This window comes from Neisseria animaloris (assembly GCF_900637855.1).
GTDB classification, from domain to species: domain Bacteria; phylum Pseudomonadota; class Gammaproteobacteria; order Burkholderiales; family Neisseriaceae; genus Neisseria; species Neisseria animaloris.
In genome coordinates this window covers 1893727-2009069 of sequence record NZ_LR134440.1, presented here as the reverse complement: position 1 = coordinate 2009069, position 115343 = coordinate 1893727, and the positions used below count along the sequence as shown (strand labels likewise).

General features: G+C 46.4%; 97 protein-coding genes, 7 tRNA genes and 5 pseudogenes (2 of these 109 only partly in view). 63 read left to right on the top strand and 46 right to left on the bottom strand.

The window, feature by feature from the left end:
- On the top strand, nt 1-517 hold the 3' portion of the coding sequence (locus EL216_RS09440; RefSeq protein WP_085391065.1) for a M48 family metallopeptidase. 158 nt of this gene lie to the left of the window's left edge; only the last 517 of its 675 coding nucleotides appear in the window; its start codon lies beyond the left edge, outside the window; the stop codon is at nt 515-517.
- Between the two features lie 151 nt (nt 518-668).
- On the opposite strand, the gene dapD is transcribed toward EL216_RS09440, so the two are convergent.
- The 3 genes and pseudogenes from dapD to fur form a co-directional block, all read right to left on the bottom strand.
- The gene (gene dapD / locus EL216_RS09435; RefSeq protein WP_085391066.1) at nt 669-1487 is read right to left on the bottom strand and encodes a 2,3,4,5-tetrahydropyridine-2,6-dicarboxylate N-succinyltransferase; all 819 of its coding nucleotides are present in this window, start codon (nt 1485-1487) and stop codon (nt 669-671) included.
- 227 nt (nt 1488-1714) lie between these two features.
- Nucleotides 1715-2446 carry a leucyl/phenylalanyl-tRNA--protein transferase gene (gene aat, locus EL216_RS09430; protein ID WP_085391067.1) on the bottom strand — a complete coding sequence of 244 codons (732 nt, stop codon included), beginning with the start codon at nt 2444-2446 and terminating at the stop codon, nt 1715-1717.
- 134 nt (nt 2447-2580) lie between these two features.
- Nucleotides 2581-3083 (bottom strand): annotated as a pseudogene (fur, locus tag EL216_RS09425) (ferric iron uptake transcriptional regulator).
- Nucleotides 3084-3165: 82 nt separating this feature from the next.
- On the opposite strand from fur, the gene EL216_RS09420 reads away from it, so the two are divergent.
- Together EL216_RS09420 and dapB are read left to right on the top strand one after the other, a co-directional pair.
- A complete protein-coding gene (locus EL216_RS09420; protein WP_085391069.1) occupies nt 3166-3555 on the top strand; it encodes an outer membrane protein assembly factor BamE in 390 nt (129 codons plus the stop codon).
- A 12-nt stretch (nt 3556-3567) separates the two neighbouring features.
- Complete coding sequence (gene dapB / locus EL216_RS09415) at nt 3568-4380, top strand: 4-hydroxy-tetrahydrodipicolinate reductase (RefSeq protein ID WP_085391070.1); 813 nt, start codon at nt 3568-3570, stop codon at nt 4378-4380.
- A gap of 87 nt (nt 4381-4467) precedes the next feature.
- Here dapB and ppk2 read toward each other — a convergent pair whose 3' ends face one another.
- The gene (gene ppk2, locus EL216_RS09410; protein ID WP_085391071.1) at nt 4468-5397 is read right to left on the bottom strand and encodes a polyphosphate kinase 2; all 930 of its coding nucleotides are present in this window, start codon (nt 5395-5397) and stop codon (nt 4468-4470) included.
- Between the two features lie 201 nt (nt 5398-5598).
- Here ppk2 and EL216_RS09405 point away from each other — a divergent pair, with 201 nt between their 5' ends.
- A complete protein-coding gene (locus EL216_RS09405; protein WP_085391072.1) occupies nt 5599-7395 on the top strand; it encodes a bifunctional chorismate-binding protein/class IV aminotransferase in 1797 nt (598 codons plus the stop codon).
- A gap of 161 nt (nt 7396-7556) precedes the next feature.
- Here the strand turns inward: EL216_RS09405 and EL216_RS09400 are convergent, their stop codons facing one another.
- The gene (locus tag EL216_RS09400) at nt 7557-8879 is read right to left on the bottom strand and encodes a transferrin-binding protein-like solute binding protein (RefSeq protein WP_085391073.1); all 1323 of its coding nucleotides are present in this window, start codon (nt 8877-8879) and stop codon (nt 7557-7559) included.
- Nucleotides 8880-9324: 445 nt separating this feature from the next.
- Here EL216_RS09400 and rmuC point away from each other — a divergent pair, with 445 nt between their 5' ends.
- A complete protein-coding gene (gene rmuC / locus EL216_RS09395) occupies nt 9325-10941 on the top strand; it encodes a DNA recombination protein RmuC (RefSeq protein ID WP_085391074.1) in 1617 nt (538 codons plus the stop codon).
- A 302-nt stretch (nt 10942-11243) separates the two neighbouring features.
- Nucleotides 11244-12428 (top strand): 5-demethoxyubiquinol-8 5-hydroxylase UbiM, encoded by a 1185-nt coding sequence (gene ubiM / locus EL216_RS09390; protein WP_085391075.1) that lies wholly within the window; start codon nt 11244-11246, stop codon nt 12426-12428.
- Between the two features lie 69 nt (nt 12429-12497).
- Here the strand turns inward: ubiM and EL216_RS09385 are convergent.
- The 5 genes and pseudogenes from EL216_RS09385 to EL216_RS09365 form a co-directional block, all read right to left on the bottom strand.
- A pseudogene (locus EL216_RS09385) lies at nt 12498-12779 on the bottom strand (phosphatidate cytidylyltransferase); the annotation flags it as partial.
- A 55-nt stretch (nt 12780-12834) separates the two neighbouring features.
- Entirely contained in the window at nt 12835-14577 is a 1743-nt protein-coding gene (locus tag EL216_RS09380; RefSeq protein WP_085391076.1) for a bifunctional alpha/beta hydrolase/class I SAM-dependent methyltransferase, read from the bottom strand.
- A 205-nt stretch (nt 14578-14782) separates the two neighbouring features.
- Complete coding sequence (locus EL216_RS11485) at nt 14783-14926, bottom strand: DUF2238 domain-containing protein (RefSeq protein ID WP_282956168.1); 144 nt, start codon at nt 14924-14926, stop codon at nt 14783-14785.
- A gap of 29 nt (nt 14927-14955) precedes the next feature.
- Nucleotides 14956-15077 (bottom strand): annotated as a pseudogene (locus tag EL216_RS11480) (CDP-alcohol phosphatidyltransferase family protein); the annotation flags it as partial.
- A gap of 277 nt (nt 15078-15354) precedes the next feature.
- The gene (locus tag EL216_RS09365) at nt 15355-16647 is read right to left on the bottom strand and encodes a YadA C-terminal domain-containing protein (protein WP_085391077.1); all 1293 of its coding nucleotides are present in this window, start codon (nt 16645-16647) and stop codon (nt 15355-15357) included.
- 533 nt (nt 16648-17180) lie between these two features.
- On the opposite strand from EL216_RS09365, the gene queC reads away from it, so the two are divergent.
- The 4 genes from queC to EL216_RS09345 all read left to right on the top strand — a co-directional run bounded on the left by queC (nt 17181) and on the right by EL216_RS09345 (nt 19411).
- On the top strand, nt 17181-17831 hold the full coding sequence (gene queC, locus EL216_RS09360) for a 7-cyano-7-deazaguanine synthase QueC (protein ID WP_085391094.1): 651 nt from the start codon (nt 17181-17183) through the stop codon (nt 17829-17831).
- A 91-nt stretch (nt 17832-17922) separates the two neighbouring features.
- Nucleotides 17923-18345: a 6-carboxytetrahydropterin synthase QueD gene (queD, locus tag EL216_RS09355; RefSeq protein WP_085391078.1), complete on the top strand. Its 423-nt coding sequence runs from the start codon at nt 17923-17925 to the stop codon at nt 18343-18345.
- Between the two features lie 4 nt (nt 18346-18349).
- Nucleotides 18350-18982 carry a 7-carboxy-7-deazaguanine synthase QueE gene (locus EL216_RS09350; protein ID WP_085391079.1) on the top strand — a complete coding sequence of 211 codons (633 nt, stop codon included), beginning with the start codon at nt 18350-18352 and terminating at the stop codon, nt 18980-18982.
- Between the two features lie 150 nt (nt 18983-19132).
- The gene (locus EL216_RS09345; protein ID WP_085391080.1) at nt 19133-19411 is read left to right on the top strand and encodes a hypothetical protein; all 279 of its coding nucleotides are present in this window, start codon (nt 19133-19135) and stop codon (nt 19409-19411) included.
- Between the two features lie 79 nt (nt 19412-19490).
- Here the strand turns inward: EL216_RS09345 and EL216_RS09340 are convergent, their stop codons facing one another.
- Nucleotides 19491-21704: a RelA/SpoT family protein gene (locus EL216_RS09340; protein ID WP_085391081.1), complete on the bottom strand. Its 2214-nt coding sequence runs from the start codon at nt 21702-21704 to the stop codon at nt 19491-19493.
- Between the two features lie 369 nt (nt 21705-22073).
- Between EL216_RS09340 and EL216_RS09335 the strand changes: the two genes are divergently transcribed.
- The 4 genes from EL216_RS09335 (at nt 22074) to EL216_RS09320 (ending at nt 25552) form a co-directional block, all read left to right on the top strand.
- The gene (locus tag EL216_RS09335) at nt 22074-22559 is read left to right on the top strand and encodes an Lrp/AsnC family transcriptional regulator (protein ID WP_085391082.1); all 486 of its coding nucleotides are present in this window, start codon (nt 22074-22076) and stop codon (nt 22557-22559) included.
- A 132-nt stretch (nt 22560-22691) separates the two neighbouring features.
- A complete protein-coding gene (locus tag EL216_RS09330; RefSeq protein WP_085391083.1) occupies nt 22692-23258 on the top strand; it encodes a DUF1415 domain-containing protein in 567 nt (188 codons plus the stop codon).
- A 12-nt stretch (nt 23259-23270) separates the two neighbouring features.
- Nucleotides 23271-23633 carry a YbaN family protein gene (locus tag EL216_RS09325; RefSeq protein WP_085391084.1) on the top strand — a complete coding sequence of 121 codons (363 nt, stop codon included), beginning with the start codon at nt 23271-23273 and terminating at the stop codon, nt 23631-23633.
- Between the two features lie 500 nt (nt 23634-24133).
- Nucleotides 24134-25552 carry a sodium:proton antiporter gene (locus tag EL216_RS09320; RefSeq protein WP_085391085.1) on the top strand — a complete coding sequence of 473 codons (1419 nt, stop codon included), beginning with the start codon at nt 24134-24136 and terminating at the stop codon, nt 25550-25552.
- 79 nt (nt 25553-25631) lie between these two features.
- Here EL216_RS09320 and truA read toward each other — a convergent pair whose 3' ends face one another.
- From truA to guaB, 5 genes are all read right to left on the bottom strand, one after another.
- On the bottom strand, nt 25632-26450 hold the full coding sequence (truA, locus tag EL216_RS09315) for a tRNA pseudouridine(38-40) synthase TruA (RefSeq protein ID WP_085391095.1): 819 nt from the start codon (nt 26448-26450) through the stop codon (nt 25632-25634).
- Nucleotides 26451-26889: 439 nt separating this feature from the next.
- Nucleotides 26890-29343, bottom strand: coding sequence for a FimV/HubP family polar landmark protein (locus EL216_RS09310; protein ID WP_085391086.1), 2454 nt, complete (start codon nt 29341-29343; stop codon nt 26890-26892).
- Nucleotides 29344-30010: 667 nt separating this feature from the next.
- A complete protein-coding gene (gene ftsB, locus EL216_RS09305) occupies nt 30011-30286 on the bottom strand; it encodes a cell division protein FtsB (protein ID WP_085391087.1) in 276 nt (91 codons plus the stop codon).
- 17 nt (nt 30287-30303) lie between these two features.
- Entirely contained in the window at nt 30304-31590 is a 1287-nt protein-coding gene (eno, locus tag EL216_RS09300; RefSeq protein WP_085391088.1) for a phosphopyruvate hydratase, read from the bottom strand.
- Between the two features lie 423 nt (nt 31591-32013).
- Nucleotides 32014-33477, bottom strand: a complete 1464-nt coding sequence (guaB, locus tag EL216_RS09295; protein WP_085391089.1) for an IMP dehydrogenase — start codon at nt 33475-33477, stop codon at nt 32014-32016.
- A 250-nt stretch (nt 33478-33727) separates the two neighbouring features.
- Between guaB and EL216_RS09290 the strand changes: the two genes are divergently transcribed.
- The 19 genes from EL216_RS09290 (at nt 33728) to EL216_RS09185 (ending at nt 51914) form a co-directional block, all read left to right on the top strand.
- Entirely contained in the window at nt 33728-34171 is a 444-nt protein-coding gene (locus EL216_RS09290) for a DUF4124 domain-containing protein (protein WP_085391090.1), read from the top strand.
- Nucleotides 34172-34342: 171 nt separating this feature from the next.
- Nucleotides 34343-36178 (top strand): excinuclease ABC subunit UvrC, encoded by a 1836-nt coding sequence (gene uvrC / locus EL216_RS09285; RefSeq protein ID WP_085391091.1) that lies wholly within the window; start codon nt 34343-34345, stop codon nt 36176-36178.
- Nucleotides 36179-36481: 303 nt separating this feature from the next.
- Nucleotides 36482-37048: a CDP-diacylglycerol--glycerol-3-phosphate 3-phosphatidyltransferase gene (gene pgsA / locus EL216_RS09280; RefSeq protein ID WP_085391092.1), complete on the top strand. Its 567-nt coding sequence runs from the start codon at nt 36482-36484 to the stop codon at nt 37046-37048.
- An 87-nt stretch (nt 37049-37135) separates the two neighbouring features.
- Nucleotides 37136-37211, top strand: a tRNA-Gly gene (locus tag EL216_RS09275).
- A 25-nt stretch (nt 37212-37236) separates the two neighbouring features.
- Nucleotides 37237-37312: transfer RNA gene (locus EL216_RS09270), tRNA-Gly, on the top strand.
- 21 nt (nt 37313-37333) lie between these two features.
- Nucleotides 37334-37409, top strand: a tRNA-Gly gene (locus EL216_RS09265).
- Between the two features lie 46 nt (nt 37410-37455).
- Nucleotides 37456-37529 (top strand) — tRNA-Cys (locus tag EL216_RS09260).
- 132 nt (nt 37530-37661) lie between these two features.
- Nucleotides 37662-37751, top strand: a tRNA-Leu gene (locus EL216_RS09255).
- Nucleotides 37752-39518: 1767 nt separating this feature from the next.
- A complete protein-coding gene (locus EL216_RS11360; RefSeq protein WP_232005240.1) occupies nt 39519-39716 on the top strand; it encodes a hypothetical protein in 198 nt (65 codons plus the stop codon).
- Between the two features lie 1251 nt (nt 39717-40967).
- Nucleotides 40968-41702 carry a lysine N(6)-hydroxylase/L-ornithine N(5)-oxygenase family protein gene (locus tag EL216_RS11185; protein WP_197720429.1) on the top strand — a complete coding sequence of 245 codons (735 nt, stop codon included), beginning with the start codon at nt 40968-40970 and terminating at the stop codon, nt 41700-41702.
- A 4-nt stretch (nt 41703-41706) separates the two neighbouring features.
- A complete protein-coding gene (locus tag EL216_RS11180; RefSeq protein WP_197720428.1) occupies nt 41707-42252 on the top strand; it encodes a SidA/IucD/PvdA family monooxygenase in 546 nt (181 codons plus the stop codon).
- A 458-nt stretch (nt 42253-42710) separates the two neighbouring features.
- A complete protein-coding gene (locus EL216_RS09220) occupies nt 42711-43277 on the top strand; it encodes a GNAT family N-acetyltransferase (RefSeq protein ID WP_158087740.1) in 567 nt (188 codons plus the stop codon).
- Nucleotides 43278-43304: 27 nt separating this feature from the next.
- A complete protein-coding gene (locus EL216_RS09215) occupies nt 43305-45113 on the top strand; it encodes an IucA/IucC family protein (RefSeq protein ID WP_085391147.1) in 1809 nt (602 codons plus the stop codon).
- A 4-nt stretch (nt 45114-45117) separates the two neighbouring features.
- Nucleotides 45118-47325, top strand: coding sequence for a TonB-dependent siderophore receptor (locus EL216_RS09210; protein ID WP_085391148.1), 2208 nt, complete (start codon nt 45118-45120; stop codon nt 47323-47325).
- On the top strand, nt 47322-48356 hold the full coding sequence (locus EL216_RS09205) for an ABC transporter substrate-binding protein (protein ID WP_085391149.1): 1035 nt from the start codon (nt 47322-47324) through the stop codon (nt 48354-48356). The genes EL216_RS09210 and EL216_RS09205 overlap by 4 nt, the downstream gene beginning before the upstream one ends.
- Before the next feature lie 10 nt (nt 48357-48366).
- A complete protein-coding gene (locus tag EL216_RS09200) occupies nt 48367-49371 on the top strand; it encodes a FecCD family ABC transporter permease (RefSeq protein WP_158087741.1) in 1005 nt (334 codons plus the stop codon).
- Entirely contained in the window at nt 49368-50372 is a 1005-nt protein-coding gene (locus tag EL216_RS09195; protein ID WP_085391151.1) for a FecCD family ABC transporter permease, read from the top strand. The genes EL216_RS09200 and EL216_RS09195 overlap by 4 nt, the downstream gene beginning before the upstream one ends.
- Entirely contained in the window at nt 50369-51151 is a 783-nt protein-coding gene (locus EL216_RS09190) for a siderophore ferric iron reductase (RefSeq protein ID WP_158087742.1), read from the top strand. Before EL216_RS09195 ends, EL216_RS09190 begins: the two co-directional genes overlap by 4 nt.
- Nucleotides 51138-51914, top strand: a complete 777-nt coding sequence (locus tag EL216_RS09185) for an ABC transporter ATP-binding protein (protein ID WP_085391153.1) — start codon at nt 51138-51140, stop codon at nt 51912-51914. The genes EL216_RS09190 and EL216_RS09185 overlap by 14 nt, the downstream gene beginning before the upstream one ends.
- A 927-nt stretch (nt 51915-52841) precedes the next feature.
- Here the strand turns inward: EL216_RS09185 and EL216_RS09180 are convergent.
- Nucleotides 52842-53048 carry a hypothetical protein gene (locus EL216_RS09180; RefSeq protein ID WP_197720427.1) on the bottom strand — a complete coding sequence of 69 codons (207 nt, stop codon included), beginning with the start codon at nt 53046-53048 and terminating at the stop codon, nt 52842-52844.
- 574 nt (nt 53049-53622) lie between these two features.
- Nucleotides 53623-54342 carry a 5'-methylthioadenosine/adenosylhomocysteine nucleosidase gene (locus EL216_RS09175; RefSeq protein ID WP_085391154.1) on the bottom strand — a complete coding sequence of 240 codons (720 nt, stop codon included), beginning with the start codon at nt 54340-54342 and terminating at the stop codon, nt 53623-53625.
- Between the two features lie 174 nt (nt 54343-54516).
- On the opposite strand from EL216_RS09175, the gene EL216_RS09170 reads away from it, so the two are divergent.
- Nucleotides 54517-55647, top strand: coding sequence for a PilT/PilU family type 4a pilus ATPase (locus EL216_RS09170; RefSeq protein ID WP_085391155.1), 1131 nt, complete (start codon nt 54517-54519; stop codon nt 55645-55647).
- A 76-nt stretch (nt 55648-55723) separates the two neighbouring features.
- On the opposite strand, the gene ubiB is transcribed toward EL216_RS09170, so the two are convergent.
- The 5 genes and pseudogenes from ubiB to ccoN form a co-directional block, all read right to left on the bottom strand.
- Nucleotides 55724-57235, bottom strand: a complete 1512-nt coding sequence (gene ubiB / locus EL216_RS09165) for a ubiquinone biosynthesis regulatory protein kinase UbiB (RefSeq protein WP_085391156.1) — start codon at nt 57233-57235, stop codon at nt 55724-55726.
- A 636-nt stretch (nt 57236-57871) separates the two neighbouring features.
- Nucleotides 57872-58822: pseudogene (gene ccoP / locus EL216_RS09160) on the bottom strand (cytochrome-c oxidase, cbb3-type subunit III); the annotation flags it as partial.
- A gap of 30 nt (nt 58823-58852) precedes the next feature.
- Nucleotides 58853-59017 (bottom strand): cbb3-type cytochrome oxidase subunit 3, encoded by a 165-nt coding sequence (locus EL216_RS09155; RefSeq protein ID WP_085391158.1) that lies wholly within the window; start codon nt 59015-59017, stop codon nt 58853-58855.
- 4 nt (nt 59018-59021) lie between these two features.
- Nucleotides 59022-59633: a cytochrome-c oxidase, cbb3-type subunit II gene (gene ccoO, locus EL216_RS09150; RefSeq protein ID WP_085391159.1), complete on the bottom strand. Its 612-nt coding sequence runs from the start codon at nt 59631-59633 to the stop codon at nt 59022-59024.
- Between the two features lie 26 nt (nt 59634-59659).
- Complete coding sequence (ccoN, locus tag EL216_RS09145; RefSeq protein ID WP_172594905.1) at nt 59660-61096, bottom strand: cytochrome-c oxidase, cbb3-type subunit I; 1437 nt, start codon at nt 61094-61096, stop codon at nt 59660-59662.
- A gap of 325 nt (nt 61097-61421) precedes the next feature.
- Between ccoN and EL216_RS09140 the strand changes: the two genes are divergently transcribed.
- Nucleotides 61422-63179, top strand: coding sequence for a M61 family metallopeptidase (locus EL216_RS09140; protein ID WP_085391161.1), 1758 nt, complete (start codon nt 61422-61424; stop codon nt 63177-63179).
- A 67-nt stretch (nt 63180-63246) separates the two neighbouring features.
- Complete coding sequence (locus EL216_RS09135) at nt 63247-63690, top strand: TIGR01244 family sulfur transferase (RefSeq protein WP_085391162.1); 444 nt, start codon at nt 63247-63249, stop codon at nt 63688-63690.
- A gap of 54 nt (nt 63691-63744) precedes the next feature.
- On the opposite strand, the gene yacG is transcribed toward EL216_RS09135, so the two are convergent.
- The 7 genes from yacG to EL216_RS09100 form a co-directional block, all read right to left on the bottom strand.
- Nucleotides 63745-63933 carry a DNA gyrase inhibitor YacG gene (gene yacG / locus EL216_RS09130; RefSeq protein WP_085391163.1) on the bottom strand — a complete coding sequence of 63 codons (189 nt, stop codon included), beginning with the start codon at nt 63931-63933 and terminating at the stop codon, nt 63745-63747.
- 3 nt (nt 63934-63936) lie between these two features.
- Complete coding sequence (gene zapD, locus EL216_RS09125) at nt 63937-64704, bottom strand: cell division protein ZapD (protein ID WP_085391164.1); 768 nt, start codon at nt 64702-64704, stop codon at nt 63937-63939.
- Nucleotides 64701-65321 carry a dephospho-CoA kinase gene (coaE, locus tag EL216_RS09120; protein WP_085391165.1) on the bottom strand — a complete coding sequence of 207 codons (621 nt, stop codon included), beginning with the start codon at nt 65319-65321 and terminating at the stop codon, nt 64701-64703. Before coaE ends, zapD begins: the two co-directional genes overlap by 4 nt.
- 3 nt (nt 65322-65324) lie before the next feature.
- Nucleotides 65325-66188 (bottom strand): prepilin peptidase, encoded by an 864-nt coding sequence (locus EL216_RS09115; protein WP_085391166.1) that lies wholly within the window; start codon nt 66186-66188, stop codon nt 65325-65327.
- A 4-nt stretch (nt 66189-66192) separates the two neighbouring features.
- Nucleotides 66193-67431, bottom strand: coding sequence for a type II secretion system F family protein (locus EL216_RS09110; RefSeq protein WP_085391167.1), 1239 nt, complete (start codon nt 67429-67431; stop codon nt 66193-66195).
- Nucleotides 67432-67469: 38 nt separating this feature from the next.
- Nucleotides 67470-69149, bottom strand: a complete 1680-nt coding sequence (gene pilB, locus EL216_RS09105; RefSeq protein WP_085391168.1) for a type IV-A pilus assembly ATPase PilB — start codon at nt 69147-69149, stop codon at nt 67470-67472.
- A gap of 323 nt (nt 69150-69472) precedes the next feature.
- Nucleotides 69473-69548 (bottom strand) — tRNA-Phe (locus EL216_RS09100).
- A 301-nt stretch (nt 69549-69849) separates the two neighbouring features.
- On the opposite strand from EL216_RS09100, the gene EL216_RS09095 reads away from it, so the two are divergent.
- Nucleotides 69850-70470 carry an isochorismatase family protein gene (locus tag EL216_RS09095; RefSeq protein ID WP_085391169.1) on the top strand — a complete coding sequence of 207 codons (621 nt, stop codon included), beginning with the start codon at nt 69850-69852 and terminating at the stop codon, nt 70468-70470.
- A gap of 109 nt (nt 70471-70579) precedes the next feature.
- Here the strand turns inward: EL216_RS09095 and EL216_RS09090 are convergent, their stop codons facing one another.
- A complete protein-coding gene (locus EL216_RS09090; protein WP_085391185.1) occupies nt 70580-71908 on the bottom strand; it encodes a M23 family metallopeptidase in 1329 nt (442 codons plus the stop codon).
- Nucleotides 71909-72460: 552 nt separating this feature from the next.
- Between EL216_RS09090 and EL216_RS09085 the strand changes: the two genes are divergently transcribed.
- The 9 genes from EL216_RS09085 (at nt 72461) to EL216_RS09045 (ending at nt 82106) form a co-directional block, all read left to right on the top strand.
- Nucleotides 72461-73444, top strand: a complete 984-nt coding sequence (locus EL216_RS09085) for a hypothetical protein (RefSeq protein WP_085391170.1) — start codon at nt 72461-72463, stop codon at nt 73442-73444.
- 125 nt (nt 73445-73569) lie between these two features.
- Nucleotides 73570-75285: a single-stranded-DNA-specific exonuclease RecJ gene (recJ, locus tag EL216_RS09080; RefSeq protein ID WP_085391171.1), complete on the top strand. Its 1716-nt coding sequence runs from the start codon at nt 73570-73572 to the stop codon at nt 75283-75285.
- Nucleotides 75286-75375: 90 nt separating this feature from the next.
- On the top strand, nt 75376-75642 hold the full coding sequence (grxC, locus tag EL216_RS09075) for a glutaredoxin 3 (RefSeq protein ID WP_085391172.1): 267 nt from the start codon (nt 75376-75378) through the stop codon (nt 75640-75642).
- Nucleotides 75643-75707: 65 nt separating this feature from the next.
- On the top strand, nt 75708-76142 hold the full coding sequence (gene secB / locus EL216_RS09070) for a protein-export chaperone SecB (protein ID WP_085391186.1): 435 nt from the start codon (nt 75708-75710) through the stop codon (nt 76140-76142).
- A 157-nt stretch (nt 76143-76299) separates the two neighbouring features.
- Nucleotides 76300-78402, top strand: a complete 2103-nt coding sequence (locus tag EL216_RS09065; RefSeq protein ID WP_085391173.1) for a TonB-dependent receptor — start codon at nt 76300-76302, stop codon at nt 78400-78402.
- A gap of 188 nt (nt 78403-78590) precedes the next feature.
- Nucleotides 78591-80630, top strand: coding sequence for an ATP-dependent DNA helicase RecG (gene recG / locus EL216_RS09060; protein WP_085391174.1), 2040 nt, complete (start codon nt 78591-78593; stop codon nt 80628-80630).
- 117 nt (nt 80631-80747) lie between these two features.
- Complete coding sequence (locus EL216_RS09055) at nt 80748-81410, top strand: HNH endonuclease signature motif containing protein (RefSeq protein WP_126300866.1); 663 nt, start codon at nt 80748-80750, stop codon at nt 81408-81410.
- Nucleotides 81407-81841 (top strand): hypothetical protein, encoded by a 435-nt coding sequence (locus tag EL216_RS09050; protein ID WP_126300865.1) that lies wholly within the window; start codon nt 81407-81409, stop codon nt 81839-81841. The genes EL216_RS09055 and EL216_RS09050 overlap by 4 nt, the downstream gene beginning before the upstream one ends.
- Nucleotides 81804-82106: a nucleotidyltransferase domain-containing protein gene (locus tag EL216_RS09045; RefSeq protein WP_126300864.1), complete on the top strand. Its 303-nt coding sequence runs from the start codon at nt 81804-81806 to the stop codon at nt 82104-82106. The genes EL216_RS09050 and EL216_RS09045 overlap by 38 nt, the downstream gene beginning before the upstream one ends.
- A 322-nt stretch (nt 82107-82428) precedes the next feature.
- Here the strand turns inward: EL216_RS09045 and EL216_RS09040 are convergent, their stop codons facing one another.
- Nucleotides 82429-82938 carry an MliC family protein gene (locus tag EL216_RS09040; RefSeq protein ID WP_085391177.1) on the bottom strand — a complete coding sequence of 170 codons (510 nt, stop codon included), beginning with the start codon at nt 82936-82938 and terminating at the stop codon, nt 82429-82431.
- Between the two features lie 182 nt (nt 82939-83120).
- Here EL216_RS09040 and dxs point away from each other — a divergent pair, with 182 nt between their 5' ends.
- The gene (dxs, locus tag EL216_RS09035; protein ID WP_085391178.1) at nt 83121-85019 is read left to right on the top strand and encodes a 1-deoxy-D-xylulose-5-phosphate synthase; all 1899 of its coding nucleotides are present in this window, start codon (nt 83121-83123) and stop codon (nt 85017-85019) included.
- Between the two features lie 329 nt (nt 85020-85348).
- Here dxs and EL216_RS09030 read toward each other — a convergent pair whose 3' ends face one another.
- Nucleotides 85349-86227, bottom strand: coding sequence for a lysophospholipid acyltransferase family protein (locus tag EL216_RS09030; protein WP_085391187.1), 879 nt, complete (start codon nt 86225-86227; stop codon nt 85349-85351).
- Nucleotides 86228-86494: 267 nt separating this feature from the next.
- On the opposite strand from EL216_RS09030, the gene metK reads away from it, so the two are divergent.
- The 6 genes from metK (at nt 86495) to rplS (ending at nt 92247) form a co-directional block, all read left to right on the top strand.
- The gene (gene metK, locus EL216_RS09025; protein WP_085391179.1) at nt 86495-87667 is read left to right on the top strand and encodes a methionine adenosyltransferase; all 1173 of its coding nucleotides are present in this window, start codon (nt 86495-86497) and stop codon (nt 87665-87667) included.
- Between the two features lie 360 nt (nt 87668-88027).
- Entirely contained in the window at nt 88028-90286 is a 2259-nt protein-coding gene (locus tag EL216_RS09020) for a bifunctional acetate--CoA ligase family protein/GNAT family N-acetyltransferase (RefSeq protein WP_085391180.1), read from the top strand.
- A gap of 55 nt (nt 90287-90341) precedes the next feature.
- On the top strand, nt 90342-90590 hold the full coding sequence (gene rpsP, locus EL216_RS09015) for a 30S ribosomal protein S16 (RefSeq protein ID WP_085391181.1): 249 nt from the start codon (nt 90342-90344) through the stop codon (nt 90588-90590).
- A gap of 15 nt (nt 90591-90605) precedes the next feature.
- Nucleotides 90606-91115: a ribosome maturation factor RimM gene (gene rimM, locus EL216_RS09010; RefSeq protein ID WP_085391182.1), complete on the top strand. Its 510-nt coding sequence runs from the start codon at nt 90606-90608 to the stop codon at nt 91113-91115.
- Entirely contained in the window at nt 91115-91870 is a 756-nt protein-coding gene (gene trmD, locus EL216_RS09005) for a tRNA (guanosine(37)-N1)-methyltransferase TrmD (protein WP_085391183.1), read from the top strand. Before rimM ends, trmD begins: the two co-directional genes overlap by 1 nt.
- Before the next feature lie 11 nt (nt 91871-91881).
- Nucleotides 91882-92247, top strand: coding sequence for a 50S ribosomal protein L19 (gene rplS / locus EL216_RS09000; protein ID WP_085391184.1), 366 nt, complete (start codon nt 91882-91884; stop codon nt 92245-92247).
- A 775-nt stretch (nt 92248-93022) separates the two neighbouring features.
- Here the strand turns inward: rplS and EL216_RS08995 are convergent.
- The 7 genes and pseudogenes from EL216_RS08995 to rlmD all read right to left on the bottom strand — a co-directional run bounded on the left by EL216_RS08995 (nt 93023) and on the right by rlmD (nt 98966).
- Nucleotides 93023-93098, bottom strand: a tRNA-Asn gene (locus tag EL216_RS08995).
- Between the two features lie 165 nt (nt 93099-93263).
- Nucleotides 93264-93626 carry a roadblock/LC7 domain-containing protein gene (locus EL216_RS08990; protein ID WP_085391145.1) on the bottom strand — a complete coding sequence of 121 codons (363 nt, stop codon included), beginning with the start codon at nt 93624-93626 and terminating at the stop codon, nt 93264-93266.
- A 73-nt stretch (nt 93627-93699) separates the two neighbouring features.
- Nucleotides 93700-94341 carry a peptidase M23 gene (locus EL216_RS08985; protein ID WP_085391144.1) on the bottom strand — a complete coding sequence of 214 codons (642 nt, stop codon included), beginning with the start codon at nt 94339-94341 and terminating at the stop codon, nt 93700-93702.
- 1 nt (nt 94342) lies between these two features.
- Complete coding sequence (locus tag EL216_RS08980) at nt 94343-94879, bottom strand: GTP-binding protein (protein WP_085391143.1); 537 nt, start codon at nt 94877-94879, stop codon at nt 94343-94345.
- 17 nt (nt 94880-94896) lie between these two features.
- Nucleotides 94897-95997, bottom strand: coding sequence for a response regulator (locus EL216_RS08975; RefSeq protein WP_085391142.1), 1101 nt, complete (start codon nt 95995-95997; stop codon nt 94897-94899).
- Nucleotides 95972-97487, bottom strand: a pseudogene (locus EL216_RS08970) (tetratricopeptide repeat protein). The gene EL216_RS08975 and the pseudogene EL216_RS08970 overlap by 26 nt, the downstream one beginning before the upstream one ends.
- A 156-nt stretch (nt 97488-97643) precedes the next feature.
- On the bottom strand, nt 97644-98966 hold the full coding sequence (gene rlmD, locus EL216_RS08965) for a 23S rRNA (uracil(1939)-C(5))-methyltransferase RlmD (RefSeq protein ID WP_085391141.1): 1323 nt from the start codon (nt 98964-98966) through the stop codon (nt 97644-97646).
- 161 nt (nt 98967-99127) lie between these two features.
- Between rlmD and EL216_RS08960 the strand changes: the two genes are divergently transcribed.
- The 3 genes from EL216_RS08960 to EL216_RS08950 all read left to right on the top strand — a co-directional run bounded on the left by EL216_RS08960 (nt 99128) and on the right by EL216_RS08950 (nt 103871).
- Nucleotides 99128-100126, top strand: a complete 999-nt coding sequence (locus EL216_RS08960) for a L,D-transpeptidase (protein ID WP_085391140.1) — start codon at nt 99128-99130, stop codon at nt 100124-100126.
- 263 nt (nt 100127-100389) lie between these two features.
- Nucleotides 100390-101847 (top strand): TrkH family potassium uptake protein, encoded by a 1458-nt coding sequence (locus EL216_RS08955; protein WP_085391139.1) that lies wholly within the window; start codon nt 100390-100392, stop codon nt 101845-101847.
- 191 nt (nt 101848-102038) lie between these two features.
- Nucleotides 102039-103871, top strand: a complete 1833-nt coding sequence (locus tag EL216_RS08950; protein ID WP_085391138.1) for a lytic transglycosylase domain-containing protein — start codon at nt 102039-102041, stop codon at nt 103869-103871.
- Between the two features lie 202 nt (nt 103872-104073).
- Here EL216_RS08950 and dnaK read toward each other — a convergent pair whose 3' ends face one another.
- The gene (gene dnaK / locus EL216_RS08945) at nt 104074-106005 is read right to left on the bottom strand and encodes a molecular chaperone DnaK (RefSeq protein ID WP_085391136.1); all 1932 of its coding nucleotides are present in this window, start codon (nt 106003-106005) and stop codon (nt 104074-104076) included.
- Between the two features lie 218 nt (nt 106006-106223).
- Nucleotides 106224-106739 (bottom strand): nucleotide exchange factor GrpE, encoded by a 516-nt coding sequence (gene grpE / locus EL216_RS08940; RefSeq protein ID WP_085391135.1) that lies wholly within the window; start codon nt 106737-106739, stop codon nt 106224-106226.
- 227 nt (nt 106740-106966) lie between these two features.
- On the opposite strand from grpE, the gene aceK reads away from it, so the two are divergent.
- The 4 genes from aceK to nrdR all read left to right on the top strand — a co-directional run bounded on the left by aceK (nt 106967) and on the right by nrdR (nt 111184).
- The gene (aceK, locus tag EL216_RS08935; RefSeq protein WP_085391134.1) at nt 106967-108742 is read left to right on the top strand and encodes a bifunctional isocitrate dehydrogenase kinase/phosphatase; all 1776 of its coding nucleotides are present in this window, start codon (nt 106967-106969) and stop codon (nt 108740-108742) included.
- A gap of 113 nt (nt 108743-108855) precedes the next feature.
- Nucleotides 108856-109647 carry a serine O-acetyltransferase gene (cysE, locus tag EL216_RS08930; RefSeq protein ID WP_085391133.1) on the top strand — a complete coding sequence of 264 codons (792 nt, stop codon included), beginning with the start codon at nt 108856-108858 and terminating at the stop codon, nt 109645-109647.
- A gap of 94 nt (nt 109648-109741) precedes the next feature.
- The gene (locus tag EL216_RS08925) at nt 109742-110584 is read left to right on the top strand and encodes a class II glutamine amidotransferase (protein WP_085391132.1); all 843 of its coding nucleotides are present in this window, start codon (nt 109742-109744) and stop codon (nt 110582-110584) included.
- Nucleotides 110585-110725: 141 nt separating this feature from the next.
- Nucleotides 110726-111184, top strand: a complete 459-nt coding sequence (nrdR, locus tag EL216_RS08920; RefSeq protein ID WP_085391131.1) for a transcriptional regulator NrdR — start codon at nt 110726-110728, stop codon at nt 111182-111184.
- Nucleotides 111185-111326: 142 nt separating this feature from the next.
- Here the strand turns inward: nrdR and EL216_RS08915 are convergent, their stop codons facing one another.
- The 4 genes from EL216_RS08915 to EL216_RS08905 form a co-directional block, all read right to left on the bottom strand.
- Nucleotides 111327-111653, bottom strand: coding sequence for a hypothetical protein (locus EL216_RS08915; RefSeq protein ID WP_126300863.1), 327 nt, complete (start codon nt 111651-111653; stop codon nt 111327-111329).
- A 65-nt stretch (nt 111654-111718) separates the two neighbouring features.
- Nucleotides 111719-111934, bottom strand: a complete 216-nt coding sequence (locus tag EL216_RS08910; protein WP_085391129.1) for a hypothetical protein — start codon at nt 111932-111934, stop codon at nt 111719-111721.
- Between the two features lie 299 nt (nt 111935-112233).
- Complete coding sequence (locus tag EL216_RS11105; RefSeq protein ID WP_158087739.1) at nt 112234-112389, bottom strand: hypothetical protein; 156 nt, start codon at nt 112387-112389, stop codon at nt 112234-112236.
- 99 nt (nt 112390-112488) lie between these two features.
- Complete coding sequence (locus EL216_RS08905) at nt 112489-112746, bottom strand: hypothetical protein (RefSeq protein ID WP_085391127.1); 258 nt, start codon at nt 112744-112746, stop codon at nt 112489-112491.
- Nucleotides 112747-113074: 328 nt separating this feature from the next.
- Here EL216_RS08905 and EL216_RS08900 point away from each other — a divergent pair, with 328 nt between their 5' ends.
- The 3 genes from EL216_RS08900 to EL216_RS08890 form a co-directional block, all read left to right on the top strand.
- Complete coding sequence (locus EL216_RS08900) at nt 113075-113662, top strand: cytochrome C (RefSeq protein WP_085391126.1); 588 nt, start codon at nt 113075-113077, stop codon at nt 113660-113662.
- 22 nt (nt 113663-113684) lie between these two features.
- Nucleotides 113685-114782 carry a bifunctional diaminohydroxyphosphoribosylaminopyrimidine deaminase/5-amino-6-(5-phosphoribosylamino)uracil reductase RibD gene (gene ribD / locus EL216_RS08895; protein ID WP_085391125.1) on the top strand — a complete coding sequence of 366 codons (1098 nt, stop codon included), beginning with the start codon at nt 113685-113687 and terminating at the stop codon, nt 114780-114782.
- Nucleotides 114783-115183: 401 nt separating this feature from the next.
- Nucleotides 115184-115343: the 5' portion of a nucleotide sugar dehydrogenase gene (locus EL216_RS08890; RefSeq protein ID WP_085391123.1), read on the top strand. Its footprint extends 1145 nt past the window's final position; the window shows 160 of its 1305 coding nt (coding positions 1-160); it begins with the start codon at nt 115184-115186; its stop codon lies off the right edge, out of view.

Here is a 115343-nt window from a genome sequence, read left to right as displayed (position 1 = left end):
GCTGCAACACAACGAAGCACTCGTTCTGCGCACCCTGCGGCACACACCGCCCGCGCCCGAACACATTTGGTATCGCGGCCAACCCCACCAACTCCGCACCCATACGCACCACCACATCAGCCACCAACCGCCGCACTTTCTGCTGCCGGAACAACCGTGGGCGCAGCAAAAAACGCATTTGCGCCGCTTCCTCACCGAACGCGCCGCCGAAACCCTGCTGCCGCGTTTGCAGCAACACGCCCACGCCCTGCAACTCTTCCCCGCCGCCACCGCCCTCAGCAACGCCAAAACCTTTTGGGGCGTATGCCGACAACGCACCGGCATCCGTCTGAATTGGCGTTTGATCGGCGCACCCGATTTCGTGATTGACTATGTGTGCGTCCACGAACTTTGCCACCTTCCCCATCCCGACCACAGTCCGCGGTTTTGGACGCTGGTCAACCGCCACACGCCCCATACCGCCGATGCCAAGCAATGGCTGAAACAACACGGCACCGAGCTGTTTCTGCTGGATTGATGCAGGCAATACCGCCATCCGTCCCCACCGTAACGGCGGAACCTCGGAATCATAAAATGCAACTTCTGCAACCACCCCGGAACGACAGAGGCCGTCTGAAAACATGTTCAGACGGCCTCTGTCGTTATCCGACGATACGGTTTACACCCGATCAAACGCCGCGCAGCAATTCATTCACGCTGGTTTTGGCGCGGGTTTGCGCATCCACTTTCTTCACGATCACCGCGCAATACAGGCTGTGGCTGCCGTCTTTGCTCGGCAGGCTGCCCGACACCACCACCGAACCGGCAGGCACGCGACCGTAGTGGATTTCACCGGTTTCGCGGTCGTAAATTTTGGTCGATTGGCCGATGTACACGCCCATCGAAATCACGCTGCCCTCTTCTACAATCACGCCTTCGACGATTTCCGAACGCGCGCCGATGAAGCAGTTGTCTTCAATGATGGTCGGGCTGGCCTGCAACGGCTCCAATACGCCGCCGATGCCTACACCGCCGCTCAAATGCACGTTTTTACCGATTTGTGCACACGAACCGACAGTAGCCCAAGTGTCCACCATCGTACCTTCGTCCACATACGCGCCGATGTTCACATAAGAAGGCATCAGCACTACGTTTTTCGCCACGAAGCTGCCCCTTCGTGCCACCGCGCCAGGCACGACGCGGAAACCGGCGGTTTTAAATTCTTCTTCGCTCCAATCGACAAATTTGGTCGGCACTTTATCGAAATACTGGTTCACGCCGTCGTTTTGCACCTCATTGTCTTGAATGCGGAACGACAACAACACGGCTTTCTTCGCCCACTCGTTCACCACCCACTTGCCGTCTTTTTTCTCGGCAACACGCAAAGTGCCGGCATCAAGCTGTTTCAACGTTTCTTCAACTGCCGCTTTCACTTCCTCGGTAACGGTAGCGGGCGTGATACCGGCCCGGTTTTCAAATGCTGTTTCGATGATGTTTTGTAATGACATGATTCTGTCCTGAGTTGGTTAAATGGAAACGGAGGCCGTCTGAAAAACAGGCAAAAGCCCTTCAGACGGCATTATATGCCTAAACTTTTGCAACGCCACCCGTGCGGAGCAAGCCGATGCCCGGGCAACATGCAACGCAAACACGCGATGCAGACGACAACTTTAGCAAAAGTTTTATGCCGGGAAAACCGCAGCACCGGCACATAACAATTCCGTAAAACAATCTGCTATACATCAATACCGTTATAAGCAACCAAATGCCTGTTTATTTTTTTACGCAGCGGCATTTCAGTCAACTTCTTCAAGGCCGTCTGAAAATCCTCAAAAGGCACCTGTTCCGACCCAAACCGCGCCAAATGGTGCGTGTTTTGCTGGCAATCAATCAACCCGATGCCGCATTGCGCCAAATACGGAACGGCATGGGCAAAGGCGATTTTAGAAGCATCGTCCCGTAAAGCAAACATCGATTCGCCGAAAAACATCCGTCCAATCTGCACACCGTACAAACCGCCGGCAAGTTCCAGACGGCCGTTTCCATCAGGATACCAACACTCAAACGAATGGGCATGCCCCATTTCATGCAGCCGGGTATAGGCCTGCTGCATCGACCAAGTAATCCATGTGCCGTGCTGTTCCGCCCTCGGAGCAGCGGCACAGGCGGCAATCACGGTGGGAAAGTTTTCGTTTACGGTAACCACATAAGGTTTGTTACGTAAAGTTTTTTTCAGCGAACGGCCGATATGGATTTTTTCGGGATACAGCACGGTACGCGGCGACAATGCCCACCAGCACACGGGTTGGCCGTCTGAAAACCACGGAAAGATGCCCTGCGGATACGCCGTCAGCAACCTTTCGGGGCTCAAATCGCCGCCCACGGCCACCAACCCTTCCCGCTGCTCGATGGCCTCACGCACATCGGGAAAAGCTTTGCTGTTACGGTTGAGTAAAGGAATATCCATGTGTCAGGCGGTTTGAAAAAACGGCACGATAGATTGGAAAATCTGATTACGGCGGAACGGATTTACCGTGGCCTTATACGTTTCAGACGGCCTCAATATCATTAAGGCCGTCTGAAAAAAACGGTATTTTATGTTCAGCGCGGGGTTTTCTTTTGGCAATTTCCGCAGATACCGTACATATACAAAGCATGGTCGACAACACGGTAGCCGTTTTCTTCGGCGATTTTCTCTTGCAGTTCCTCGATTTCTTTATTGTGGAACTCGGTTACCACGCCGCATTTCACGCACACGATATGGTCGTGATGATCGCCTTGGTTCAACTCGTACACCGCTTTACCGGTTTCAAAATGATGGCGGAGCAAAATACCGGCCTGCTCGAACTGGGTCAGCACACGGTAAATAGTGGCCACACCGATTTCAATGCCTTCGTCCAACAAAATGCGGTAAACGTCTTCGGCACTCAAATGTGCATCGGCATGCGTTTCGAAAAGGTCTAAAATTTTCAGGCGCGGACCGGTTACTTTCAATCCGTTGTCTTTTAACTGCGCGATATTGTTGAAATTATTTTCCATAATTGTATCCTTTCCCGTGTGGTGCTATTCTCGTTATAATACGCACTTTTGGCTCCTTTGCCCACTATAAGATGATAGAGGCTTTCAATTGCCCGAACCTTTTCGGGCATACTGACACCTAACGGATTTTCAACGAAAGGCAAAACCGTGAACAAAACCTTATGTCTTGCCCTAGCCGCCCTACTGGGCTTAGCAGCCTGTTCAGCCGAACGGGTATCCCTGTTTCCTTCCTATAAACTCAAAGTCATACAAGGCAACCATCTTGATGCCCGTGCCGTCGCATCACTGCAACCCGGCATGAGCCGCGACCAAGTGCAGCTTATGCTCGGCACGCCGCTGCTGCGCGACCCGTTCCATGCAGACCGCTGGGATTACACTTACAACGTCGCCCGCAACGGCGTAGTGGAAGATATACGCACCCTGACCCTGCATTTCAGCAATAACCAACTGGTTAAAGCAGAAGGCAACGCCATCGAATACGCCATTCAGCAACTTCAAGCTGAAGAAGCGGCCGCCCAAAAAGCGCAACAACAGTAACAGGACTGCAACATGACCGCATTGAAAGTAGCCGTTGCCGGTGCAGACGGCCGCATGGGGCGCGTATTGATGGAAGCGATTGACCGCCATCCCGGCACCGTATTGAGCGGTGCGCTCGAGCACAGCGGTTCCGCCGCAATCGGTTTGGATGCCGGATACGCCGTCGGCCTCAACACCGGTATCGCCATCAGCAGCGATATTGATGCCGTGCTGAAGGCAAGCGACGTATTAATCGACTTCACCCGCCCTGAACCGAGCTTAGTTTACATTGAAAAGTGTGCGGCGGCAGGCGTAAAAATGATTATCGGCACCACCGGTTTCGACGAAGCGGGCAAAGCCGCTATTCAGACGGCCTCTGAAAAAACCGCCATTGTATTCGCTGCCAATTACAGCGTGGGCGTAAACCTCACCTTTCACATTCTCGATACGGTTTCTCGCGTGCTGAACGAAGGCTACGACATCGAAATCATCGAAGCCCACCACCGCCACAAAGTCGACGCTCCCAGCGGCACGGCCTTGCGTATGGGCGAAGTGATTGCCAACGCTCTCGGCCGCAACCTGAAAGAATGCGCCGTTTACGGTCGCGAAGGGCATACCGGCGCACGCGACCCGAATACCATCGGCTTTGCCACCGTGCGAGGCGGCGATATTGTCGGCGACCACACCGCCCTTTTCGCTACCGACGGCGAGCGTGTGGAAATCACCCACAAAGCCAGCAGCCGCATGACGTTTGCCGCCGGAGCGGTACGCGCCGCCGTATGGTTGCGCAACCATCCGCACGGTCTGTTCGACATGCAGGATGTACTGGGGCTGAAAAACCGATAATTGTTTGAATAAATCAATATGAAGGCCGTCTGAAATCTTTTCAGACGGCCTTCTCCAATTAAACAGACAATTCGTGCCACCAGAATATTAATCCGCAATCACATCAAAATTGTTGTCGGCAAACTTGGTATCCGGCACTTTCACAATCAACGGATCCACTTCCCCGATGGCTTTTTCATCTTTGCCCGGATAATCCAACGCATGCAGGAAATAACGGATGCAGTTCAAACGTGCACGTTTTTTATCGTCCGATTTAACGATTGTCCACGGCGCGTCGCCTGTGTGGGTGTGGAAGAACATCGCGTTTTTCGCATCGGTGTAATCGTCCCAACGATCAAGCGACTGAACATCGACGGGAGAAAGTTTCCAGTGTTTCAGCGGATCGTCGCGGCGGGAAATAAAGCGGCGCAACTGCTCTTCCCTGCTTACCGAAAACCAGAATTTAAACAGATGGATACCGCTGGAAACCAACATACGCTCGAATTCGGGCGTTTGGCGCATAAACAGTAGATATTCGTGCGGCTGGCAGAAGCCCATCACGCGCTCCACTCCCGCTCGGTTATACCACGAGCGGTCGAAAAACACCATTTCGCCCGCTGTCGGCAAGTTTTGGATATAACGCTGGAAATACCATTGGCCTCGTTCGGTTTCGGTCGGTTTCTCCAAAGCCACCACGCGCGCACCGCGCGGGTTCAAATGCTCCATATAACGCTTGATCGTACCGCCCTTGCCCGCCGCATCACGGCCTTCAAACAGGCTTACGATACGCTGACCGGACTCTTTTACCCAGCTTTGAACTTTCAACAACTCGATTTGCAGCTTTTTCTTTTCCCTCTCATAAACACTGCGGCTCATGCGCGTGCGGTAAGGATAACTTTCCGGCAAAGGAGCGGAGCTGGAATCTTCATTGGTAATGCGGCCTTTGTGTTCCAAAACTGCTTTTTCAAAAACCTTTAATTCTTCTTTTTTCTCCCCCAGATGAACTTGCTCGAACGGCTTTAACTGGTGATCGGTCATGCAGCGCTCCTTGTATGTCAATTGATTTGGAAATGTTTAATTCTTTAGAACTATTCTACTCCTATTTACATAAACAAACAAAAAACGCTACGGAAAATTACAGCACTTTTTGCCCTGCCGCCACATAGTCCGCGCACCGAAAAAGCCGTCGGCAGCCGCCCATTGCCGTTATAATAACGCCTTTTATCCACGCTACCCGCCATGCCCCATTTTGCGCTTTTAGACGACGCAGCCGCCAACCGCGCCCAACTTTACCAAATCCACACCGGCAGCCGTTTTTTCACCGCCGACGATATCGACGGACTGGATGCCGCCCTGCGCGAAGGCTGGCAGCAAGGTTGGCACGCCGTTTTGTTTGCCGACTACGAATTCGGCCTGCCGCTGCTCAACCTGCCCGCACAACCGCCCTCCCATCTCGCCCTGCATTGGTTTGAACGCTGCACCGAAACCGACCCCGAAGCATGGCTGGCGCAGCACGGCGGAGAAACGCAACCGGCGGGCATCGGCACACCCGCAAGCGACACCGCTGAGGCCGATTATCTGCAAGCCGTGCGCGATATTCAGGCGGCCATCGCCCGCGGCGACACCTACCAAATCAACTACACCACCCGCCTGCACCTTACCGCCTACGGCAACCCCATAAAACTTTACCGCCGCCTGCGCCAGCCCGTGCCTTACGCTGCCCTGAGCTGCCTGCCCGACCATCAGGGGCAAAGCCGCTGGACATTATGCTTTTCGCCCGAACTCTTCCTGAATATCGGTTCAGACGGCCTCATCACCACCGAACCCATGAAAGGCACTGCCCCCATCCTCAACGACGGGCAAGACGAGCAACGCGCGCGCGATTTGCAGGCCGACCCCAAAAACCGCGCCGAAAACATCATGATTGTCGATTTGCTACGCAACGACCTTGGCAAAATCGCCCAAACCGGCCGGGTGCGCGTGCCCGAACCTTTTAAAGTATCCCGCTTCGGCAGCGTGTGGCAGATGACCACCGCCATCGAAGCGCAAGCCAAACCGAACACCCGCGCCGCCGACATCATCCGCGCCGCCTTCCCCTGCGGCTCGATTACCGGCGCACCCAAACGCATGAGCATGCAGATTATCCGCGACATCGAAACCGCCCCGCGCGGCCTTTACACCGGCAGTATCGGCTTTCTCAACCCCTGCGACAGCGGTTTGGGATTCAGCGGCACCCTCAACGTCGTGATACGCACCTTGCAGCTTACTCCGCTTTCAGACGGCCTCTACCGCGGCGTGTACGGAGTAGGCTCCGGCATCGTCGCCGACAGCGTGCCTGCCGACGAATACACCGAATGCCGCTGGAAAGCCCGTTTCCTTACCGATCTCGCCCCCGAATTCGGCATCTTCGAAACCATGCGCGTGCAGCAAAAACAATGCCCGCTGCTGCTCCTGCACATAGGCCGTCTGAAACAATCCGCCGCCGCCCTGAACCTGCCGTTCCCCGATAGTATCGAACAGCAGATACACAGCTATCTCGCCCAACTGCCCGACCACGGCCTTTACCGCGTCAAAGCCGCCCTAAACCCTTCAGACGGCCTCAGTCTCAGCCATGCGCCGCTCAACGAATTGCCGCCCGAGCAAACGGTATGCCTGTCCGCAACTTCTTTGCCGCCGCAAAACTACCTGCGCCGCTTCAAAACCACCTGCCGCAGCATCTACGACCACGGCTGGCAGCAAGCCGAACGGCAAGGCGCGTTTGACAGCCTGTTTTTCAATTCAGACGGCCTCCTGCTCGAAGGCGGTCGCAGCAACGTCTTTATCCGCCTCGGCAACGAATGGCACACCCCCGCATTGGATTTGGACATCCTCAACGGCGTGATGCGCCAAGCCGTACTCGCCGACCCGAAAACCCATCTCGGTACCGACACCGTGCACCAAAGCCGCATCAACCGCGAAATGTTGATGCAGGCCGACGAAATCCGCCTAAGCAATGCCTTGCGCGGCGTGTTTCCGGTGAAAATTGAAAACGCATAGTCCTGTGTATTTTCAAATATCACACAAACATCAGGGCAAAAAAGCTGTGCCCACCCAATAAAACTAAGGCCGTCTGAAAAGTTTTTTCAGACGGCCTTTATTTCAGAATAAAAAATCGGAACCTTTTATTTTGAGGTTCCGATTTTGCAAATTAATAGTAATTATTTGACAATCTGACGGTTTGATGCGCCATAGGCTCCATTGTAGCCTTTATGCTCGCCTTCTTTAACATTGTAAACGCCACCTAAATCAGCACCGCCACCGCCGAAGAAACCACCCTTAGTTTCAATACCGTTTTTAGTACCGCTAAAGATATTGCCGTTGATGGTTCCACCAAACTGCAACGGAGAAGGGGCAGCTTTACCGGCAACACTCGGCGGGGTGATGGTTATATCAACTGTTTTTTTAGCAAAATCTACAATTGCATCAGTTTTGGCCCTGCTGTATTCGCCGTCTTTACCGTAAACCGCATTACCACTGTAGGAATATTTTGCCGAAGGCAGCCATGCACTCGGATTACCTTGTACAAACAGATGTGATTTGCCGTCAACGGTATAAACGCCGTAACGGACATCTTGGAAGTTTCCGGCACGTTCATCTCCGGTACTGCCGACCAAACCTTTACCTTCCGCTTTATAGCCACCATTAGGGAAATCACGTTCAGCCAAGGGGCGCATACCGATTTGATTCAATTTGTCCCTTGCTCCAGCCAATAAAAGGATTTTAGTTCCGTTGAGCACGAGTTCGTTGAATGCTTCGGTCTTTGGAGGAAGCTGGCCGGTTACTGTACCGCTGGCATTGTCGATGCTCAATAAGATACCGTTCACAGATTTACTGTCCATAAAACCCGCTTTTTTAGAATTATTGGCAGCAAAGCCTTTTGCCAAAGCCTCTGCAAACAAACCGCCTTTTTCCGGTTGAGGTTTCGGATTATTGTTGGCTTGATTTTTAGCATCTTCTTCAGCCTTTTTACGATCGGCTTCCTGTTTAGCTAACTCTTCGGCTTTTTTACGTTCAGCTTCCTGTTTGGCCAACTCTTCGGCTTTTTTGCGTTCGGCTTCCTGTTTGGCCAACTCTTCGGCTTTTTTACGTTCAGCTTCCTGTTTGGCCAACTCTTCGGCTTTTTTGCGTTCGGCTTCCTGTTTGGCCAACTCTTCGGCTTTTTTGCGTTCGGCTTCCTGTTTGGCCAACTCTTCGGCTTTTTTACGCTCGGCTTCCTGTTTGGCCAACTCTTCGGCTTTTTTACGTTCGGCTTCTTGTTTGGCTAACTCTTCGGCTTTTTTGCGCTCAGCCTCTGCTTTAGCCTGTTCTTCGGTTTTTTTACGTTCGGCTTCCTCTTTCTCCTCTTTTTGATTTTGTGCCTGATTTTGATTATTTTGGGGTGTAGATAAAGAAGCCGGTGCAGAACCGCCCCCTGAAGAACATGCATTTAAAACAATAGCGCATGTAACCGCTAAAACTGCTTGCAATGATAATTTTTTCACTGAGCTACTCTTTCTAGTTAAGAAACTTAAAAAAAATGTGTGTAAAAAAAGATAAATTAACCGAAACCATTAAAAACAAATTTACGATCTGCTTTATCCATTTAAAATACAATAATTAATAACATTATTAGTATTTCTTTAATTTTATCAAAAAATAATAATAATTATCAATCCTTATTATAAATTTTCAAATATCATCACAAATACTTTAAATTTAAATCCGCATATATCTTTTTTCCTCTGCCATACGACGCTTACCAATCAGAAGGCCCCCAAACACTAAGCCATAAATTCAAGTTGCTTGGTCTCCGACGAAGTAACGAAGCCTGCATCTTAAACCTCCCCTTCCAAAGCCTCTGAAAAATAACCGTTTTACTTGGCTCTAGGCCGTCTGAAACATGATATAGTGCACGCGCTTTATCATTTTCAGACGGCCTGTTTCATTATGGACACACCTACGCTTTACCTCATCCTCACCGCCCTTGCCGCCGCCTTTTTCGGCATCCTTATCACTTGGCTGGTTTTGCGCAACAAACATCAGGCCGAGCAAAACCGCTTGAACGGCCAGCTTGCCGAGCGCACCCAGCAATACCAATTCGCAGCCCGCGAGCAGGCCGAGGCGGAAAACGCGCTTGATGCCCTGCAACAGCAGTTTCAGACGGCCCAAACCGCTCTTGCCGCCGCCGAAACGCGCAGCAGCCAGATCGAGCCGCTGCAAAACGAGCTGGCGCAAAGCCGCCGCCACGCGCAGGATTTGCAGGCCGAAATGCAGGAAATCCACAGCCGCTTTGCCGCCGCCAAACAGCACATCGAAGGCTTGCAGGCGCGCGAGGGCGAATTAGGCCGTCTGAAAGAAGAATATGCCGGTTTGCAGCAAACCGTGGCCGATTTGAACGTGCGCAACGAACGCCTGCACACCCAAATCGAGCAGGAACGCCTTGCCTCGGAAGAAAAACTCGCCCTGCTGGCCGAAGCGCGCCAAAGCTTAACCGACCAATTCCAAAATCTCGCCAACAACATTCTCGAAGAAAAAACCAAACGTTTTACCGAACACAACACCGAAAACATCAACCGTCTGCTCACTCCGCTTAACGAGCGCATGGGCAAATTCAGCGAGCTGGTGCAAAGCACTTACGAAAAAGAAGCCAAAGAACGGCTCACGCTTGAAAACGAACTCAAACGCCTGCAAACCCTCAACACCCAGCTTCACACCGATGCCAAAGCCCTCACCGACGCACTCACCGGCGTGCAAAACAAAACGCAGGGCAACTGGGGCGAAATGATTCTGGAAACCGTGCTGGAAAATTCCGGCTTGGTGAAAGGGCGCGAATATATTGTTCAGGCGGCCTCCGTGCGCCACGAAGAAGACGGCAGCACCCGCCGCCTGCAACCCGACGTGCTGGTCAACCTGCCCGACAACAAGCAAATCATCATCGACAGCAAAGTATCGCTCACCGCCTATGTGCGCTACACGCAGGCGCAAACGCCCGAAGAAGCCGAACGCGCACTCGCCGCCCATGCCGCCAGCGTCCGCAACCACATCAAGAGCCTGTCGCTCAAGCAATACAGCCATATCGAAGGCGTGAACACGCTTGATTTCGTGTTTATGTTCATCCCCGTCGAACCCGCCTACCTGTTGGCCTTGCAGCACGACGACAACCTGTTTCAAGAGTGCTTCGACAAACGCATCATGCCCGTCGGCCCCAGCACCTTGCTGGCGACGCTGCGCACGGTGGCGAATATTTGGCGCAACGAGCAGCAAAACCAAAACGCCATCGCCATCGCCGAAGAAGGCGGCAAGCTCTACGACAAATTCGTCGGCTTCGTCACCACGCTGGAGAGCGTCGGCAAAAACATCGAGCAGGCGCAAAGCCAATACCAAGCCGCGTTCAAACAGCTTTCCGAAGGCCGAGGCAATCTGGTGAACCGCGCCGAAAAACTGCGCAAACTGGGCGTAAAAGCCTCGAAACAGCTTGAAAAAAGTTTGGCGGAACGTGCACAGGAACCGGAACGGCAGCTGGTTGCCCCTGATGAAAACGGCAGCGAAGTAGAAACGGATTGATCCTCCCCGTACTGATCCCGCAACAAAGAGGCCGTCTGAAAACGAGCTTTGCGAGTTTCGCTAAAACGAGCTTTGCGCGTTCCGCTAAAAGATTTTCAAACGGCCGCTGCACATCTTCCTCATTTTGCGGGACAGCCGAATGAAACCCGGCATAAACTCAAAATAACGTATCATTCGGCCATAATCCGCCGCTTTTCGATTTGACTTATATTAAACAGGCACTAAACAGACAAAAAACCTCCACATTATCTGCATCTTTTGGTTTATCCTAAACAAAATTTCATACTCAAAGGAATCGGTCCATGAATTTTCATAGCGACATCATCATTGTTGGTGCAGGCCCTGCCGGATTAAGCTTTGCCGCGGCACTGGCAAACAGCGGGCTAAACGTAACAATAATTGAGAAAAGCTCTTCGGAATCACTGCAAAACCCTGCCTACGACGGCCGCGAAATCGCCCTTACCCATCCGTCGAAAGCCATCATGCAACAGCTCGGCATGTGGCAGCTTATTCCCGAAAACGAAATCTACCCGCTGCGTGATGCCAAAGTATTGAACGGGCAGTCTTCCTACCAACTGCACTTCCCGCAACCCACCGAGGCCCGCGGCAAGCCCGCCGACTGCTTGGGCTATCTGGTTTCCAACCACAACATCCGCAAGGCTGCTTATGATGTGGTTTGCAACTTGGATAATGTTTCGATTGAGTGCGGCAGCGGTGTGAAAGAAGTCCGAACCGGCCCCGAAAAAGCCGAAGTAGTGTTGGAAAACGGCGAAACCCTAACCGCCCGCCTGCTGGTTGCCGCCGACAGCCGCTTTTCGCAAACACGCCGTCAGCTCGGTATCGCTTCCGATATGCACGATTACAGCCGAACCATGTTCGTCTGCCGCATGAAGCACACCCTTTCCAATCAGCATACCGCTTACGAATGCTTCCACTACGGCCGCACCATCGCCCTGCTGCCGCTGGAAGAGCACTTAACCAACACCGTGCTCACGGTAGACAGCGACCAAGCGGCAAGCATTCAAAACCTCAGTCCGGAAGAACTCGCCGCCAGCGTTAAAAAACAACTGGGCGGCCGCTTGGGGGATATGGAGCTGGCCAGCACCATCCACTCCTACCCGTTGGTCGGCATGCACGCCCAACGTTTTTACGGTACGCGCAGCGCGTTAATCGGCGATGCCGCCGTAGGCATGCATCCCGTTACCGCCCACGGCTTCAACCTCGGCCTTTCCAGTGCCGATATTTTGTCCAAGCTGGTGCTCAATGCCGCCAAACAAGGCAAAGACATCGGAGCCGCGTCGCTGCTTTCGCAATACGATAGCAAACATATGCTCCAGTCGCGCCCGCTCTATCACGGCACCAATATGCTGCTGAAGCTGTTTACCAACGAAACCCCGCCCGCCAAACTGCTGCGCGGCTTGGTTCTGCGCGTGAGTAACAACCTGCCGCCGCTTAAAAAACTGATTACCCACCAGCTAACCGGCTGATAACAGGGGAAAGGTTTCAAAAAGGCCGTCTGAAAAGAAGTTTTCAGACGGCCTTTTTACTTATCCTGCCTACCCGTGCCAAAAATAACGCACGATATGGAAAAACACCGGCGCGGCGAAACAGACCGAACCCGCCCGATCCAACATACCGCCGTGGCCCTGAATCATATTGCTCCAATCTTTCACACCGTAATCGCGTTTGATGGCCGACATTACCAAACCGCCGAAAAAGCCCATCAAACAAATCACCAGCCCGATCAAAGCCGCCTGAACTGGCGAAAACGGCGTAATCGGCGACATCAACACCGCCACCAGCACGGCAGAGGCAATGGCGCCCACCGTGCCGGCTACTAAGAGTTTGATGAAAGTGGTTTTAAACGCGGGCTTCATGGTTTTCAGACGGCCTCTACTCCTTCACGGCCAAACTCACGGTAAAGATACCGTCTTCATCAATCCATTGGTGGATTTTCTTAAAGCCCGCCAGCTCCACCAGCTGATCCATTTCCTGCTGGCTGCGGCGGCGCATTACCCAATTGGGGCTGCCTTCTTTGTGGCTGGTCAGCACACGGGCAATCATTTCAAGTTGCGGATGCCACGGCTGGCAGGTGTAGATAAGGCAGCCGCCGTATTCAAGTGCATCGCGGAAGCCTTTGAGCGAACGCATAATCAAGTCGTTATCGGGGAAAAGCTCGTGCAGGCCGGAAACGATACCGAGCGTGGGGCGCGGGTTGAGGTTTTGGTAGTTGGCGCGGTTATAGGCATTAACCTCTTCAAAAATAACAATGTTTTGCAGCTTACGTTCGGCAATCAGCTTGCGCCCCGCTTCTACGTTTACAGAGCTGTAATCGCGCAGGCGCACGCTGTCGGGCAAGCTTTCGGCAGTAAGCGCATCAAGCACATAGCGGCCGCGACCTGAAGCGATGTCCAACACATGCAAGGGTTTGCCGTGTTCACGCAATCGGGCAAAGGCCGTCTGAATGGCTTTACCGATGTTTTCTTTACGTTGGCGGATACCGCGCCAGCCGATGGCATTCAGATAATATTTATCGACTGCTTCGCCGAATTTATTGGTACCTTGCGGTTGGTTGCGGTACACATAATCAAGGGTGCTGCCGGAATCAAAGCCGGTTTCTTTGCCGATTCTCAAGCCTTCGCTCCAGTTGGCACCGAGTCCGACCAACCAGCGCAGAGCCGCCCAATATGCGCCGTGCAAGGTAAACGGCGACAACGGCGTGGCCAGTTCGTCGGCCTCGCGGCGGCTGTCGCTGTGAATATGGGCGCAGGTAACGTCTACGGTTTCCAGTGCTTCGGCGAAGCGTTCGCGGATAAAACGACGCACTTCCACAAACGCCAATTCGCGGTTCTCTTCGCCAAGAGTATCGTGATAAAAGCCGCTGAAAATATGGCGTTCTTTAATGTGGCTGCCGAGGTGGTTGTAGAAATCGTGCTGCGGTTTGTGATGCACCACCCAATCGCTGCCGGACACCAACAGCTGTATCGGCGTAGTAATGGCTTGGGCATCGGCCACCACGCGCTCGGCGGCATCATACAGGCCCAAAAGAGTACGCACGGAAATGGCACGTGCAATCAGCGGGTCATTGTCGTAGCTCCGCTGCCGCTCTCGATCATGGGTCAGGTAGTGCGACTTAACATAGCTGTTCACAAAAAAGTTGCCGCGCCATTTCTTCATCAGTTTCAGGCCGATACGGGCAAACGGCACATAAAGTTTAACCTTGAATGCGGGCGAGGCCAGCACGGCGCAGCGGATTTTGGGCGCATAATCATGCAACCATGCCGACACCAGCACCGCGCCTACGCTTTGGGCGATCACGCCGATGTTTTCAGGTTTGATGCCGTATTCGCACCTGATGTGCCGGATAAAACTTTGGATGTCGGCAACCGATGTGCCGAAGCCGGGGCTGTCTCCGCACTCGCCGGGGCTGTGGCCGTGGCCGCGTGCATCCCACGCGAAATAGGCGAAGTCGTCTAAACCCAGCTCGTCGGCCACAAACATCATGCGGCCCGAGTGCTCGTGCCCGCAGTGGAATAAAACGATGGCCTTATCGCCGCTGCCGTTCTCAGCCGGGCGGTAACGGTAAAACAGCTCCGTGCCGTCGGAAGCTGTAAACGTTTTTTGCAGTTCTTGCATGATATTTCCTTAATCGGAAGGGATAAAACAAACGGCTTGCATCCTTACACATACACATTAAGGAAAAGAGGCCGTCTGAACCATTACGGGACGGTTTTCATACGCTTGTCGGGTCGGGCAAGCAGACAGACCGCCGGTGCCGTCAGCGCGCCCAGCGTATCTGCCGACATATCTTTCCGGATATCTCAAATGTCGCCTTGCGAACCTAAAAACCCGATACCTGCCCCCCGCCTTCCAGCACGGCATACTGCTCCTCGATGATTTCATAAGCCGCCGCCACGCCCATAATGAAAAACAGCGAAAAGAAAAACGCCAGCTTCATGCTGCACATGCGGCGGCGTATCGGCATACACGCATAACGCTGCCCCCGGCAGGCAGCACCGAAACCGCACGGCTAAACAGCGTTACCTGATTGGCGGCAACACCGCGCACATACAGGCTCCGCACCAACGGGCGCAGCAGGTTTTGAAAAACTTGGGCTTGAGGGCATAATTGCCCATAAGCGGATACCCGTATCGCTAAAGAGGCCGTCTGAAAAAACTTAACCGTATCTTATCAGTTTCAAAACAAAGGCATCCCAATTCCACCCCAGCGGTATATTTATATGACTGCGGGGCAATTCCCTTTTCTCTCGGTAGAAAACAACGCGGTTCTTTCCGCCCGAACCGTTCGCCGCTCCGTGATGCGGCAGGACAGCGGGCTTACGCTCTAAAAAACAAAAAAGTGCCGGATATTGCTATCCGGCACTTTTGTTATCGGCATTTAAACCAATTCAGATTACCATTCAAAGTTCACGCCTACGTTGTAAGATGCGCTACCGCCTTTTTTGGTATTGAACGCCGCACCCGCTTTAGTAGCGAAGTGTTCGTTGAAGCGGAAACCGGTACCCACGGCAACGGCAGTTTCAGAACGGTAGCCGCCAACGGCTGCGGAAACGTTCAGTTTGCCTACGTTGTAAGGTTGGAACAATCCGCCCAATGCAGCTTGGGAAGCCAAACCGCGGCGCACTTCTTTATCTAAATCGTTAACCTTCTTATCCAGCTGTTGGATTTTGGCGGCATTTTGTGCGGTTCTCGCTTCAACGCTTTCCAAACGTTTCGGATCTAAACTGCTGCTTTGAGTAAGACGGTTAATGGCGGCAAGGTTGGCGGCAATAGCGGCTTTGTTGGCTTCGGTAGCCTGTTTGTTTGCAGCGATACCAGTCTTGTTGGTTTCGATATTTTCGGCGTTGAGCTTGGCAGCATTGGTATTGCTATCGATAACCTTCTTGTTGGTTTCGATAGCCTGTTTGTTGGCTGCGATGTCGGCCTTGTTGGTTTCGGTAGCCTGCTTGTTGGCTGCGATACCTGCTTTGTTGGTTTCGATATCCTCAGTGTTTAGCTTGATAGCATTGGTATTGCCATTGATAACAATAGAATTGCTCTTGATGGCATTCTTGTTGGTTTCGGTAGCCTGTTTGTTGGCTGCGATACCTGCTTTGTTGGTTTCGATATCCTCGGTGTTGAGCTTGATAGCATTGGTATTGCCATTGATAACAATATTATTGCTCTTGATGGCATCGGCATTGTTGCTGATTTGTTTCACTTTTTCAGGATCCACACCTTTACCGAGAGAAATGCGCTCAATGGCATCTTTGTTGGCTTTGATTTGTTTATCTTGCTCAGTTGCACCCGCTTGCAGCTGATTCAACCGTTGAGTATGATTTCTAACCTGATCTTCCTGTTTTGACAAACCGTCTCTAAGCGAATCAATGTTAATTTGATTACCGTTAATATTTTTTTGTGCTGCGCTCAAATCTGCGTTGATTTTATTGATGGCATTTTGCTGTGCTTCACGCTGTTGTCTACCTTCTCTTTCACGCTGTTCAAGAGTTTTAACAGCACCATGATTTAAACCTGATAATGCAGCCAAACCTCCAATAGTACCTTGATTTTTTTTGATATCTTGTGCATTTTGCTCAACTTTCTTCGCCAAATCTGCATTATTCTGCGCTTGAGCTTGGCCGGCAAACACAGTCAGTACTGCCGCTGCGGTCAATGAAAGTAAAGTATTGAATGATTGTTTTTTCATTTTGAGATTTCCTTCATGTTTGAGTAAAAAAAACAGTATCAGGCAGGTTTGCCCGCCCAGTGAAAAATACTTCAGAGCACCAGATTACTGTAGACAATGTCTCCCGGCATTACTCCCTGCCCACGTTTTCTGGAATGACGTAATAATACAAAGAAAACTTACAGAAAATTTACCCCTAAACAGGAACTTTTTCACAACCCATTAACTTTTAAACGTTTTTTTTTGACTACATAATGCAACACAATTAAAAAGCATATTTGTTTCAAATATTTATTTTTAGAGCCTTAACTTTACCAACCATACCGGACGAATAAAGGCCGTCTGAAAAGCAAATGCCGGGGATGACATTTACTTTCCAGACGGCCTTGCCCGCCGAAGCTGTGTTTGCTGCGAAACGGTTTAGCAAAATGCAGGTGTTTTTTAAACCCGTGCCCTCTTCCGTTTCAGACGGCCCGGGTGCTTTTGCTGTACAATTAGGCGATTCTTTCCACGCGGTTCGAAATCCTCCCGCGATACCAAAACTAGGAACCCAAATGCAAAACGAAAAAGCTCTGGTCGTCTTTTCAGGCGGCCAAGATTCCACTACCTGCCTGATTCAGGCGGTTCAAACCTACGGCCGCGAAAATGTGCAGGCCATCACGTTTCAATACGGGCAACGCCACGCCATCGAGCTGGAACGCGCCCGTTGGATTGCCGAAGATTTAGACATCGCGCAAACCGTGCTTGATTTAAGCCTGATGCAGCAAATCACCCACAACGCTTTAATGGACGGCACAGCAGAAATTCAGACGGCCTCAAACGGTGTGCCGAATACTTTTGTCGACGGCCGCAATGCGCTGTTTCTGCTCTACGCCGCCATTTACGCCAAAAGCCGAAACATCAAGCACATCATCGTGGGTGTATGCGAAACCGACTTTTCGGGCTATCCTGACTGCCGCGACGTATTCGTGAAATCGATGAACGTAACGCTCAATCTGGCGATGGACTACGCCTTTCAAATCCACACGCCGCTGATGTATCTCACCAAAGCGCAAACATGGGCGTTGGCCGACCGCTTGGGCTGCCTCGACTACATCCGCCAACACACCCACACCTGCTATCACGGCGTGGAAGGCGGCTGCGGCGAATGCCCAAGCTGCGTGCTGCGCGAACGCGGGCTGGCGGAATATCTCGCTTCACGTTAACCGCCTTATCTTTCCAAAACAAAAAAGGCCGTCTGAAACGGGTTTTAGCAAAACCCGTTTCAGACGGCCTGAACCCCAAACCAAACCCACCATGAAAATCACCAAAATCTTCACATTCGATTCGTCGCACATGCTCGACGGACACGACGGCAAATGCCAAAACCTGCACGGCCACACCTATAAGCTCGAAGTCACGGTTTCAGACGGCCTCATTCAAGGCGGTGCAAAAGACGGCATGGTGATGGACTTCTCCGACCTCAAAACCATCGTCAAACGCACCATTATCGAGCCGTTCGACCACGCCTTTATCTACAACGGCAACAACCCGCGCGAAAGCCAAATCGCCGCCCTGCTCGAAAGCTGGAACATGAAAACCCTGCGGCTCGGTTTCCGCACCACCGCCGAAAACATGACGGTGGAAATATTCGGCCGTCTGAAAAACGCCGGCCTGCCCGTAAACCTGATCCGCTTGTGGGAAACGCCCACGTCTTGCGCGGAATACGAAGGGGAATAACGCCATGACCAAAATCCGCCCCGAAAACCCGCAATACCGCATCGTTGAAATTTTTGAAAGCCTGCAAGGGGAAGGCTACAACACCGGTATGCCCGCAGTGTTCATCCGCCTCGGCAAATGCAACCTCGCCTGCTCATGGTGCGACACCGATTACCTCACATTCAACATGATGAGTTTGCAGGATATTTTAGGCCGTCTGAAGAACCATACAGCCCGCAATATCATTATCACCGGCGGCGAACCCACCATTCAGCCGCACGTCGATATTCTGCTCGATGCACTGAAAACCGAAGGCTACACGCTCTGCATCGAAACCAACGGCCTCAACCCTGCGCCGCCACAGATTGATTTTGTCGCCACCAGCCCCAAAGCCTGCTATGCCGAAAAATACGAAAAGCAGTGCATCGCAACCGCCGACGAAGTACGCATCGTGGCCGACGGCGACGTACTGGCGTTTTGCGAACGTATGGAGCACAAAATCCGTGCCAAGCATTACTATCTCTCGCCCTGCGAGCAAAACGGCGAAATGAACATTTACGATACCATCCGCCAAATCGGTCTGCTCAACAGCCGCCCCAATGCTCCCGTGCATTGGCAATTGAGCGTGCAAACGCATAAATGGGCGGGAATCGAATAGCCGCCATCAAAAAAAGGCCGTCTGAAACGGGCTTTGCGGGTTTCGCTAAAATTTTTCAGACGGCCTCTTGTTTCGTTTGTCAAACGGGAAGGTTATACACTAAAATCCACAACTCATTTATTTTTTAATGAATTGCCGAGAGAAAACGAAATGTCTGATATTCAACAACATCGCACTAATTTATCCCGCGTGTATCAAAACGCCGTTGCACCTGCAGTCGGCTTGGGAGAATGGATTGTTACGCTAATTGTACTCATGATTCCGCTGGTAAACATTATTATGTTATTGGTATGGGCGTTCAGTAGCGGCACCAATCCGAGCAAAGCGAATTTCTGCAAAGCACAATTATTGTTTATGTTGGTTTCGATCGTGATTGCAGCGGTTCTGGTTTTCGGAATGGGGGTTGGCGCGGCTTCAATGCAGCAGTAGGTTCTACAATTTGGCAAAAAGGCCGTCTGAAAAAATATTTTCAGACGGCCTCTTCATTTCTGCTTCAGGTTAAAAGCCATCATAAGCGCGTTACGCTCAACACGCCTTTGACTTCGGCCAAGCTCGCCAGCACCCGCGGTAGGTCGTTTACCTGACGCACTTCAAGCGTAAACCGCATACTGGCTTCCAAATCGCGCGATTGGGTTTGCACGGCGGTTACGTTGAGCTTGTGGCGGGCAAGGGTATCGGATACGTCGCGCAACAGGCCACTACGGTCTTGGGCACGGATTTCGATATCGACGGCAAATACCTGTCCTTCCTGCTCCCCCGCCCAACTTGCGGTAAGTACTTTATCGGGCGAATGCTCGGCAAGATGCCGAAACGACGGGCAGTTACTGCGGTGTATCGAAATGCCGCGCTCGCGGGTAACAAAACCGACGATGTCGTCGGGCGGAGCCGGCTTGCAACACTTTGCCAACGTCGTCAGCAAACCGTCTTCGCCGTCGACCAACACGCCTCCGTGCCCGCCTTTTTTGATTTTAGACTGTTTGACGATGGTGGTTTCGCTCAACGGCTCCGGAGGCGGTTCCACCAATGTGCCGCAGGCTTTCTGGATGGCTCGCGGGGAAATTTCGCCCTGCCCTACGGCAGTGTATAAATCGTCGATTTTTTTGAAGCCGAGTTTTTCCGCCAGATCCTGCAAATTGGGTTTGTTCGATACTTTTACCAACTGTTTGTCGAGCTGGTTGCGGCCGTTTTCACGCACGGCATCGGCGTTTTGCTGGCGGATAAACGCACGGATTTTGCCGATGGCCTTATTGCTTTTCACCCAACCTTCGTACAGCCAGTTTACCGACGGTTTTCCTTCTTTGGCGGTAATGATTTCGACGCGCTGGCCGTTTTCGAGCGGGGTGGAAAGCGGCACAATCTGGCCTTCCACTTTGGCACCGCGGCAGCGGTCGCCGATGCTGCTGTGAAGTGCGTAGGCAAAATCAATCGGTGTTGCCCCCGCCGGTAGCGACAATACTTTACCATGCGGGGTCAGCACATAAATGGTGTCGTTAAACAGCTCGGTGCGGAAGGCGGATGCCAAGTCTTCGCGGTCGTTGTCAGCCATGTTTTCGCGCCAGTCGAGCAGTTGCCGCAACCAAGCGATTTTCTGCTCGTAGGCACTGTCGCCTTTGCCGCCTTCTTTATAACGCCAGTGGGCGGCCACGCCAAATTCGTTGAACTGGTGCATCTCGAACGTGCGGATCTGCACTTCCACGCCTTTGTCTTCCGGCCCGACAATCACGGTATGCAGGCTCTTATAGCCGTTGCCTTTGGGCTGGGCGATATAGTCGTCAAACTCGCCCGGCACGGGTTGCCACAGGCTGTGGACGATACCGAGCGTGGTATAGCACTCCGGCACGGTATCCACCAGAATCCGCACGGCGCGGATGTCGTAAAGCCCTTCGAAATCAAGCTTTTTCTTAACCATTTTTTTGTAAATGGAATAGATATGCTTGGGGCGGCCGGCCACGTCGTAGTGGATGCCGTATTTGTCCAGCTCGGTTCGCAAGGTTTGCAGGAAATCTTCGATATATTCCAACCGTTCGGTGCGTTTTTCATCAAGCAAACGGGCGATTTCGCGGTATTTTTCGGGATTTTGATGGCGAAAACCCAAATCTTCGAGCTGCCATTTGAGCTGCCACACGCCCAAGCGGTTGGCCAACGGTGCAAAAATATCCAGCGTTTCTTTGGCCAAAGCACGCTTTTCTTCGCTGTCGGGCAGCGTGCCGATAAAGTGCATAGTGCGGGTACGTAAGGCGAGCTTAATCAACACCACGCGGATATCGGACACCATCGCCAACAGCATTTTGCGCATACTCTCGGCTTGCTGGGCACGCTCTTCGGGAGTGTTGAGGTTGTTCACGCGGGCAAACTGCGTGAGCTTCTGCACTTCGTCGATACCTTTTACCAGATTGCACACAGTGGCGTTGCATTGTCCGGTTACCAATTCCTGCCAGTTGCCGCAATAAGAAGAAATATCGGCCAAAACGGTGGCGGCTACGGCATCGGGAAGCAAATCCATGTCGGCCACCAATTGGGCGGCTCCCATAAGATTGCCGAGCAAAGGCTCGCCGTAAGGCGTAAATGCATCAAAAGGATAATACTGCTCGGCAAGTTTGCGGGCGTTCAGCAATAATTGGGCATCGTTTGCGGGAAGTTTGGCAACATACCCGTCAAACCACCGGCGGTAGTTGTCCAAATCAGGAGTGATGCTGCTGGGGACTTGTCTGATATTAGCCATTGTTTTGCCCGACGGATTTTTTATGGAAAGGCTATTGTAGCAGGTTGAGCCGGCTGTTTGATATAACTGGAAAATCGAATCGTTTAAGGGGTTGCACCTTATATTGCGTTACCGCTCCGGAGCCTTGTTCGCCGTAATACTCTGCTACCGAATCTGCAAGCCGTGCTTTACCCGTTTTGCAAAGATTATCTGCCGTTGAAAAGTCTTTTCAGACGGCCTTTTAACAAAATGAACCAGAAACAGTTTATATCGCTACACATAATTTTAAAAAGCTATGTTTTTTAGACTATTGTGCGTTAAGTTAAATTAGAATATATTAAGACTGTGCTTCCGGCACAACACCCATCCAGAAGAAAAAAAGGTATCAGCATGGCACAAATTACTTTAGATAAAACCGATCTTAAAATTTTACAAGTCTTACAGGAAAATGGCCGCCTGACCAATGTGGAGCTTTCGGAACGCGTGGCTCTGTCGCCTTCCCCCTGTTTGCGCCGACTCAAACAGTTGGAAGACGCAGGTATCATCCGAAAATATGCAGCTTTGCTTTCTCCTGTATCCGTGCAACTCGGCTTGCAGGCATTTATCCGCGTTTCCATCGATAAGGCCAGTGAAGCACGTGATAATTTTTCGACCGCAGTACAAAGCTGGCCCGAAGTGTTGAGCTGCTTCGCACTCACCGGTGAAACCGATTATTTACTGCACACATTCTTCACCGATATGAATGCGTTTTCGCACTTTGTGCTTGACACTTTGCTTTCGCATCCGGGCGTTGAAGATGCCAAATCAAGTTTTGTATTGAAAGAAATCAAAAGTACAACTGCTTTGCCGCTCAGTCATTTGCAGCAGCAAGATTGACGGCAGCACTTGGCTGAAAGAAAAACAGGCCGTCTGAAAGTTTAAACCGGCTTTCAGACGGCCTGTTTCTTTTATTACCGAAAAGCTTTATTATTAGAAATTATTCTTGATATAAGTAAATATATACACTCAATGTCAGTCTCCGACGAAACCGTTATCGACCATACCCGCCAATGGCTGGAAAAAGCCGTTATCGGTTTGAACTTCTGCCCGTTTGCCAAAGCGCCATACGTAAAAAACCGTGTGCGTATCGCAGTAAGCCATGCCAAGCATTTGGATGGTTTCTTGGAAGACCTCGACCGTGAGTTGCAATTACTCTCCGCCGCTTCTGAAAATGAAATCGAAACCTCTTTGTTGGTTCATCCCTCTTTATTCGGTGATTTTTTCATTTTTAACGATATGCTGGATATTGCCGATGAAGCGGTTGCAGAAAACGGTTTGGAAGGTGTGATTCAGATTGCACCATTCCACCCCGATTTTCAGTTTGAGGGTACCGACGCAAACGACATCAGTAATTACACCAACCGTTCCCCCTACCCCACCCTGCATCTCATCCGTGAAAGCAGCATCAGCAGAGCGGCCGAATCGTTTCCCGATGCGGAGACCATTTTCGGGCGGAACATTAAACTTTTAGAAGAAATGGGGCAACAAGGCTGGGATGATTTAAATATTCCGCGTTGTCCCGTTCATAAAAAATAATTAGGGAAAACTATGGTCTTACGTTCTGTATTCTGGCTCTTTGGCGCACTTGCGCTGCTCTTGGGAATTATCGGCATCTTCCTGCCTGTGTTGCCGACTACGCCTTTTGTTATTTTAGCGGCCGCATGCTGGGCCAAAGCGTCGCCCCGCTTCCATCGTTGGCTACACCAGCACCACTTCTTCGGCCCCATGGTTAGAGACTGGGAAGAACGGCGTGCCGTTCCCAAAAGAGCCAAGCTGTTCGCCTTTTCAATGATGACTGCCTCTTGTACTTTTCTATGGTGGCAATTTCCCGAACGCTGGTGGGTAGCCGCCGTTTCATCGATATTCTGCTTCTGCGTCGCCGTATGGATGTGGCGGCTTCCGCATGCCTGAGTCAAAAAAATCATTTTTTCTTTAAACGTCAGATACGGGTTATCCGCACCGCACGGACATGCGGGTGTAGGCACCCGCATGTCCTGATCGGTTCATAAATTTCAATACCGTACTCTAATTTTTCGGAAAATTGCCGTCTGAAACCTTATTCCTCCTTTTCTGACAGACCTTTAAATATTTAACGCAATTTCCTGTTTTTAGAAGGAAAGTCTCTCTCAAGCCACCTGAATTGTGTAAAAAGCATTAACAAAAACCCGTGAAAACTGGAACCAGCATTGTTTTTCTTTTACAATTTGCCACATTACCGCTTTTCAAAGCTGTTTCCCAAAGTAAATCTGGACTTTAATTTTTAAAGTTATGCACACGGCAAGAAAATTGCTCATGCATCTTGCCGAAAAAAGTGCTGCAAGCGTTTCAAACAGACTTACTGCATACCGAAATTCAGCCGTATCTGTTTTCAGACGGCCTGAATGTGTTATCAAAATAAAAAAGGAAAGCTGATGCGTTTTCAATCCGCCCTTCTACCCTTGCTACTGATGCCGTTGGCAGCTCAAGCTGCCGATTTTGACGGTGCCAGTTTGAGCGTGCTTTGGGGTATTCCCTTTCTTCTCATTTTGTTATCCATCGCTACCGGACCATTGTTCATGCCGCGCTTTTGGCACCACCATTTCGGCAAAATCACGGCTTTTTGGACTATCGTTTTCTTAATTCCTTTCGTTGCCGTTTTCGGTTTGAATGCCGGCATACAAACCGTGGCACATGCTTTGGTTGAAGAATACATACCGTTCATCCTGTTATTATTGGCTCTCTATACGATTTCAGGCGGCATCTTGGTATGGGGTAATCTGCATGGCAGTGCGCGCTTGAATACAACCATTCTGGCCATCGGCACGGTTTTGGCATCTATTATGGGCACAACCGGTGCTGCAATGCTGCTTATCCGCCCGCTGCTGAAAGCCAACGACAACCGCAAACACCGCGTGCATGTGGTTGTTTTCTTTATTTTCCTGGTTGCCAACATCGGTGGCGGCTTAACACCGCTCGGCGATCCTCCGCTTTTCTTGGGTTTCTTAAAAGGGGTCGACTTTATGTGGACGGTACAACATATGCTTGTACCGGTCTTACTAAGTTCTGCCATCCTGCTCACCATATTCTATTTTCTCGACCGCCATTTCTTTTCGCTTGAAGATGAGATAGAAGCACCGGATCCTACCCCCGACAGCAAACTGCAAATTTTCGGCAAATGGAATTTCCTGCTGCTGGCCGGCGTAGTAAGCTCGGTATTGATGTCCGGTCTATGGAAACCCGACCATCCGGGCTTCGAAATTTTCGGCAGCCACTACCTACTGCAAAACTTGGTACGTGATTTAATCTTACTTGCTTTAGCCGTCATTTCACTGGTTATCACCCCCAAACAGGTTCGCTCCGGTAATGAATTCAACTGGGATCCGATTTTAGAAGTCGGCAAATTGTTTCTCGGCATTTTCATCACCATTGCTCCGGTGCTGGCTATTTTAAAAGCCGGAGAAGCAGGTGCATTTAGCCCGCTAATCGCTTTGGTACATGATGATTCAGGCAATCCTGTCAACACTATGTATTTCTGGATGACAGGTATTTTATCTGCTTTCTTAGATAATGCACCGACTTATCTTGTATTCTTCAATATGGCTGGCGGTGATGCCCAGGCATTGATGGCGGGCCCACTATTCCATACCCTGCTTGCCATCTCAATGGGTTCTGTATTTATGGGGGCGCTGAGCTATATCGGTAACGCACCAAACTTTATGGTGAAAGCAATTGCAGAACAACGCAAAGTGAAAATGCCGAGCTTCTTCGGATATATGGCTTGGTCCTTCGGTATCCTTGTTCCATTATTTATCATACATACCTTTATTTTCTTTGTTTGGCAGCTCTTATAAGCTCCCAGATAAAAGAAGGCCGTCTGAAATGTTTCGTTTCAGACGGCCTTCTTTTATTAAGTATCGCTTTTTCCCCCTACTACCATAACCATACCGGCGATGGTGGCGTTTCAACGCCCCATTCAGGAGGGTAATCCACTCCTGTCAAATATAATCCGTCAGGCATAAACGTCGGAGGAGCTTTCAAACGGCTTCGTTCCTCAATTAAATCTGCAAATCCTTGCACACTCAAACGCCCGTTTCCAACATATACCAACGCCCCCATAATATTACGTACCATATGGTGCAAAAATGCGTTGCCATGCAAATCCAAAGCCATCAATTCAGGCTTACCGCTTAATGCTACGCTATACATCGTTTTAACAGGAGACTTTGCTTGGCATTCGGAAGCACGAAAGCTAGAAAAATCATGTGTTCCTACTAAAAAAGCAACAGCTTTTTGCATAGCCTCCATGTCTAACGGGGTATGTATCCACCCAACCCGTCCTACCAATAAAGGAGAGCGTACGGATGATGACTGCAACACATAACGGTAACGTCGGCCAAAAGCATCAAAACGGGCATGAAAACGGCTATTTACCCGTTGTGCTTTCCATACGGCAACCCCCTCAGGCAGATGAGCGTTTACCCCTCTTATCCATGCCTGCTCCGAGCGGTCTGCCGTAGTATCAAAATGTACCACCTGTGCCGTTGCATGTACTCCTGTATCGGTTCGTCCGGCAACAACAACATGAATCTGTTCACCAGCAATCCTGCTTAACGCATCTTCTAAGGCCGATTGCACAGTAGGAATATTTCCCGCCTGTTTTTGCCAACCGTAAAAACGGCCGCCATCATAGGACAGTATTAAGACCCAGCGCTGGGCAAGGTTTTCATTTTCTTTTTCAATTTCAGACATTTTTAGATTCATGAAAAAATATATTTTCAATAAACACCTTAAAAAATATGAATCGTTTTTTTAAAAAAACCATTTTAATAACCAAGACTAGAAATTATTTTACAGTACTCTCAGCTGCCATCTAAAGAAAAAACAATTTCACAAATCCTTAAATTACACCGTACCAGTTATCTTCACTGATACAACACATCTCAAATTACTTTTTACAGTTGCACGGTTTTTTGGCTCTGTTTCCATATCTGAAAATAGCTTTAATTACGTTTTTTCAAAATAAAGCCAAAACATACAAAACAAGGATATTAAAGATTAATCAAATAATTTTACGGCATCATTCGGTTTCTTTTCCATGTAGATAGGTATTATTCCATCCTCTTATATAATTATTTGATTTATCCGCATAAAAAATGCCGTCTTTATCAGACGGCATTTTTATCAAAAGTTAGTTATCCAGTTCTTCCAACATCGTTTTTGCTCTTGCAAGAATATCACCACTCGATTCTTCCAATAGCTCCAACAAGGTTTCTCTAGCTGCTTCAGGATCACCAATTTCCATATACATTTGCGCTAATTCGTATTTAGCTTCCAAGGGAGCTGTCATACCTACGGATTCAGAAATAAATCCACTTCCGGCGCGAGTATCTTCATCAGTTACGCTGATACTGCTTTCCCATTCAATGGTTTCGCTATCATCTGCATTCGCAATCACTTCAGCATTAGCAAAATTCTCACTGTCTTGGAATGCAATACCATCGTCTTGCATCTTAACATCAAACCATTCAGAATCGCTTGATGTTACTACAGAATCACCTACTGTCGTCTGTTGATCTGTTGGAGATTCTTCAGCATCTGCAGCTACTGGAAACTCTTCCGCACGTTCAGCTTCTGTAGGAACATGAAGTTTATCTTTTACTGTTGATACCTCATCCCCTTTGGTACTGGCAGTAAATTCTAACGGCTCCAAGTTAGAAAGAGATTGTACTTCTTCCTGTTCATCTACTCGAATATCCTGTGATTCAACTGCAGAAGAAATTACATGCTTTTCTTCCGATACATCGTTTACTTCAACCGTTTCAACCTGTAATTGATCAACTCTGGCCTGTACTTCTTGAGGATGGACATCCAGCTCAATATGCCCAATTTCTTCCTGCTGTATTTTCTCAACAGTTCCTTCGTTCTCAAAAGAATCTACTTCAATATCAATTATGTTATCTACCTGCTCCGGAACTTCTTCTTTAACAGCCTGCAGTTCCACAGCAACATGCTGATATGTATTTTCAGGTTCAGGTTCATATACACTTTCTGTGGACTCAATTTTGTCCCAGTCAGCATATTTACGTTGCTCGGTTTCTTCATCTTGAGTCAACGCACCGGATACAATTCCCCCTTGTTGGCGATCAATTGAACCTAAATCTAAATTGATATTCTCTTCAGTCTCTTCAACGGGTACATCTTTTGCTTCAGTAAAGAAAATTTCATCGTCGAAATCATCTTCTACGCTTAATTCATCAGTCCCTGCGCTACCTTTCTTGGGCATCAACCCTGCTCGGGCCGCTGCCAAACTTGCAGCTGCTTTTTCACGACCCAAAGGCTCAGTATGACTCGGATATACTACGGACTGGTGTGTACGAATCTGCGATATATCTGATGGCTGTTCATCAAATAACCGCTCATCTTCCTGAATGTCATCACTATATTCTTCATCAACAGCTTTTCTCTTGCCGGCTTTTTTCAATAACAGCAATAAAGCAATTAAACCCAAACCGCCAAATAGTAACCAACGCCACCAACCACCGGACTCTGTTTCACTTTCTGTATCCGCCTTCGGAGCTTCAACAACAGATGCCGGCAAATCAGATGCTACCGGAACTTCTACTTCTGAGGCTGGCACAGGTGCAACCTTAGCAGCTTCTGTTTCTTTAACTTCTGAGGCCGAAACTGGAATTTCAACCAATCCGGTTCCCGCCGGAGCAGATGCAGTAGGCGTAGAAATAGATGGCTTTTCAACAGGGGCCTGGGATGTAGGAGCAGAGGCTGCACCAGGAGTAGCTGCAGGCTCTTGTATAGCAACTTGAGCCCCCTCTTTTGCAAACCGCCTTAATTCTGCCGCAGAAGGAATATTGAGAATAGCACCTGCAACAATCTGGTTTGCATTTCGATTTTTAAATGATTCAGGGTTAGCTAAGACCAATGCTTGAACTGTTTGACTTACCGTTAAACCGCTCGGACGAATTCTACTGGCAATAGCAGTAAGAGTTTCGCCCCTGCGAACTGTATATTCGCCTTTCAATTGGGGTTCAGATCTGCTATCTGCTACTGTTTTTTCATTTGACGCTACAGCTTCCAATCCCTTATCGGTATTGGTTTTATCAACAGAATCAGTTTTTTGTTGTGTTTGCTTAGATTGTTTTTGCTCCTGAAATTTTTTCGTTTTGAATCTTCCTGTTTCAGAAATAAGCTCAGATTTTTCTGTATCAGGCACTGTCGAAAAAATACGATCACGGACATTTTGCTGTTCTTCAACAACAGAAATACGCTGTGTATTTTCCAGAGAATAATCAGGGGGATCTATAATAGCTGTATATTGACGCGACTGAGTACCGACATTGATTTGAAATACCAATACCGGATCTTGTACAGGGCTATTAGAACGGATGTTGATGATGGCATTGTCGCCAGATTTTCTAACACTGGTACGTAAGCTACCATCTGAGAGGGAAGCTGCTCCCCCGTTCAATAAAATCCTGGCCTCTTCTCCTGTTACCGTTACCGTACCGACAAACGGTTCGCCAAGATTCGATTGCACATTCAAACCGCCTAACCCTGCAACAGCAGAAAATGACGTTATCAAAGCCACTGACGCAGCAATCAGTTTGATTCTATGATTATTTTTCAAATTTTATCCCCTGTTCAAATTCGCAGTTTGGCTGCCTTACACTATATAGACAACATGATATATTCTAACCGCCTACTCTGCCAAGCAAATTTGCTAATTTATGTAAATATTAAACCAGAAAATGCAACTTTATAACCACTCTACGTTTTTTTTCGGGAAAAATCTGACAATCGGCTCTTTTTCAAGACAGTCTGAAACCTTTATAAAACAATCCCATCATAGCTGGCTACTACCGCATGCAAGATTGCTAATGTTTTTATTTCAATATTCCCAAATGACATTTAAAATAGCTATTCAAGTTACTTACTATTCACATCGCTCTCCAAATTAATAGCTAAGTAATTAATTTCATTATTCCCATTGCACAAAAATAAGATGCTACAGCCGTATAATTATGCCTTAATATCCTAATTCAGAAAAAAATCTTATTAACCATGATTATTAGTTGATTACTTATTTCAATTTTAATCATAGTATAATCGCATAATTAAGATTATTCCATTTGCAAAATTACCATATCGCACTTTTCCCGAAGTTAATTACATATCTACTTTTTAATAGTTGATAACTTGATTTGCGAAAGTAACCATATTGATAAAAAAATCCTCCAAATATCCTAAAGGATGATTTAGAGGATTAATTTACAAACCTAACTGTTCTACATATATTAACGATGATCCACCAAGCGGTAGTAGGTTTCTCCATCCTGGATATAACCTAAATCCACCCGTGCGATTTCGGCAATGGCATCTTGGCCTTCCGCCAAATCGTTTACTTCTGCCGTAAGGGCATTGTTACGCAAAGTCAGTGCCTGATTTTTTTCTTCCTGCGCGGCAACTTGGTCTTGCAGGCGCCACATGTCGCGCCAGCCGCCTTTGGAAAGCCAAAGGCTGTATTGGAACCATGTCAGTGCGGCGATTAAAACCAGGGTAACCCACTTCATAATATAGATACCTTTAATTATTTGCCCAGTTGGTAGAAGGCGGCTTTGCCGGGATAGTAGGCGGCTTCGGCCAATTCTTCTTCGATACGCAGCAGCTGGTTGTATTTGGCCATGCGGTCGGAACGGCTTAACGAACCGGTTTTGATCTGCATGCAGTTGGTGGCAACGGCCAAATCAGCGATGGTGCTGTCTTCGGTTTCGCCCGAGCGGTGGCTCATTACGCTGGTGTAGCGGTTGCGTTTGGCCAGCTCGACGGCTTTGAGGGTTTCGCTCAGGGTGCCGATTTGGTTGACTTTTACCAAGAGGGCGTTGGCGATGCCTTGTTCGATGCCGTCGGCCAAAATTTTTGGGTTGGTAACGAATAAGTCGTCGCCGACCAATTGTACTTTTTTGCCTAGTTTTTCGGTTAGGTACTTCCAGCCTGTCCAGTCGTTTTCGTCCATGCCGTCTTCGATGGAAACGATGGGGTAGGTATCGACCAGTTTGGCCAAGTAGTCGGCAAACTCTTCGCTGCTCAAGGCCAAGCCTTCTGCGCTCAGGTGGTATTTGCCGTCTTTGTAGAATTCGCTCGAAGCGCAGTCTAAGGCAAACAATACGTCTTCGCCGGGGGTGTAGCCGGCGGCTTTTACGGCTTCCTGCATCAGTTGCAGGGCTTCTTCGTGGCTGTTTAAGTTGGGCGCGAACCCGCCTTCGTCACCTACGGTGGTGGGGAAGTCTTTGTCGTCGCACAGTTTTTTCAGGGCGTGGAAAATTTCGGCACCGCAGCGCAGGGCTTCGCGGAAGCTTTTTGCGCCTACGGGCATGATCATAAATTCTTGAATATCCAAGCTGTTGTTGGCATGGGCGCCGCCGTTGATCACGTTCATCATCGGTACGGGCATGGCCATCGGGCCGGCACCGCCCAAGTAGCGGTAGAGCGGCAGGCCGGCATCTTCGGCGGCGGCGCGGGCAACGGCCATGGATACGGCCAAAGTGGCGTTGGCACCCAAACGGCCTTTGTTTTCGGTGCCGTCCAGTTCAATCATCACTTGGTCGATGTAGCTTTGCTCGGATGCGTCCAAGCCAATCAGGGCTTGAGCGATTTCGTTGTTGACATGTTCTACGGCTTGCAGCACACCTTTGCCCAAATAACGGGTTTTGTCGCCGTCGCGCAGTTCCAACGCTTCTTTTTGGCCGGTGGATGCGCCGGAGGGTACGGCGGCACGCCCCATTACGCCCGACTCCAGCAATACGTCGCACTCAACGGTGGGATTACCGCGGGAATCCAGAATTTCGCGGGCAAAAATATCAACGATTGTGCTCATGAAAATCTCCTGATTTTGAACAATAAAAATGAAATAGGGTGGTTTCAGACGGCCTTAGACCTTTGTAAAACCTCCGTCTGCATTACATTTCTGTGTTGTGTGCCGCCCGCTTGTTTGACTATCTGTGATGATATGTCTGCACCCGCTGGCTGCTACGCTTTGAACTGCATTTGAGGGTTTTGTATTTGTAAAGGTTTCGGGTTGGCCGAAGGCTGTCGTGAAATAATATTACAGTTGCCGATTATAGCGTTTCAGGCCGTCTGAAACGAGTATTTTGCCGTTAAATCATATAAAACTTGTCGGAAGTCAATGAACCTAAAAGCGGTTTTGATGTAACGGCATGTAATTTCGGCTGAGCTGTTTTGTATAACATGTTGAGGCCGTCTGAAAGCGAACATATTTTCAGACGGCCTGTGTACCATATCAGCGGTGGTAGTTCGGTGCTTCTTTGGTGATTTGCACGTCGTGAACGTGCGACTCGCTCATGCCGGCCGAAGTGATTTCCACAAACTCGGCTTTCTCGTGCATTTCGGCGATGCTGGCGCAGCCCAAATAACCCATGCTCGAGCGCAAGCCGCCCATCAGCTGGTGGATAATCTGCACAATCGGGCCTTTATAGGGCACGCGGCCTTCAATGCCTTCGGGCACATATTTATCGGCGCTGTCTTGTTTGTCTTGGAAATAGCGGTCGCTTGAACCTTGGCTCATGGCACCCAGCGAACCCATACCGCGGTAAGATTTATAAGAACGGCCTTGATACAGTTCGATTTCGCCCGGTGCTTCTTCGGTGCCGGCAAACATGCCGCCGAGCATCACGGTGCTCGCGCCCGCTGCCAATGCTTTGGCAATATCGCCCGAGAAGCGGATGCCGCCGTCTGCAATCAGAGGTACGCCCGTGCCTTTCAGGGCTTCGGATACATTATGGATTGCCGTTAATTGCGGCACGCCCACGCCGGCCACAATGCGGGTGGTGCAAATCGAACCCGGGCCGATACCGACTTTTACCGCGTCCGCACCGGCCGCCACCAGATCGCGTGCAGCCTGTGCCGTGGCAATGTTGCCGCCGATAACTTGAACTTCCGGAAAATGCTGTTTGACCCAACGCACGCGGTCGAGCACGCCTTGGCTGTGACCGTGGGCGGTATCCACCACCAACACATCTACGCCTGCTTCAACCAATGCTTTCACGCGCTCGTCGGTGTCCGCACCCACGCCAACCGCCGCACCTACGCGCAGGCGGCCGTCTGAATCTTTGTTGGCATTGGGAAATTCGGTGGTTTTCAGAATGTCTTTAACCGTAATCAGACCTTTCAGCTCCCACGCTTCGTTCACAACCAATACGCGCTCGACTTTATGGTCGTGCATCACATCGCGCGCATCTTCGATGCTGGTGCCTTCCGGCACGGTAACCAAACGCTCGCGCGGGGTCATGATGGCCGAAACCGGTTGGTCGAGACGTTTTTCAAAACGCAGGTCGCGGTTGGTAACCAAGCCGACCACTTTGCCGTTTTCCACCACCGGCAGGCCCGACATTTTGCGCTTGCGGCGCGACAGCATTTCCACCAAATCGCGAATCGGCATTTCGGGCGGAATGGTTACCGGATCTTTAACAATGCCGCTTTCGTGGCGTTTGACTTTGGCCACGGCGGCGGCTTGGCGTTCTACAGTCATATTTTTATGGATAATGCCGATGCCGCCTTCCTGAGCCATAGAAATGGCCAGCTTGGCTTCGGTAACTGTATCCATGGCAGCAGAAAGAAGGGGAAGATTGATGGTGATGTTGCGGGTGAGGGAGGTTTGGAGTTTGACGTCTCGCGGCAGCACTTGGGAATGTGCGGGAACCAGTAAAACATCGTCAAAAGTATAGGCTTTCTCTACGATACGCATGATGCTCGGGCTTTCAGTTTGTGCAAGATGCACGGCATTGTATCAAATTTGCGGACTGCTTAATAGCAGCCCGCCGCCATTTTATTACCCTCCCGACTTTAAAAAATCGCGATGTGGAAAAACGGCATTTCGTTGTAAGGATGCCGAAACAATCAACGGTTTATTACAAATGTGATTACAATTCATGACAACAGTTTTACAAAACAGTACAATATAGGCCGTCTGAAAACAAAACAGAAAGAATAAGACCATGCACATTACCCGTTTGGCACAATTTGTTTTACTCGGCAGCCTTTTCGCAGCCGGCACCCTTTCTGCAGCAGAGGTATACACTTGGAAAGGCAAAAACGGCAGCACAAGCTATTCCGACGTACCGCAAAACCTTCAACCTTCCCGCGCAGGCACTGTCAACGTGCGCACCCATACCGTTACCCCCTCCGTTTCCACCCAATCTGCTTCAACAGATGGTGATTCTTTAGCAGACAAGCAAAAACAGCTTAACGACCAAATTGCCGAAGAAAACAGAAGAGTTGAAGAACAGAATAAAAAGGTTGAAGAGCAAAACCGCCAATTCAAAGAAGACAACTGCAAAACAGCCCGCCTGAACCGCCAGTTTGCCGAAACAGCACGCAGTGCCAACCGTGATGAACTGATGAAGCGCTACGATGCAGACGTTTCAAAATATTGTAACTAATCTACTTCGATATAAAGGCCGTCTGAAAACGATTTCAGACGGCCTCGTTACTTACCCTACCCGAGCGGTAATCTATGCCGTTGAATATCGGTATTCCTACCGTCAAAACAAACGGCTTCATTAATTTCCCGTATAATTCAAGCCGTCTGAAATACAAATCCGCCGCTTGCTGTGTCCACTCCGTTCGACTTAACCGTTTTTTTGAAAAACCTGCCGAATCTGCCAGGCGTTTACCGCATGCTCGACAAAAGCGGACAGGTTTTGTACGTCGGCAAGGCAGTCAACCTGAAACGGCGGGTGTCGAGCTATTTTCAGAAAAGCGACCATTCTCCGCGCATCACCTTGATGGTAAAACAAGTGCATTCGGTCGAAACCACCGTTACCCGCTCCGAAGCCGAAGCGCTGATTCTGGAAAACAATTTAATCAAAGCCTTATCGCCGAAATACAATATCCTTTTCCGTGACGACAAAAGCTATCCTTATCTGATGTTGAGCGGGCACGAATTCCCGCAGATGGCCTATTACCGCGGCACACTCAAAAAACCCAACCAATATTTCGGCCCTTATCCAAACGGTTACGCCGTGCGCGACAGCATTCAGATTCTGCAAAAAGTATTCCGCCTGCGCACTTGTGAAGACAGCGTGTTCGAACACCGCGACCGTGCCTGCCTGCTGTATCAAATCAAACGCTGTTCCGGCCCGTGCGTCGGCCATATCACTTACGAAGACTACCAAGCCAGCGTACGCGAAGCTGTTACCTTTCTCAACGGCAAAACCGGCGAACTTACCCAAACCCTGCACCACAAAATGAATCAGGCCGCCGCCGCACTGCAATTTGAAGAAGCCGCCTGTTACCGCGACCAAATTCAAGCGCTCGGATTAGTGCAAAGCCAGCAGTTTATCGACAGCAAAAATCCCAACAATCCTAACGATATTGACCTGCTGGCGTTGGTGGTGGAACAAGGCAGCGTGTGTATTCATTGGGTCAGCATCCGCGGCGGGCGGCATGTCGGCGACAAAAGTTTCTTTCCCGACGTGCGCAATGATCCCGAACCCAACGGGCAGGATTACGCCGAAGCCTTTGTTGCCCAACATTATTTAGGCAAAAGCAAGCCCGACATCATCATCAGCAACTTCACTTTGCCCGAAGTGCTTCAGACGGCCTTAAACCAAGAACACGGCAAACAAATCCAATTCGTTACCAAAACCATAGGCGAACGCAAAATCTGGCTAAACATGGCAGAGAAAAACGCCAAACTCGCCATTGCCCAACACCGCTTACAGCACAGCAACCAGCAACACCGCATCGAAGAACTGGCACGCGTGTTAAACATAGATTCAGACGGCCTCCAACGCCTCGAATGCTTTGATATCAGTCACACGCAGGGCGAAGCCACCATCGCCTCCTGCGTTGTGTACGACGAGCATAATATCCAACCGAGCCAGTACCGCCGCTACAACATCACCACCGCCAAAGCCGGCGACGACTACGCCGCCATGCGCGAAGTGCTTACCCGCCGTTACGGCAAAATGGTCGAAGCCGAAGCCAACGGCGAAACCGTCAAATGGCCCGATGCCGTCTTAATCGACGGCGGCAAAGGGCAGGTCGGCATGGCCGTAACCGTGTGGGAAGAACTCGGCCTGCACATCCCCATCATCGGCATCGCCAAAGGCCCCGAACGCAAAGCCGGCTTGGAAGAACTGATTTTGCCGTTCACAGGCGAAACCTTCCGTCTGCCGCCCAACAGCTCCGCCTTACACCTACTGCAAACCGTGCGCGACGAATCCCACCGTTTCGCCATTACCGGCCACAGAAAAAAACGCGACAAAGCCCGGGTAAGCTCATCACTCAGCGAAATTCCCGGCGTAGGTGCCAAACGCCGCCAAGCCCTGCTCACCCGCTTCGGCGGCTTGCGCGGCGTAGCAGCCGCCAGCATAGAAGACCTGGCTCAAGTAGAAGGCATTAGTAAAGCCTTGGCCGAAAAAATTTACGAACATCTTCATTAAAGCAAACAGGCTGTCTGAAACATTCAGACGGCCTCGAAACACAGAGCAGCTTCGTTTTAGTAACATAGTCGTGGTTAATATTGGTCTGTTCAGACAACTTTGCCGCATTAAAATCGGAGTGCCTATACCCATTTTGCCGACATTGGACACCATTTCCGCATGAAAAGTAGCATTCATACAGGCGCAAACCCGCCGATAACCAATAAATTCGCTATAATAAACATCTTTTTTCAGACGGCCTTTCTATCTGCATAATCCCACGACCGTCTGAAACATCATCATCTTCGGAAAGCAAGCCCCAACATGCCGTGGAACATACCCATTTTCCTTACCTGGATGCGCGTTTTACTCATTCCGGTATTTACCATACTGTTTTATCTGCCAAACGGATGGCTGGATATGCAAACCATCAACTGGACTGCAGCGATTATTTTTGCCGTGGCAGCCGTTACCGACTGGTTTGACGGCTTTCTCGCCCGCCGTTGGAAACAAACTTCCGACTTCGGTGCATTTCTCGACCCCGTTGCCGACAAACTAATGGTAGCCGTTGCCTTACTGCTGCTCGTGAGCTTAGGCCGCACCCATGCCATCTTCGCCATGATTATCATCGGTCGCGAAATCACCATTTCCGCCCTGCGCGAATGGATGGCGCAACTGGGCAAACGCAACAGTGTCGCCGTTGCCACCATCGGCAAATTCAAAACAGCAGCACAAATGACTGCCATTTTACTGCTGCTCATCGGCCTGCAAGATTTTCACGGCTTCAACCTGCTTACCACAGGTAACATATTGATGTGTATTGCATCCGTATTAACCATCTGGTCAATGTTCTATTACTTGAAAATGGCATGGAAAGAATTTAAGCATTAAAATCCAATAAAATACTTGACAGCAAATTTCCAGACAATATAATAGCTTTCTCTTTTGCCGAAGCCTATGAGCAGAAGCAAAATCCAAGCGGGAATAGCTCAGTTGGTAGAGCGCAACCTTGCCAAGGTTGAGGTCGCGAGTTCGAGACTCGTTTCCCGCTCCAAAGTTCACTCAAATGTAATTCAAATGCGGGAATAGCTCAGTTGGTAGAGCGCAACCTTGCCAAGGTTGAGGTCGCGAGTTCGAGACTCGTTTCCCGCTCCAACAACTTACATTTGAACCTAAGCGGGAATAGCTCAGTTGGTAGAGCGCAACCTTGCCAAGGTTGAGGTCGCGAGTTCGAGACTCGTTTCCCGCTCCAAAATATCAGGCCGTTTACAACCACTTAAACGGCTTGTAAAGTTTCAGGCGGAATGGCAGAGTGGTTATGCAGCGGCCTGCAAAGCCGTGTACGCCGGTTCGATTCCGACTTCCGCCTCCAAATTAAATCTTCATGGCGGGGTGGCAGAGTGTTTATGCGATAAGGGGTGCAACCCTTATACAGGCCGGTTAAAATCCGCGCCCCCGCCTCCAAGTTATCTGTCTTTAATTTCACCACGAAATAAAAGACAAAGCCCGGGTGGTGAAATAGGTAGACACAACGGACTTAAAATCCGTCGACCCTAAACAGGTCGTGCCGGTTCGATTCCGGCTCCGGGCACCATAATCATGATAATTTTCCTAAGAAAATTATCACTTCATATCCAATAATCTTACTTAGACGCTAACCACAACAGCTAAAGTTACTGTGCCAAATTTGTGTCGTCATTCTCCGAATACTTAACCAAATCAGACAGTATCAGAGCATGTGGCTGCAAATGTTCCAATGATAAGTGAGCATAGCATTGCACTATGGATAGTGTTTTCCCTCCACCCATCTCTTATAACACCCTCAAAAGCACTCTGCATTGCACCAACCAACTGGTTCAAGTATGTCTCAAGTTGTGCTAAGTGAAATCTGTTATGCTGACCAACTCAAGACTTTTTTCCACTACCTACTATCTATACCAACAATAGCTATACCAACAATAGGATTTCCTCTTTAAAACTTCAATTGCAGCATCATCTAAAATTTAATTTAGTTAAAAGTGCTTTCACACACCAAAATCCGCATTTTTAGACAGCCTTTAGTCTATAAAAAACACTAGAGAAAGAAAAAAATGCAAAGACTCTGCTAGTTAAACATTTCTAGCCGGGATAAAGGAATAAAGCTAAAGTGCAAGAAAATTATCGAACGATTCCACATCTACCCACAGACCACTTCCCTTCTAGACCGACATATCTCATCTTACCGTCCATTCATGGCCGAAATAGGCTTGGTAATAACTGGATTTTACATTTTTGATGTATGGTATGCGTACTGTGCCATACCACCCTTCATGCCCCATTTTTCCCAATCTGACATATTTTTTGATCTCATGACTCAATTAAGCTTGTTCGTATAACAGCAGCTAGCGCAATTAGCTAAAGCACTGCTCGAGTCGGGCATACTGTCTTCATTGCTGCTTGAGCATAATTTCAAACAGTCTCTATGATCCTTCGACGTTTTGTGAAATTTCATATGAAGAATATCAAAATAGCGTTTTTATAGACGTTGCAAACCAAAGAAAAATGCGAACAGATACAGATAACCAATATTGCCTACTGACGGGAATTCAATCATCTGCATGGTTCGATGCAAGAGCTTTACAGGGAAAAAGGCGGGCAAGATGAAGTGTTTAACTGTCGAACGGTGAGACTGGAGCTAGAGGGCTCGGAACGGTTGAAACAGGCATTAGAAAACGATGAATTAGAATATATATCGAGCTTTTTTTCGATATAGAGGAAACCAAGAAATTTATTGTGGCAACCCGCGATGCCATAGCAAACAGCTTGACCGTCTTTTATGACAATTGGTGGAGTTGTTAAACCATGTTTCAGACGGCCTGTTAAGGCCGTCTGAAAAGAAAGAAAATTGCTATGGAATACCATTTTCAATATGGATTGCAGGTACACGCGAGATGGTTATTTTCTTAGATGAAGGAACACTCTAAGAAGGCATGTGAACGGATGACAATAGAGATAAGGTTTACAGGAATTTAGCGGTTAAACTCGACATAACCCGCTATTTGCGACCAATGCAGCATCTACCCTACCCTGCAAGAAATTGATGTCCAATTCGGGCATGTTCAGATAACCGCTTATATCGTAAAGTAAGAGTGCAGCCAAAAGTTACAAAATACGCAATGCATTTATCGAGGTTTATTACATGATATGAATGCACAATGGTAGTGCGATGGGACGATGATTGACTTGGGCGTTTATCTAAATATTCTAGGCCAGATTCATTCCAACCCTGCGGCATGGTTTGAAAAAAAGATAGCAGCTAGAGGGCTTAAAAGCGTTGAAGAAAATGGCTTAAAAGCGTTGAAGAAAATAAAGAGGTGTAATAATGGTTAAAGTAAACAATGTTACTCAATATTCTCGTCCAAATATCCAGACTGAACCCCAAAAAATGCGGGAAGTATTCATAGGAATGTGGCACGATATGGATGGTTTGAGTGATGGTTTAAGCGTTGACGACTGCATGGAAATTTTTGCTTCAGCTTTAAAAAGCAGTTCAGATTTCACTCACGATTTACTGGCTTAAACATGTACGAATTACGATGTAAGCACTCGGACTAAACAGTCAGCGTGAAACGTATGACAAGTTGTTTTTAGACTGTCTAAAAGAAGATATTCCTGTCGATACAAGACTTAACACAGTAACCTTAACTAATCTGTTGATGCTGGATAATGTGGCTAATGTGGAGGCTAATATTAGCAATAGTTGCATAAGAGCAACATATTTTATAGATTCAGATGAAAATTTATCTATTACTCAGACCGTAATGATAAAAAAATCAATTAAAAATTGAAGAGTTATAAGGAAACTTACCCCAATGCTTGGTGGACAATCGACCAATTAATTTATCATTTTTAATGTAGTGGGCCATCTGAAAAAGATGGTTTCAGATGACCCAAATATAACAAACGGGAAATTCTGTTGTCAAAAATCCAACCTGCTGCAGCTCTGTTCCTAGCTCCGTACCTTCGCCTAAACATTCCCACGCCCTCAAGCCAGATTTGGCTATACCGATCGCTCCAGCACCTACGTCAACGTACAACCAGCAAGCCCAAACCCAACTTAGTCCTCCCTTCACATTATTAATTAGGTTGTTTATTGCTGAAAAGTAGTAAAAAAATCTATCTTAATGATAGAAATTATCAATACTAATTTTAAATTAAGTTACTTTACAATCTTTTCATCTGCAAAGAGCCATTCTCTCCTCCCAAATATGGTAGCAGTACGTTAAACAGCTAAACATCTCACCACCCATAGAACAGCTTCGCTTATTCACTGTTTGAAATGGCATCTGGCAGAAAGATACCGGCACTGCTCTATTTCTTGAAATAGAAGAATTTAACATTTCAAGAAAAGGAAAATTCAGGACAGTAGATTTCTCTCTATAGTAAGCAAAAGATTTACTAGTTGAGTATTGCAGATATTTGACAATGGTGTTGCAGGAAAGATTAAGTTGTTTAGCAGCTTCGCGTTATGAGGATTTCTATCAGTAAAACAGTTGATGTATTCTGACTATGACTTCTACACATAGCATTCATGTTGAATCCTGCAATACGGTAAAAAACATGGGAAATGACTCCACCTTTACAACCTTTAACAATTTAGCTCATATTTTTAAAAACAACTCTTGATTATATCGTATGAGAAATTTAATTCCATTTAGGAATTGACTTACGTCAAATTAATAATTAAAATGATAATGATTATTATTTATATGAAAGTAAATATTAAGGATTTCAAATTTATAACTTACAAGCTGAGGAGCTAAGTCAGAAAATGAATCAGGAAATATTTGATTTATTAGGTGTAGGTGTGGGACCTTTTAATCTTGGGCTTGCGTGTTTAGCTCACTCCATCCCAATTAAAACTATATTTTTTGATAAGGCAGATGATTTCCAATGGCATCCAGGATTGATGATTTCAGATGCGACTTTACAGATTCCTTTTATTGCAGATTTAGTTTCCTTTGCAGATCCAACTAATCCATTCAGTTTTCTAAATTACTTAAAAGATACAAGTAGATTATATCAATTTTACATCAGAGAAAGTATGTATATACTTCGCTCTGAATACAACCAATATTGTCAATGGGCAGTTTCCCAGCTGAGTAATCTTTATTTCAAACATGAAGTAGTAGATATTGAATATTCACCTAAAGAAAAAATATATCAGGTAACTGTCCTAAATAAGCAAACGAATAAAATACATCATTACTTTGCAAAAAATATAGTTCTTGGCACAGGTACTTCCCCATCTATTCCCTATTTCTGTGAAAATCTGCCATCTGAAAAAATCTGCCATTCAGCAGAATATCTGAAATTCAAAGCACAATATCAAAAATCAAAAAGTATTACTATCATCGGCAGCGGCCAAAGTGCAGCTGAAATATTTTATGATTTACTAAAAGACATTGATAGCCACAAATATAGTTTGAATTGGTTTACTCGTTCGCCAAGATTCTATCCTCTAGAATATAGCAAATTAACTCTAGAATTAACTTCCCCAGACTAACTATATGGACTATTTTTTTCATCTACCTCCAGAAAAACGTGATTCATTAATTGACAGCCAAAAAAATCTATACAAAGGTATTAATCTAGGATTGATTAACCAAATATATGACTTGATGTATATAAAGAGTCAAGATCCTAATAATAAAATACGCCTAATGTCCAATATGGAACTGCGTTCTGTCATCCAAAGCAATAATTCACTCAAATTAGATTTACACCACATTGAAAAAGATACTTCTCTTACTACTCAATCCGAAAAAGTCATTCTTGCAACAGGATATTCTTACATAGTACCTAAGTGTATTAAATCATTATCAAACTTAATCAAACTAGATTATAAAGGAAGACCTGATGTATCTTTAAATTATTGTATTTCTAAAGAAAATAATATATTTGTTCAAAATGTCGGATTGTATACCCATGGATTAGTCACGCCTGATTTAGGCATGGCATGTTACAGAAATACTGTGATCTTAAAAGAAATAACTGGAAATATCTATTATCCTTTAGAGAAAAAGATTGCCTTTCAGGAATTTCCTATTCAATAAGTATTAGCTAAGTGAGTAATACGAATAAAACAGTTAATTTTATTTATGCCATGATTATTTATAGCTGCTATGGCCGATACTGCTTTATTGCACTACTACCCGATATTATTTTCTCAATATTTAATTTACGAATGACTATTCTTAAGATAACTGGCATTTATATAGCAGCCATGTGTGTTACTGTTATGGTTGTTTTACCTTTGCAAGGGAAACTAAAGTAAAAAACACACTTACTAAAATTATTTTTTACGATCTAAAACATAATAACTGAAAGAATAATTAAGTAAAAATACATGTATATTAAAATTATACAAAATTTATAATTAATAACAACATACTATAGTTTAAGAATTTTAGTCACATTTTATGGATTAAGAAGCTATATTGTAATTTTAATAATTATTTTTCTTACTGTTCATGGTTATAAAAATATTTTTTCATTCAATGGAATGGGTTCGATGCTAATTGGTACAACATATTCTACTTTTTCACAGAAAGATTTAGGCACATTTACGCTTGTACCTCTAGATATAGAAGTAGATAGAGATTTAATCATCAATTGGGTCAAAAGTGAGCATGCTAAATTCTGGTGCATGAGAGAAATGGATAACAAAGAAATTTTTGAATTCTATAAGAAAATGCAAGAAAGTTCTCATTCAACTGCCTATATGGGAAGATTAAATAGTGAACCTATTTTTCTACTTGAAGTATATGATCCAAAATTTGATGAGATAAATAAACATTATGAAGTTAAGGATGGTGATATTGGTATGCATTTTCTAATAGCCCCTAAGCAATCATCACCAATACATGGATTATCTCAATCTATTTTACAAATAATTATAAAATTTATTTTTTCTAATAGTTCAGCTTCTAGGGTTATTGTTGAACCTGATGTAAACAATAAAAAAATTCATGTTTTAAATAAAAAAATAGGATTTATTTATCAATATCCAATTACTTTATCATACAAGATTGGATATTTAGCCTTCCTGGAAAAGGAAGATTTTAAATTTAAATATTAAAGGATTTCATCAATCCGGAGAAATATTATGCATCATCTAAAAAGTAAATTAGAAAGGTATAAGCAAGCAATCGATCATATCCAAACAGATCATTGGCAAACAGCCAACAGACATTTAGTATGCAAAATTTTAGCTGAATTTTCTCATGAAAAAATTATCTTTCCTAAACAAATTGAACCAGGCAAGTATAGTCTATATATCAATGATGATTGCTTTTACACTTTTTCTGCTAAATCATATTGGCTAGATTATTTAGATATTAATCCAGATTCAATAAGTAAAACATTAAAGGGTGAGCTACAATTGCCTGATGCCCTTCAATTAATCTTAGAATTACGGCAACTTTTAGAAATTAGCGATGATTTGCTACCAATTTATTTAGATGAAATTACTGCAACTTTGAGTAGTAAAGCATTTAAATTATCTATTCCCCGACCAACGGCAAAGGAGCTTGCTCATGCAGATTTTCAAACAGTAGAAATATCAATGGATGAGGGCCACCCTGTTTTTATTGCAAATAATGGACGAATAGGCTTTGACTCATGCGATTATTTGGAATACGCTCCAGAATGCGGAATGCGGCAATCCCTAATATGGATTGCTGTTCATAAAGATAAAACTGTTTTCTCATGTATATCAAATATGACTTACGAAAGGTTAATTGCACATGAACTAGCACAAAATTTAATTGATGAATTTAATGAAACTCTAAAGAAGAACACACAGAGCCCACAAAACTATTATTGGATGCCTGTTCATGAATGGCAATGGCGTGAAAAAATAACTACCCGTTTTTCTCATGAAATAGCTGTTAAAAATATTATTTTTCTTGGTATAGGATATGATAAATATATTGCTCAACAGTCTATTCGCACACTTTTTAATGAGAGTGATTCCAATAAATATTACGTCAAAACTGCGTTATCCATTTTAAATATGGGGTTTATGCGAGGATTATCTCCTTATTTTATGAGTGCTACTCCACAGATAAACGAATGGGTTGAAAATTTATTAGATAAAGATCCATTTTTTAGTGAAAAAGGGTTCCATATATTAAGAGAAGTTGCTGCAATCGGTTTCAAAGACGTAAATATTGAAAATGCAATCAAAGCAGATACACCATATAAAAAAATGCTGTCTGCTTTATGGAGAGAAAGCCCCTTACCAAAGATAAATTCAGATCAAAAACTCCTATCTATGACTTCCTTACTACATATTGATCGTAATGGAAATTCTGTTATTGGGGAGTTAATTAAAAGCTCAGGAATGTCAGCTAAAGAATGGGTCAAATCATATCTTGATATATATTTAATTCCTTTAATCCATTGTTTTTACAAATATGATTTAGTTTTTATGCCTCATGGCGAAAATTTAATTTTAGTGTTGAATCAACAGAATCAACCTGTTTCTATTTTTATGAAAGATATTGGTGAAGAAGTTGGACTTTTAAATAGTCCCATGAAAGTACCTGAATTAATTTCGAGAATCTCTGTAAAAATAGAAGATGATATGAAGATAAATTACATATTTCTAGATATTTTTGACTGTTTTTTTAGATTTTTGGTACCGATTTTGGATAGAAATACAGATTTTAAGGAATATGATTTTTGGTTATTAGTTAGTGGTATGATAAAAGAATATCAAAATAAGTTTCCAGAACAAGCAGAAAAGTATAAATACTTTAATCTTTTTAAACCTGAATTTATAAGAACTTGTCTGAATAGATTGCAACTAAATAACAATAAGCAAATGATTGATCTAGATGACCGTGAAAAAAATTTAAAATTTGCTGGCATGTTGGAAAATCCATTAAATAAATTTTTATACAAGGAATAATGTTATGTCTACCTTCAAAAAAAAACCTTTGGTATCAATATTTAAATGGATTTTTTCAACTAATCTACTAATCAGTTCTTCTTTAGTAATAGGCAATGAAATTAATCATTCTGAAAAAGAGCCTATTAATTTGGGTACTGTTCATGTGACTGGGAACAGTAAATCACCTACGATCACTGAAGATACTGACAGCTATACCACATCTATCACTTATTCAACTACGGGAATTCCTAAAGAACTGAAAGACACTCTTCAATCTATTAGTGTCATTACACATAAGCGATTACAAGATCAACCTGATACTAATCGTGTAATTGATGTCGTAAATAATGCTACTGGTCTACACCTACAACAAAATGAAAGTGATCGTTACAGTTTGAGTTCACGTGGTTTGGGAATAGACAGTGTTTCTTACGATGGAGTAACCACTTATTATGATACTCGATTCAACTATGGCGATAACCACATGGATACTGCATTATATGATCGTGTGGAAATAGTTCGTGGAGCAACAGGTTTCATGACAGGGCCAGGTAATCCTTCAGCTTCCATTAATCTGGTACGAAAACGGCCTACCAAAGATTTCCAGGGTAGTGTAGCTGCAAGTGTCGGTTCATGGAACAGTTATCGAACTGAAGCAGATGTTTCGGGCAGTCTTAATCAAAGTGGTTCTGTACGTGGGCGATTGGTGGGGGTCTATCACACCCGTGATTCTTTTCTAAATCGCTACAATAATCAACGGCATGTTTTATTTGGTGTATTGGAAGCCGATTTAGGAAAACATACTTTACTCAGTGCTGGAGCAAATTATCAGCATAATAATTCCCGTGGAGTAATGTCAGGTGGTCTACCCTTGTTTTATAGCAATGGTGCTTATACTCATTATGATCGTTCTTCCAATACAGCACCTGATTGGGCTACTGACCGTTATAACAGTTTAAGTACTTATTTGACCCTACACCACCGTTTCAAGAATGGTTGGCGTTTAGAAAGTAATTATACCCATAGCAATAATAATCGTGAGTTAAAAAACTCTTATGTGTATGGTTCACCTGATCCAATTAGTAATACTGGTTTAAACCCAGGAACTATCAGTCGAATTAACGGCATTCGTAAGCAAAATACTTTTGATATAAAGGTAAATGGTTTGTATCATTTATTTGGTCGAGAACACACGGCACGGTTTAATTATAATTTCAATCATAATAACTATAACAATGGCTATCGACGCCCTGTAAACGGTACTTTACCTACTGTATGGGGTGATTTTACCCAACCAAATTTCCATGTACCTGAACCACAATGGCAAAATGATATTTTTACTGCATTGCGGGGAACCACAATTCAACATGCTGCTTCAGGTATTACTGAGTTGTCCCTACACGATAGGTTAAATCTTACTTTGGGTGCACGGCTGACTCACTATAAAGTAGCAGACGACAGCTATGGAGTATATTTTAAACCATATAATAACAGTTTTAATGCTTTATCTAAATATATCGGTTTGAACTACAAATTGAACGATCACTATTCTTTATATGGTAGCTATACCGATATTTTCCAACCACAAACTGCCGTAAATGCTTCAGGGAAATATCTTGACCCTGTTATTGGCGGAAATTACGAAATTGGTTTAAAAGGTGGTTTACGTGATGGCCGTCTGAATTTCTCCATAGCTGCTTTTGAAACCCGACGCGATAACGTTGCGCAACCAACAGGAGAACGTTTAGCGAGTGGACAAACAATAAATCGTGCTATTGATGGAGCAAAAACTCGTGGTCTTGATACAGAAATTGTCGGCTCTGTGACAAATAATTGGAATATTCAAGCGGGTTTAACTACTTTTGTTGCTAGAGATGCTTATGGTAATCGCATCAGCAAAGAAACACCAAACCGTATCTTCAAGTTATTTACTACCTACCGGCTACCTAAACCATTACAGCGTATGACCATTGGTGGTGGAGTAAATTGGTATAGTAAGATTGAGCGCACCGTTAACAATCCACAAAAACAACAAACAAAAATAAATACAGACGCATATGCGGTTGCCAACTTAATGGCACGATATGAATTTACTCCACGTGCTTCTCTGAGTATGAATATTAACAACTTATTTGATAAGCATTATTACACCAATTATGGTCAGTTTACGCAGTACCAATATGGAGCACCGCGTAATGTAATGGCTACTTTCCGCTATAAATTCCAATGAATCGACGTGATTTTTTGCTTACAGGCAGCCTTTTAGCAGCAGGTTGTCTGTTTGGTTGCCATTCTTCCAACTCTCACTCAGCACAACTGTTTGAACATCCTGATCCGAGCCGCGCCTTTCCCGTTATCATTCATGGTGCATTAGGAGATACCTTAATTGATCGACCTCCGCGGCGCATCATTACACTAGGAGCAGGAGCAGAAGATATTGTTTTATCACTTGGCATTATGCCTATAGCTATTGAATCTCACCTATGGGGAGGAGATAAAAAAGGCTATTTGCCATGGTTTAAAGAAGCAGCTTTAAAAACAGGATGGATGTTACCTGATACTGTCGCTATGTATCCGGAATTGGATATAGAAAAAATCATTAGTTTGCACCCTGATTTAATATTAGCCCCTCAGTCGGGTATTACACCAGAAATATTCAGGCAATTGTCGAGTTTTGTTCCTGTTGTAGCTTATCCCGAACGCGCATGGCTGACTTCAACGCAAGAACAGTTAGAGATTGCGGGCGCAGCACTAGGGCGACTACCGGAAACACGGTATATATATCAATTAATATTAAAAAAAATGGAAAATTATCGTGCCATTTATCCACAATTACAGCAATATACATTTGCCTACTTGAATGCAGGAAGCCGTATATCAAATTTATCGGCTTATGTTTCTGGAGACCCGCGCGTAGATGTGTTAATTCAACTTGGGCTGAATCTAGCTCCATCGATCCAAAACTTATCTGTTAGACAAGGAAGTTTTGTAGCAGAGGTAGGCTTAGAGAATGCTGATATATTGCATGATGTCGATATTGTAGTTAGTTGGTTTTATAACGAACAGGTACGTGATGAAGTTAAAAATATTCCGCTCTATGCAACCATCCCTGCTGTACATAATGGTGCTTATGTTACATTAACTGACAGTGCACTAGTCATGTCAATGTCTTATGGAACATCCCTAAGTCTGAATTGGGGTATACCACGCTTCATGCCAATGTTATTGGAAGCTATTGCTCATGTTCCTCCCCGAAAATAGAAGAACCATAATGAAATTGCAGGTATATCCAATTTTTATCTTGACTTTATTAGTGTTACTTTGTATTGCGGCTTTTTTATCCAGCTTAGCTTGGGGCAATAAAATATTAGACTTTACTGATGTGTGGAAATTTGTTAGCTCTCCTAAAACGACTATTTCTCCTGAACAACATCACATTGCCCTGGTTATTAACCATCGTTTTGTCCGAACATTAGCTGTACTATTATGTGGCTCAGCTTTAGGTCTCTCAGGCGCATTAATGCAAGGTCTAACTCGTAACCCACTGGCCGACAGCGGTTTGCTTGGTATTAATACTGGAGCCGCAGCTATGATTGCTTCTGCAGCTTTCTTTCCATTTTTACAAACTAATATTTTCTGGTTGGCTTTATTAGGCTCCTTATTGGTGGCAATTTTGATAAGCATTCTTGGCTTAAGTAAAAAAGATGGTTCAAGCGATTTTATCATTTTGGTGGGTATGGCAATATCAGTATGTCTATACGCTTATGTACAGGCGGTTTCCCAATTAAATCCTCAAGTATTTGATCAATATCGTTTTTGGGTTAGTGGTTCATTTGGCGGTATAAAAGTAAGCCAAATTATTTCTGTGCTGCCTTTTTTCACTGTAGGCGTAGTATTGGCTTTATGCTGCAGTCGGTATGTCAATATGATAGCTTTTGATAAGCAAACGGCGATGTCACTAGGAACAAACATATTACTCATTCAATCTGTCGTCTTATTGGCAACCGCCCTATTGTCTGCCGCTTCTGTTGCATTAGCGGGACCAATAGTTTTTATTGGATTGGGTTCAGTACATATTTCTCGGAAGCTAATAGGCAGTGACTACCGTTTTTTAATACCCGCTGCAATGCTTAATGGAGCAACCTTGCTATGCTTTGCAGATGTTTTAGCTAGAACTGTAGTCAGGCCATCTGAAATCGCTACCGGCATCATAACTGCTCTGTTAGGAGCACCTTTACTTTATGTACTGGTAATATTCAAGAGAGCACAATCATGAATCGCCCAGCTTTGTTACTATCGGTACCATACGCCCGGTTTTATGCTTGGAGTTGTCTGGTTTTACTAGTGTTACTGGTATTTTTCTCTGCAATTTCGGGAAAACAGCAATTTTTGTTATTACAATTACCTGACTTATTACATAACCAGACAGATGCCGTTACAGCTTGGTTGTTTTGGCAGCTATGGTTACCTCGCACAGTAATTGCGGTGGGCGTAGGAGCAGCATTGGCCTTATCTGGTAGTATATTTCAAATATTGACATACAATCCTTTAGGTAGCCCTGACATTATTGGTGTCAATACAGGGGCCGCTGCAGGTGCAGTATTATGTACACTGATTTGGCCCAACAATTTGCCAACTACTGTGGGCGCATTATTTGGTGCTATAACCGTGGTATTCCTAGTAATTACCGCCGGGCGAGAGCGTTTTTCATTCGGTATTCAAATGATCATGGCAGGTATAGCTATAAATGCTGCTGCTGTTGCTATTATCCAGTTTGGCTTAACCGGTGTCCGCCAAGAAGATGCTTTGCAAATGGCTGCATGGCTGAGTGGCAGTTTAGCTCAGCGTAGCTGGCAAGAGGCAATGGTAGTCTGGCTAGTTTTACCCATTTGCTTTTTAGTTTTACTCTCACAGAGAAATGCACTGGATATACTGGCAATCAGTCGCTCAACTGCTTTAGGTGTTGGAGTTACCGTGCCAACAACCTTTGCCTTGTCATTAGCGGCCGCTACCACCTTAGCCGCAGCTGCAGTGGTTGCAGCTGGACCGGTATCCTTTATTGCACTAGTAGCACCACATATTGTCCGAAAAATGTTACGAAGTAATCGATGGTTATGGTTTCAAATCTCCTTGACGGGTGCATTATTGCTGTTGACAGCAGACTTTGTGTCACGTCTATTGCCGTTTTCATCACAACTTCCAGTAGGCGTACTTACAGCTATATCTGGTGGTTTTTACTTGTTAGTATTGCTGATCCATGAATGGTGGAGAAAATGAATATAGCTGCTTACTCCTTACAAACTGTAAATTTTCTCTCACAAATTAATCAATTATTCCCTAGACTCTCAGGCCGTCTGAATGACACGTCTGTTTATACTTTTCGAGTTGGAGTAGGGGAAGATATATACCACATTAAACGACTATATAATCACCTACAACAACGATATCCTGAAGGAGGGAAAGCCTTTTGGTCATGCCGTACATGGGCATTACTTATCTGGCAGCCTATCTATATGGCTGTTTTAAGCGTACAGCTACTGAATAAAGCAATAAGTTTAGAGAAATTCGGTCTCATTGTTGAACAAGCTGACATTGTGGCTTACAGTCTTAGTCCAAGAGCCATTTATAGTGGTAAACAAGCTCATCTGATTCATTTTTCCGGTCAACAAATCAAAAAACTAAGTAGTTATATTTATTCTAGTCTAAGTGAAATCATTCCCTTTAACATCAAATTAGCCAATAAGCTACAAACCGATTGCATAGTCTCTGCCCTACTGTTCCAAAATACACGGTATGCACATTGTAATAAGTTCGAGCTGGATAAATTGATTGCCATATGGCTGTCTGCTACTGGATTACCTGATTGTCAGGGTACTTTTTGTCTGGATGCACCAGGAAAATTTGTCGGCCAAAATTTTGGCTTCAATCGTCAAGCATGTTGTCAAGAATTCCGTTTAGAATCAGGTAAGTTATGTGACGTTTGTCCACGTTTGCCTTTATCTGAACGTATTGAACGTATTACACAAACCGAAAGAATACACTATGCTAAAAGCTGAAGATATTACTTTGTCTTATAAAAAAATATCCATCATTAATCACGTTTCTTTTTCTATACCGGAACAAAAAATCACCGTTTTTATCGGTGCAAATGGCTGTGGTAAATCCACCCTATTGAAAGCCTATGCCCGACAACTTCTTCCTGAGCAAGGAAAAATTATTTTAGACGGAAAAGATATTTATCAAACTTCAGGTAAAAAAACTGCTACACGTCTAGCTATGCTCGCTCAATCCGCAACTGCTCCTGAGAACCTCACAGTAGAACAATTAATTCGATATGGACGTTACCCTCACCGTAATTTTTTTACACAATGGAATGATGAAGATGAATATCAGGTAAACCAAGCCATGCAGCTTACTAAAACACAAGATTATGCTTCTCAATTCTTAGAAAACTTGTCTGGAGGGCAACGTCAACGCGTATGGATAGCTATGGTCTTAGCCCAAAATACCCCTTATATCCTGTTAGATGAACCCACAACTTACTTAGATTTAGCTTATCAGATAGAAATCTTGGACTTACTAAAGAAACTCAATCAGGAGCAAAAAAAGACCATTGTAATGGTACTACATGACTTAAACCTAACTGCCCGATATGCTGATTACATTGTAGCGATTAAAAACAAAACCATCGAATGTTCAGGTAGTCCGGAACAAGTTTTTACTGAAGCTAATATTCAAAGCATATTGGGTCTTAACAACAAAATTATCAATGACCCATATTATGGCACACCCTTATGTATTCCAATAAGTATCCAATAATTATTTTTACCATGACTATAAAATTATATAACAAACAATAGAATCAAATTAAAACTTAAAATCAGTGGTTTGTATAATATAAAATCAAACTTTTATAATTTTTTTAATTTAGTTACTCAAGTTTTTGGGAAAGTTCATTCATAAGATTCTTTCCTTCCATGTTCTATTCCACTTTTTCGCAATCAAAATTAAATCAGCTACTGTAGAGACTAATCTTTGTTTGTGCCTTATCTGCTTCGTAAAGCAGTTCATGAATGATCACTACTCCGATCTTGTTCCACGTTCTCAAGTATGAAAATGTCGGGATGCACTTACGAACCTAACATTTATTCAACTTAAAGAGCACGTAATATTGTCGTATTGCCTGTCGTAACCGTAATTGCTCTAATGATGTAGTATAGCTTTGGATCTTCACACCTTGTTGAACCTGCTCAGGTAAGACGAGATGGCAGTCGCCGGTAAGCAGACTGTTATCAGGATGGTTGTAAGAAGTCATAAGCACTCCTTTCATAAAGTAAAGGTAGGTTCGGGGTCATCTCTATCTACTTTTATTGATATGTAGAATACCCTCCAAGGATTTAATCTTTACCGCCGCTTTCTATCTCGTTCTGCAAGCAATCTATTTCCTTGGCGATCAGGGCACCAGCACGCACGAGATTTTCAATCGGACTTTGCAGTTACGATGGGCCATATCTTTCTACGTTGTGAAACCAAAATCATTGATTTGATGGCAACACTATTCTGTAATCTGCTTCACACCCGAAAGTTTCATATTCATATAAGCTCCTTATATAAAAATTAATGTTAAAGGCCGTCTGAAAAACAAAAGATGTTTCCGACCGGGAAACATCTCTCTAAAAATAGCTAATGTACTAATCAAAGCAATATATCTTTATCGTTTTAATCATGTTGATTGAATTGATGTTGCTACTTATCATAAGCAGGCTTATTACTCCGCATAGTGTCATACTGGTTTTGCGCTTTGGTACCAAACGACTGGCCGGCCACTTCTTTTACCAATTTGCTTATAATCCGCGCTTTACTTTTATTTCCCATTCTGTAAAGCTTGTTGGCTATTTGGCCGTATTGTTCCAAGATGATACCGTGCGTCTGCATGGTTTCCTTTGCCGACATGGGCATCGATAAACTTTTGAAAGCTTTGTTTCATAATTCTTGAAAGCACCCTGTAACTCAAAAAGTAATGGGCATTTCAGACGGCCTTTGAAAATGGCACTTAACTTTTTTTCCAACAGGGCATTAATATCATCTTGACAGATGCTTTCTACATTATTCATTTCAAATGTCTTTCACGTTCCTATCTGTACAGGGTGTAGCATGGTTATAGGTATATAGGTATCTCGGAACTTAGCGTATTATTTGCCCTTAATGTCTTGCAGATGGCTGTAACCAAATTCCTGTTTATCTTTGTGCCAAACAACACAGGCTTTTCTCTTCTATTTGGAACTATTTCGAATCATTCATTTAGACGAAATTTCAAATAAAGATGTCAATTTCAGATTACTTCGGAAAACTTTTTAGCTACTCCGTTCCTTCTCTAATATTTTTTTATATCTTTTCAAAACCTAAATTAAACCTTTATACAAAAAAATGATACGATGCTAGAATTCTTCACATTTACAAAATAAATATACCAATACAAAGATTCAATCTATTTTTTGATTTATATAATTCCTTAAATTATCTATTATTAAAGAAAGTTTGTAATTTTCATAACCATCTCAGCAGAATTACTCGATGCAATTCGCAAAAACTCCTCAAAACTCACACTTGCTTTTTCATTCGCTAAATCTGAAATAGCACGTATAACAACAAAAGGAATTTCTAATTGATAGCAAGTTTGAGCAATTGCTGCTGCTTCCATCTCCAACGCAAGCACCTCTTTGAAATGTGTACGGATATACTCTACTTTTTCAGCACTATGAACAAATTGATCACCACTAACAATTAAACCACGATGTACAGCAGCCCCCTGAAAAGCAGTAGCAGCCCGGCTTGCGACCTCCAACAATTCCGAATCAGTTTCGAATGAAACGCCAAGCTTAGGCACCTGCCCTAAAACATAACCGAATGCTGTAACATCCACATCATGATGGGCAATTCGCTCTCCAATTACTACATCACCCACATTTAAACCTTGCCCTAATCCGCCAGCACTGCCGGTATTAATAATGCAATCAGGACAGAAACGACTGATGACCAATGCCGTAATAGCAGCTGCATTTACTTTACCGATTCCACTCAATGCCAATATGATTTTTTTGTCCGATAAAGCACCATGATGAACGGTAAAATGACCGAATTGCATACTTTCCACATTTTCCATACTGTGTCTCAACAATTCGATTTCCTGTTCCATTGCACCGATAATGGCTATCGTTGAGTATTTTTTAGATATTTTTTCAGTCATTTTAATTACCTTATTAATTTAAATTGAAAAGTATTATACGCACCCATTATCAAGCAGGTCATTATCAACTTTTTCAAACAAGATGATGGTAAATAAGCAAATACTATTGCTTCATGCAATCTGAAATTTGCTATAATATTAAGTATATTAATGCAATTTTACCTAAGTAACAAAATGGAACAAAATAATACTCTCTCCGCAAAAGAAGAAATTTATTCATGGCTGCGTACATTAAATAAATATAAAGGCTCCGACCTTTTTATTACCGCCAACTTTCCGCCTGCAATGAAACTTGACGGCAAAATTACCCGCATTACTGATACACCCTTAACTCCGGAACGCTGTATGGAGATTGCTTTTGCAATTATGTCTCCCAAGCAGTCGGAAGAATTTATGGCAACCAATGAATGCAACTTTGCTATCAGCACTCCCGACACCAGCCGCTTCAGGGTTAATGCTATGGTGCAACGCGGTGCTACGGCATTAGTTTTCCGCACCATTACCAGCAACATTCCCAAATTTGAAACACTCAATTTACCGCCCATATTGCAACAAGTCGCCATGCAAAAGCGGGGATTAGTCATTTTTGTCGGAGGAACAGGCTCCGGCAAATCTACTTCTCTCGCATCGATGATTGATTACCGCAATGAAAACAGCCAAGATCATATCATCACAATTGAGGATCCCATTGAATTTGTGCATGAACATAAAAATTGCATCATCACTCAGCGCGAAGTCGGTGTTGATACCGAAAACTGGTTTGCAGCCCTTAAAAATACACTTCGCCAAGCACCGGATGTGATTCTGATTGGCGAGATTCGTGATCGTGAAACAATGGATTATGCTATTGCTTTCTCAGAAACAGGCCACTTGTGTATGGCTACTCTGCATGCAAACAGCACAAACCAAGCACTTGACCGCATTATTAACTTTTTTCCGGAAGAACGTCGTGTACAATTACTAACTGACTTGTCATTAAATTTACAGGCTTTTATTTCACAGCGTTTGATTCCGAGAGAAGGAGGTAAAGGTCGTGTCGCGGCGGTTGAAGTATTACTCAACTCTCCTTTAGTAGCTGAATTAATTCATAATGGTGACGTGCACTCTATTAAAGAAGTAATGAAAAAATCACAAGCTCTCGGCATGCAGACTTTTGACCAAGCTTTATATGAGCTATATGAAGGAGGTTTGATCAGCTTCCAAGACGCGATTAAAAATGCAGATTCCGCCAATGATTTACGTTTGGATATCCAATTACGCAGTCGCCGCGCCCAAAATGCAGGCCCTGATTTAGAATTGATTTAATAAAAAATTTATTGATAAGGCCGTCTGAAAGATTATTTTCAGACGGCCTTTTATAAATATAATGAAATCCAAATTACTATTTGAACAATACAATCAACAGTAATGCCACTGCAATCACAGCTAACCAAAAATTTTGCCTTTGCTGGATCTTAACTAAATGAATATAAGCATCACGCATTTCTTGTTGGCGGGTTTCATCAACCAATAAATTGATTTTACGCGGTAAGCTAGGCAGAATCTGCGCCCAATCAGGAACTTCTTTTTTCAAGTTATTCAATAAGGCTTTCGGCCCCACCTGCTCATTCATCCACTTAGTTAAAAACGGTTTAGCTGTTGCCCACAAATCCAAATCAGGATCAAGCTGGCGCCCTAACCCCTCAATATTCAACAACGTTTTTTGCAACAAAACGAGCTGCGGCTGAATTTCTACATTAAAGCGGCGGCTGGTTTCAAACAATCTCATCAACACCATACCGAAAGAAATTTGCGATAACGGCTTGTTGAAAATAGGTTCGCATACTGCACGAACAGCTGCCTCCAATTCCTCAGCTCGGGTATCCGACGGAACCCAACCTGATTCGATATGGGCAGTAGCAACACGGTGATAATCACGGTTAAAAAAAGCCAAAAAATTGATTGCAAGATAACGTTTGTCATATTCGGTCAAACTTCCGACAATACCGAAATCCAGAGCAATATAACAACCATTATCCGTTACTAAAATATTGCCTGGATGCATATCCGCATGAAAAAAACCGTGCCGAAACACTTGAGTAAAGAAAATCTCAACACCATAACGGGCGAGTTGATGCAAATCCACATTTCTTGCCTGAAGCCCAGCAATATCAGCTACTGGGATCCCTTCCATCCATTCAATAGTAAGTACATTACGACTGCAATAGTCATAATATACTTTTGGCACCAGCAACATATTGCTGTCTCTAAAATTACGCCCAAGCTGGCTAGCGTTTGCGGCCTCTTTCATTAAATCCAACTCATCATGAAGGTATTTATCGAATTCAGCAACCACTTCTCGAGGTTTCAAACGCTTGCCGTCTGAAAACAATCTCTCAACCCAGCCGGCACCAAAGCGCAACAATGCCAAATCTTGTTCGATAATTGGCGCAATGTTTGGCCGTAACACTTTTACCGCTACTGCTTCACCGCTGTGTAAGCGGGCTTTATGCACTTGTGCAACCGAGGCACTGGCCACCGGCATGGTTTCAAATTCAGCATACAGCGTTTCGATTGATTGCCCTAGCGATTCTTCAATCTGGCGACGTGAAAATTCTGCATCGAAGGGAGGAACTCGATCCTGCAACTTGGCCAGCTCTAAAGCATAAGCCTGTGAAATCAAATCCGGTCTAGTCGATAAAACCTGCCCGAACTTAACGAAAATCGGTCCTAAACTTTCTAAAGCCAAGCGTAAACGAACAGGTAAAGATTCTTCTGATGCAACTGAGGACTTGGGAATTTTTTGTAATAAAGAACGCAGCCAAAACCTATCAGTATGCCCTGCGACAAGATCACTCAAACCGTAACGGTAAACAGTTTTTAAAATAGTGGAAGAACGTTTGAGCCACTTCATGACTGATCAAACCAAATATAAACAGAAAGTTTGAATTATAAAGCATGAATATATAATTAGGGATAATATGGTATCTGGTATCTGCTCATATTTTATTCCGTATCTTTATAAATATCAGGTCGTCTAAAACCAAATATAATCAACTTACAATCCTCAGCGCAAATGATTCTCATAGATTTATAAATAGCGTTGCAACAGACATTAATGCAATACTAATTTTAATTTAGCTCGCTGTAACGGAAACTATTACTTATTTTTTATATAAAACTCATAACAAAACGAATAAAACCTCAATATGGCTACAAATAAAAACCGCTCCTTAAAATTAGGAGCGGTTTTATATTCACATCGGCAAAGAACTATTAACCTCCAACCTTTATTCTACTTTGCAGACCTGCATCATTTCCTTACTCTGCAATAATAGTATCTTCAGGTTTACACAATTCAATGTTTTTAGCATCATTCCTTTAGACTTCTAAGAACATTTTGATTGCTTTAGCACGTTTTTTTGCTAATTTGGCATTAGCAGCTACATTACCAGTAATCTGTATAACCGAGCTGATAATCAATTTTTTGCCTTATCTTACCGGAATATAAGGGTAACGGAGCAGGAAGTTATTTCTTTTGGAGTTGTTTTTCAGCTTTCGCACTAACCGCTTTAGCATCTTTATTAGACAACCCCCAAACATATGCTGTCATAATATGCAATTTATCTTTATCCAAGAAATTGTCCCAAGCAGGCATTTGGTTATGACGACCATTGGTAATAGTCTCAATAATAGATTTTTGAGTACCCCCCCATAACCATACATCATCAGTTAGATTTGGCCCCAATCCTTTAATACCTTGTCCTTTATCTCCATGACATGTAAAACAGTTTGCAGGAGGGCCACTAAATAAAGCTTTGCCACGCTCTGCACGTTCCGGATCATATTGATCTTTACCTTTGGATAAAGACATTACATAGTGAGCAACATCTTTAACACGCTCCTCACCCAATACAGGTCCCCATGCCAACATCGTGCCAATACGGCCTTTTTTGATGGTTTCCTGAATCTGAGCAGGCTCTCCACCCCATAACCAGTCGTGATCTGTCAAGTTAGGGAAACCTTTTGAGCCTTTTGCATCAGAACCATGACATTGAATACAGTAAGTATCAAACAGATTTTTACCGATACGCTGTGCCTGAGGATCTTTGGCTACTGCTTCAATAGGCATATTTGCAAACTTGGCATAAATTTTGCCATATTGCTCATCAGCTTTTGCAACCTCTTTCTCATATTGATTTTGGCTTGTCCAATTCAAATAACCTTTATAGTCACCTAAACCGGGGTACAAAAACAAATACGCTGCCCCAAAAATCATTGTCAGGATAAAAAGAAAAAACCACCAGCGAGGCAAAGGATTATTGTATTCCTCAATACCGTCCCACGAATGCCCCATTGTTTTGACTTCTTCACCTTTAGGCGGAGCTTTGGTTTTATTTTGCGATAATAACAACCAAGCCAAACCGACAAAACTGAGCACTACGATAATGGCAATGTATATGTTCCAGAAATTACTGGTAAATTGGGAAGTTGTGTTCATTATTTTACTCCGTTATCACGGTATTACTGGTCAGCGCCCGCTCTTATCATCAGGGGTATCGTTATCCTCCATAATGCTGTTTGCTGCATCACTGTAGTTTTGCTTATTGCGCTTGTTTAGTACGATATACAAAACCAATAAAAAGCTTACAAACACCCATATGGTAAATAGCGAGCGCACCCAGTTAATATCCATGATGTTACCTTACGTTTTTCAATGCCAAGCCCAAACCTTGCAAATACGCAATTACTGCATCCAGCTCTGATTTATTAGCCAACTCTTGTGGGGCTTTTTCAATTTCTTCATCACTGTAAGGTGTACCGACCGCACGTAAGGCTTTCATATTGCTAACAGTAGCTTCAATATCCACTTTGTTACGTGCCAACCACGGGAATGCAGGCATATTGGATTCAGGAACGACATCACGCGGATTCAACAAATGGATACGGTGCCATTCATCTGAGTAGCGACCACCGACTCGCGCCAAATCCGGACCTGTACGTTTAGACCCCCATTGGAATGGACGATCGTATACTGACTCACCACCAACAGAATAGTGACCGTAACGTTCGGTTTCCGCACGGAAAGGACGAATCATTTGTGAGTGACAGTTATAACAACCTTCACGTACATAAATATCGCGGCCCGCTACTTGCAGCGCATTGTAAGGCTTTATACCCTTAATCGGTTCCGTTACCGACTTGGTAAAAAACAGCGGCACAACTTCAATCAGAAGGCCGACGCTGATTACCAAGAAGGTAAACAAAATTAATGCACCGACTTTTTCTTCAGCTAATTGTTGTAATTTCATTTTGGTAGCCTGTCTTTCTTGTGTTTTTAATGATGTTGCGCTTGAGAAACAGCAGGAATTTCAGCATCCACAGGTTTACCGCCAACAGCAGTACGATAAACGTTGTAAGCCATCAGGAACATGCCGCTCAAATACAACAGACCGCCGGCAAAACGAATAACATAGAAAGGAATACTGCGTTTTACAGATTCTACAAAAGAGTAGGTCAAAGTACCGTCATCATTCAAAGCACCCCACATCAAACCTTGCATCACACCGGAAATCCACATAGAAGCGATGTAAAGTACAACACCAATCGTGGCAATCCAAAAATGTGCTTCAATCAGTTTGATGCTATACATTTCTTTACGGCCAAATAAACGCGGGATTAAATAATAGATAGAGCCGATAGTGATGAAACCCACCCAACCAAGAGCACCGGAATGAACGTGTCCGACGGTCCAGTCGGTATAGTGGCTCAAAGCATTGACCGTTTTAATAGACATCATCGGGCCTTCAAACGTAGACATACCGTAAAAAGACAAAGACACTACCAAAAACTTCAAAATCGGATCTGTGCGCAGCTTATGCCAAGCACCCGACAAAGTCATGATACCGTTAATCATACCGCCCCAAGACGGCGCAAACAGAATCAAAGACAGCACCATACCGAGTGACTGTGTCCAGTCAGGCAATGCTGTGTAATGCAGATGGTGCGGCCCCGCCCACATATAGGTAAAAATCAACGCCCAGAAGTGAACTACTGATAAGCGGTAAGAATAAACAGGACGACCTGCCTGCTTCGGCACAAAATAATACATCATGCCCAAAAAGGCTGCGGTTAAGAAGAAACCTACGGCATTATGCCCGTACCACCATTGAACCATTGCATCAATCGCACCTGAATACACAGGGTAAGATTTCATCATGCCAGAAGGAATACTGATATTGTTTACGATATGCAACAAAGCAACTGCTAAAATAAATGCTCCGTAAAACCAGTTAGCCACATAAATATGCTTGATTTTACGTGTGGCGATCGTGCCGAAAAATACTACTGCATAAGCAACCCACACCAATGCAATCAGAATATCAATCGGCCATTCCAATTCTGCATATTCTTTACCTTGGGTATAACCCAAAGGCAAAGTGATGGCGGCCAGAACAATAACAAGCTGCCAGCCCCAAAACGTGAATGCCGGTAAAAATTTACCGCCAAACAAACGTACATTACATGTGCGCTGCACTACATAATAAGAAGTAGCAAACAAACCGCAACCTCCGAATGCGAAAATAACGGCATTCGTATGTAGCGGACGCAAGCGGCCGAAGTGAAACCACGGCCCAATATTCGACAAATCCAAAGCAGGCGCAAACAGTTGGGCTGCGATAATCACACCGACCAACATGCCTACAATGCCCCAAACTACAGTCATGATGGCAAACTGGCGCACCACTTTGTAGTTATAAGTTTGCGTTTCCATGAGGATCTCCATTAAACATGGCAATTAACACCATCGGTTTGCTTCGGCCTGCTCAAACACAACCAAAGATATACCCGATTTTTCTTAATTTAACACCGTCGGCAGTTAAGATTTACTTACGCCGAACAGAAGCTTAATCGGCGCATTTTAAATCAAAACCTTTACTGCACCAAGCCAAATCATCAGAAATCGGCATTTTTTGCGGTTTTTACAAGGTTGCTTTCGGTCATATTTTGTTAGATTATAGGTTAGTTACATTATGTTTCTTGACTGAAATCAAATCCTTTCAACCCAACACACAAAACTTAACAAAAAAAGAATAGTTATGCTTTGCTATCAAATAAAACCTAATACTCTGAAACATACATGGAAAATATGTTTAAGCCTCTCCCTGAGCAATAACAATCCTTTACATATAAGCTTGCCAAACTGGGTTCCCGGCAGCTATCTAATCCGTGATTTTTCCCGCAATATTATTGAGATAAAGGCAATGTGTAACGGCCAACCGGCTGAAATCACCCAAACTGCAAAAAATGTTTGGCAAACAGAAGCAAAAAGTGGAGAGTGGCAAATTTACTACACAGTTTATGCCTATGATTTATCCGTCAGAAGCTCTTTCTTAACGGTTGACCGTGGTTTTTTTGACGGGGCCTGTCTGTTCCTCAAAATAGCTGGTCTCGAGCAACAGCTACATCAAATTACATTTGATGGCTTACCTGAAACGTGGCAAATAGCCACTACGCTACCCTCTTCCGAAAGCCATACTTTTCAGACGGCCTCTTACTATGAATTGATTGACCACCCTTTTGAATTGGGTCATTTTGAAACACTGGATTTTGAAGCCGGTGGTATCGCACACCGTATAGCAATCAGCGGCCACTATCCGGATTTTGACCGCAACCGCTTAATCGACGACATTCAGAAAATCTGCCGAACCGCTTTGAACATGTTCCCTTCTCCTGCCCCTTTTCAGCAGTATCTGTTTTTATTGCATGTCGGCGATAAGATTTATGGTGGTTTGGAACATATCAGCAGTACTGCTTTGCTTGCCGATCGCAACAGCCTCCCTCCTCTAGGCATGAAAGAAGCAAATGATGACTACACCCAATTGCTCGGTTTATTCAGCCACGAATATTTCCACGCATGGAATGTCAAATCCATCAAACCTGCAGCATTTGTACCGTACCATTTAAACAGTGAAAGTTACACGGAACAATTATGGGCGTTTGAAGGGATTACTTCTTATTACGATGATTTGATATTGGTAAAAAGCGGCGTGATCTCGCCCGAAGCATATTTGAAACTACTTGCCCGAAATATCACTCGGGTGCAGCAAGGATCAGGCCGTCTGAAACAAACACTTGCGGAATCCAGCTTTACTGCATGGAACAAATATTACAAACAAGACGAAAACAGCCCTAATGCCATTGTCAGCTATTATCAGAAAGGTGCTCTGGCCGCTTTATGCCTAGACTTACTTATCAGACAAAATAGCAACGGCGAACAAAGCCTTGATAATGTTATGCAGCAGCTTTACCTCGACTGGCAAGAAACCCGGCAAGGCATCCCTGAAAAACAATGGCAAGTACGATGCCAACAGATCACCGGTTTGGATTTAGAAGAATTTTTTCAGATGGCCTTATATTCCACTGAAGACCTGCCTTTAGCAACCTGCTTGGAAAAAACAGGTCTCGCTTTGCACTGGCAGGCAGCTCCACGCCATCACGGAGGAGGCTTGGCTGAGAAATGGCTGCCTAACACCGAACCAATTCCCGACTTCGGGGCACGGTTTAAACAAAATGGCGACAGCATCACCTTGACTCATGTTCTCAACGGAGGTAGTGCCGAAAATGCTGCATTATGCCCGCAAGACCGCATCATTGCTTTGAATGGCTTTGCCTGCACCGCCTTTGAGCAGCAGTGGGCACAATTTTCGGTTGGAGAAAAAATCCAAGTGCACTACTTCCGCCACGGCGTATTACGTGAAACCGAATTGACCGTACAGGCCGCACAAACCGATACTGCTATTTTGCAAATTACCCACCGTCACTTATTGGAAAACTGGTTGCAACCAAACCGTTAAATTTAATCTTTCAGACGGCCGCAGTATCATAAGCCGTCTACACGACCAATGATAAAAGGAGCCTCTAATGAGTATTTTGAAACTGGCAGACAATCTTTATATTTCTCCCCAGCTGACTCAAAGCGATCTTCTTAAAGAAGCGGCAAAGCTCGGCATCCGCAGCATCATCTGCAATCGGCCTGACGGCGAAGCCGATGATCAGCCTTCTTTCGAGCAACTCAAACAGTGGCTTATTGATACGGGAATCGACCAAGCCGTCCACCAACCTGTTGTTGCTCCTGCCATCAATGGCCATGATGTAGCAACTTTCCAAAAACTACTCGCAACCTTACCTATACCCACGCTTGCTTTCTGCCGCACCGGTACCCGAAGCTCATTATTGTGGGCTTACCATCAAGTTCAAAACGGCATGGCTGTTTCGGATGTCATTACAGCCGCCAAACAAGCCGGTGTAGACCTGAGTAATTTTGAAGCAAACTTGCATGCCGTATCACAAAACGGCATGTCTTAATACTCAATATAGCAAGAAGCCGTCTGAAATTTTCAGACGGCCTGATTGTGATCATCAATGACGTATTAAATCCGATAGCGGTTCTTCCTCTTGCGCGGGCAGATTGTAATCTTCATTAGCCCATGCCCCCAAATCAATCAATTTACACCGCTCACTACAAAACGGACGATATTGGTTTTCTGTAGTCCACGCCACTTGCTTACCGCAAGTCGGACAATTTACTATAGTAACTTCCGAGCTCATAATTCATTCCACAACAGGATCAAAACTGCACATAACCAGTTTGAAAGATACATCTTGATTTAACGGCCTACCCCGCGCATGCTCTTGAGATGCTTCCAAAAAGCGGATATGAGTGAAATATTTATTAGCCGACACTTCAGGCAAAGCACAACTTTGTTGTTCCACTTCAATTACCAGCATATGGATATTTTGCGCCAAGCTATTGCGCTGATAATTACCTTTTTGTGCCACACAATCCACGGTAAGGGTATTACTGCGCAAGATATTGAGCAAAAGGGCAATCGCTTGTTGTGTAGGCAGTAATGTGCCAATCCACTTCTTCAAATCTGCCAAACGTCGCTCAAACGGTAGCTGCTGCCAAAAGTGATAAGACGACAAATCAAATGGGCTGGTTCCACCCGGCACAAACATTCGTTGTTTGATGGCCATCAGCCAATCATTCTCACGCAAATGCTGACCGAATTTCTGCTGTATGCCTTGCAAGTTTTCTGCCGTTTTTTGCAATTGCTGCCGCTGCTTTTCCGCCTCTTCCGGTTCAACCAAACGGCTATTTACCAACAATTGCTTTTGTCGCTCAAGTTCTTGCAGAATATCCAACTTCAATTCCGCCCTGCCCGCACACTCCATAATTTCGAACAGAGTAAACAAGGCCAAATGATGGGCCCAAGGGCTATCGGCACGAATACATTCAGCATCAAAACGATTAAACAAATGTTCGATACGTAAAAAACTACGCACGCGCTCAGACAACGGATGCTCGAAATAAATCATGATGTTACTCTGGATAAATAAGAAAACCTTGACTGATAATAGCCGTGTAATTGACGAACCTTGGCTGCCAAGGCTTGAGAGATTCCTTCATTTGTCAAGACATCATCAGCAGCTAACAAACGCTCTTTACGGCAGGCTTGCGCGGCCATAATCCGCTCAATTTCATCAGTTTTAAGACCGCTACGGCTACGCACACGTTCAATCTGCGTTTGTTCGGAAACATCAATCACCAACACTCTATCAACCAATGCTAAAAATGCCGGTTTCTCTATTAACAAAGGAATATCAATTATTCCATACACAGTAACACAACTTTCTTGAAGAACTCGGACTTCAGACAGAATAAGAGGAAACATAATGGATTCAAGTCGTGTTTTAGCTTCAGGCCGTCTGAAAACCAAATCACGTAAAACAGCTCTATTCAAACGGCCATCATGGTTAAATACTTCACTACCAAATGCCGCATGAATAGCAGATAAGGCCTTTCCGTTATCCGCGGTCAGTTCCCGGCTAACTGCGTCTACGTCAATCACCGGTACGCCCAAATAGAGAAATTCGGCAGCTGCTTGTGATTTGCCGCTGCCGATGCCACCTGTTAATCCCACCCAAAAAGTCATGGTTTAGAATCCCGAAGCTTTCAGCCACCATCCGACTACAGTCATAACCTGCTCATTAGCAATAAATATTATCCAACCTGCAATCGCCAAACTGGGGCCGAAAGCAAACTGCTGGCCTTTTGCCACACGCATGATAACGGCGGCTACTAAACCAATTAAAGCAGCCATAAATATCAAAACGGGCAACACACTAACCCCCAACCATGCTCCCAGAGCAGCGAGTAATTTAAAATCACCGCCCCCCATGCCTATTTTTCCGGTCAGCAATTTATAAGCGTAGCACAACAGCCACAAGCTCATGTAGCCGCAAACCGCACCTAAAACAGCCGACGTTAGAGGCACAAAAATACCATTCAAATTAAACAATAATCCCAGCCAAACCAAAGGTAGTGTAAGTTGGTCAGGAAGATATTGCGTATCCGCATCAATAAAGGTCAAAGCAATTAACATAGCGGTTAAAATTAAACCACCCAACGTCGTCATACTCCAACCATATTTCCAAGCAACTACTGCAAATAATGCACCGGTTAACAACTCTACTAAAGGATAACGTTTGCTGATGGGTGTTTGACATGACCCACACTTTCCACCGAGCATCAGGTAACTGAGTACTGGGATATTTTGCCAAGCCTTTACAGGGGACTGGCACGAAGGGCAACGAGAATCAGGTTTAATCAAATTAAACGGCTGTTGCTCTTCTTCGGTCAAAACCTGACCAAGATGCTCTTTTGCAAATGCCGTCCAAGCACGCTCCATCATTACTGGTACACGGTAAATTACTACATTTAAAAAACTGCCTACTAGCAAGCCAAATAATGCAGAAATAGGCACCACAAAGGGTGCCCAGAGATTCATCCATTCAGGCATACCGTTAACCTACCACGTTACCCAAATTGAACAACGGCAAGTACATAGCAACAAGGATCACACCAATAATTGAGCCAAGTACCACCATAATTATCGGCTCCATCAAGGAAGATAATTGAGCCACGGCATTGTCTACCTCATCTTCATAGAATTCAGCCACCTTATTCAACATGCCGTCCAATGAACCAGATTCCTCACCAATTGCCGCCATTTGAAGTACCATGTTAGGGAACATATCAGTACCCTGCATACTGGAAGTCAATGACAAACCTTGTGTTACTTTAGCACGAATATCGTGCGTAGCCTCTTCATACAAGATATTACCGGCAGCACCGGCCACAGAATCCAACACCTCAACTAAAGGTACTCCGGCTGCAAATAAAGTAGACGTAGTACGCGCCCAACGTGCAATTGTCGCTTTCCTCACAATCTCTCCAAAAATTGGCAGTTTCAATAGCATGGCATCCGCTCTTTTTTGAAGAGCAGGAGATTTTTTATACCATTTATATAAACCAAACCCTATACCAATTATGGAAACTACCATTACCCAAGCATAATCAACAAAAAACTTTGACATATCCATAACAATTTGTGTTAGTCCAGGCAGCTCTGCTCCCATGTTACTATATACTTCACCGAATGCAGGAAGAACAAACACCATCATGATAAATACCAGCACTATCGCCACTACGATAATAGCTATCGGATAAGTAAGCGCACTTTTCACTTTCTTCTTAATCGCTTGGGTTTTTTCCTTATAAACAGCAAGTTTATCCAGCAAACTTTCTAACACACCGCCGGCTTCACCAGCAGCGATCAGATTACAATAAAACCGGTCAAAATACTTCGGATGCTTTGCGAAAGCTTTACCCAGTGCGCTCCCCTGCTCTACATCTGCTCGAATCTGCATAAGCATCTGAGTCATGGAAGGATTAGAGTGACCTCTTGCCACAATCTCAAATGCCTGCATCAATGGCAATCCGGCTTTCATCATCGTAGCAAGTTGGCGGGTAAATACTGTAATATCTTCTTGTGTAATGCGCTTTTTACGAACAGCTTTAACTTTACTAACACGCAACGGCTTAATACCGCGCCGTTGCAGCTTTTTTTTAGCCTCCTCTTCATTTTTGGCCACTACTTCACCGCGTACAATTTGTTCGGTTTCGGTGTTTCTACCCTCAAAATTAAAACGTATACCCTTATCTGCTTTAGCAGAACGCCCACCTTGCTTTACTTGATTCATAATTACCCCTTAAAATAATTCCGACGTTTTCAGATTCATTAATCATTAGTATGTGCGAGTACTTCTTCTAATGAAGTAATCCCTTGCATTACTTTTAGTAAACCTGCACGACGCAGATCCACCATACCTTCTTTATAGGCCATATTCATAATATCAACTTCAGTGCCATTTTCCATGATTACCCGTTGCATTTCTTCAGTAATAGGCATCACTTCATAGACACCTGCACGGCCTCTATAACCCTTACCTCGACAGCTATCGCAACCAACCGAACGGTACATTGTCCAGTCTTTGGCTAAATCTTCATCAGTAAAACCCGCTTTCTTTAATGCTGCCAAAGGAGGACGTTCAATGGGAGTTTTACAAGAGGGACATAATCGACGCAATAACCGTTGAGCCATAATCAAACTTACCGAACTGGCAATATTGAATGGTGCCACCCCCATATTTAACATCCGTGACAAAGTGGCTGGTGCATTATTCGTATGCAGTGTAGAAAATACCATATGTCCTGTTTGCGCTGCCTTAATAGCAATATCAGCTGTTTCTAAGTCTCGGATCTCACCAACCATAATAATATCCGGATCTTGACGTAGGAATGCTTTCAAAGCTGCAGCAAATGTTAATCCTTGTTTGTCATTCACATTAACCTGATTAATACCCGGCAAGTTAATTTCTGCAGGGTCTTCTGCAGTAGCAATGTTAACATTCTCTGTATTTAAAATATTCAAACAAGTATAAAGAGATACCGTTTTACCCGAGCCTGTCGGGCCGGTAACCAACACCATTCCATAAGGGCGGTTAATAGCCTCCAACAGCATTTCCTTTTGGAAAGGTTCAAAACCAAGTTGATCAATATTTAAAGACCCTGTATCCGAATTCAAAATACGCATTACTACTTTTTCACCGAACAAGGTCGGTAACGTACTCACACGAAAATCAATCGGACGACCATGCTTATGAAAGGCAATTTGAATACGTCCATCTTGGGGCACACGCTTTTCCGAAATATCCAACCTTGCCATCACTTTGATGCGCGAAGCCAATTGCCCTCTCACTGCTACTGGAGGCTGGACAACTTCACGCAATTGCCCATCGACACGGAAACGCACCCGTGCCATCTGTTCATAAAATTCAAAGTGGATATCTGAAGCTCCTGCATTAAGCGCGTCAGACAGAGTTTTATGAATAAAGCGCGGAATTGGCCCATCTTCAGCTTCTTCATTATCAATATAAAGAGCTTGTGTAGGAGCGGCAGCTTCTTGTTCCTTACTTATTTCATTCAAAATAGTGGTGGAACGCTGCCCTAACCATTCCAATAATGTACTCAACTGATCATCACATACCACAACCAAGTCAATTGAAACACCTGATGAAAAAGCAATTTTCTGAAAATTTTGAATTTGGGTGGGATCAGATACTGCCAAATAGACTTTTCTACCCCGTCTAAAAATCGGCACACAACGATTTTGCAGCATTTGTTCTTCAGTAAGAACATCCATTAAAATGTTATTACGAGAAAAATGACGGAGATCCAGTAACGGATAACTGAACACTCGTGCAAGTAATTCACCCAATGCTTTTGGTGTAACTACCCCTTCTTCAAACAACATCGGAATAATAGGCTTATTCGCTTTTAATACATCTTGATACCGCTCTGCCTGATTTCCATCTATAACTTGGCCTTGCACCAATACTCTTAATAAACCGACGCTCATTTTTTCTTACCTGTATCTATCATAATTATACTATCTGCTTGTCATGCAAATTATTTAACCATGGCATATGTCGTTTTCAAATTTATGGGCTATGTTTTTTTAAATAGACCCTTTCAACATAAAACCAACCCGCAATGCTCTTTAGTGCTCACATTAAAATGCTTATATAGTAAAAACTTCTTTATTATAAGCGAATAGACTGGGCAAACCTACCCAGTCTATTCTTAATCGTTCATTCTTTACAGTATTATTGTACTAAAAACAACAGGAAAACCGTAGACAAAAAAATAACCGCAAAAGCGGTTTATTTTAGTTTAATTCAATGGTGGCCAGAGGCGGGATCGAACCGCCGACACACGGATTTTCAATCCGTTGCTCTACCGACTGAGCTATCTGGCCTTTCTTTAAGAAAGGCGTATTAAAACAGAATTAATCGCCCCTCGCAAGTTTTTTCAAAAAAAATAATCTGAAATTAAGATAACAATTTATTTTTTATAAAAATAAACATTTCCATATTCCATAAATTTATCCAAATACTAAAGTTACACTAAATCTAATTTGTAGCAAACATATTACAAACAATCTCTTTTCTACCTATGTACACTGAATAAAACTTGCTAAAAATACCGCTTATCTATAATATCAACCGAATATCAAGAATAAAATATCATTCTTTTCATATTTTTCAGTCAGGTTTCTTATGAGCATTGTTGCCATTGATATTCATCCGCAGAAAACTTTTTCTGAGCTGTGCCCCGACGAACTACCTATTCCAGACGCACTTTCTATTGTTCCTCATCTTAACCGTCAAGCGGCACTGGCGGACTACCGCGTCATTACCAAAGATGTCCACAGTGATAATGCCGAATGGCATATAGAACATCAGAATGAGTACCCGGCATTGGACAAAGCACAAAATTGGGTCAACCATGCCGTTTTAGGCAGTGAAGGCTATGAAAACTTACCCGGTCTTCCTGCTTCTGACAGCTACGACTTTCTTGTCCATATCGGTTTGGAAAATAACGTACATACTTTCGGTGCATGCTTTCATGACATGGCAGAGAATATCAGCACCGGTTTGATTGAATGGCTGCAAAGCCGCAATGCCTCAACTTTAATCGTCGGCGGCCTGGCCACTGAGTACTGTGTGCAAGCAACCGTATTACAATTGTGCTGGTACGGCGAATGGCAGGTAATTGTCAATTTAGATGCCTGTCGCAGTTTAAACTCCGCCGAAGCATCCCGTGCCGTCCAAAATATGAAAAAAGCCGGAGCAATTATTGTAGAACATACTGATGAACTTGCCGCATTATTAAATTAGTAATGAAAAAAAACAATAAAATTTCAGACGGCCTAACAATAAAGCCGCCACTTTCATGCAAAAGAAAGTGACGGCTTTAAACTTTGCCTCATTTACAATTTAAACTTATTCAATCCAATTGTGCAACAGTAACGGTTAAATTACGCACTGCTGCCAAAGTACTACTATTTTTCCGTTGTTGTTCTTTGAATTCCGCCATATTGTCCGGAGTCAATTTGGGAGTTGGCAATGCAACAGTTGAAGGGTTCACAGGTTCGCCGTTCTTGCGTGCTTCGTAATGCAAATGCGGCCCTGTCGAACGGCCTGTACTGCCGACATAACCGATAATATCTCCGGCGCGAACCGAACCCTGTGCAGAAGAAAACTCACTCATATGGGCATATAATGTTTCAATACCGTTGCTATGTTGTAATACAACGGTATTACCATAACCGCCCTTCCAACCTTTAAAGGTAAGTATACCATCTGCGGCGGCACGAATCGGCGTGCCGGTCGGAGCAGCATAGTCGATACCGGTATGCATTTTTACTGTACGCAGGATCGGATGCAAACGCAAACCGTAAGGCGATGATATACGGGCATTACCTACCGGCTGTACATTGAAGCCATCCCTATGGCGTAATGATTTACCGTTTTGATCATAATAGCTACCGCTTTCTTCATCGCCTTTGCCTTGGCTGTAATAATAAGCTTGATAGGTTTTTCCGTCTTTAACAACTTCGGCAGCCAAAATATCGCCCGTTGCCATTTCCTGCCCGCGGAAATACATACTGTTATACAGTAAACGGATCGCATCGCCACTGCTTAATTCTTCGATGTTGACGACATCGTTGAAAATCTCGCTCAGCGCTTCGCGGATTTCTACGGGAATCCCCGCCTGCGCCATTGCTCCTCGCGCCGAAGTACGTACCTGAACGGAGCGCAAAGTAGGCATGGTTTCCATCTCAACGGTAGAAGCCGATTTCTGCCATTTGCCGTTAACTTTCTCAATGGCGATTAAATAGCCTTCACCATTGTCATCATCGCTGAAAAACTGAATATCGGTAACGTTTCCTGCCGCATCAAAACGTGCACTGACAGATTGACCTGCTCGCACAAGCGCCATCTTCCGGTCGATTGCGTTTTTAACCATCACTTTTTTGATGTCTTCGGCAGTAACGCCTATCCGCGCCAAAACATCGGATAAAGTATCGCCGGGCTGAACGGCTTCCTGCGACCAATAGCTGCCTTGATAAGTAGCGCTTTCAACATAAACAGCAGGTAACTCTTCCAACACCCGTTCCACTTGAAACAGGCTTTTCTGAGGCTGCGGTTGCGGCTCTGTAACGGCATAGGCCGTCATAATGCCAGATACGGGCAACATGATGCCCATCATCGACCAACGCACCGGTTTATTATTCCAAACACGATTAAACAATGTCAGCGTATGTTCAAACATCGGTTTCAGTTTAGCGGACGGATTCAATGTGTTTTTTGGGTTGTAAACCGGTTTGTTTCTCAAAATAAGCCTGTTTTTTAAAGCAACTTTGTTTTTAAATGCAAGTTTGTTTTTCAGCGCAAATTTACTTTGAAATGCAGGCTTTTTCTTCATTACGGCATGTTTGGTTTGGGCGGCCCGCACTTTGTCTGTGTCTGTCTGGCGGACGGCGGCAATTTCGTCTGCCACCACAGGTGCAGCGGCCTCATGCCGGGTGGCACTTGATAGGCTTTGGCTCTTATCCAAGCCCCGATCAGGTGCTTTCAAAAATTTGTTTAAGGATTGTTTCATTTCAAGCGGCCTTTTCAAAATACCTTTACTGCACATGCGGTTTTTTCGCCGCAGATACGGTATTGCTTTGATTTACACCAAAGTTTTCCATATTCCTTTTCGTTTGAAATTTTATCACAAAACCGCTTGCCATGTTTTAAGCCGGAGTTGCATCAAGTCAAAAATACGTGTGATAGCGTAAAATACTTCTTACCTCCACACAAATACAGTACAGCCATTACCATGAACCTGACTTTAGTCCTGCCTGCTCTCGTTTATCATATTTCCGACACATTACCACCGCTTGATTTACCTTCATTCAATAAAATATTGCGTTTTGGTACTTTTACACCGTCTTCTATTTCCTCATCGGCACTTTATGCCCGTTTTTTATGGAAAGGCAGCTTACTCGGCCATGCATTGAACCACCTGCATCTTCCGCCCGGGCAACCTTCCGTGTTTGCCAGCCCCGTATGGCAGCAGATGGGCATGCACAATCTGAGCATGCTGGGCGGTACCGATATTCAGATTCAGCTACATGAAGCGGAACAGCTATGCAGCGGGTTGAATGATTTTTTTCGAGAAGACGGTTGGGCATTCCGCCCAGTCCGTGCCGATTTATGGCTGGTAACGGTTCCCCGAATACCGAACTGGCAAGTGCCGCCGGTTTTGGATGTACTGGGGCAGGTAGACGGCTCCATCCGTGCGGAAGGGCCTGACGGCCCAAGCTGGCTGCAAAAACAGACTGAAATCCAAATGTGGCTGCACAACCATCCGCTCAACGTCGAGCGTACTGCTGCCGGCATACCCACCGTAAACGGGGTGTGGCTGTGGCAGGATTTGGAAGGCGGGCAAACCGCCACGCCGATATTGGCTTGCGACAGCCCATGGGCGCAATTTTATTCCGGCACACACCTTGACGTGCCGTACGACTTCGCCGCATGGGAGGCCGTCTTAAAAGAAAGTGGCCAAACTGTTTCAGACGGCCTGCTGTTTCTCGACGACTTGGCCGTAACCGCCCATACCGCCGACGTTTGGGCTTATAAAGACACGCTCGAAAGTTGGGAGCAACGGTGGTTTGCACCTTTATGGCAGGCTTTGTGCGAAGGCCGTCTGAAAAACCTGTGCATCGTTACCGACGGCCCGCACGGGGGAGAACTGCCTATTAAAGCCAAAGCGGGGCGGGCATTCTGGAAAAAGAAAAAAACATTCGCCGGACAACTCTGATTCGGATTTTCAGACGGCCTGTTATTAAAATAATAAGAACAGGCCAAGAACAGGCCGTCTGAAAAATTCCCCGCTTCGCGTTACAATAACGGCTTTCCGGCCGCACCGATTCATCACTTCATTCCATGTCAGTCAAAATCCGTACCCGCACCATTAATCAAAGCGTTTGCCAAACCCTGATTCAGGCCGGCACCGACCCGCTGCTCGCCCGCCTGTGCGCCGCCCGCGACGTGGCCTCCCCTGCCGAGTTGGACGACAAACTCGCCGCCCTGCTGCCCTACCAAAGCCTCACCCGCTGCACCGAAGCCGCTTCCAGATTGGCCGATGCGGTGGAGCGCAAACAGAAAATCTTAATCGTGGCCGATTACGATGCCGACGGCGCAACCGCCTGTGCAGTCGGCATCAAAGGGTTATCGGCAATGGGAGCCTCGGTCGATTTTTTAGTGCCCAACCGCTTCGAGCACGGCTACGGCCTCACGCCCGAACTGGCCGACATCGCCGCCGCCCAGGGCGTGCAGTTATTGTTGACCGTTGATAACGGCATCGCCAGCATCGCCGGCGTAGAACGCGCTCAGGCATTGGGTTTGGATGTTATCGTAACCGACCACCATCTGCCCGCCGATACCGTGCCCGATTGCATCATCGTCAACCCCAATCAACGCGGCTGCAACTTTGCCAGCAAAAATTTGGCGGGCGTGGGCGTGATTTTTTATGTATTGATGGCTTTGCGCGCCGAATTGCGGCAGCGCGGCTGGTTCAGGTCGTCTGAACACCCGCTTTCAGACGGCCTCAATGAACCGAATCTAGCCGAGCTGTTGGATTTAGTCGCACTCGGCACCGTTGCCGATGTGGTGCCGCTCGACCATAACAACCGCATTCTCGTTTCGCAAGGCTTGAAACGGATGCGTGCGGGGAAAATGCGCCCCGGTATCCGCGCCCTGTTTGAAATTGCAAGGCGCGACTGGCGTAAAGCCCAGCCTTTCGACATGGGCTTCGCACTCGGCCCGCGCATCAACGCAGCCGGCCGGCTCGACGATATGTCGGTCGGCATCGCCTGCCTGCTGGCCGACAACGAAGCCGAAGCACAAAGCCTTGCCGCCCAACTCAACGATTTGAACATCGAACGGCGCGAAATCGAACAATCCATGCTGCAAGACGCGCTGAATGCTTTTCCCGAATCATTGCCCGCCGGCCAAACCACTTTGGTTGTTTACCAAAACGACTTTCATCAAGGTGTGGTCGGCATCGTAGCCAGCCGTCTGAAAGACCGTTTCTACCGCCCCGCCATCGTGTTCGCCCCTGCCGACAACGGCGAAGTGCGCGGTTCCGGCCGCTCCATTCCCGGCCTGCATTTGCGCGATGCGTTGGATTTGGTGAGCAAACGCCACCCCGACATGATTTTGAAATTCGGCGGACACGCCATGGCAGCAGGCTTGAGCATACGCGAAGAAAACATTGCCGCTTTTCAGACGGCCTTTGAGCAGACCGTACGCGAATTGGTGCATGCCGACGACTTGGCGCAAACCTACATCACCGACGGCAGCCTGCCCGCCGCCGACATCACGCTCACACAAGCGCAAAACCTCGCCCGCCAAGTGTGGGGGCAAGGCTTCGCCCCGCCGACGTTTACCGACGAATTTGCCGTTATCCGCCAACAGGCTATGGGCGTAAACCACAAAAAAGTGTGGCTGCGTAAAGAAGGCTGCGAATTTGAAGCCATGTTTTGGCGCTGCACCGAAGAGCTTCCCACCCGCGTCCGCACGGTATACCGCCCCGTGGCCAACGAATGGCGCAACAATATCGAATTGCAACTTTATATCGACTATTGGGAAGCTGCATGAGCACAACCGATACAAAGCCCTTGTAAAAACACTTTTATGCCCATATAGTGCTTAAAGTCTAACACACACATCCCCTCAAGGACGCTTAATATGCAGCCTGTTACCATGTATACCGGCCCCTACTGCCCTTACTGCACCATGGCAAAAAAATTTCTAAAATCACAAGGCATCAGCGAAATCAAAGAAATCCGCGTCGACCACAACCCCGCCGACTATGCCGAAATGCAGCAAATCACCGGCCAGCGCAGTGTGCCGCAAATTTTTATCGGCAGCATCCATGTCGGCGGTTTTACTGACTTATACGCACTGCACCAACGCGGCGACCTTAAAAACCTGCTTGAAGGCGAAACCGAATAAATCTACTTTTCCCGCTGCACATGCAGCATAACTTTTTGCATAACTTTTTTATAGAAAGAGCCACCATGAGCGAAGAATTACAACCCGTATTCAGTATCGAAAAACTGTATGTCAAAGACCTGTCGCTGGAAGTGCCGCACGCACCTCAAATTTTCCTGGAGCAAGGCGAGCCCGAAGTGGACATGCGCGTAGCCACCGACAGCAGCAAACTGGAAGAAGGCTTCCATGAAGTAACCGTTACCGTAACCGTTACCGCAAAATTGGCTAACGACCGCGTGATGTTCCTCAACGAAATATCGCAAAGCGGCATCTTCCGCTTGGAAAACATCCCTGAAGAAGACGTAAAACTGCTGTTGGCCGTTGCCTGCCCGAACATTCTGTTCCCGTATGCCCGCGAAGCCGTTTCTGCTTCCATTACCCGTGCAGGCTTCCCGCCCGTGCTGCTGGCTCCCATCAACTTTGAAGCCATGTACCAACAAGCGCAAGAAGGCAACGCTTAATCCGCCCGCTTTTTTCCGCATACAAACAGGCCGTCTGAAACATATTTTTCAGACGGCCTGTTTGTTTATACACTTGATTAATAGTAATTATCAATATTGTTTACGCACTAGAAACATGGCTCTATAATCACAAAACAACCCCAATTAGGACAAATTTATGCCAAACAATATAAATTTACGCGTCATTTATGCTTTATTGCTAGCAGCCTTTCCTATTGTGGCACAAGCAGAGACATACGGTGAAAATCAGGAAATTTACACCGCCACCCTGCCGACGGTCAAAGTGGAGGCACAAGCCGATAGCAATATCCTCAAAGGCTATATCAATTACGACGAAGCAACGGTAACGCGTAACGGCCAACTGGTTAAAGAAACCCCGCAAAGCATCGATACGCTCAATATCCAAAAAAACAAAAACTACGGCACCAACGATTTAAGCTCGATTCTCGAAGGCAATGCCGGTATCGATGCTTCCTACGATATGCGCGGCGAGAGCCTGTTTCTGCGCGGCTTCCAAGCCGATGCCAACGATATTTACCGCGACGGCGTGCGTGAAAGCGGGCAAGTACGCCGCAGCACCGCCAACATCGAACGGGTGGAAATCCTCAAAGGCCCCGCATCCGTGCTTTACGGACGTACCAGTGGCGGCGGCATCATAAACTTGGTCAGCAAATACGCCAACTTCCGACAAAACCGCACCGTAGGCGCGTCTTACGGCTCTTATGCCGCACGCAGCCTGAATCTCGACATCAACGAGGTGTTAAACGACAACGTAGCCGTACGCTTGAGCGGCGAAATCGGCAAAACCAACTCGTTCCGCTCCGGCATCGACGGCAAAAACGGCATGATCTCGCCCAGCATCACGGTAAAACTCGACAACGGCCTGAAATGGACGGGGCAATATACCTACGACAAAGTAGAACGCACACCCGACCGCGGCCCGGAAAGAGCCGTTTACGACAAACTCAGCTTATCGTACCGCCACGGTTTCGCCCATCCCAACGATTTCGTGAAAGACAAACTGCAAATATGGCGTTCCAACCTCGAATATGCCTTCAACCCGAATTGGAACCTGCAATGGCAGCTTGCCCACCGCCGCGCCTCGCAGGATTTCGACCATTTCTACGGCGGCTCGCTCGACGAAGCCACAGGCCGTCTGAAACGAAACTACGCATGGCAGCAAACCGACAACAAAACCTTGTCGAGCAATGCCACCCTCAACGGCGATTTTAAAACCGGCAACTTTGACAACCACCTTACCGTCGGCCTTGATTACAGCCGTGAAGAGCGCAACCCTACCCTGGCTTTCAAACGCGACTTTGCTACTATCGACCCGCACGACCGCGCAAGCTGGCCGCCTTCGGGCCGGTTGCTGCCTGTCGGCACCCGCAACCGCCATAAAGCCGATTCGCACGGCCTGTTTGCACAAAACATTTTCTCGGTTACACCCGACATCAAGCTGACGGCGGGCATACGCTACGACAAATACCGCTACCGTTCCACCGACATCAAAGAAAACTCGCGCGAATACAGCGGCCATTCGTTCAGCCCCAATTTCGGAGCCACATGGAACGTTACCCCCGCACACACGCTGTATGCAGGCTTCAACAAAGGCTACGCACCTTACGGCGGCTACGGCGGGGCGGGCATTTCCATCACCACCCTCGGTGCCAACACCCCGCCCGAATCGTTCAAACAATACGAAACGGGTGTGAAGAGCAGTTGGTTTGAAGACCGCCTCAACACCACATTGGCCGTCTACCAAATCGAACGCAGCGATGTTTATTACCAGCCCGACCGCAACGACCCGTTTACTTTCAAACAACGCGGCAAAGACCGTTCGCGCGGCATCGAATTGAGCGGCATCGGCCGGATTGCCCCCAAATGGTACCTGCGCGGCTCGCTCGGCGTGATGCAGGCCAAAACCGTTGAAGACGCACAAAATCCGAAAAACGTCGGCCGCCATCTCAGAAACACCAGCAACATTACCGGCAATCTGTTTGTGCGCCACACCCCCACACAAAACTTCTACGGCGAACTTGGCGTTACCGGCACCGGCAAACGCTACTACTATGCCAACAACGGCAGCGATGCCCATATACCCGGCTTCGCCCGCGTCGATGCACTCGCAGGTTGGAACCGCAAAAACCTCAACCTCACACTGGCGGTCAACAACCTGCTCAACCAGAAATACTGGCGTTCCGATGCCATGCCCGGCACACCGCGCGGCGTAACGGCACGGGTGAATTACAGCTTTTAATACAGCCCAACCGTAAAGCAACCATCAGGCCGTCTGAAAGCGAAGTATGCAAGTTTCACCAAAAAGTTTTAACGAAGCCCACATAGTTCGCTTTCAGACGGCCTCACTCATTACCCGTCATTCCCCATCCTACCCCCGCCCCAAAATCATTTAAAATGGCCGTCTGAAACCGTTTCCCTCCAGCCGCCATGACACCCGAACACCAAAAGCTGCTCAAAATCACCGACACCGCCGCCAAAAAGCTCGAAAAGCTCAACCTGCACACCCCGTGGGACGTTGCCCTGCACCTGCCGCTGCGCTACGAAGACGAAACCCACATCATGCCGATTAAAGACGCACCTATCGGTGTGCCGTGCCAAGTCGAAGGCGTAGTAACCCTGCAAGAAGTGCAGTTCAAACCCCGCAAGCAGCTTGTCGTGCAGATTCAAGACCACTCCGGCAGCGTGCTGTTTCTGCGCTTCATCCACTTCTACCCCAGCCATCAAAAACAAATGGCGCAAGGCAAACGCATCCGCGCCGTGGGCGAAATCAAACACGGCTTTCACGGCGACGAAATGATCCACCCCAAAATCCGCGATGCCGACAACAGCAGCCTTGCCGAAAGCCTCACCCCCGTTTACCCCACCGTAAACGGCCTCAACCAACCCACCTTGCGCCGCATCGTTCAGACGGCCTTAGAAGCCCTGCCCCTGCACGACACCCTGCCCGACGAACTCTTAGGCCGTCTGAAACTGCCGCACTTGGCCGAAAGCCTTCGCCTTTTGCACGCCCCGCCGCCCGATTACAGCATCCGCCAACTTTCAGACGGCACCCTCCCCGCATGGCAGCGGCTCAAATTCGACGAACTGCTCGCCCAACAGCTCTCCATGCGGCTCGCCCGGCAAAAACGCATCAGCGGGCAGGCCGCCCCCCTGCACGGCACCGGCGAATGGTCGGGCAAACTGCTCAACGCCCTGCCCTTTTCCCTCACCCAAGCCCAACAGCGCGTGCTGGCCGAAATCCGCGCCGACATGCGCCAAACCCACCCCATGCACCGCCTGCTGCAAGGCGACGTAGGCAGCGGCAAAACCATCGTCGCCGCCCTAGCCGCCCTCACCGCCGTCGAAGCCGGCAGCCAAGTTGCCGTGATGGCACCCACCGAAATCCTCGCCGAACAGCACTACCTCAAATTCAAACAATGGCTCGAGCCGCTCGGCCTCAGCGTTGCATGGCTTTCCGGCAGCCAGCGCAAAAAAGCCAAAGAACAAAACAAAGCCGCCCTTTCAGACGGCCTCGCCCCCATCGCCGTCGGCACCCACGCCCTCTTTCAAGAAGACGTACAGTTCCACAACCTCGGCCTCGTCATCGTCGACGAACAGCACCGCTTCGGCGTCGCCCAACGCCTCGCCCTCAAAAACAAAGGGCAAGACGTACACCAGCTCATGATGTCCGCCACACCCATCCCACGCACGCTGGCCATGAGCTTTTTCGCCGACCTCGACGTTTCCGTGATCGACGAACTGCCGCCCAACCGCACCCCCATCCAAACCCGCCTCGTCAACAGCCAGCGCCGCCCCGAAGTCGAAGGCTTCGTACTCAACACCTGCCGCAAAGGGCGGCAGGTTTACTGGGTCTGCCCCCTCATCGAAGAAAGCGAAACCCTGCAACTGCAAACCGCCACCGAAACCCAAGCCGCCCTTCAAACCGCCCTGCCCGAACTCAGCATCGGCCTCGTCCACGGCCGCATGAAAGCCGCCGAAAAAGCCCAAGTGATGGCCGAATTTGCCGCAGGCCGTCTGAACGTACTCGTTGCCACCACCGTTATCGAAGTCGGCGTAGACGTACCCAACGCCAGCCTCATGGTTATCGAACACTCCGAACGCATGGGCTTGGCACAACTGCACCAACTGCGCGGACGCGTAGGCCGCGGAGCCGCCGCCAGCACCTGCGTCTTACTCTTCGCCGAACCCCTGAGCGACTTGGCCAAAGCCCGCCTCAAAGTCATCTACGAACACACCGACGGCTTCGAAATCGCCCGCCAAGACCTCAACATCCGCGGCCCCGGCGAATTTCTCGGCGCACGCCAAAGCGGCGTACCCATGCTCCGCTTCGCCAACCTCGAAGAAGACCTGCACCTTTTAGAAAAAGCCCGCGAAATCGCCCCCCAACTGATCGAAGAACGCCCCGACATCGTCGAAGCCCACCTCAACCGCTGGCTGGCGAGCAGGGAAAGTTATTTGGGGGTTTGAATGGAGAAGAGAAAAATTAAAAATAAACACATTATTTACCATAATTGAAGTTATTTATTAATTTTCATATAATATTTTTTATATTTTGGTATCAATTCATAGAAGTTTAAATTCATAATGGCTATCAAAGATAAAGATATAAAAATGTTATGGGCAACCTCTTTCGGCAAGTGCAATAATCCATCCTGCGAGGAATCATTAATTAATTTACTTACTCGAACTACGATTGGAGAAATGGCTCACATAATTGCAAAAAATGCAGATGGCCCAAGAGGAAATACTGACAATGAAAATGACAACACCTACGATAATTTACTGCTACTCTGCCCCAATTGCCACACTAAAATCGACAAAACACCTGATGATTATCCATTTGAATTATTAAGAGAATGGAAAAGATTTGTAGAGGAGAAATACGAAGAATTTATTTCCTCTGTTCATTTTTCAAATAAAAATGAATTAAAAGAATCTATAAAAAAGTATTTAATTGAAAATAAAATTTCCCATGACTACTTAGGACCGAAATCTAAAACAGCACAGCGTAATCCAAACTCAAACTTAAGCTTACAATGGCAATATAAGAAACTAGAAGTTATCATTCCAAACAATAAAAAAATCATATCAATAATAGAGAAAAACACAAGTTTGTTAAGCCCTGAAGAGTTAGAATTATTCTACATATTTAAAGAACATGCATTAGCTTTTGAAAGACATCAATATAGTCCCATTGAAGACTACCCGTTATTTCCAAAAGAGTTTGAGGAGATTTTTTCACTATGAATAGTAATAATGGTTCAAATAATTTTGATGTTTCCTTTGGAGACATCTCATATTTAGGGAATAGAATTTTGTTGAATCATCGCAATATATCTAATATTAGAAGGACTCATGACATATTATTTACTATAAACAGAATCAACCAAAGGGATACTTTGAAAATAGTTTGCTTACGTGAATATATAATGGGGCTAGATAAAGTATTGGAAGTTTTAAGTACCTTTAGAGAAGTTGGTCAAGATGTAAACATAATTTATATTGGTGGAGGATGGAATAAATATACAAGTGAGGCAAAATCATACTGCATTAACAATCAAATTGGATTATTTGTAACAGATGAAATGACAGGAGCTTTATTTGCAAACCAATACTGGAATCACCATAAAAGAGATAAAGATGGAAATCCAATCTATTTTGGAGGAACACCATTATAATTTACCATTTATATACGGAATTTTTGGATTCGGTTCATTTTTCAAAGGAAAGATAAACTATTCTGATATAGATTTACTATTAGTAACTTTTAAATATTCCCCTGAAATTAAGGAACTAAAGGGAATACTAAAAAAAAGTTTTCTAAAAAATAACTTAATTATTGACTTGCTGGTACTTAATCTTAATGAATTTAAAGAAGACCTGTTATTAGAAGGTTCCGAACTGGAGCTTATCTATTTAAATGAAGTTGGATGGATATTGTAACGAATTATAAATTTGCCTAAATTTAACCTTAAGAAATTTAGTATACATTGCTACTAAAACAACTTAAAAATTTCACGTTGAAGTATACAGACAAATCAAAACATCAGGTTAAGCTCATTTAGAAAAATTTGAAAACCTGATTTTCAGCAGTATCCTGTCAAATCCTGATAAAGTACCCGGCACGTTCGACGGTATCGACGGCTTAACTTCGCTGCTTAAAGAATTAAAAAGCAAATAATTTTCGAGTTTCTCCACTTTCATACCGGAAAGGCCGTCTGAAACATTTCAGACGGCCTTAATCCTTGCTGCAAACAACAGCTATTTATCGAACCGGTGCACAGTTTTTCATCAAAACATTATCCACGTCCATCACTTCGCTGGCCACTTGCTGTTTTTCATGGCGTGTCCAGAAGCCGTTTTCTTCTTTATAGAAATCGGTTTGGAATTGGTTGTCGATGGTCCACGTATATTCGCCGTTGCCGAACGCCGTTAAGTCGTCATTGCTGCCTGCGCGGTTATACGGCAGGGTAAAGGTTTGGCCGTCGGCACGAATCTGCGCCGCCGCGCCGTCTGCATCGCGGTAATAGCGTGCGTCTAAGGTTTGGCCGTCGGCACATTGGTACGATAGCCAAGCTGCGTCGTCTGCTTTGGCGGCGAGGTTTCCGCCCAAGCGGTTGTCGGCAGGTTGCGATGCGGCGGTCTGATCGGACGGAGCCGCTTCGGAAACGGCGGATGCGGCAGGCGAGGACGGGGCTTCGGCGGTTTTTTGTTCGCCGCAGGCGCTTAATGCGAGCAAGGCCAGCAAGGGCAGTATTTTTTGAGATACGGTCATGTTTCCTCCAATTTGAACTGGGTGATGTTTCGTTTAGTGTAAAAGAATCCGGCAAAAATTTCATGCGCCCGCTCCGGCGGCGGATTTGTGTTTTCAGACGGTCTTTTCGATATGCCGCGGCTCCATTCTCTTGCTATAATCTGCCGTTAACGCAGCAAACCATCGACAGAAAAAGAGCGAATATGAGCCAAACCCCTTTACTCGACACCATCAGCCTGCCGCAAGACTTGCGCTGTTTGCCTAAAGAACAGTTGCCGCGCGTGGCGGAAGAATTGCGTATGTTTCTGTTGGAATCGGTCGGTAAAACGGGCGGTCATTTCGCCAGCAACCTCGGCGCGGTCGAGCTAACCGTCGCGCTGCATTATGTGTATGACACACCCAACGATAATTTGGTTTGGGATGTCGGCCATCAAAGTTATCCTCACAAAATCCTCACCGGCCGCAAAAACCGTATGCACACCATGCGCCAATACGGCGGTTTGGCAGGCTTTCCCAAGCGCGGCGAGTCGGAATACGACGCATTCGGTGTCGGCCATTCTTCCACGTCTATCGGCGCGGCACTCGGTATGGCGGTGGCCGACAAACTGGCGGGCAACGGCAAACGCAGCGTAGCGGTAATTGGCGACGGTGCGATGACGGCAGGTCAGGCGTTTGAAGCCTTAAACTGCGCGGGCGATATGGAAATCGACCTGTTGGTGATTCTCAACGACAACGAAATGTCGATTTCCCCCAATGTCGGCGCGCTGCCCAAATATCTGGCGCGCAACGTCGTGCGCGATATGCACGGCCTGCTCAGCACCATCAAAGCGCAATCCACCAAAGTGCTCGACAAACTGCCCGGCGCGTTGGAAATCGCCCAAAAAGTCGAACACAAAATCAAAACCATCGCCGGAGAAGCGGAGCACGCCAAGCAGTCGCTGTCGTTATTTGAAAACTTCGGTTTTCATTACACCGGCCCCGTCGACGGCCACGACGTTGAAAATCTGGTGGAAGTGTTGCAAGACCTGCGCGCCAAAAAAGGCCCGCAGATTCTGCATGTGATCACCAAAAAAGGCCAAGGCTACAAGCTCGCCGAAAACGATCCGGTGAAATACCACGCCGTGTCCAACCTTGCCAAAGAGCCTGAAAAAGAACCCTACAAACCCGTGCCGCAACCCGCCGCCAAACCCACCTACACGCAGATTTTCGGCAAATGGCTGTGCGATCAGGCCGCCGCCGACCCGCGCTTGGTTGCCATCACGCCCGCCATGCGCGAAGGCAGCGGTTTGGTCGAATACGAACAAAAATTTCCCGAGCGTTATTTCGATGTCGGCATCGCCGAGCAGCACGCCGTTACCTTTGCCGGCGGCTTGGCCTGCGAAGGCGCGAAACCGGTGGTGGCGATTTATTCCACTTTCCTGCAACGCGCCTACGACCAACTCGTCCACGACATCGCCCTGCAAAACCTGCCCGTGATGTTTGCCGTTGACCGCGCCGGCATCGTGGGCGCAGACGGCCCCACCCACGCCGGTTTGTATGATTTGAGCTTTTTGCGCTGTGTTCCGAATATGGTCATCGCCGCCCCGAGCGACGAAAACGAATGCCGCCTGCTGCTGTCCACCTGTTACCAACTCGATGCGCCGACCGCCGTGCGTTACCCGCGCGGTTCGGGCATCGGTGCAACGGTTTCAGACGGCCTCGATACCGTACCCGTCGGCAAAGGCGTTGTCAGACGCGAAGGCAGCAAAACCGCCGTTTTCGCTTTCGGCAGCATGGTTCAGCCCGCACTGGAAGCCGCCGAAACGCTGGACGCAACCGTGGCCGATATGCGCTTCGTGAAACCGCTGGACGAAGAGTTGATTCTCAAACTGGCGCAGTCGCACGATTATCTGGTGAGCGTCGAAGAAAACGCCGAGCAAGGTGGTGCGGGCAGTGCGGTGCTGGAAGTGCTGGCGAAGCACAATATCTGCAAACCCGTGCTGGTTTTGGGCGTGGCCGACACCGTTACCGAACACGGCGACCCAAAAAAACTGCTCGACGACTTGGGCTTGAGCGCAGCGGCGATATTGCGGCGGATACAAAGTTGGCTGGCCGAAGTTTGAGCATCGCCGCTTCCCATCGTAAACAAACTTACTTTATCAAGTCCCGTTATACTCGGCCTTGGCCCAAGTATGGCACGTGCCATTTTTTTAAGTCGGTTCATTAGTTAAGAGGCCGTCTGAAATGTTTTCAGACGGCCTCTGCCTTTGCAGACGGAAACAAAGTGCTTGCAGAATGCAAACCGTTGGTTCGGCCTTTCTTTTCAACCCTTTTCCATGCGGGGAAAGAAATGGGGATTGGAACTTTGCGCAGTGATTTATTGGTTCAAGATATAAAACCAAGAGGCCGTCTGAAAACCTTTTCAGACGGCCTCTTAATCCTAACCGACCCTTTACTCTTCCGGCGGCAGTGGCGCACCGGCGGTATGTTTGAAACGGTTGTAGGCAAACAGATATTGCTCGGGAAAACGACGCACCCAATATTCCACATTTTCGTTAACCACTTGCGCATCATGCACTTTGTCGCCGTTCAACTCTCCTTGCATCGGTTCGATGTGCAGCACAAACCCTTTCCCGCTTTGCAGCCTCTCTCCACAGAAAAACAGCGTCCGCACGCCTTTCACTTGCGCGAGTTTCGCCGCCAGCGTCATGGTATAGGCGTAACGCCCGAAAAACTTCGCCCATACGCCGTCGCCGCCTTCTTCGGGATCGGGCACATGATCCGGCAGCACAATCGTGGCTTCGCCCGCACGCAGGGCTTTGATAATCTGTTTCACGCCTTGGATACTGGTCGGTGCCGTGCGCCCTTTGTCGCGCACGCGGCCTGCCTGCATCACTTGGTCGAACACTTTGATTTTCGGTGGTTTGTACATGGCGGTAAGCGGAAACGGCAGGCAGTGGCTGAGATAACGGCCGGCCAAATCATAGCTGCCGATGTGCGGCGTAATAAACAGCAAACCTTCGCCTTTTTCCAAGGCCGTCTGAACATGCTCCCAACCGTTCACTTCCCGAAACAGCGCGGCAACCTCTTCAGGCCGTCTGAAAAAGGCGATAGGCAACTCCAAGCCGCCCTTGACCGTTTCTTGCAATACGGCTTTCACCATTGCATCGTCATCCGGCAAACCGGCTGTTTTCAGATTGGCGCGGATCAGTTCGCGGTTCCGGCGGATAAAGTAAAAAGAAATACTTCCCAACACCCGCCCGAAAAAATGCAGCCAAGCCAACGGCAGGCAGGCCAGACAGCGGAATAGGAAAGAAACAATGGTTTGCATGAGTTTATTTACTTTTTGGAAGAAACGGCATTGTAATAGAAAACCATAATGCGCCCAAAACAGGCCGTCTGAAAATGCCGTTACCGCACGATTAAGATACAACAGCACCCTTTCCGCCGGTTCTCCTCCCACTCAGACGGCCGCAATTAAAACAGCCCCCGATTGCCGTTTCTGCTATAATTTCTGCCGTTTATTTCATTACGGTTCGGCTGCCATTATTCCTCCGCTGTTGCGGCCGATTTCCCTTGTCAAGAAAGCCTATCCACAATGAGCGAAGAATACTTATTTACTTCTGAATCCGTATCGGAAGGCCACCCCGATAAAGTGGCCGACCAGATTTCCGATGCCATTCTCGATGCCATTCTGGCACAAGACCCGACCGCACGCGTCGCCGCCGAAACGTTAGTCAATACCGGTTTGTGCGTGCTGGCCGGCGAAGTTACCACCACCGCCCATGTCGACTACATCAAAGTGGCGCGCGAAACCATCAAGCGCATCGGTTACAATTCTTCCGAACTCGGTTTCGATGCCGACGGCTGCGCGGTCATGATGTGCTACGACCAGCAATCGCCCGACATTGCCCAAGGCGTGAACGAGGGCGAAGGCATTGATTTGAACATGGGCGCGGGCGATCAGGGCTTGATGTTCGGATACGCCTGCGACGAAACCCCCACTCTGATGCCGTTTACCATTTACTACAGCCACCGCCTGATGCAGCGTCAAAGCGAAGTGCGCAAAGACGGCCGCCTGCCGTGGCTGCGCCCCGACGCCAAAGCGCAATTGACCTGCGTGTATGATGCCGAAACCGGTAAAGTAAAACGTATCGACACCGTAGTATTGTCTACCCAGCACCACCCGGACATCGACCGCGAAGAGCTGATTAAAGCGGTGAAAGAACACATTATCTTCCCCGTGCTGCCGAAAGATATGCTCACTGAAGACACCAAATACCTGATCAACCCTACCGGCCGTTTCGTGATCGGCGGCCCGCAAGGTGACTGCGGCTTAACCGGCCGTAAAATCATCGTCGACACCTACGGCGGCGCCGCTCCGCACGGCGGAGGTGCATTTTCAGGCAAAGACCCCACCAAAGTGGACCGTTCCGCCGCTTATGCCTGCCGTTACGTAGCCAAAAATATTGTCGCCGCAGGTTTGGCTACCCAGTGCCAAGTACAGGTCTCCTACGCCATCGGTATCGCCGAACCGACTTCGATTTCCATCGATACTTTCGGCACCGGCAAAGTGGACGAAGCCACACTGATCCGAATCGTGCGCGACAATTTCGACCTGCGCCCGAAAGGCATCATCCAAATGCTCGACCTGCAACGCCCGATTTACAGCAAAACCGCCGCCTACGGCCACTTCGGCCGCGAAGAGCCTGAATTCACTTGGGAACGCACCGACAAAGTGTCCGCTTTGAGAGCTGCCGCAGGGCTGTAACATTCAGCTGATTCAAAGGCCGTCTGAAAAGAAGTTTTCAGACGGCCTTTTGTTGTTGCGGCATACAAGGCAACGGCCTGCTGACACAATACACAGCGAATCAACCTCAAAAAATAACACACATCATCCTTCAGACTGCCCCGAGCATGATGAACCGGGATAAAGAAAGTAAGTTTATTTACGCTAGGCCGTCTGAAAACCATATTTTTCAGACGGCCTATATTGGTTTATATTTACAAATAGCTGCGATAACCGCAATGTATTATGCCGAAACCATACCGGCACGCCACACCGTAAAACAATCGGATTTCACAGTGGCACGCATTTGCCGACACATCGAAAAACATCAGGAGCCGCACCATGCCGAACCAGCCGCCCGCATCCCTGTTCACCCCCGCCCGCCTTATCGTTGTCGGTGCCAGCGAACGACCGCACAGCTTGGGCGAGCGCGTGCTCACCGCCCTACTCCACACACCTTTCTGCGGGCAGATTACACCCGTCAACCTGCGCCATAAAACCGTCGGCGGTCTGAAAGCCTATGCCAATATCGGCCGTGTTCCGGAAACCGCTGATGCCGCAATAATTCTTACCCCGCCGCCTAGTTACGATGCATTGTTCAAAGCCTGCCATAAGCAGCAAATCCCCTATGCGGTGCTGGTTCAGGATTGGGACAATCTCTGCGCTGAATCATGGGCAGAAGCACAAACCGCAATTGAAAAAGCACGCAAACTCGATCTTCGCATCGCCGTTTGCCATCCGGCCGCCATCCAAATGCCTGCGGCGGGCCTCAACACCGGCATTTATCCCGCCGCACCCGCCGGAAACGTCGCCGTCATCAGCGGCCATGCTTCGTTCGGTGCCGAATTAACCGGACAGTTGCAACAGGCCGGATTAGGCATTTCACGCCATATCTGTATCAACTTTGCGCTCAGCCCCATCAAGTCCGCCGACATTTTGCACGATTTCGCCGTAAGCCCCGACACCCATTTTATTGTGGCGGAATACAATCCGAACGAAAACTTACGCCGTCTTTTCAGCACCTTGCGCCAAACCGCCCGCCGCAAACCCGTTATCCTTCATGTCAGCCGCCATGCCGATGCTGAAGAACAAGCGATACTGCATTACCTCTCCCAACATTGCGGCTGCCTGCTTACCTTTACCCGCGAAGAACTCACAGCCGCCCTTCATGCCCTCGGCAGCCGCAACCACACCGCCCGCAAGCTGCATGTTATCGCCAACGAACCATGCGGCTGGCTGCAAACGCAAGCCGCCTCCCTCGGCCTTTCCCTGCAACTGCCTCCCGATAACGACAGGCCGTCTGAAAACAGCTACGGCTACATCGGCAGCAACCCTTCCACCATGCACTACCGGGCATTGGCGGAAAGCTGCCTGCAACACAACCAAACCGAGGCCCTGCTCGCCATAGTCTCCCGCACCGCAGACGGCAGCGAAGCGGAAATTACCCGTATTTTAAGTAATCTCCAAGCCCGGTCCGAAAAACCCGTATTGATCAGCAGCCCGTTTTCAGACGGCCTCCTGCAATTCAAACAAGCAACACAGGCTTTACAGGCTTTCCAATTCCAATCGGTATATAACGAATTGAAACGGCTTAAAATCCAAACCGCCAAACCGTATCCCGCCTACCTGAAAACGCCGACCGTCGGCGACATACAAGAAGCCCTCGGAGACCTGTCGCAACTTGCCAAAGCCCTTTACCTGCCCGAATACAAAACACGGGAAGCAGGCGCGCAAATCGAATTTATTTTCAGACGGCATCACCGCTACGGCGGCGTGCTCTATGCCTTTACCGCCGGCCGCACCCTTGCCGTTTTGCCGCCGTTTACCACCATCGACGCAGAACGTCTGATCCAACAAACCGATTCAAAACGCCACCAAAAAACCATTCACCAACTGCTGCACAGCCTGAACACCGTTGCGGATAACATGCCCCGTATCGACACGATAGCGGTTTCCATCGTCAACGGCAGCCCCGGCACGGACATTACGCTTACCACGGAAAACAGCACTGCCGAAAATGTGCTGGCTCCCTACCCCATCCAGTCCGCCCACAACTTTACCCTAAAAAACGGCCAAACCCTGCACATCAGACCGTTAATTCCCGAAGATGCCGAGTCCAAACAGCAATTCGTCCAAAACATGAACGAAACAGACCGCCACAGCCGCTATATGATGTACATCAAAGCCCTCAGCCCCGCCATGCTGTCGCAAGCCTGCAATCTCGACTACTGCTGCGAAGGTGCTTTCACCGCCGAAAGCGAAGACGGCACCCTGCTCGGAGTCAGCCGTTTCAGCGGCACCGATTCCCCCGGGCAATGCGAATTCGGCATCGGCATCGCCACAGCCGCACAAGGCCAAGGCTTGGCCGTACATCTGATGCAGCAAATCATCGGTTTGGCCAAACAACAAGGTTACCGGCAGATGACTGCCGAAATCCTCAAAACCAACCGTTCCATGCTGAAACTGGCAGAAAAACTCGGTTTTGAAACCCGCCCGTCCCCTCACGATAAAGAATTGGTTGAAGCCTGCTTAAACCTTTTCCCGCCGGCAAACAACATAAAACGTAATTTCAGGCAACAAATCCTTGCAAAGAAACCATAAATTGCCCTAAAATTAGCGGTTTTCTATATATCCGATTTTCACAAAAGGAATTACCATGGTAGTTATCCGTTTAGCCCGCAGCGGCTCAAAACACCGCCCGTTTTACAACGTAGTTGTTACCGACTCACGCAACCGCCGCGACGGCCGCTTCATTGAGCGCGTAGGCTTCTATAACCCCGTTGCCAACGAAAAACAAGAACGCGTGCGCCTGAATGCCGAGCGTTTGAACCACTGGATCGCACAAGGCGCACAAGTAAGCGATGCCGTGGCCAAGCTGGTTAAAGAACAAAAAGTTGCCGCTTAATTAAACACTACTGCCATGACCGACACTCAACAACGGGTAGCTATGGGCTACATCAAAGGCGTATTCGGCATTAAAGGCTGGCTCAAAATCGCCGCCAATACCGAATACGCCGATAGTCTTTTAGACTACCCAGAGTGGCAGCTAAGCAAAAACGATCATCGCCTGCAAGTTACTCTGGAAAGCGGCAAAGTAATTAACGGCGAATTACAGGTAAAATTCGAAGGAATAGGCGACCGTGACGAGGCATTTGCATTGCGCGGCTATACTATCGAAATCTCTCGCGAATCTTTCGCTCCGGCAGAAGAAGACGAATATTACTGGGCCGATTTAGTAGGCATGAGCGTAACAAACACCGAAGGCATTAATCTCGGCACCGTTAAAAACCTCATGGAAACAGGTGCCCACGATGTCTTGGTTATCAACGGTGAGCATGGTCAAAAATTGATACCTTTCGTATCCTACTATATCGAAAACGTGGATACGGAAAATAAAACCATTACTGTTGATTGGGGTTTGGATTACTGATGCTGATTCAAGTCATTACCCTATTTCCGGAAATGTTTGCAAGCATTACCGGGTACGGCGTAACCGGACGGGCACGAAAACAGAACCTTTGGCAGTTTCAGGCCATCAATCCCCGCCGTTTTGCCGACAACAAACTGGGCTATATTGACGACCGTCCTTTTGGCGGCGGTCCCGGTATGATTATGATGGCTCCTCCATTGCAAGCAGCCATCGAAGAAGCCAAATCTCACCATAGCAATAACAATAGCAGGGTGATTTACCTCAGCCCGCAAGGCGTGCCGCTAACCCACGCGAAAGCTACTAAGCTGGCAACATTAGATAACCTTATACTACTCTGCGGTCGCTATGAAGGCATAGACGAACGCTTATTGCAGAGCAGTGTAGATGAAGAAATCAGCATAGGTGATTTTGTCGTTTCCGGCGGCGAATTACCGGCCATGATGCTGATAGATGCCGTCTTAAGATTAATTCCCGGTGTATTGGGCGATACGCAATCGGCTGAACAAGATTCTTTTGCAGACGGCCTGTTAGATTGCCCCCACTACACCAGACCAATAGAATTTCAGGGTATGGAAGTTCCCGAAGTATTACGTTCGGGCAACCATAACCTGATTGCCGAGTGGCGATTAAAAGAATCGCTACGACGCACCTTGGCGCGCCGACCCGACTTATTGGAAAAGCGCAGTTTAATCCCAAAGGAGTCCCGCCTCTTAGATGAAATCAAACAAGAGCAACAGGACACCAATCATAATTAGGAAATAAACAGATGAACTTGATTCAACAATTAGAGCAAGAAGAAATTGCTCGTTTAAATAAAGAAATCCCCGAATTCGCCCCAGGCGATACTGTTGTGGTATCCGTACGCGTAACCGAGGGTAGCCGTACTCGTTTACAAGCCTACGAAGGTGTGGTAATTGCCCGCCGTAACCGCGGTTTGAACAGTAGCTTCATCGTACGTAAAATTTCTAGTGGAGAAGGCGTTGAGCGTACTTTCCAACTGTACTCGCCCAACGTGGAAAAAATCGAAGTTAAACGCCGTGGTGATGTGCGCCGAGCCAAACTATACTATTTACGCGGTCTGACTGGTAAAGCAGCCCGCATTAAAGAAAAATTGCCGGCACGCAAAGGTTAATTTAATCATCATGAACAATACCCGCCTTTATAAGAGAGCGGGTATTTTTATACTGATTAAAATAATCATTTTTTTGATTCAATAAACGTCAGTATTTTTACCGATAGCGATTCGATTGATAATACTACTCTTTTTATCCTTCATAGATAAATTCGACATTATTCATTATCAGTATTTCAAACAATAGTACCGAAGATTATCAAAATTTTAAGTATCGAATCTTAAACCTTTTCTAATAAGTTGGCAGTTAACAAAATCAATCAAACCAATGGCTAGAATGCGTTTGAATATCTATCAGTTGTCACAAAAGCACTAAGTATTGCAATCAAAAAGACAAAAATTATTAATGCAAGATAAATATTAGAAATTAATGTACGTAATAGGGATTTTTGAATTGAGGATTGGACAAGCCACATTATCAACCAAATTGCATTTCTAAACATGCAGTGATTTTTGATGATTAATTTATCGAGCTATTATCAAAATTATTGTGAAAATATGCTTTCTAATCAGTAAAACAGCAAGGTTCTCTTCAATATACTTGAAGAAATTAGCCTTCAAAAAGCTCTACTCATACAAAACACCACCAAATCATATCAAATAACTATTAAGATACGTAAGAACAAGGATTTATGCTTATCAAGTTTACGGAAACTTCAGCTTTTTTTGATTTGATAAAAGAATAAGATTTTTGTAAAAATATAAATAACCTGACAAGCCAATTAAATCAACAAAATAGGCTGCAATTTTTTGCAGCCTATTTTGTTGATTTAATTGGCTCCCCGACCTGGGCTCGAACCAGGGACCTGCGGATTAACAGTCCGTCGCTCTACCGACTGAGCTATCGGGGAAATGTATTAAATTATATTATCAATTGAAATACCTGTCAATTTATGCTCTTTATTTATAATAATTTTCAAAACAGCATAGTGATCAGTACGAATTACTCAATTGACTAATGAATTTAATATGTTAGCTACTTAATAAGAAATTATGAAGATATTTTAACGATGATTTTATAAAATATCTGCAATGTGTTTTGCAGCACGTTTTGCATCCAACAGGATCAATCCCAATTTACCGCTCTCTTTAGCCATTAATGCTAACACTGCATTATTTCCAGCTTGGCTTAACAAAACATAGCCATTTTTACCCTTTACCATCACTTGGTCTAATTCTCCACAAGCCAATTCATGTACCGCTCGATTACCTAACGCTAAAAGAGTGGCAGACATTGCACCTACTCTATCAGCATTAAGATTATTGGGTAACAAAGTCGCAATAGGCAGACCATCCGTTGATATTACTGCCGATGCAGTAATATCAGTAGAAGTATTATTCAAATCACTTAGCACGGAAATTAATAATTGTTCACGCATTTTTATTCCAATCCAAACTTAAATGAAAGGTTATAAACCCATCACTCATACTATCTATAAATTTAATTTTTACTTACTGTCTTCCGTAACGGTTATATAAAACCTTCACTAAAGTAACAAAAGCTTCTTTATTCAAATCAGGCATTCCACCAATTACTAAAATTAGTTTACTCATGCCAATATACAATGGAAAGAAAGTCAACTCGCTTTGACCTGAGGGATCACAAATACCCCATGCATTATGATGAATGTGCAAATTATTCTTAATTAAAAGTTGATGTCTATCCGAAATCTCAGCAACCTCACTTGCCAGAATACCCAACTCTTCCGCCGCTTCATGATGAAAACCTGCATTAGCGAAATATAAACCGTTTTCATCCGCTAACAGAGCTCTTCCTGAATTGGAAAGTTGTGCCAATAATTCGGGTAATTGCTCATCCGATAAATTTACATCATCTGTACTTATATTTTCCTCTCCATAAAGGAATTCAAGCCGCTGTAGACGATAAAGCAAATTTAATGCACTATCTATATCACTGGTATCTGCCCATGCTAACAATTTTTCGCTACTGATAGTCTCTGTTGCATCAGCACGTAATAAACCATACAAAAGGGTACGGCTGGCACTTGGTGTATCTCCTGAAACTGCATAATAAGCACCCGCCGGAGTGATTTTAGGGTACAAATTCGATTGTAAAGAAAGTGTTGATTCCATTTTATACCTCTAATCCCGGATCAATTGAGAACAACATTGCACTAACCAGTTGTTTTACATCTTCCTCGCGGCGAGCATCAATTTCAAAAACTGGTACATTAAAATTATTCTGTGCTAAATATTTTTGGTACACATCCACTCCGGGCAAAGAACGGATATCCATTTTGGTAACACCCACAACCAACGGAGCTGTTTTTAACAACTCTCGGAAAGCATCCAAGAAAAATTGCAAATCTTTTAAAGGGTTGGTACGTGTATTATCCAACAGTAGAATTAGGCCCATACTCCCTTGGCTTAAAATTTCCCACATAAAATTGAAACGTTCCTGCCCTGGTGTACCATAAAGATGAACTTTTGTTTCTTCATCCAAACAAATTACACCATAATCCATTGCTACCGTAGTATACCCTTTTCTGACTAAAGTCATATCAGAAGCATCTGCATCTGTTTGAACTGGTGGTTCATCAGATAAAGCTGAAATAGCTGTTGTTTTACCTACGCCAACAGGACCGGTAAAGATAATCTTATTTTCCTTCATTACATACCCCTTAAATATTAACGTTTACCGATTAACTTACGCATCAAGCGTTGGAGTAGACTGCGTGGTTGTTCTGCCGATGGACTAACGGCTTTTTCAGCGTCTTTAGCCATTTGGTTGTCAGGCACATCACTATTAACATTAACGCTATCAGTTGAAATATTTTCCTGTTTATCTTGTACTGTGAATTCACTATCAGTAGCCAAAAAGCCTGTAACAGAGGTGGCTGCCAAATAATTTAAAATATCCGGCATATCCAAAGGCATAACTTTATAGAGAATATTCAAATTCACGGAAGTTTTTGTTAGAAAAGCAGATAAGCGCATTGACTCAGGTACTGGCGCAAGACGTGTAAGATTTGGCCAACGTTTTAATGTAAAAACGGTCTGCGGTGTCATTGGATAAATTAATCGCCCTTGAGCTGTCCAAATAGCCATTTGCCATAGGCAAGACATAATGGTTACTTTAGCTTTTTCTTTCCATTGCGGGTTGTCGGGTACTGCTTTGCATACAACTGCGAGGTTATCATTCCTACTTAATTTTTCTAACTCTGCCGCACTAATTGTAAGCAATACACGCTGAATACTCGGAAATACGATTAAAACCGGTTTTCCTTCATGCAACACAGCAATATCTTGATGTCCTTGGCTGGCAAATTTCAATGCACCAAGCAAACCTTTTTGTGGATTAAATCGATGAATTGTTGTCTTACGCGGCCCTGCTGTATGATTGATATTCGCATCTTCTTCTAAATTTCTGTGCCCAGAAGCCTCAAAAATACCTCCTCCTTGAGACAAGCTGCGAAGTATGGGAAACAAAGTATCAAATTTAATCGGTTTAGCTAGATAAGGTGTTGTAACAATGGGCTCTCGACTAGAGAACATCACCACCGGAATATCCTGATAGATTTCTTTTAGAGTTTTCCATTTTTCCATACCTTTTTCAGTGTCAGTATCGACCAACACCAAATCAGGCTCCCTTTCTGATTCCGGGGTAACAATTTCATAATTGGTGGTATTATGCATTTTAAATGCCATACGAAACACGGCATCTTGTTGTTCGCCCATTTCTTGCAACATAATCCGCACAGTTTTAATTTTTGGTAACAGATTGTCCATTATCGGTACTCTTCAAAAGTATTTGGTTATTTGGAATGTTGATTGACACGGCGGAGCAGGCGGCTCATAGCCAAAACAACTTCTTCTGGCAAACTTTCTACACGCTCACGCAACAAGCGTAAGAATTGCTCCAATCGAGGCCAATCTTCCGCACGCTCGTATAAGTCAAACAACATAATATAAAGCTGAGACTCTTTCGGGTATTGCAGGACAGCCTGCTCCAAAGTACCGATAGCCTGTTCCAATTGCCCGTACATCAGTAAAGATTCCACTTCTTTAATAGCTTCTTCTGCAGGAGAAGAGTTTGCGCTGATAAGCGAAGCATCTTTTTGCACCAGATCACGGTATTTGGCTTTCAGTTGCAAGGAAGTTGGTTGCAAATAACCTCTTTCCAATCCAATCTCGCGAACTTTCTGTTCAGACGGCCCCTTTTCTAAATCATCAAATACTTCATGATAACCAAGGCTATATCCCCACCCTAGCATACGTTCTTTTACTTGACGTCCATACTGTCCCAAAGCGTAATATAACTTCCATAAGTGCTTGGCAAACTGATTAACTTCTTCATGTTGGTAATCTAACTTCAGAGCATCAATGATCAAGCTTGCCGGCTTGGAAGATTTTTGAATGGCACGATTGTATTGTTGTAATGCCGTTTCATAATCTACTTTATTATTTAGGATTCTTGCACTCTTCTCAGGCTTCACAAAGCCGATAACAGCACTCATCTCCTCACTACTTACATCATTCCAGTCAACTTGGCCGATAACAATCGGACTGCGCGTTGATTTTGCACCACCATTTGAAGTTTGTGCATCCGCAGTATTATTAATGGTTAATGTTGGGCTTGCGGCTTGAAGATCTTCCAAACCGGTTTTCTCGCCTATTTGACGGGCAACTTCTCTCATACCCCAACCTAAGCGGCGTTCAGCCATAACCCGCAAGGGCAGATGGGTAGAGTTTGCAATCAAGCCGGCTTTGATATACTCGGCCAAGCTCTCCTCTGTTAGTGCTTCGCCGTGTTTTTCAAGCGTGTCCGCAAGCAAGTCGATATCGTTAGTGCGCAGACTCAAACCAATTAACTCATGTACAAGTTTTTCAGGAGCCCCGTCTTTCAAACCGCCGAGATAACCCGCAAGGGAAGCTGCCGCTTTGCTTTCATAGCCAAACTGTTTATACACCTGATACTCGGTCAGCGGATCGACTTCCTGTACAGAAACGGATGCCGTAGCAGTTTCAGCATGACCTCCGCTGTCCCATTCCCAATCTTGATTTTCTGTTTCAGCAACTGATTGCGAAACTTTATCCATCCAGTCGCTACTGCCGGCTGCATGCCCTGTTCATGCAACATGGCGGCTTGACCTGGATGTTTTGGCTGATTTGCTTTGCTTTTTTGTCGGTTTGCCGCTACTTTGCTTGTAGCGCACAAACAACAACACTAGCAAAAGCAGCGCCAGTAATATAATTAAAAGTGAATAATTCAAGGATATCTCCCGATACGTGTAGCAACCCAATCAGGTAAATGATGTTACTACCTGATAAGTATTGGGCATATTAAAGCTATGTTGTCCCCTAAGTGCATCATGATAACATGATTTAACTGATTATTACATCAATAAACTATTTTAACATCTTTTGTTTTGATGTTAATGCAACTCAAAACATCCTATGGATTCTACATGCGCGGTTTGGGCGAACATATTCATCACACCTGCCGCTTTAAAGCAATAACCTTTATCTACTAAAACGGCGGCATCCCGTGCAAATGTGGACGGATTGCAGGATACATAAACTATTCTTTTGGGCAAATACGGCTTATGCAGGGCCTGAACAACTGCATATGCTCCGCTTCTTGGCGGATCAAGCAACATTTTATCGAATACGCCCCATGACGCTACCGTGGCGGCATCGGTTTCAAACAAATCAGCCGTCTGAAATGATGTTTTACTGCCACAATTATTTAATCGTGCGTTTTCGGAAGCCCGCTGAGTTAAAAAATCGGCACCTTCGATGCCGACAACATCAGCACCTTGTTTGGCCATGGGAATACTGAAATTTCCCAAGCCGCAAAACAAGTCGGCCACTCTTTCTCCCATTTTGATATCTAACAAACGTAATGCTCTGCTGACCATTAGAGCATTCAAATGAGGATTAATTTGGGTAAAGTCACCGGGACGAAAAGGCATTTGCACGCCGAATTCCGGTAAGCTGTAGGTGAGTTGAGGTGCTTGTTCGGGATAAAATGGGAAGGCTTTACCTTCGCCGTATTGCAGCCAAATTTGCCATTCCTGAACGTTTGTTTTATTCAAGCCATCTGAAAACTTCCTGAGTCTCTGCTTTGTGCTTTCGGACGGTTCATTTTCTATACAGACATTTAAAACTGTAACCTGTTCCCCAATCAAAAATTCTATATGGTGGACACGCTCTTTTCTGTCGGCACAATTTTGCAGCAAATTTCTTAATTCAGGCAACATATTTGAAACATGCTTTGGCAAAACCGGGCAATTAACGGCATTAACAACATCATGTGTTTTACGGGACTGAAACCCTAATTTCAGACGGCCTTCTCGATTTACCGACACACTAAGCCGTGCACGGTGGCGGTAAGCCCATGGCATACCGTAAATAGGAGAAAGCAATTGCTGAGGTAATACCTTACCTATACGTAATAATTGCTCTTCTAATATTCTCTGTTTGAAAGCAATTTGTGATGACGGTGAAGCATGCTGTAAAACACATCCTCCACATGTATCAAAATAACAACATTTAGGTTCTACCCTTTCGGCGGATGCTTTTATAACGGCAACAGTTTCTGCTTCGTCAAATTGTTTTTTACTTCGGGTAAGACGGTAAATTACTTGTTCAGACGGCAACGCCCCCTTAATAAAAACCGTTTTCCCGTTTACCCGAGCCACTCCCCTTCCTTCATAATCTAACGAAAAAACTTCTGCAATGTTTTCTGATTTCATGCACTTAGTCCTGCTTCAGGCCGCCTGAAAATATATTCCGACACCTTACCGTTGAATGGTATTTCATCACCGAATTTTTTATTTTCTCACAAAAATCCAGATATTACGGTATTATTCCCGGCTGTTTTCTATTTATGAATCATCCATTACCAATACAAGCAATGAAAAAAACCGGATTCGGCCTGCTGGTGCTTTCTATAAGTGCAACAGCTTTTGCCAACACCCCCGTACCAGATTTTTCTCCTATTAAATCAGGCCAGCATGTTGTGATTAATATTCCACAACAACGTCTGTTTGTGTATACCGACGGCAAGCTGACCAAAGCATATCCTGTTGCTGTCGGAAAAGCCTTAACCCAAACCACCTTAGGTGAGCACAAAATCGGGGCAAAGGCGTTCAACCCCACATGGCATATCCCCAAAAGTATTCAAAAAGAACGCAACGACGGTGTTAAAACCATTCCGCCCGGCCCGAAAAATCCGTTAGGGCCCGTATTCGTGCGTATGGGCGACCCGAAACTGGGATTAGGCATTCACGGCACCAATGCGCCGAGCAGCGTACCGGGAGTGCGCAGCCATGGTTGTGTGCGCATGAAATCTCCGGATGCGCTCGAGTTTGCCAAGACCATTACCAGCGGCTCCCCTGCTTCTGTGATTTACCAAATGGCCGCGCTGAACACCGATGCCAACAACAATCTGTGGCTGGCGGCCTTCCGCGATCCGTACGACAAGAAAAATCTTGATGTTGCCGCTTTGCGTAAAAGCATTAATGCGTGGGCGAAAGCACATGGAAAAAATATTAATACCAAGCGTGTCGAAGCTATTTTGAAAAACAAAACAGGCCACCCCAACTGCTTGACCTGTGCCAAAGGTATCAAACTTAAAGGTCCGTTGCAGTCGCTGGCATGGACCGACGGCTTGGCCGATCTTACCAAACCGAAAGCCGCGCCTGTTCCGCCTCCTGTTAAAGACGAAGTTTTGCCGTCGGGCACAGCGATTGAGGTGGATGAAGAAATGACCAAACCCGAACCGGGAGTTTCTTCCAACACCGTGCCAGCACCTGCACCTACCTCCTCACCCGCGTCGAAACCTGCTCCGGAACCTTCTGCCGGCCAGTACCACCCCTCCAAAAACAAGGAGCTGATAGAAGAGCTGTTCTAAATGCTTTTCTAATCGAATCAGGCCGTCTGAATTCTTTCAGACGGCCTGACATCTTCATTTTCACCTCTCAGTGACTGTCAACATCCGCCACTATGTGAAACTTTGCTAAAATGCCCACCATATTTTTCAGACGGCCTTGTTACTTACATTCATAACCTGAAGGCCGTCTGAACTACTTTTGATATTTGAGAAACTGATTATTTTCAGACGGCCTTCCGCCAACGGCCGAACCGGTTGCCAATGCCGTCTGAAACACCCATACCATGTATAAAGTTATACCGATTATCCATATTCTTTCCAAACTCGGCGTGCTGTTTTCGATACTGCTGCTGGTGCCGACGTTTGTGTCTTATCTTTATTTAGACGACGCACTCTTGGCATTCGGGCGCACTGCGTTGGTTACGATTGTGGCCTCTTCCGCCATATGGCTGCTGACTTTGCAATACGACCGCGAACTGCGTCCGCGCGACGGTTTTACACTGGTGTTTATGTTGTGGCTGGGCTTTGCATTGGTGGCCGCCATGCCGCTTTATCTCTATTTTCCGCATATAAGTTACACCGATGCCTTTTTCGAAGCCATGTCGGGGCTGACCACCACCGGTGCAACGGTCATTACCAGTTTGGACACACTGGCTCCCTCCATCAATTTCTGGCGGCATATGCTCAACTGGTTGGGCGGCATGGGGATTATCGTCCTCGCCGTCGCCATTCTGCCGATGTTGGGTGTGGGCGGCACACAGCTTTTCAAGGCAGAAATCCCGGGGATCGACAAAGACAGTAAAATGGCACCGCGCATTTCGCAAGTTGCGAAAAAATTATGGCTGCTCTATGTAGGCTTTACCGCCGCAACCTGTATAGCTCTACATTGGGCAGGCATGAGCTGGTTCGATGCCGTATGCCACGCCATGGCTGCCCTTGCGTTGGGCGGCTTTTCAACACACGATGACAGCATTGCCTACTTCAACTCTCCCGTCATCGAAGCTGTGATTATGATGGCTACTTTGGCAGGAGCAATCAGTTTTGCCAGCCATTTTTCCGCATTGAAGAGCCGTTCGCTAAAAAGCTATTGGCGCGACGAAGAATGCCGCGTTCTGCTGACTACATTAACCATCAGCATCACAATAGTCAGTTTTTATTTATGGCACTTAAACCACTACCCTTCACTTGAGGAAGCGTTCCGTTTTGTCGGTTTCAATTTCATATCCATAGGATTGGCAAGTGGGTTTGCCAATGCCGATTTCTCCCAATGGCCGCTGATTGCCGCTTTATGGATGTTTTTCCTTTCCAACATACTCGCCAGCTCAGGCTCTATGGGCGGCGGCATGAAAAGCGTACGTGCCATTGTGCTGTTTAAATTCAGCCTGCGCGAAATGATGATGCTGTTGCACCCGAAAGCCGTACGTAACGTCAAAGTAAACGGCCGCACCATTCCCGAACGAATGGCGCTTACCGTAATGGCTTTCGTTTTCGTATATTTTATGACAGTAGTGCTGTTCACATTTTTAATGATGGCTACCGGTTTGGATTTTATCTCTTCATTTACCGGCATTATCGCGTGTATTACCAATGCCGGCCCGGGATTGGGCGAAATCGGCCCGGCCCGAAACTATGCAGGGCTCAGCGATTTTCAAAAATGGCTGTGTACTGCCGCAATGTTGCTGGGACGGTTGGAAATTTTTACCGTTGCCATCTTGTTTACCCCCGCTTATTGGAAAAAATAGGCAACATTGTAAAACCTCTTTTTCAGACAGCCTCTTACCCAAACACCGCATACCTCAAAAAAAGCAAAGTTTTCAGGCCGTCTGAAAATCCTATTCTTTCAAAAATGTAAATCCCGCTTTATCGTTTTGAGGGGCGGTATAAATCGTTTAAAATCGAATATTCCAACAATAAATCTAAAGAAAGCATACGCATGGCTCCGAAACGCACCCTCCAACTCACCCTGACTGCTGCCGCCGTTCTGATCGTGGCGGCTTGTTCCTCGCACGAACAGCCAGTAGAACCCGTTAAACACGGCGATGCCCACGGTGTCGGCAGCGCCACCGAAACCCCCTCCAAAACCTTATCGGATTACAGCCTGTATCAAAGTGCCTTAGATTCCGTCAAAACAGACGACGACATACTCCCCTCCCAATTCCTCGACCAAGCCGGAAACAGCGCCATGGCAGAAACCGTCCGTAACGAATGGCTGAAGAGTTTGGGCAAACGCAACTTATGGGCACAGTTCAACCAACAATACGCCAAACTCGACCAAGCGGGCCGTTCGCAAGAAGTACAATGCTATGCCGAATACAACAAGCGTAACTACGACGGTCTTGCTAAAGAATTAACAAAAGAAATCAACCGTCTACCGCAAGGTTGCAATATATTGATCGAAGCCGCCGCTTCATCAGGCCGTCTGAACCCCAAAGATGCCTGGCGGCGTGTACGCGGGCTTATCAGCAACAACCAAATTACCGATGCACGCAACCTCGCAGCGGCTTTAGGCAGCCCGTTTGAAAGCGACGGACAAGGCGCACAGGAATACAGCCTGATTAACGTTATCGGCAACACCTCGAAAAAAAATCCCGCTTCAGCCGCCATACTGGAAAGCATGTCCGGCAGCCTGAGCCGCGAGCAAAGCGGCTTTGCGTGGGGCGTGCTCGGCCACATGCAGGCATTGAACCGTAACATGAATGCGGCAATGAGCCATTACAGCCGTGCCGACCGCAGCCAGTTGAGTAACGAGCAGTTTGAATGGTACGCACGCTCCGCACTGCGCCTGCAACGCTGGAGTGAACTGGCCAACATTATCGAAAGCATGTCGGAAAAACTGCAAAAAGACCCGACATGGCAATACTGGCTGGCCCGCAGCTATGCGGCACAAGGCGACAGCGCGCGTGCCCGCAGCCTGTATGAAAAAACCGCCCAAACCGGCCGCAATTTCTACGCTGTGATGGCAACGGAAGAATTGGGCCGCCGCATCAACACCCGCAACAATGTCGGCGAAGTGCCGAAAAGCGAAATCAACAAACTCGCCCGCCACGCAGCCATCGACCGTGCCCTAACCTTATTCAAAGCCAGCCGCAGTAGCGGCGACTGGAAAATGCGACGTCAAGCACAAGCCGAATGGCGTTACGCCACACGCGGTGCCGGCGAAGATACCCTGCTTGCCGCCGCGCAACTGGCGTTCAACCACCAGTTTTATGAAATGGCAATCAACAGCGCGGAACGTACCGACCACAAACTCAATTACAACTTGCGCTACATCTCGCCGTTTAAAGAAACCACTACACGCTATGCCGAACAAGCAGGTGTCGACCCCGCTTGGGTATACGGCCTTATCCGTCAAGAAAGCCGTTTTATGCTGGGTGCGCAATCCAGCGTCGGTGCACAGGGCCTAATGCAGGTGATGCCGGCCACAGCCCGCGAAATTGCTGGCAAAATCGGCATGAACAGTAGCGAGCTTTACACCATGGACGGCAATATCCGCATGGGCACATGGTATATGTCCGACGTTAAACGCCGTCTGCAAAACAACGAAGTGCTGGCTACCGCAGGCTATAACGCCGGCCCCAGCCGCGCCCGTAACTGGCAAGACGGCAACCCGTTGGAAGGCGCTATTTATGCCGAAACCATCCCTTTCAACGAAACCCGCGATTATGTGAAAAAAGTGATGACCAACGCCACTTATTACGCCAGCCTGTTCAACGAATCGCAAACTTCCTTGAAACAGCGCATGGGCGTGGTGCCGGGGCGTTATTGATCGTGTTTTAATAAGACTAAGGCCGTCTGAAAATAATTTTCAGACGGCCTTTCTGTTTTATAGTAAATCTTGCAAAGGTCTCCAGTCACTCCGTACTGGATAAGATACAGAAAAATGAAGGTATCCGCCGATATAAAAAGGACGCTGAAACAGCGTCCTTTTTGGTTCCAATCAGGCCGTCTGAAAACGGCTTGGATCAAGTTTAGTCTTTTTTGTCTTTCACTTCTTCAAACTCGGCATCCACTACATCATCGTTGCCTTTGGCACCGCTGTCGGCTTGTTGGCCTGCTGCCGCACCGTTGGCTTCGGCTTGCGCTTGGGCATACACCATTTCACCCAGTTTTTGGCTGGCTGCGCCCAATGCTTCGGCTTTGGCATCGATGTCGGCTTTGTCGTCGCCTTTAACGGCTTCTTCGGCGGCTTTCAAAGCATCTTCGATTTTTGCTTTTTCGTCTGCATCCAGTTTGTCGCCGTATTCGCCCAATGATTTTTTCACTGAGTGAATCAGAGCTTCGGCTTGGTTGCGTGAAGATACGAGTTCGGTCAGTTTTTTATCCTCTTCGGCATTGGCTTCAGCGTCTTTCACCATGCGTTCGATTTCTTCCTCGCTCAAACCTGAAGAGCCTTGGATGGTAATTTTCGCTTCTTTGCCGGTGCCTTTGTCTTTGGCAGACACATGCAGGATACCGTTGGCATCAATGTCGAAGGTTACTTCGATTTGCGGAATGCCGCGCGGTGCCGGTGCGATGTCGCCCAAGTTGAAGTTACCCAGCGATTTGTTGGCAGAAGCACGCTCGCGTTCGCCTTGCAGCACGTGGATGGTTACTGCGCTTTGGTTGTCTTCGGCAGTCGAGAACACTTGCGACGCTTTGGTCGGGATGGTGGTGTTTTTGTTGATGAGTTTGGTCATCACACCGCCCATGGTTTCGATACCGAGCGACAATGGGGTTACGTCGAGCAGCAATACGTCGCTGCGGCCGCCGCCCAATACTTCGCCTTGGATCGCTGCGCCCAAAGCCACGGCTTCGTCGGGGTTTACGTCTTTACGCGGTTCTTTGCCGAAGAAGGCTTTAACGGCTTCTTGCACTTTCGGCATACGGCTTTGACCGCCCACCAAAATCACGTCGTCGATGTCGCCCACGCTCAAGCCGGCATCTTTTACGGCTACGCGGCAAGGCTCGATAGAGCGTTCGATCAAGTCTTCAACCAAGCTCTCGAATTTGGCGCGGGTAATTTTCATTGCCAAGTGTTTCGGGCCGGTGGCATCCATAGTGATGTACGGCAGGTTAACTTCGGTTTGTTGGCCGCTGGACAATTCGATTTTGGCTTTTTCGGCCGCTTCTTTCAGGCGTTGCAGCGCCATCACGTCTTGTTTCAGATCAATGCCTTGTTCTTTTTTGAACTCGGCGATGATGTAGTCGATCAGGCGTTGGTCGAAGTCTTCGCCGCCCAAGAAGGTGTCGCCGTTGGTAGCCAACACTTCGAATTGTTTTTCACCGTCTACATCGGCGATTTCGATGATGGAAATATCGAATGTACCGCCGCCCAAGTCGTAAACGGCAATTTTGCGGTCGCCGGTGGTGTTTTTATCCATACCGAAGGCCAATGCGGCGGCAGTCGGCTCGTTGATGATGCGTTTTACGTCCAAACCTGCGATGCGGCCTGCATCTTTAGTGGCTTGGCGTTGGCTGTCGTTAAAGTAGGCCGGTACGGTAATCACGGCTTCGGTTACCGGCTCGCCCAAGTAGGCTTCGGCGGCTTGTTTCATTTTGCGCAATACTTCGGCGGAAACTTGGGGCGGAGACAATTCTTTGCCTTGTGCTTTTACCCATGCGTCGCCGTTGGCGGCTTTCACGATTTCGAAAGGCATCAGATCGATGTCTTTTTGTACTTCTTTGTCTTCAAATTTATGGCCGATCAAACGTTTGGCGGCATAAATGGTGTTTTTCGGGTTGGTAACGGCTTGGCGTTTGGCCGGTGCGCCGACGAGGATTTCGCCGCCGTCGAGGTAAGCGATGATAGACGGTGTGGTGCGTGCGCCTTCGGCGTTTTCGATTACTTTGGTTTGGCCGTTTTCAGAAATAGCCAAACATGAGTTGGTTGTACCTAAGTCGATACCGATTACTTTTGCCATATGATATAACTCCTTAATGTTTTTAAATTCTTTGCGGGTTTCTTGCCCTGTCGGATGGGTAAATAAGGTGGTTTCGCCGCTTTTCAAGTGTTGGTATTTAAATTATTTTTCAACAATAAAAATTTTTGATTCAAATACTTGCATTGATTTCAGACGGCCTTTTGCTTTCATGGCCGTCTGAAAACCTTATGACGGATAAACCGTGAACAGCGCCGCTTTCAGTTTTCGCCTTTTGCCACGGTAACCATGGCGGGACGCAATACGCGGTCAGCAAGCTGATAGCCTTTTTTCATCACACTCACAATGGTGTTCGGCTCTTGTTCGCTTTCCACCAATTGCATGGCTTGGTGGTGGTGCGGGTCGAGTTTGTCGCCGGGTTGCGGGTTGATTTCGGTAATCTGGGTGTGTTCGAACGCTTTGTTCAATTCGTTCAGTGTCATCTGTACGCCCATTTTCAAGGCTTCGAAGTTGCCGCTTTGGTCAAGCAGCGCCATTTCCAAATAGTCTTTTACCGGCAGCATTTCGGCGGCAAACTTTTGCCCTGCGTATTTGTGCGTGGCCTGTAATTCTTCGGCATGGCGGCGGCGCAGGTTTTGCTCGTTGGCCAAACCGCGCAGTTGTTCTTCTTTCAGCATGGCTTCCAATTCTTCATAAGAAGGCTTTTCCGATAGCTCTGCCCCTTCGGGTGTTTCCAATGTTTCTTCAACTTCTACGGATTGGTTTTGTTCGGTCATTTTGTCTATCCTGTGCAGGTAATAAAATGTGAATAAACTTTAATATAAGGCCGTCCGGACGATATTCAAGCCGTTTGGCGCATCAAAAGGCACAAGCCGTCCGAAACGTTTTTCAGACGGCCTGCGCCCTTGCAAAACAACCCAAAACAACATAAGGTTACATGAATTAAAAACAAAACGGCTCCTCAAACCGGAAAGGCCGTCCGAACAACTACAAAGGAAAATAAATGACTCTGCGACTCACCCAAAACCTTGGGCGCGCGGTAGCCGAAACCATGCTGGCCGGCTTCAACAAACACTACCGCCTCTACCGCGAAGTTACCGCCCGCGCCAAAGAACTGTTCGAGCAGCGCAACTGGCGCGGCATTCAAGATTTGGTGGCCGAACGCATCCAAATGTACGACCAGCGCGTGCGCGAAGCGGTAGAATCGCTCAACCGCGAACATGCCGCCACGGCTTTGAACGATGAAGTATGGGCGGCGGCCAAAACCGAATACATCGCCCTACTGGTCAACCACAAACAGCCCGAACTTGCCGAAACTTTTTTCAATTCGGTTTCCACCAAACTCTTGGCCAAAGAGTATTACAACAACCAGTTTATCTTTGTAAAACCTTCCACCAGCACCGAATATATCGATTCCGACCCGCCCACTTTCTGCTCGTTTTACCCCAGCAAACAAGGGCTACGCGGCTGCCTGCGCGATATTCTGCACCACTTCGGCTGGAACGTGCCGTTTGCCCATCTCGGCAAAGACATCAGCAACATTCTGCGCGCGGCACGCAAACACTTCCAAGCCGAATGGCCGCCGCAAGAAATGAACCTGCATGTGCGCGTGCTGCATTCGCCGTTTTACCGCAACAAAGCCGCCTACATTTTCGGCCAAATTATCAACGGCGGCGTGCGCCATCCCTTTGCCTTGGCCGTGCTGCACGACGAATCAGGCCGTCTGAAAGTCGATGCCGCCCTGTTTGAAGCCCAACAGATTGCCGTGCTGTTTTCATTTGCCCGCGCCTATTTTTTGGTGGACATGCCCGTGCCCAGCGGCTACATCCATTTCCTGCGCGATATGCTGCCGATGCGTTCGCAAGGCGACCTCTACACCATGGTCGGCCTGCACAAGCAGGGCAAAAACATCTGGTGGCGCGAATTTGCCCAACACCTCGAATATTCGCACGACAAATTCATTCTCGCGCCCGGCATCAAAGGGCTGGTGATGAGCGTGTTTACCCTGCCCTCGTTTCCCTATGTGTTTAAAGTGATTAAAGACACCTTCGGCCCGAACAAAGATTTCGACCAAGAATACGTGCGCCAAAAATACCTGCTCGTGAAAAAACACGACCGCGTCGGCCGCATGGCAGATACGCTCGAGTTCGCCAACGTCGCCTTGCCCAAATCGCGCTGCGACGAAGAGTTTTTAGAAGAAATGCGCACGCTCGCACCGAGCCAGTTTGAAGAAAACGACGACCGGGTAATCATCAAACACGTTTATGTCGAATACCGCCTCAAACCCCTCAACCTGTTTATGCAGAAAGCCAAGCCCGCCGACAAAGCCGCCGCCGTGATCGACTACGGCTACGCGCTCAAAGAGCTGGCCTCCGCCAATATTTTCCCCGGCGACATGCTGTATAAAAACTTCGGCATGACCCGCTTCGGCCGCGTGATTTTTTACGACTACGACGAAATCGAGTACATGACCGACTGCAATTTCCGCAAAATCCCACCCGCACCCAACCCCGAATACGAAATGTCGGGCGAAGTATGGTATCCCGTTAACAAAGGCGACGTATTCCCCGAAGAATTCGGCCCATTCCTGCTCGGCGAACCCGATGTGCGGCAAGTATTTTTGCAGCATCATAAAGACCTGCTCACCGCCGAATTTTGGCAGGCCAAAAAAGACCGGCTTATGCAGGGGCTGTATGACGATTTTTACCCATACCCGCAATCGGTAAGGTTTTCTCCTCAACAGTCAACTGAAGGGCTGTCGGATACTGCCGATGCCTGATATTGCCGTTTATGGTTCAAAGGCCGTCTGAAAAAATTTTCAAACCGCAAACGATTTACATTCCCAAACTGTACGGTAAACTCTACCCTCATTCCTTTGCTTAAGAGGCTGTTATGAAAAAAGACCACCTCAACACCCCCGATTTCGATTTGTGGCAGGCCATCCGCCAAGAAACGCAAGAAGCCGCCGAAGCAGAACCGACACTGGCCAGTTTCCTGCATCAAACCGTGCTGCGACATCATTCTCTGGGTTCTGTGCTTGCATTCCACCTATCCAGCAAACTTTCCGGTGCAATGATGGACGCCCGCATTCTGTTTGAAATCTACCAACAGGCATTATGCAGCGACGAGAGCATTGTCGAAGCCGTGCAGCGGGATCTGCTGGCCTGCTACGAACGCGACCCTGCCTGTGACGAATATTCCCTGCCCTTGCTTTATTTCAAAGGATTCCATGCAATTCAGGCACACCGTATCAACCATTGGCTGTGGAACCACGGTCGTAAAACACTGGCTTATTTCCTGCAAAACCGCTCGTCGGAGGTATTCGGTGTCGACATCCATCCAGCCGCACGCTTCGGGCAAGGAATCATGCTCGACCATGCCACCGGCTTTGTAGCCGGAGAAACCGCCGTACTCGGCAACGACATATCCATCCTGCACGGAGTAACGCTCGGCGGTTCGGGCAAAGAAAGCGGCGACCGTCATCCGAAAGTAGGCGACGGCGTAATGATCGGAGCGAATGCTTCAGTGCTGGGCAATATCCGTATTGGCGAACGTGCAAAAATCGGTGCGGGCAGTGTGGTAGTTGCCGACGTACCGCCGCTCACCACCGTTGTCGGCGTACCGGCCAAACTTACGGGCAAAGCGGCAAACATACCGGCAGAAGAAATGGACCAACGGATTTGAACAGCTTGTATAATAGGCCGTCTGAAAACTTTTTCAGACGGCCTGCTCACTACCGGATTTACTAACCTATTCTCTAACCCACGGAATAAAAATCATGTGCCAACTTTTAGGCATGAACTGCAACACACCTACCGATATTGTTTTTTCATTTGAAGGTTTCCGCCGCCGCGGAGGGCTTACCGACAATCACGCCGACGGTTTCGGCATCGGCTTTTTCGAAGGCAAAGGCGTGCGGCTGTTTCACGACGACCGCCCGAGTGCGGGCTCGCCTGTTGCCGACTTGGTAAAAGCCTATCAGATTAAGTCGGAAAACGTGATCGCTCACATCCGCAAAGCCACACAGGGGCAAACCTCATTAGCCAACACCCACCCGTTCATGCGCGAAATGTGGGGCGAATACTGGCTGTTTGCCCACAACGGCCACCTTAAAAACTTCCATCCCGAAACGGGCGGTTTTTACCGTCCCGTCGGCAACACCGATTCCGAGCGCGCGTTTTGCTATATTTTGGAACAACTGCGCCAACGGTTTTCCGAACGCCCCGACACCGACACTTTATTTGATGCCGTTACTGCGCTGACCGACGAAATCCGCAGTTACGGACTGTTTAACTTTATGATGTCCAATGGAGAATACCTTTTCGCCCACGCCAGCACCCTGCTCTACTATATCGTACGCAAAGCACCGTTCGGAGAAGCACATCTGCTGGATGACGACGTCACTGTCGATTTTGCCGCCGTTACCACGCCCAACGACAAAGTCGCCGTCATTGCCACATTGCCGCTAACTGGTAACGAAACATGGTCGCAACTGGCGGTGAATGAATTAATACTGTTCCAAGACGGCGACATTATCCGTAGCGATACGCCCGAAAACCCCGTTTATATGAGTGTAGAAGAAGGTTTAGACATAGCACGTGCTGCAGGCGTGTCCGTATAAACCGAAGGAAACCGTAAAGACAGGCAGGCCGTCTGAAAACAGGTTTTCAGACGGCCTGATCTAAAAAATAATGCTCTCTATGCGGAAATTCTGCGTTTACGTTACAATAAAAAAATACTTATACACAAGCGGTTTACACCCATGAAATGCCCTTTCTGCCACCACCCCAACACACAGGTTACCGACTCGCGTTTGCTGGAAGAAACCAACAGCATCCGCCGCCGCCGCCGCTGCCCGTCTTGCGAGCAGCGGTTCAGCACATTTGAAACCGTGGAAATGCGGATGCCGCAAATCATCAAAAGCACGCGCGCGCGCGTGGCGTTCAACCCGCACAAATTGCGCACCAGCTTGGAACGCGCCTTACACAAACGCCCTATTGATGCAGAAACCATCGACGATACCGTGGCCTTAATCGAACAACGCCTATACAGCCTCGGGCATAAAGAAGTGTCGTCGCAACTGGTCGGCGAGATGGCTATGGAAGAGCTGGCCAAAATCGACCAAGTGGCCTATGTACGCTTTGCTTCCGTGTATAAAAGTTTCAACGACGTGTCCGAATTTACCCAAGCCATCGCCACCTTGCCTAAAGAAAACAAATAAATTATTTGTAATATAAAAAGAAAATCACAGACAAAACAAGCAGTACAAAACCAACTTAACTCTAATGTTTTATTAGTTTACACAATCATTTCTTTTTGATTCCGCAACAAAATTTGAATTTCTTTGCCGCATAACCGGCATACTATGCCAGCCATTTCCATTTCGCGGTACGCTTTACCGCATGATAAGCCAGTCCCATCGACCAACAGAAAACACAGCTTTCCACCCAACTAACCTCAATAGAATGCTCCGTAATCCAATCCAACAAAAACCGGTTAATTATGTAATATTTCAAGCGCATAAAGATAAAGGTTAGGAAAATAAATAAAAAAAATTGCCGCCAGTTATTCATACTTTCTCCTTTATTGGCCGGCCGCGAAACACGCTTAATGCCACTTACACCCGAAATAGTGTAAAGCGACTCAAGCATCCACTCGTAAAGCTTTTTACGCTCATGCAGAATATCCACGTATTTCCTACTTTTTGCTTTAAATGCTTCATCTGATCAATTCGTCTTGTCAATCAACATCCGTTTTATTCCTTGTATTTCAGAAACAGTAAAAACACGATACAGGCTACTCCTCCTCCCATACTTAAAGCTAAACTATCAGACTTCAAAGTTAAGCTGCCGATCTGAATATCTTGCATATTCAGCAGATAAAACAACAAGCTGCTTACGGCCTGAAATACAAAAATCAGAACCAAATATAGTTTCCAATGCTTGAGCATATTATTTAAATTAATTTGCATAGCAGCTTTATTCCCCTCTTTTTCAGACGGCCTGAGTATTCAAGCCGTCTGAAAACCAAATATCGTTATGGCGGTTATTCTGTTTTATTACCAAAAACCCAATGATACGCAACCAATACAGAAAAAAAGTGAATCCCACCAATGCCTATATCCGAATCGGGCGGTATTTCAAACAGCACATAAATATATTTTCTCAACAAGTATTTAAGCGGAACGGAGACCACGAAAAATACCGCAACCAGCAAACAAACCCTCTTGGCTAAATTCAAATGATTCTGCATAAATACACCTGCCTTGTTTTATGATTCCGGTTCTTTTTTCAAATAGATATACAGATAGTAAAGCAGCACCGATAAAGCTCCGTCTATTCCTCTTCTACGTAAGGAAAAACTGTCGCCGACAGGTATGCCGTCGAATCCGGTAAACCGGTACAGTAAATCAGACGAAAAAGACATAGCGATACCTATAACCAATAGCACTTTCCAATTTTTGGATAAATTTTTAAGGTTTAGTTGCCTTGTTTTATCTAAAATTACCCTTTATCTAAAAGTTAATCAAAATACTTCAGTATACAATAATGAGATAAAGCCTCCATGATTAAAAATACCGCAACGCCTTTCATATACTGAATGGCCACTTACTGCGGTTTGCACCCGTGCAAAAGGGACAACCTGTTTCACAATCGCATCTACCCACGGTTTGTTGTTGATAAGGTTGTAAATCAGGGTTACGCCATTGCGCAGATAATCGTAAACGGCGACCTTATTCAAGCGGTAGCGGGTACAGCAACCAACATCTCGGAAGGCTTCCACATATGTTCTTGGGAGATTAATGGCCATTTGTGTAATTTAAACAGCCCGTCGGTAGAATCGGCCCGCTGGTAAATTTCGTTGATACCCGGCCACGGGCTGCCGATATTTTTTACTGCCCCTTTAATTCAGACGGCCTCTCTTACTTCAGTGTATAAAACCGTTAAAGTATGCTTAATTCCGCCTTGCATAGAAAGCGCCGGGATATCGGGCTTCTTAATCGACAATAACGATAGAGTTTGTTTTTACCGCTATCCATTCCTTCCGCAAACTATTTAAAAATTTGATATACTTGAGATCACTTTTTAATAACGCATACAGAATTTGATCAATGAAACTATCTGTTTTTACTTTTGCTATCATGGCTTCCATCGGCTTGGCTGCATGCAGTCAGCAAGCCGAAACTTCCGTACCGGCCGATAGCTCGGCCGAAGCGCCTTCTTCATCCGCCGCCGTGTCCGCTCCCGCCGCAGATGCCGTACAAACCCTGACCAGTTCAGACGGCAAAATCAGCATTGTCGTACAAGGCAGCCAATTTGAAGATGCCATTCAAGACGGAGCAGCCCGCCCCGAAGGAATTACCGCCGAAGAGCTGACCATGATGCAGCACGACGAGAGCAGTAATATTTTGCTTTACATCGTGAATTTGGGCACACCACGCACCGATGCCAAAAACTATTTCAACAATCTGAAAAACGCCTTGAAAACCGCCGAAGGCTTGAGTGAAGTGCAAACGGGCGTAGCCACTGAAAACCGTATGAACTACCGCTTTGCCCAAAACGATTCTCAAGGCAATCTGCTGCGTGAAAACTGCATTTCCATCTACGAAACCAACCTCTACAACGTCTGCGCCAGCAGCAACACAGCTTCGCAAGACGAGCTGGCAGCCATCTTAAAAGAAGTGAATTTGGTTAAATAACAAATCAAAGGCCGTCTGAAAAATGTTTGACGCAACCGACATCCAAATGATGCACAACGCCCTCGCCCTCGCACGGCAAGGGCGTTTTTCAACATCGCCCAATCCGCGCGTAGGTTGCGTGGTCGCACACGGCACCCAAATTGTCGGACAAGGGTTTCATATTCGCGCCGGCGGGCCTCATGCAGAAGTACATGCTTTGCGGCAGGCCGGAACATTGGCACGCGGAGCCACCGCTTATGTAACACTCGAGCCGTGCAGCCACTACGGACGCACGCCTCCCTGTGCCAACGCCTTAATCGAATCGGGCGTATCGCGGGTAGTGGCGGCCATGACCGACCCAAATCCGCAAGTGGCCGGAAAAGGCTTATCCATGCTTCAGACAGCAGGCATCCGCGTCGAAAGCGGCCTGCTCGAAGCCGAAGCGCGCGAACTGAACCGCGGTTTTCTTTCCCGCATCGAACGCGGCCGCCCGTTTGTACGCCTGAAATGCGCCGCCGGCCTCGACGGTAAAACCGCTCTTTCGGACGGCCGAAGCCAATGGATTACCGGCGAAGAAGCGAGGGCCGATGTGCAGATACTCCGTGCCGAAAGCTGTGCCGTTATTACCGGTATCGGTACGGTGCTGGCCGATAATCCCCAGCTCAACGTGCGCAGCTTCCCAACCCTACGCCAACCCGCCCGCGTGGTACTCGACAGCCGTCTAAAAACACCGCTTACCGGCAAACTGGTTCAGGACAGCGGCAGCCCGACTATCATTGCCACGCTGGAAAATGACGAACAACGTCTACGCGCCTACACGCAATATCCGCATATCCATATCATCATGCCGTCTGAAAACAACGGGCAGATAGATTTGCACGATTTATTGAAGCGACTGGCGGCAAAAGGCTACGGCGAAGTGATGATTGAAGCCGGAGCAACACTGGCGGCAGCTTTCCTGCAAGCAGATTTAGTGGATGAAATCGTGCTCTACCAAGCCCCGAAAATCTTGGGCAACAACGCTCGCGGGTTATTCGACATTCCTGAAAATACAGAAGTTTTGCAAACAGAAAGCCTTTGGAGAACTGCTTCTTTGACAACCATAGGCAACGACATCAAGTGGATATTGCGCAGGAAATAACCACTCATCTATAAATATTATTTTCATAATAATTTTTATAAAAACCTTAAACTTTGTATGAAAAATTTTGTAAACGAATTTTTGCTTTGATTTTGTAAACAACATCCCGCCGACAACACCCGAATTCTCGAAAAACTGCAAAACATACATTCTTATGTAATTCTTCTTTCAAGGAATTCCTACCTTCCTTAACTATTAACACCCATTATCTCGATGGCATTTTCTTAATATCGCATATTGCATATCCCATATACTGCAACACTTCGTTTTGTTGATGTTTTGTAAACTTCCCTCCTACCTTCTCATCATAACGAAACCGATTAACTCCGAATCGGTCTGAATCTAGGTAAGTCAATATAACCGTCTGCTTAAAATTCCTTCCATATTCCACGAGAGCCATCATGAAAAATACCACCATTCAAAAATTCGCCGACAAATCCGCCAAAATCGGTATTGTTGGTTTGGGTTATGTCGGCCTGCCGCTAATGCTGCGCTATGTCGACATCGGTTATCAAGTTCTAGGCTTTGACATTGACGAAGAAAAAGTATGCAAACTCAACA

Excerpts from the sequence above, each read along its gene's own strand:
- dapD (WP_085391066.1), bottom strand. The coding sequence starts at position 1,487 with ATGTCATTACAAAACATCATCGAAACAGCATTTGAAAACCGGGCCGGT.
- aat (WP_085391067.1), bottom strand. The coding sequence starts at position 2,446 with ATGGATATTCCTTTACTCAACCGTAACAGCAAAGCTTTTCCCGATGTG.
- dapB (WP_085391070.1), top strand. The coding sequence starts at position 3,568 with ATGACCGCATTGAAAGTAGCCGTTGCCGGTGCAGACGGCCGCATGGGG.
- ppk2 (WP_085391071.1), bottom strand. The coding sequence starts at position 5,397 with ATGACCGATCACCAGTTAAAGCCGTTCGAGCAAGTTCATCTGGGGGAG.
- EL216_RS09405 (WP_085391072.1), top strand. The coding sequence starts at position 5,599 with ATGCCCCATTTTGCGCTTTTAGACGACGCAGCCGCCAACCGCGCCCAA.
- rmuC (WP_085391074.1), top strand. The coding sequence starts at position 9,325 with ATGGACACACCTACGCTTTACCTCATCCTCACCGCCCTTGCCGCCGCC.
- ubiM (WP_085391075.1), top strand. The coding sequence starts at position 11,244 with ATGAATTTTCATAGCGACATCATCATTGTTGGTGCAGGCCCTGCCGGA.
- EL216_RS09380 (WP_085391076.1), bottom strand. The coding sequence starts at position 14,577 with ATGCAAGAACTGCAAAAAACGTTTACAGCTTCCGACGGCACGGAGCTG.
- EL216_RS11485 (WP_282956168.1), bottom strand. The coding sequence starts at position 14,926 with ATGCCGATACGCCGCCGCATGTGCAGCATGAAGCTGGCGTTTTTCTTT.
- EL216_RS09365 (WP_085391077.1), bottom strand. The coding sequence starts at position 16,647 with ATGAAAAAACAATCATTCAATACTTTACTTTCATTGACCGCAGCGGCA.
- queC (WP_085391094.1), top strand. The coding sequence starts at position 17,181 with ATGCAAAACGAAAAAGCTCTGGTCGTCTTTTCAGGCGGCCAAGATTCC.
- queD (WP_085391078.1), top strand. The coding sequence starts at position 17,923 with ATGAAAATCACCAAAATCTTCACATTCGATTCGTCGCACATGCTCGAC.
- EL216_RS09350 (WP_085391079.1), top strand. The coding sequence starts at position 18,350 with ATGACCAAAATCCGCCCCGAAAACCCGCAATACCGCATCGTTGAAATT.
- EL216_RS09345 (WP_085391080.1), top strand. The coding sequence starts at position 19,133 with ATGTCTGATATTCAACAACATCGCACTAATTTATCCCGCGTGTATCAA.
- EL216_RS09340 (WP_085391081.1), bottom strand. The coding sequence starts at position 21,704 with ATGGCTAATATCAGACAAGTCCCCAGCAGCATCACTCCTGATTTGGAC.
- EL216_RS09335 (WP_085391082.1), top strand. The coding sequence starts at position 22,074 with ATGGCACAAATTACTTTAGATAAAACCGATCTTAAAATTTTACAAGTC.
- EL216_RS09330 (WP_085391083.1), top strand. The coding sequence starts at position 22,692 with ATGTCAGTCTCCGACGAAACCGTTATCGACCATACCCGCCAATGGCTG.
- EL216_RS09325 (WP_085391084.1), top strand. The coding sequence starts at position 23,271 with ATGGTCTTACGTTCTGTATTCTGGCTCTTTGGCGCACTTGCGCTGCTC.
- EL216_RS09320 (WP_085391085.1), top strand. The coding sequence starts at position 24,134 with ATGCGTTTTCAATCCGCCCTTCTACCCTTGCTACTGATGCCGTTGGCA.
- truA (WP_085391095.1), bottom strand. The coding sequence starts at position 26,450 with ATGTCTGAAATTGAAAAAGAAAATGAAAACCTTGCCCAGCGCTGGGTC.
- ftsB (WP_085391087.1), bottom strand. The coding sequence starts at position 30,286 with ATGAAGTGGGTTACCCTGGTTTTAATCGCCGCACTGACATGGTTCCAA.
- eno (WP_085391088.1), bottom strand. The coding sequence starts at position 31,590 with ATGAGCACAATCGTTGATATTTTTGCCCGCGAAATTCTGGATTCCCGC.
- guaB (WP_085391089.1), bottom strand. The coding sequence starts at position 33,477 with ATGCGTATCGTAGAGAAAGCCTATACTTTTGACGATGTTTTACTGGTT.
- EL216_RS09290 (WP_085391090.1), top strand. The coding sequence starts at position 33,728 with ATGCACATTACCCGTTTGGCACAATTTGTTTTACTCGGCAGCCTTTTC.
- pgsA (WP_085391092.1), top strand. The coding sequence starts at position 36,482 with ATGCCGTGGAACATACCCATTTTCCTTACCTGGATGCGCGTTTTACTC.
- EL216_RS11360 (WP_232005240.1), top strand. The coding sequence starts at position 39,519 with ATGGTTAAAGTAAACAATGTTACTCAATATTCTCGTCCAAATATCCAG.
- EL216_RS11185 (WP_197720429.1), top strand. The coding sequence starts at position 40,968 with ATGAATCAGGAAATATTTGATTTATTAGGTGTAGGTGTGGGACCTTTT.
- EL216_RS11180 (WP_197720428.1), top strand. The coding sequence starts at position 41,707 with ATGGACTATTTTTTTCATCTACCTCCAGAAAAACGTGATTCATTAATT.
- EL216_RS09220 (WP_158087740.1), top strand. The coding sequence starts at position 42,711 with ATGCTAATTGGTACAACATATTCTACTTTTTCACAGAAAGATTTAGGC.
- EL216_RS09215 (WP_085391147.1), top strand. The coding sequence starts at position 43,305 with ATGCATCATCTAAAAAGTAAATTAGAAAGGTATAAGCAAGCAATCGAT.
- EL216_RS09210 (WP_085391148.1), top strand. The coding sequence starts at position 45,118 with ATGTCTACCTTCAAAAAAAAACCTTTGGTATCAATATTTAAATGGATT.
- EL216_RS09205 (WP_085391149.1), top strand. The coding sequence starts at position 47,322 with ATGAATCGACGTGATTTTTTGCTTACAGGCAGCCTTTTAGCAGCAGGT.
- EL216_RS09200 (WP_158087741.1), top strand. The coding sequence starts at position 48,367 with ATGAAATTGCAGGTATATCCAATTTTTATCTTGACTTTATTAGTGTTA.
- EL216_RS09195 (WP_085391151.1), top strand. The coding sequence starts at position 49,368 with ATGAATCGCCCAGCTTTGTTACTATCGGTACCATACGCCCGGTTTTAT.
- EL216_RS09190 (WP_158087742.1), top strand. The coding sequence starts at position 50,369 with ATGAATATAGCTGCTTACTCCTTACAAACTGTAAATTTTCTCTCACAA.
- EL216_RS09185 (WP_085391153.1), top strand. The coding sequence starts at position 51,138 with ATGCTAAAAGCTGAAGATATTACTTTGTCTTATAAAAAAATATCCATC.
- EL216_RS09180 (WP_197720427.1), bottom strand. The coding sequence starts at position 53,048 with ATGTCGGCAAAGGAAACCATGCAGACGCACGGTATCATCTTGGAACAA.
- EL216_RS09175 (WP_085391154.1), bottom strand. The coding sequence starts at position 54,342 with ATGACTGAAAAAATATCTAAAAAATACTCAACGATAGCCATTATCGGT.
- EL216_RS09170 (WP_085391155.1), top strand. The coding sequence starts at position 54,517 with ATGGAACAAAATAATACTCTCTCCGCAAAAGAAGAAATTTATTCATGG.
- ubiB (WP_085391156.1), bottom strand. The coding sequence starts at position 57,235 with ATGAAGTGGCTCAAACGTTCTTCCACTATTTTAAAAACTGTTTACCGT.
- EL216_RS09155 (WP_085391158.1), bottom strand. The coding sequence starts at position 59,017 with ATGGATATTAACTGGGTGCGCTCGCTATTTACCATATGGGTGTTTGTA.
- ccoO (WP_085391159.1), bottom strand. The coding sequence starts at position 59,633 with ATGAAATTACAACAATTAGCTGAAGAAAAAGTCGGTGCATTAATTTTG.
- ccoN (WP_172594905.1), bottom strand. The coding sequence starts at position 61,096 with ATGGAAACGCAAACTTATAACTACAAAGTGGTGCGCCAGTTTGCCATC.
- EL216_RS09140 (WP_085391161.1), top strand. The coding sequence starts at position 61,422 with ATGCTTTGCTATCAAATAAAACCTAATACTCTGAAACATACATGGAAA.
- EL216_RS09135 (WP_085391162.1), top strand. The coding sequence starts at position 63,247 with ATGAGTATTTTGAAACTGGCAGACAATCTTTATATTTCTCCCCAGCTG.
- yacG (WP_085391163.1), bottom strand. The coding sequence starts at position 63,933 with ATGAGCTCGGAAGTTACTATAGTAAATTGTCCGACTTGCGGTAAGCAA.
- zapD (WP_085391164.1), bottom strand. The coding sequence starts at position 64,704 with ATGATTTATTTCGAGCATCCGTTGTCTGAGCGCGTGCGTAGTTTTTTA.
- coaE (WP_085391165.1), bottom strand. The coding sequence starts at position 65,321 with ATGACTTTTTGGGTGGGATTAACAGGTGGCATCGGCAGCGGCAAATCA.
- EL216_RS09115 (WP_085391166.1), bottom strand. The coding sequence starts at position 66,188 with ATGCCTGAATGGATGAATCTCTGGGCACCCTTTGTGGTGCCTATTTCT.
- EL216_RS09110 (WP_085391167.1), bottom strand. The coding sequence starts at position 67,431 with ATGAATCAAGTAAAGCAAGGTGGGCGTTCTGCTAAAGCAGATAAGGGT.
- pilB (WP_085391168.1), bottom strand. The coding sequence starts at position 69,149 with ATGAGCGTCGGTTTATTAAGAGTATTGGTGCAAGGCCAAGTTATAGAT.
- EL216_RS09095 (WP_085391169.1), top strand. The coding sequence starts at position 69,850 with ATGAGCATTGTTGCCATTGATATTCATCCGCAGAAAACTTTTTCTGAG.
- EL216_RS09090 (WP_085391185.1), bottom strand. The coding sequence starts at position 71,908 with ATGTTTGAACATACGCTGACATTGTTTAATCGTGTTTGGAATAATAAA.
- EL216_RS09085 (WP_085391170.1), top strand. The coding sequence starts at position 72,461 with ATGAACCTGACTTTAGTCCTGCCTGCTCTCGTTTATCATATTTCCGAC.
- recJ (WP_085391171.1), top strand. The coding sequence starts at position 73,570 with ATGTCAGTCAAAATCCGTACCCGCACCATTAATCAAAGCGTTTGCCAA.
- grxC (WP_085391172.1), top strand. The coding sequence starts at position 75,376 with ATGCAGCCTGTTACCATGTATACCGGCCCCTACTGCCCTTACTGCACC.
- secB (WP_085391186.1), top strand. The coding sequence starts at position 75,708 with ATGAGCGAAGAATTACAACCCGTATTCAGTATCGAAAAACTGTATGTC.
- EL216_RS09065 (WP_085391173.1), top strand. The coding sequence starts at position 76,300 with ATGCCAAACAATATAAATTTACGCGTCATTTATGCTTTATTGCTAGCA.
- recG (WP_085391174.1), top strand. The coding sequence starts at position 78,591 with ATGACACCCGAACACCAAAAGCTGCTCAAAATCACCGACACCGCCGCC.
- EL216_RS09055 (WP_126300866.1), top strand. The coding sequence starts at position 80,748 with ATGGCTATCAAAGATAAAGATATAAAAATGTTATGGGCAACCTCTTTC.
- EL216_RS09050 (WP_126300865.1), top strand. The coding sequence starts at position 81,407 with ATGAATAGTAATAATGGTTCAAATAATTTTGATGTTTCCTTTGGAGAC.
- EL216_RS09045 (WP_126300864.1), top strand. The coding sequence starts at position 81,804 with ATGGAAATCCAATCTATTTTGGAGGAACACCATTATAATTTACCATTT.
- EL216_RS09040 (WP_085391177.1), bottom strand. The coding sequence starts at position 82,938 with ATGACCGTATCTCAAAAAATACTGCCCTTGCTGGCCTTGCTCGCATTA.
- dxs (WP_085391178.1), top strand. The coding sequence starts at position 83,121 with ATGAGCCAAACCCCTTTACTCGACACCATCAGCCTGCCGCAAGACTTG.
- EL216_RS09030 (WP_085391187.1), bottom strand. The coding sequence starts at position 86,227 with ATGCAAACCATTGTTTCTTTCCTATTCCGCTGTCTGGCCTGCCTGCCG.
- metK (WP_085391179.1), top strand. The coding sequence starts at position 86,495 with ATGAGCGAAGAATACTTATTTACTTCTGAATCCGTATCGGAAGGCCAC.
- EL216_RS09020 (WP_085391180.1), top strand. The coding sequence starts at position 88,028 with ATGCCGAACCAGCCGCCCGCATCCCTGTTCACCCCCGCCCGCCTTATC.
- rpsP (WP_085391181.1), top strand. The coding sequence starts at position 90,342 with ATGGTAGTTATCCGTTTAGCCCGCAGCGGCTCAAAACACCGCCCGTTT.
- rimM (WP_085391182.1), top strand. The coding sequence starts at position 90,606 with ATGACCGACACTCAACAACGGGTAGCTATGGGCTACATCAAAGGCGTA.
- trmD (WP_085391183.1), top strand. The coding sequence starts at position 91,115 with ATGCTGATTCAAGTCATTACCCTATTTCCGGAAATGTTTGCAAGCATT.
- rplS (WP_085391184.1), top strand. The coding sequence starts at position 91,882 with ATGAACTTGATTCAACAATTAGAGCAAGAAGAAATTGCTCGTTTAAAT.
- EL216_RS08990 (WP_085391145.1), bottom strand. The coding sequence starts at position 93,626 with ATGCGTGAACAATTATTAATTTCCGTGCTAAGTGATTTGAATAATACT.
- EL216_RS08985 (WP_085391144.1), bottom strand. The coding sequence starts at position 94,341 with ATGGAATCAACACTTTCTTTACAATCGAATTTGTACCCTAAAATCACT.
- EL216_RS08980 (WP_085391143.1), bottom strand. The coding sequence starts at position 94,879 with ATGAAGGAAAATAAGATTATCTTTACCGGTCCTGTTGGCGTAGGTAAA.
- EL216_RS08975 (WP_085391142.1), bottom strand. The coding sequence starts at position 95,997 with ATGGACAATCTGTTACCAAAAATTAAAACTGTGCGGATTATGTTGCAA.
- rlmD (WP_085391141.1), bottom strand. The coding sequence starts at position 98,966 with ATGAAATCAGAAAACATTGCAGAAGTTTTTTCGTTAGATTATGAAGGA.
- EL216_RS08960 (WP_085391140.1), top strand. The coding sequence starts at position 99,128 with ATGAAAAAAACCGGATTCGGCCTGCTGGTGCTTTCTATAAGTGCAACA.
- EL216_RS08955 (WP_085391139.1), top strand. The coding sequence starts at position 100,390 with ATGTATAAAGTTATACCGATTATCCATATTCTTTCCAAACTCGGCGTG.
- EL216_RS08950 (WP_085391138.1), top strand. The coding sequence starts at position 102,039 with ATGGCTCCGAAACGCACCCTCCAACTCACCCTGACTGCTGCCGCCGTT.
- dnaK (WP_085391136.1), bottom strand. The coding sequence starts at position 106,005 with ATGGCAAAAGTAATCGGTATCGACTTAGGTACAACCAACTCATGTTTG.
- grpE (WP_085391135.1), bottom strand. The coding sequence starts at position 106,739 with ATGACCGAACAAAACCAATCCGTAGAAGTTGAAGAAACATTGGAAACA.
- aceK (WP_085391134.1), top strand. The coding sequence starts at position 106,967 with ATGACTCTGCGACTCACCCAAAACCTTGGGCGCGCGGTAGCCGAAACC.
- cysE (WP_085391133.1), top strand. The coding sequence starts at position 108,856 with ATGAAAAAAGACCACCTCAACACCCCCGATTTCGATTTGTGGCAGGCC.
- EL216_RS08925 (WP_085391132.1), top strand. The coding sequence starts at position 109,742 with ATGTGCCAACTTTTAGGCATGAACTGCAACACACCTACCGATATTGTT.
- nrdR (WP_085391131.1), top strand. The coding sequence starts at position 110,726 with ATGAAATGCCCTTTCTGCCACCACCCCAACACACAGGTTACCGACTCG.
- EL216_RS08910 (WP_085391129.1), bottom strand. The coding sequence starts at position 111,934 with ATGCAAATTAATTTAAATAATATGCTCAAGCATTGGAAACTATATTTG.
- EL216_RS11105 (WP_158087739.1), bottom strand. The coding sequence starts at position 112,389 with ATGTCTTTTTCGTCTGATTTACTGTACCGGTTTACCGGATTCGACGGC.
- EL216_RS08900 (WP_085391126.1), top strand. The coding sequence starts at position 113,075 with ATGAAACTATCTGTTTTTACTTTTGCTATCATGGCTTCCATCGGCTTG.
- ribD (WP_085391125.1), top strand. The coding sequence starts at position 113,685 with ATGTTTGACGCAACCGACATCCAAATGATGCACAACGCCCTCGCCCTC.